The sequence below is a fragment of the Brevibacillus thermoruber 423 genome (assembly GCF_000454065.1).
Classification (GTDB): domain Bacteria; phylum Bacillota; class Bacilli; order Brevibacillales; family Brevibacillaceae; genus Brevibacillus; species Brevibacillus thermoruber.
Genome location: NZ_ATNE01000001.1, coordinates 175,515 through 290,857, shown reverse-complemented (window position 1 = coordinate 290,857; position 115,343 = coordinate 175,515). Strand labels below are relative to the sequence as shown.

The following is a 115,343-nucleotide window of genomic DNA, read 5'->3' as shown; positions in this document are numbered from 1 at the left end:
AAAGCCAGCTTCGCGAACAGCTTCGCCCTGACGCGACCACCCGCGTGCGCACCGCGCTGACCCTGGAGGCAATCGCCAAGGCGGAGAACATCACCGCGACCGAAGAAGATGTGAACGAAGAGCTGAACAAGCTGGCGGGCGTATACGGTCGTCCTGCCGACGAACTGCGCAAAATCTTCACCGCTCAAGACGGTATGGCTGCCCTGTACCGCGACGTGCAGACGCGGAAGACGGTCGATTTCCTGGTTGCAGAAAACAAAGTCAGTGCATAAGCTTAGGAAGAACGCATGAACGACCGGCAGGCAGGTTCCCGCTTGACCCGACTGCCAAACGATATACAAGGCACGATAATGTTCGTGCCTTGTTTTTCACCATCTTGCGTTTTTTCGGCCGCAGCCCTCGTATCGGCGGCTGCACACTACCTCTTTGACAGCAGAGGAGGAGATACATATGCTAATCCCCATGGTCATTGAACAGACGAACCGCGGCGAGCGCGCGTACGACATTTACTCGCGCCTGCTGAAGGACCGGATTGTCTTTCTCGGCAGCGAGATCGACGATGAAGTGGCCAACCTGGTGGTCGCCCAACTGCTGTTCCTGCAGGCGGAAGACCCGGATAAGGACATTCAACTCTACATAAACTCTCCGGGCGGTTCCGTGACGGCGGGCATGGCCATCTACGACACGATGCAGCACATCAAGCCGGACGTGTCCACCATCTGCATCGGCATGGCGGCCAGCATGGCAGCCGTCCTGCTGGCGGCGGGGGCAAAAGGGAAGCGGTTTGCCCTGCCGAACAGCGAAGTGATGATTCACCAGCCGCTCGGCGGCGTACGCGGCCAGGCGGAGGACATCCGCATCCACGCGGACTGGATTTTGAAAACGAAGCGCCAGCTCAACCAAATCCTGGCGGAACGGACGGGTCAGCCATACGAACGTGTGGAAAAGGACACCGATCGTGACCACTTCATGAGCGCAGAGGAAGCCAAAGCGTACGGATTGATTGACGCCATTATTGAACGGAAAAACTGACCCGTTGTGAGGTGAAGCGCATGTTTAAGTTTAACGACGACAAAGGCCAGCTGAAATGCTCCTTCTGCGGCAAATCGCAGGAGCAGGTGCGCAAGCTGGTGGCCGGGCCCGGCGTGTACATCTGCGACGAGTGCATCGAACTGTGCAACGAAATCGTCCAGGAAGAGCTGGGCACGGAAGAAGAAATCGACATGAAGGAAATCCCCAAGCCGATGGAGATCCGCAAAATCCTGGACGACTACGTGATCGGCCAGGATCTGGCGAAAAAATCCCTCTCGGTGGCGGTGTACAACCACTATAAACGGATTAACTCCGGCGCCAAGATCGAGGATGTGGAGCTGCAAAAGTCGAACATCCTGCTGATCGGCCCGACCGGAAGCGGGAAGACGCTCTTGGCCCAGACGCTGGCGCGGATTCTCAACGTGCCGTTTGCCATCGCCGACGCCACTTCCCTCACGGAAGCGGGGTACGTGGGCGAAGACGTGGAAAACATCCTGCTCAAGCTGATCCAGGCAGCCGATTACGACGTGGAGAAGGCGGAAAAGGGCATCATCTACATCGACGAGATCGACAAGGTGGCCCGCAAGTCGGAAAATCCGTCGATCACCCGCGACGTATCCGGCGAAGGCGTGCAGCAGGCGCTGCTGAAAATTCTCGAGGGGACGGTTGCCAGCGTGCCGCCGCAGGGCGGTCGGAAGCATCCGCACCAGGAGTTCATCCAGATCGACACGTCCAACATCCTGTTCATCTGCGGCGGGGCGTTTGACGGCATCGAGCAGATTATCAAGCGCCGTCTGGGCAAAAAGGTGATCGGGTTCGGCACCGACTTCAGCGACGGCGTCAAAGGCGACCTGAAGCCGGGCGAGTACCTGAAGTACGTGCTGCCGGAAGACCTGCTCAAGTTCGGGCTGATTCCGGAATTTGTCGGCCGTCTCCCCGTGCTGGCCACGCTGGAACCGCTGGACGAGGAAACACTGGTCCGCATCCTGACCGAACCGAAAAACTCGCTGGTGAAGCAGTACCAAAAACTGCTGAGCCTGGACGGCGTAGAGCTGGAGTTCGAACCGGGAGCGCTGACGCAGATCGCCAAGGAGGCGATCAAGCGGAACACCGGCGCCCGCGGACTGCGCGCCATCATCGAGCAGATCATGCTCGACATGATGTACGAACTGCCGTCCCGCGAAGACATCAGCAAGTGCGTGATCACCGAAGAAACCGTGCGCGACAAGGTGAAGCCGCAGTTGATGACCAAGGAAGGCCGCGAACTGAAAAACGAAAGCGCGTAACCGGCACTGCTGGAAACGCCAGCCATACCACCCCGATCGTCGGGGTGGTTTTTCGTTTGCGCTCCCGTTCGCCCGGCCGGCTGTGCCCGCCCAAGCGGCGGGGAATGCCGGATCGGCTTGTTTACGCCCGCGATTGCGAGGCAATACTACTCAATATAGTTCACGAGACGCTTTTTGATTGGATCACTGTATCAGGAAGGAACTTCTCGCGATCGCGGCCTGATACGGCAAACACAAGCATCCTCGAGGGAAGAACCGGCTTTTGCCGTGTTGACTGCAACAGAAGCGTTTCTTCCGGAAGCGGTGCGAACAGTGAGCGTGGGAGGGTTAACGGATGGACTATACCACATTGGTGATTGCCTGCATCGAAGTAGTCGTCGGGATCATCATAGGAACCTATTTCTGGAATTTGCTCCGCGCCCAGCGGACGACCAAAACATCGAGTGACCGGGAGTCGCGCAAGGACCTGGACCAACTGCGGCGGATGCGGATGATCGCCTTGACGGAACCGCTCTCGGAGAAGACCAGGCCGTCCAAGCTGGAAGAGATCGTCGGACAGGAGGATGGGCTGCGCGCCCTGCGTGCCGCCTTGTGCGGGCCTAATCCGCAGCATGTCATCATCTACGGTCCGCCGGGCGTCGGCAAGACGGCAGCCGCCCGCGTCGTGCTGGAAGAAGCGAAGCGGAATCCGCTGTCGCCGTTTTCCAGCGACGCCAAGTTTGTGGAAATTGACGCGACCATTGCCCGCTTTGACGAACGGGGCATCGCCGATCCGCTGATCGGCTCCGTGCACGATCCGATTTACCAGGGGGCAGGTGCCTTGGGGCAGGCAGGGGTTCCCCAGCCGAAGCCGGGGGCGGTGACCAAGGCGCACGGCGGCATGCTGTTTCTGGATGAAATCGGCGAGCTGCATCCGGTGCAGATGAACAAGCTGCTGAAAGTGCTGGAAGACCGCAAAGTGATGCTGGAGAGCGCCTACTACAGCGAAGAGAACACGCAGATACCGTCCCACATCCACGAGATTTTCAAGTACGGACTGCCGGCCGATTTCCGCCTCGTGGGAGCGACCACGAGGATGCCGGAAGAGCTGCCGGCGGCGCTCCGCTCCCGGTGTCTGGAGATCTTTTTCCGACCGCTCAAGCCGGCGGAGATCGGGAGCATCGTCCGCACCGCCGTCTCCAAGATGGACATGACGATGGAGGACGAGGCCGTCGGCGTCATCGAACGGTACGCCACCAACGGCCGGGAAGCGATCAATACCCTGCAGATCGCCGCGGGGATCGCGCTGACCGAGGGGCGTTCGACGATCCGCGCCGTCGACGTGGAATGGGTCGTGCACAGCAGCCAAAAGTCGCCGCGCCAGGAAAAGCGGGTGCATGACTCGCCGCAGGTGGGACTGGTCAACGGCCTGGCCGTGTACGGCCCCAACATGGGCAGCGTGATGGAGCTGGAGGTGACCGCCAGCCGGGCGGCGGCACCCGGGGCCGGCCGCGTCACCATGACCGGCCTGGTCGAAGAAGAGGAAATGGGCAGCCGCAGCCGGACGATCCGGCGCAAGTCGATGGCCAAAGGCTCGATCGAAAACGTGCTGACCGTGCTGAACCGGCTGGGCGTCCAGCCGTACGATTACGACCTGCACATCAACTTTCCCGGCGGCGTGCCGGTGGACGGTCCCTCGGCGGGCATCACGATTGCCGCCGCCATTTATTCGGCGATCAAGGAGAGGCCGGTGGACAACCTGGTTGCCATGACGGGGGAAGTGAGCATCCACGGCAAGGTCAAACCGGTCGGCGGCGTGGTTGCCAAGGTGGAAGCGGCCCGACAGGCGGGGGCGAAACGCGTGCTGATTCCCGAGGAGAACTGGCAGTCGCTGTTTGCCGATATGAAGGGCATCGAGGTGATTCCCGTCTCCACCGTCCAGCAGGCGATCGAGCTGGCTCTCCTGGCGGAACCGGAGACGGAGAGCGCCGGTTTCACCCTGCAGCTTCCGGCGGAAGATCTCGCCTCTTCGCCCCTGTCGTTGTAACGGCGGTGCGCCCGGAGATTAGACATCGGATTCCGTTTGCGCTACAATGATAAAAAGCTTCACTGCGAAGCTTCCGCGATGTTCAAAAACGGCTGTCGGAGCCGTTTTTGCATGTTAAGCAGGCAATTCGTACAGATCAAGGAGAGGTGCATAAGCTTGGGCGAACGTTCCGGTAAACGAGAGATACCGCTTCTCCCGTTGCGCGGGCTGCTTGTGTATCCATCCATGGTTCTCCATCTGGATGTGGGACGGGAAAAATCAGTCCGCGCCCTGGAGCAGGCCATGGTGGATGACAATCAGATCCTGTTGGCGACGCAGGAAGAAGTCCACATAGAAGAACCCAGCGCCGAGCAGATCTACAGCGTCGGCACCGTTGCGCGGGTCAAACAGATGCTGAAGCTGCCGAACGGCACGATCCGCGTCCTCGTGGAAGGCCTGCAGCGGGCCCGAATCGAGGAATACCTGCGGCAGGATGACTTCTTCCAGGTCTCGATCACGTACCTGGAAGAGGAAAAGGCCGACGAAAACGAAGTGGAAGCGCTGATGCGCGCCGTGCTGAGCCATTTTGAACAGTACATCAAGCTGTCCAAAAAGATTTCGCCGGAGGCGCTTACCTCGGTAAGCGACATCGAGGAACCGGGACGGCTGGCCGACGTGATCGCCTCCCATCTGCCGCTGAAAATGAAGGACAAACAGGAGATTTTGGAGACGACCAACATCAAGGAGCGGCTCAACATTCTCCTCGACATCCTCAACAACGAGCGCGAGGTGCTGGAACTGGAGCGCAAGATCAGCAACCGCGTCAAGAAGCAGATGGAGCGGACGCAGAAGGAATACTACCTGCGCGAGCAGATGAAAGCGATCCAAAAGGAGCTAGGTGAAAAGGACGGGCGGCAGGGTGAAGTGGATGAACTGCGCGCCCAACTGGAGAAATCCGACGCCCCCGAACGGATCAAGAACAAGATCGAGAAAGAACTGGAGCGCCTGGAGAAGATGCCGACCACGTCCGCCGAAGGAGCGGTGATCCGGACCTACATCGACACGCTGCTGTCCCTGCCGTGGACGCGCAGGACCGTCGACAATCTGGACATCCGTCACGCGGAACAGGTGCTGAACGAAGACCACTACGGGCTGGAAAAGCCGAAGGAGCGGGTGCTGGAGTACCTGGCGGTGCAAAAGCTGGTCAATTCCATGCGCGGTCCCATCCTCTGTCTGGTCGGTCCTCCCGGCGTGGGGAAAACCTCGCTCGCCCGCTCCATCGCGCGTGCCCTGGAGCGGGAGTTTGTCCGCATCTCGCTCGGCGGAGTGCGTGACGAAGCGGAAATCCGCGGCCACCGCCGCACCTATGTGGGAGCGCTGCCGGGCCGCATCATCCAGGGGATGAAACAGGCCGGCACGATCAACCCCGTCTTTCTCCTGGACGAAATCGACAAGCTGGCCTCCGATTTCCGCGGCGATCCGGCTTCCGCGCTGCTGGAAGTACTGGACCCCAACCAGAACGACAAGTTCAGCGACCATTACATCGAAGAGACGTATGATTTGACCAACGTGATGTTTATCACGACGGCCAACAGCACGCATACGATTCCCCGTCCGCTGCTGGACCGGATGGAGGTCATCTCCATCGCCGGCTACACCGAGCTGGAAAAGCTGCACATCATGCGCGACTACCTGCTGCCCAAACAGATGGAGGAGCACGGGCTGGGCAGGGATAAACTGCAGATGAACGAGGACGCGATGCTGAAGGTGATCCGTCAGTACACCCGGGAAGCGGGCGTGCGCAATCTGAACCGGGAGGCGGCCAGCATCTGCCGGAAAGCGGCCAAGCTGATCGTCAGCGGCGAGAAAAAGCGGGTCGTGGTGACGCCCAAAACGGTGGAGAGCCTGCTTGGCAAACCGCGCTATCGCTACGGCTTGGCCGAGCGGGAGGATCAGGTGGGGTCTGTAACCGGCCTGGCCTGGACACAGGCGGGCGGCGACACGCTGAACGTAGAGGTGAGCATTCTGCCCGGCAAGGGGAAACTGACGCTGACCGGTCAGCTCGGCGACGTCATGAAGGAGTCGGCCCAGGCGGCGTTCAGCTACATCCGTTCCCGCGCCGCCGAGTGGAACATCGACCCCGAGTTCCACGAGAAAAACGACATCCACATTCACGTGCCGGAAGGAGCGATCCCCAAAGACGGTCCATCCGCCGGCATCACCATCGCCACGGCGCTCGTCTCCGCCCTGACCGGCATCCCGGTGCGCAAAGAGGTGGGCATGACCGGTGAGATCACCCTGCGCGGCCGCGTGCTGCCGATCGGCGGACTGAAAGAGAAGGCGCTGTCCGCTCACCGGGCCGGACTGACGACGGTGATCCTGCCCAAGGAAAACGAGAAGGACATCGAAGACATCCCGGAAAGCGTGCGAAAGGACTTGAAGCTGATCACGGTGGAACACATGGACGAGGTCCTGCGCCACGCGCTTACCCGGCAAGCGGTTGGTGAAACGCGATGAAGATCACATCGGCCGAATTTGTCGTCAGCGCCGTCGGACCCAAACAGTACCCGACAGATGGCCTGCCAGAGATCGCTCTGGTGGGTCGCTCCAACGTGGGCAAGTCCTCGCTGCTGAACAAAATGATGAATCGCAAGGGGCTGGCCCGCACCAGCTCCAAGCCGGGGAAAACGCAGACGCTGAACTACTTTCGCGTCAACAACATGCTCTACTTCGTCGACTTCCCCGGCTACGGCTACGCCAAAGTGGCCAAGTCGCTGAAACAGCAGTGGGGCAAAATGATTGAAAATTATCTGAAACAGCGCCAGGAGCTGCGGTTTGTGATTCAGTTGGTGGACATCCGCCACGCGCCCAGCAAGGATGATGTGGCGATGTACGACTGGTGCAAGGAAATCGGCATTCCCACCGTGGTCGTGGCCACCAAGGGGGACAAAATCGCCCGCGGCCGCTGGCTGCAGCATACGAAAGTGATCCGCGAACAGCTCCAGCTGCGCGGCGACGATGCACTCATCATCTTCTCCTCGGAAACGGGACAGGGACGGGACGAACTATGGGGCGAAATCATCCGCCGCTTGCGGCAGGAAGACGAAACGGCCCCCGAAGCTGAGCAGGATCTCTCCGGCGCGGCGCCGGAAACGGCGGAAACGGGCAGCTCCCCGTCGTAACATCAGCGGGAAGAGAGGGGTGTCCGTGCACAACCGTGAGTTTTTTCCCGTTCGCGGGGTAATTGAAGGCTATTACGGCACTCCGTGGACAAACGCGGAGAGGCTGGACATGATCCGCTTTTTGGGGCGTCACGGGTTTAACGCGTACTACTACTCGCCCAAGGACGATCCCTATCTGCGGGAACGCTGGCAGGAGCCGCATCCGCCCGAGGCCCTGGAGCAGATGGAGGGCTGGATGGCGTGCGCCCGGGAGGCAGGGGTGCGATTTGTCTACTGCCTGAGTCCCGGCCTGAGCATGGAGTACGCCAACGACGGCCATTTTTCCCGCCTGTTGGCAAAGTACCGGTCCATGTACGAACGGGGCGTGCGCCACTTCGCCCTGCTGTTTGACGACATCCCGCTGGCCTTGATGCATCCGGCGGACGTGAGCCGCTACCGCACGCTGGCGGAAGCGCATGCGGATGTGGCGCTGAGGCTGCGCGAGGCGATGGACGGCTGGGAGGAGCGGGTGGAGCTGACCGTTTGTCCCGCCCAGTATCACGGCATGGGCGACGAACCGTACATCACGGAGCTGGGACGTCGCCTGCCGGCGGCGATCGACCTGTTCTGGACCGGCCGCTTTGTCTGTTCGCCGTATCTGCCCGAGGCGGACGCCCGCTTTTTTGCGGAACGGACGGGGCACAAGCCGCTGATTTGGGACAACTATCCGGTAAACGACCTGGCGATGGCCGATGAACTGCACATCGGCCCGCTGCGCAACCGCGATCCCGGCTTGTGGCGGCACGCTGCCGGGTATGTGGCCAACCCGATGGCACGGGCGGAGAGTTCGAAAATTCCGCTGCTTACGACAGCGGCGTACCTGCGCGATCCGGAAGGGTACGATCCAGCCTCGGCGTGGTCCCAGGCCGTGGAAGAGGTGGCCGGACCGGAAGACGCCGCCGCCGTTCTCCGCTTCGCCGACAACGTGCAGGGCTCGTTTCTCAACGAGACGGAATCGCCGGCACTGCTGGAGGCGTTTCTGCAGTTTCGCTTTCAGTTTTTGTACGGGGACCGGCAGGCGGGACTGCGCATGCTTGGGCGTGTGTTTGCCGATATGGAGGAGACCGCCCTGCACCTGCTGGAGCGGATGCGCAACCGCAAACTGGCCGCCGAGATCGGCGGCTGGGTGGAGAAGTACCGGCATTGGGCCAAGGTCGGGCAGGCGGTTACCGCCATGATCGAGGCGGGCACAAGCGGCCGGACGCTCCGGGCGGCGTATCACCTGCTCCGGCTGAAGCACTGGATGAAGCGGACCGAACGGCTGCCGCAAAAGGTGTGCGGCAGCGTGATGAAGCTGTTTGTGGAAGCGGTGCTTCTGGAATTGAAACAGACGAGGTAGCAAACCGGGCTCCACGGTCAGCGTGGGGCCTGGATTGTGTTTTATGGGGGACGGTCGTCGGGAATGACGAGTGGGGGCAAACCAAACCGGACCGGGCGCCGTGAAAAAACGGGACTGGCACGCAAGCCAGCCCCGTTTTTTCATCCGTCACTGCCCATCACGCCGACTCCCGGCGGCCGGCTTCCTGATTTCTCCTGATGCGCCGGCTTTTCCACCACTCCAGGATCGGCAGCTCCGCCAGGATCATCCCGGAAAAGATCAGGAAGCAGCCCGCCAACTGCCGCGCCGTCAGCACTTCGTGAATCCACAGGTACGAAGTGAGGGCGGCAAACACCGGCTCCAGGGAGAAGATCAGCGCCACGCGGGTGGAGCTGGTCTCCTTCTGCAGCGCCGTCTGGGCCAAAAAGGCGAGCGCGGTGGCGAAGATGGAGGTCACGATCAGGCCGCGGACCACTTCCGGCGCAAACAGGACCGCCGGGTCGAAGGCGAGGCGCCAGTCTTCGAACAACAACGCGTACCCCCAGCTCAGCGCGGCCACCGTCCCCAACTGGACGATCGCCAGCGGGAGGGCAGGAAAACGCGGAGCGTATTTGCCGGTGGCGACGATCTGCAGCGCAAAGCAGATGGCGCAGCCGAAGACCAGCACGTCGCCGAGGTTGAACGCAAGCGTCGAGGTTTGCGTCAGCAGGTAGAGCCCGCAGGCGGCGATCAGGGTCCCGGCGACGGCAGCCGGTTTGACCCGGTCGCGCAGGATCAGAAAGGAAAACAGCGGGACCAGCACCACCGACAGTCCGGTAATAAAGCCCGCTTTGGACGGTGTGGTGTACATCAATCCAACCGTCTGCAGGGCGTAGCCCAGACAGAGCCAAAATCCGATCAGACATCCGGCCTTGATCAGCGGGAAGCTCCAGCTCCGCAGCTGCTCGCGATCGATCAGACAGTGGATGGCGAGCAGAAAGAGGGTGGCGATGGAAAAGCGCACCGCGTTGAAGGCGTTGGGCGGCAGAGCGGCGATGGCCTGCTGGACGACGAGGAACGTGGCTCCCCAGACAAACGCGATCAGAAACAGGGTCACGTCAGCCATCCATTGTTTTTTCAACAGTCGTTTCTCTCCTTCCAAATGATTCAGACGATTGCAAACGTTCCGGTTCCATGCCTGCATGATAAGGCAAACCGGCGGGGAAAGCAAGCACAAGCGGAAAACCGCTTGGCAACCGGGAGCAAATATCGGAAAATAAAGAAAAATAAAATAGAGGGGGATTCACATGAACCAGTCCGTACTTCGGTCGCGGCGGGCCCGCCGGGCGGAAGCCAAAGTCACCCGCACCGCTCAGCGGTTGGCCGAGCTGCTGGCGGGCAGCAGCGGGTTGGAGGAGAAACGGGAAGCCGTCCGGCAGATCCTGGACGAGCAGTTGGGGAATCGGGAATACTTCGTCATCGTCGATGAGACGGGGTACGGTCACATCCATACCAACCGGCTGCGGGAGGGCATCGTGTTTGATGACGAGGTGGGGCGGCGGGCGGCCGCCACGCGCGAGGTCTTGTCCCAGCTTTACCTGCGCAACACGGGGGAGCGGCTGATCGACACCGCCGCTCCGATCGGCACGTTTGGCGGCAGGCGGTACGTCCTCCGGATGGGGACGATTCTGCACCGCCCGTTTTTGGGACCGGCGCTGATCGGTCTCGGCTGTATCCCGCCGCTGTGCGGATGGGCGGCCATGCTTGGGAAGGGCCTGCCGCTTGCGGATGCGTCGGTGTGGGCAGCCGTTTCGCTCGGCGTGGGGCTGATCGGAGGCTTTTGGTTGTACCGGACCATGCGCGCCAGCCTGCAGGAATGGCGCGAGCTGACCCGGGCCGTCTCGTCCGGCGATCTGACCCGGAAAATCGTCACCCGCTCGCGCAATGAATTTCACCAGACGGGGCTGGAATTAAATAAGATGGCGATCGGCATCCAGAACATCGTAAGCGAGATCGCGGGCGCGGCGGACATCACGGGGGAGATCAGCCGGAACCAGGCGCAGCAGGCACGGGAACTGCGGGACACCTTCGACGAGCTGAGCGGCATGATGCAGCAGTTTCAGTCGGGGACCGAGGAGCAGGCCCACGCGGCCGCCGAAGCGGTCGAGCGCCTGCAGGAAATGACGGCCATGCTGACGGAGATGCAGGCGGCGCTGAACAAGACGAGAGAGATGAGCGGGAGCGCCGCGATGACCACGGAGCGGGGCAACCATGCGGTGGAGACGGCTTCCCGCCAGGTGGGACAAGCGGAGTCCGGCATGGCCGAAACGGCGGAAGCGATCCGCCATCTGGCACAGGCTGCGGAACAGATCCGGCAGCAGGTGGCGGCGATCACCAAGATTGCCCGGCAGACCAACATGCTGGCGCTCAACGCATCCATCGAGGCGGCCCGCGCCGGGGAACACGGCCGGGGCTTTGCCGTGGTGGCGGCGGAGATTCGCGAGCTGGCGGAGGAGACCGCGCAGTTTGCGGACAACATCCTGTCCACCGCAGCCGCCATTCATGCGGACGTGACCGAGACTGCGGAAGGAGTGGAGCGCCAGTTGGGCGACCTGCGACTCTCCAGCCGTCACGTGCGGGAAGCGGGCGAGGCAATCCGCAGCCTGCAGGTGGTGGTGGACGCCAACCAGGCGCTGTCGGCCCAGAACGCCGAGAGGGCCGAGCGGCTCGTCCAGCACTGCGGGGCGATCGGCCAGACGCTGACCCAGGTGAAGACGATCGCCGGCCAGATTGCGGAGAGCGTCTCGGCGGCGGCCAGCGCAGTCGAGCAGCAGGCAGGCGGCGTGCATCTGCTGGCTGAGGAAGCGGGGACGCTGGCCGAGAAGACGATGGCGCTGCAGCGAATCACGAAGCGGTTTCGCGTGTAGCATAGAGACCCAGGTGCACCCGTTAATAAACTTTTCACAATTACAACTGGTCGTTTGGGGACATAATGTTATAATAATAGTGCATTTTACACAGAGCCGGCTGGCATGTAATACTGGGAGGACGTTATGGATATCCTTTTGCTGGGTCTCAATTACAAAACAGCACCAGTCGAAATTCGGGAAAAATTCACGTTCAGCGATGACGGGACGGCACGCGCTCTTCATCTCCTCTCCCAGACGAAGAGCATCGCGGAATGCGTCATTCTCGGAACGTGCAACCGCACGGAAATCTACGTGGTCTGCGACCAGTTGAACGTGGGGCGGGACTACGTGCTGAGATTTCTGGCGGAGTGGTTTGGGGTCGACAAAGAGTCGTTCAAGCAGCATCTTTATATAAAAGGAAACGAAGAAGCGATTGAACACCTGTTCCGCGTCGTCTGCGGCCTTGACTCCATGGTGGTGGGCGAGACGCAAATCCTCGGACAGGTGCGGGACGCCTTCCTGCTTGCTCAGCAGCTCGAGACGACCGGCACGGTGTTCAACATGCTGTTCAAGCAGGCGGTCACGTTTGCCAAGCGGGCCCACACGGAAACGGGGATCGGCCAAAACGCCGTCTCCGTCAGCTACGCCGCGGTGGAACTGGGGAAAAAGATTTTCGGCTCCTTCGCGGGCAAGGAAGTACTGATCGTCGGCGCGGGCAAAATGAGCGAGCTGACCGCCAAACACCTGCACGCCAACGGTTCGCAGCACGTGCGGGTCGCCAACCGGACCTTGGAGCGTGCCCGGCTTTTGGCGGAGAAATTCAAAGGGGACGCCTGTACGATGGAGCAGCTCCCTGAGGCGCTGCTCACCGCCGACATCGTCATCAGCTCCACGGGAGCTGCAGGCTATGTGATCACCAAGGACCAGCTCATGCCGATCATGCAGCGGCGCAAACACCGTCCGCTGTTCATGATCGACATCGCCGTGCCGCGGGATCTGGACCCCAGCCTGCACGACCTGGACAACGTGTACCTCTACGATATTGACGATCTGGAGGGCATTGTCGCCAGCAACCTGGCGGAACGTTCCCGCGAGGCGGAGCGGCTGGAAGGGATGATTGCCGATGAAATCGTCGCCTTCACCACCTGGTACCAGACGCTGGGCGTATCACCGCTGATCGCCGCGCTGCGTGAAAAGGCGGAGGCCATCCACAGCGAGGGGATGCGCAAAATGGAGAACAAGCTGTCCAACCTGACCGAGCGCGAGCTGCACATCATCCGCAAGACGACCAAGGGCATGATCAATCAATTATTGCACGATCCGGTCGTCCGTTTGAAGGAGTTGGCAGCCAAGTCGAACGGGGAAGACGTGTTGGACATGTTCTCCGCCATCTTTGCGCTGGAAGAGATCCTGGAGCGGTTCGAGCGGGAAGCCAACTGGGAAAAAGAGAAAAAAAAACACTTGTCCACTCGTGAGCAGGTCTTTGCGTCCCGCGTCCGCGAGTAGATACCGAAATGGAAAGAGAGGAGAGCGTACATGGCCGACGCGAGATGGATCTACGACTTGACGATCTTTCTCTACGCTGCAAGTGTTCTCTTCTATTTCAACGACTTCTTGCAAAGCAACCGGAAAGTCAACCGTCTGGCTTTCGGGTTGCTTGCTGTCGTTTGGGCCTTGCAATCCGCTTTTTTCGTCTCACAGATGGCGGAGAAATCCTACTTTCCCGTCATCACGCTGTTTGAGACGCTCTTTTTTTATTCCTGGGTGCTGGTCACCCTGTCGCTCGTGATCAACTATTTTTTTCGCATCGATTTGCTGGTTTTTTTTACCAACGTGATCGGCTTTGTCGTGCTGGTGCTCTCTATGTTTTTGCCGGAGACGCCGCTGACGGCCGTATCGGAGACGCTCACGTCGGAACTGCTCTTGATCCACATCACGCTGGCGATGTTCAGCTACGGGGCGTTTTCCCTGTCGATGATCTTTTCGGCCATGTATCTCCTGCAGCATAAAATGCTGAAAGAAAAGCGCTGGACGCCGCTTTTACGGCGGCTGCCCAGCCTTGACATGCTGGAAGTATACGCGTACCGGATGAACGTGGTCGGGGTGCCGATGCTGCTCTTGGCGATCATCCTCGGGATCATCTGGGGCAAGCTGGTCCTGCCGGAAAAGTTCTGGCTCGATGCCAAGGTGCTGCTGTCGATCCTGGTGCTGGGGGCGTATTCGTACTGGCTGTACAAGCGCTTCAGCGACACGTGGCAGATGCGGCGGCTGGCCCAGTTTAACCTGACGGCGTTTCTGCTGCTGCTGGTCAACTTTCTGGCCACCGACATCTCCAAATTCCACAGTTGGCTGTAACCGCCATGCAAGGAGGCTACCATGAGAAACTGGAAGGTGGGAACGCGCCGCAGCATGCTGGCGCTCACCCAGACCAATTGGGTCGTGGACCAATTGAAACGGCTCGCGCCCGAAGCGGCATTTGAACTGCATGAAATCGTCACCAAAGGAGACCGCATCCTGGACGTCACGCTGTCCAAAGTGGGCGGCAAGGGGCTGTTCGTCAAGGAAATTGAGCAGTCGCTGCTGGACAAGGAGACGGACCTGGCCGTGCACAGCCTGAAGGACATGCCGGCGGAACTGCCGGAAGGGCTGGTGATCGGCGCGATTCCGAAACGGGTGGACCCCCGCGACGTGCTCTTGTCCAAGGACGGCAAGACGCTGGATGAGCTGCCGCACGGGGCGCTGGTGGGCACGAGCAGCCTGCGCCGCTCCGCACAGCTTTTGGCCTACCGGCCGGACATCCAGATCGAATCGCTGCGCGGCAATATCGACACCCGCATCCGCAAACTGAACGAAGGCAATTTCGACGCCATCATCCTGGCAGCGGCCGGACTGGAGCGGGTCAAGTGGGACGGGACGATCAGCCAGTACCTGCCGGTGGAGATCAGCGTGCCGGCTGTCGGGCAGGGGGCATTGGCCATCGAGTGCCGGGCCGACGACGAGGAGACGCTCGCGCTTCTGCGCCGCCTGGACGACCCGCCGACCCGCCTGGCGGTGACGGCGGAGCGCAGCTTCCTGCACCGCCTGCAGGGCGGCTGCCAGGTGCCGATCGGGGCTTATGCCACCGTGGCGGAAGCGTCGGGCGATGCCGTGCCGACGGTGACGCTGACCGGACTGGTCGCGTCGCCCGACGGCAAACGGGTGTTCAAGCGGACGGCCACCGGCACCGATCCGGCCGCACTCGGCCGTGAGCTGGCTGAAACCCTGCTGGCGGAAGGAGCCGGCGAGGTGCTGGCAGAGGTGCAGAAGGAGAATCAGGGATGAACCGGCCGGCGCCGCTTGGAGAGGATCGCCTGCCGCTTTCCGGCGTCCGGGTGATGGTGACGCGGGCCCGCAGCCAGGCCCGCGAGCTGGTGGAAAAGATTGAGGCGCTGGGCGGCGAGGCATACGTGTTTCCGCTGCTGAAAATGGTGCCGCCGGCCGACACCGGACCGCTCGACGACGCGATCGCCCGCCTGGATGCGTTTGACTGGGTGATGTTCACCAGTGTCAACGGCGTCCGCTTCTTTCTGGATAGAATGCGGCAGTTGGGCGTGAGCCCGGACCGGATGACCGCCCGCGTGGCGGCGGTGGGGCCCAAGACGGCGGCCGAACTGGACAAACACGGCTGGACGGCGGACGTCATTCCGTCCGACTACGTGGCCGAGGGCATGCTCGCCGCGCTCCGGGGGCGTCTGGCACCGGGCCAGCGGGTGCTGCTGCCGCGGGCCGACATCGCCCGCAAGACGCTGCCGGACGAACTGCGCCGCATGGGGCTGCAGGTGACCGAGGTGGACGCCTACGAGACGGTCATCGACGGCGAGGGCGCCCCGGAAGCGGCGGAGCGGCTGCGGCGGGGGGAAATCGACGCGATCGCGTTTACCAGTTCATCCACGGTGCAGCACTTCATGCAGGTGATGGCCCCGTACGGGTTGGACGGCTTGCTGGTCTCCGTGCGGATCGTCTGCATCGGGCCGGTTACGGCCGAGACAGCCAAACGCCTCGGCCTGCCGGTTCACGCCGTGGCCAGGGAGTACACGGTGGACGGCTTGTTGCAAGCGTTGACAGCAAATCTGGGAGGGGATGTACATGGCACTCACATTTGACCGTCATCGCCGGCTGCGTTCCAGCGCGGCGATGCGCAGTTTGGTACGCGAAAACCACGTTCGTGTGGAGGATCTGATCTACCCGATCTTCGTGGTGGAAGGATCGAACGTCAAGGAGGAAATTCCCTCCATGCCGGGCGTCTATCACTTCTCGCTGGACCGCCTGAACGAGGAGATCGATGAGGTGGCGGCGTTGGGCATCCAGTCCGTGCTGGTCTTCGGCGTGCCGGAGCACAAGGATGCCTGCGGATCGGAAGCCTACAACGACGACGCCGTGACGCAGCGGGCCATCCGTCAGATCAAGGAGAGACATCCGGAGCTGGTCGTCATCGCCGACACGTGTCTCTGCCAGTACACCGACCACGGTCACTGCGGCGTGCTGCACGACGGCGACGTGGTCAATGACGAATCACTGAAGCTGCTGGCGGCGACGGCTGTCTCGCAGGCGAAAGCGGGAGCGGACATCATCGCGCCGTCCAACATGATGGACGGCTTCGTGGCGGCGATCCGCGCGGCGCTGGACGAAGCCGGCTTTACCCACGTGCCGATCATGTCCTACGCGGTCAAATACGCCTCGTCGTTCTACGGTCCGTTCCGAGACGCGGCTCACTCCGCGCCCAAGTCCGGCGACCGCAAGACGTACCAGATGGATCCGGCCAACGCCCGCGAAGGGCTGCGCGAAGCGGCTTCGGACGTGGCGGAGGGGGCTGACTTCCTGATGGTCAAACCGGGGCTGGCGTTCATGGACATGGTGCTGCGCCTGCGGGAGTCCTTCCATCTGCCGATCGTCGTCTACAACGTGAGCGCCGAGTATTCGATGGTCAAAGCGGCGGCGGCCAACGGCTGGATCGACGAAGAGCGGATCGTGATGGAAACGATGGTCGGCTTCAAGCGCGCCGGTGCCGACCTGATCATTACCTATCATGCCAAAGACGTGGCAAAATGGCTGGCGAGGTGAGCGGACGATGAACATGGAGAAATCGGTCCGGCTGTTTGCGGAAGCGCAGCAGTACATACCGGGTGGAGTAAACAGCCCGGTGCGGGCGTTTAAAAGCGTGGGCGGCAATCCCGTCTACATCGCCAAAGGGGAGGGGGCCCGCGTCGTCGACGTGGACGGCAACACCTACATCGACTACATCGGCTCCTGGGGGCCGCTGATCCTGGGACACGCCCACCCGAAAGTGCTGGCGGCGATCCAGGAAGCGGCCGCGCTCGGCACCAGCTTTGGCGCTCCGACCGAACGGGAGACGGAGATGGCCAAACTGGTCTGCGAGATCGTCCCGTCGGTCGAAGTGGTGCGGATGGTCAACTCCGGCACGGAGGCGACGATGAGCGCGCTCAGGCTGGCGCGCGGCTACACCAAGCGGAACAAGATCATGAAGTTCGAGGGCTGTTACCACGGGCATGCCGACAGCCTGCTGATCAAGGCGGGGTCCGGCGTGGCCACGCTCGGACTGCCCGACAGCCCCGGCGTGCCGGAAGCGACGGCCATCAATACGATCACCGTACCGTACAACGATCTGGAGAGCGTCAAGATGGCGTTCGAAGCGTTCGGCGACGATCTGGCCGCGGTGATCGTGGAACCGGTTGCCGGCAACATGGGCGTCGTGCCGCCGCAGCCGGGCTTTCTGCAGGGCTTGCGGGAGATTACGCAGCGCTACGGAACGCTGCTGATCTTTGACGAGGTGATGACCGGCTTCCGCGTCGCCCGCGGCGGCGCCCAGGAGCTGTACGGCATCACGCCGGACCTGACGACGATGGGCAAGGTGATCGGCGGCGGCCTGCCGGTCGGCGCATACGGCGGCAGGCGGGACATCATGCTGCAGATAGCCCCTGCGGGACCGATCTACCAGGCGGGTACCCTGTCCGGCAATCCGCTGGCGATGGCCGCCGGATTGACCACGCTGCGGGAGCTGGGGCAGGAAGGGGTCTACGAGCGGTTGGAAGCACTCTCCGCCCGGTTGGCCGAAGGACTGGCGGACAACGCCCGCAAGCTGGGCATCCCGCACACGGTGAACCGCGTCGGCTCCATGGTCTGCCTGTTCTTTACGGAGACGCCGGTCGTCAACTACGAGACGGCCAAGACGTCCGATCTGGAGCGCTTCTCCAAGTATTTCCGCCACCTGCTGGAAGAAGGCGTAATGATTCCGCCGTCCCAGTTCGAGGGCATGTTCGTCTCGCTGGCCCACACGGAAGCGGACATCGAGCGCACCATCGAAGCCAGCTACAACGCGATGAAAAAGCTGTAAGCCGGCACACGGCGAAGAAAAGCTGCAGGCGCCCGCACTGCCGGGAGCGTTGAGATAACAAAAGTCCCTGTCCGGTTGCGGCAGGGACTTTTGTTTTGGAGGATTATCTCCCCAGTTCTTTCCAGTATTCAAAGGAGTGGATCGCCACTCCCGCAAAGGAAGGGTGCTCCGCCATGAGTGCGGGCAGCTTGTCCAGTTCGCTGTCCATGTACGCGCTGCCTTCCTCGAAAAAGGTGATGAAATTGCCCTCGCTGCTCTGCTTCGTTTCGACGGCGACAAGCACCTTCTTGTCGTACCGGTCGGCCATCTCCAGTTCCTGCGTCACGATCGAGGAGATGCTGTTCGGTCCGGCCGCCCGGTCGCGGTAAGCCATCACGGTCACGTGATCGTGCTTGGCGATCATCCATTCGGCCAGCGAGGTGTCAGGGCTGCCGGGGATAGGGGTATTGTCCAGCCAAAACGGCAGGTCACAGCCAATCTGCAGCGAGGGATTCTGCCTGATTTTGCCGACGTACGCCTCCACGTTGCCCATCCACTGCCGGATGACCGCTTCCCGGTCCGTTTTCCACGCGGGCAGGACGTACGGTTCGATGTCCAGGTGAATGCCGGTGATTTTTTCATGGTCGCCGGCCGCAAGATTGTACTGGTTGACCCAATCGACCAGGGCGAGGATGTCCTGCCGGTTTTGTTCCAGCCCCCAATCGGCTTTCCCGCCCAAGGCGTGCACGTCGATCCCGGCGGCGCGGGCTTTGCCGATGAACGGCCGGTAATACGCGGGGGTGAGCGAGGTGTCGATTTTCAGATACAGCAGGGTCACGCCTTGCTCCGCGGCAAACGAGAGGATCTGATCCGGCTCCGAGGCGGTCAGGTACGTTTGCCAGAGCCATGTGGCTTTCAGCGCCTTCTCTTCGGCAGGATTTACTTGGGCAGTTTTCACTTCGGCAGTGTTCTCTTCGGTGGAGAGTCCTGTCATAAATACGCTCAGCACGATAAGCAGGATAAGTGCCGGACGAGATGCATGTGTCATGACGCTTCCTCCAGGTGTGATCAGAGTCGTGAACGCGAGGTCCCTTACTCATATCGGCACGAGGGGCTTTCGTCGTGAGCGTTTTTGCAGCGCAAAACGAGAAATGGGTCGAAAGTCTGGGGAGTGGGAACGCAATTCGGATTGTTTTCGGTGCCAAAGATCTGGGGGAGCGAAAAACGTGGGACAGGGAAAAGCAAGCGGCACGCCGTCGGAAGAGGGAAGGGGGACGGGCTGCGGCGAACCGCCGGCGGTGCCGGGAACAGACAGGGCGGCCTCCGCAGCCCGTATCCTATCGCGCCGGTATCGGGAGGCGGTCGGAGAGGAACAGGGCCATGTCCCGCATGAGGCTGCGCAGCACGTCGAGCGACGCCTCCGCGTCCAGACCGATTTCCAGCGCGTGGTTGGCCTGAGAGACGATGTGCAGTGTCACGTTTGGCCGGGTCTTGGCGAGCAGCCGGATCACCGGTTCGCTGTAATAGGGATCGCCGGTGCCGGTGGCCAGAAAGACCGCCTGCGGGCAGGAGAGCAGATGGTCGGCAACCGTTTGAAGCGTCAGCAGGGGCGTAAGCAGGATGACGGCCGCCTGCGCATGCCGGGGAGAGCGGCAGACGCCGTTCACGATGGGCAGCGTGCCGATCGACTTGCCCAAAAACAATACCTGCCCGTAGTCAGAATGGTGCAGCACCCGCTCCGTGACGGCGCGGACATCCTCCTGCATCACCCGACTGCGCTCGTCTTCCGGCAGGTTCCAAAAGACGGTGTTGTCCTTGCTGTACGCGTAGCGGACGTGCACCACGTCTGCCCCGAACCGGAGCAGCGTCATGGTGGAGAAGTGCAGGAGCGGCTTGTCAAACAGGTAGCTCGCTCCCGGGCAGACAAAGCAAACGGCGCGGCCCTGACCGCCATCCGGCCGAATCAGGGTATAGGGCACCTCCCGCTCGCCGCTGACCGGTGCACTTCCTGTGATCGCTTGTACCATGGGAACCACCTCAGTTCATTACCGTGTTTTTCCAATCATACAGGGGCAGGACAAGCCCTGGCAAGGGGACTTGTTCCGCTCCGGATCATCGGGGTTTCGACGTGATCCGGTTTTCTCCCGGCAGGTTTATCGATCCGCCTGGCCGGGCAACACTTTGAAAAAAAGACAGAAAGTAGGGGATTCACGATGATGAAACAGGCTTCCTTGCCAAACGGCGTTCGCCTCGCCTACACCGATGCGGGCAGCGGCGAACCGATTCTGTTGGTACATGGTTTTTGCGGCAGTTCCGCCTATTGGCAAAAAGTGATACCCGCTCTGGCCGAGCGGTTCCGCGTGATTGCGCCTGACCTGCGAGGACACGGCGGCAGTTCCGCGCCGGACGAGCCGTACACGATGGAACGGATGGCAGAGGACCTGGTCCACCTGCTGGATGCGCTGGAGGTGGAACGGGCGGCGCTGCTGGGCCACTCGCTGGGCGGTTACGTGACGCTGGCGTTTGCCGAGCGCCACGCGGACAGGCTGACCGGCTTCGGGCTCATCCACTCCACCGCGTATCCCGACGACGAACAGGGCAGGGCGAACCGCGACAAGGGCATGGAGAGCATCAGGCAGAACGGGATGGAGCCGTTCGTCAAGGCGCTCGTGCCCAAGCTGTTTGCCCCGGACAGCGCCGCGGCCCGTCCTGACGACGTGCGGCTGGCCAGGGAGATCGGCCTTGGGACCGATCCAAAGGGCGCGATCCACACGCTGCAGGGGATGAGAGACCGGCCGGACCGTCGGCACGTCCTGCAGGAAACGCGCCTGCCCGTCCTGCTCGTCGCCGGCGAACAGGACCAGATCGTGTCCCCGGCCAAGACCTTTACGGCAGACGGTCCGCACGTCCGCCAGGTGCTGCTCTCGAAAGCGGGCCACATGGGCATGCTGGAAGTCCCGGATGACCTGACGGAGGCGATTGGCCAATTTATGAGAAGTTTCTGACAGAACATGGACAAATCGCAAGAAAATTTTGCTATAATCAGTAGTGCTGTCCTATCCTATCATTTTTGTTTTGGGGGGAGAAACAATCATGAAGAAAGCACGTCGCATCAGTCTGGCCGTTTTGGCCGCAGCGATCTGTACGTCGCTGATGGCCGGGTCGGCGTTTGCCGCGCCGCTCCATCCGGTGCAGCACGTGGACTGGATGGTGAAAAAGTCCATCCTCTCGCCGGGCCAAAACGGTGATCTGGCGCTGAACCGCAGCGTGACGCTGGCCGAAGCCGCCGTGGTCTTTGCCAAGCTGAAGGGAGCCAACACGGCCGCCCCGACCGGCAAAGGCACCCACTGGTCCGCCCCGTACCTGACTTGGCTGAAAAACCAGGGGGCGATTACCGAGAACGACGTCAAAAACCCGACACAGCTTCTGTCCGCCGCCAAGCTGACGGATTTGGCGAAAAAGCTGGGCTACACGCTCAAGCTGGAAAACAAGGCGCAGGTGACCCGCGGCGAATTCTTCCAGGCGCTGGGGGACGCGGCCACCACGCACATCACCATCGCCCACACCAATGACACGCACGGACACATCCAGGAGGACAAAAACCTCAAGGAATTCGGCTTTGCCAAGATTGCCACGCTGCTGAAAGAGTGGCGCCAGGAAAACGAGAACTTCCTGCTGCTCGACGCCGGCGACACCTTCCAGGGCACCGTCTTCGTCAACCAGTTCAAGGGAGAGTCCGTCGTGCCGATTCTCAACCACCTCGGCTACAACGTGATGGCGGCGGGCAACCACGAGTTTGACTTCGGCTACGAACAGCTCCTGAAGCTGCGCGACATGCTGAAACACCCGATCATTTCCGCCAACGTGTTCAAGGCGGACGGCACGGAGCTCCTCGTGCCCACGTACAAGGCGGAGATCGGCGGCAGGAAGTTCGCGTTCGTCGGCTTTGTGGCGGAGGACACGCCGATTCTCACCCATCCGGACAACGTGAAAGGGCTGACCTTCAAGAATCCGGTGGAAGTGGCGAAGGTGGTCGTGCCGCAGTTGAAAAAGGAAGTGGATCACGTGATCGTGGTCTCCCACGTGGGGATCGACGTGGACCGCGAAATCGCGAAGAACGTGCCGGGCATCGACCTGATTGTCGGCGGCCACTCCCACACGCCGCTGAAGACGCCGGAAGTGGTGAACGGCACCTACATCGTGCAGGACTGGGAATACGGCAAGTCCCTGGGCCGTGCCGACCTGTACTACCTGGGCAAGGAACTGGTCGCGTTCAGCGGCGGGCTGAAAGAGTACGACGAGAGCGTACAGGCTGACCCGGACGTGGAGAAACTGGTGCAGGAGATCGTCAGCAAGATCGACGAAGTCATGGGCGTCGTGATCGCCAAGGCGGAAGTGGATCTGGACGGCGACCGCAGCCTCGTGCGCAAAAAGGAAACCAACGTCGGCAACCTGATCGCCGACATCATGCTGGAGCGCACGAAGTCGATCAAAGGACACGAAGCGGACGTAGCCCTGATCAACGGGGGCGGCATCCGCACCCAACTGAAAGCGGGCGACATCACGAAGAAGGACCTGTACACGCTGCTGCCGTTCCCGAACACCCTGACCGTGATCGAAGTGACCGGCGAAGAGCTGAAAAAGGCGCTGGAAAACGGCGTCAGCCAAGTGGAGGAAGGCGCGGGACGCTTCCCGCAAATCAGCGGCATGTCCTTCACCTACAACCCGAGCAAGCCGGCCGGCGAGCGGGTCGTGGAAGTGAAAGTGGGCGGCCAGCCGCTTGACCTGAAGAAAACCTACAAGGTAGCCACCAACGACTTCCTCGCGGCGGGCGGAGACGGCTACGAGTCGTTCAACAAACCGGGGTTCAACACCGGCCTCACGCTCTATACCATTGTCGAAGAAGCGCTGACGAACAAAAAGACGGTAAACCCGAAGGTAGAAGGACGCATCGTGGAAGTCAACGAGTAATACGAGAAATTCGCAGCCAAAAACGCTGAAACCAAGCAGCGAGCAACAGCGAAAGCCCTCCGTCCGGACAAGCTGCCGGGCGGAGGGCTTTCCGTCGTCTTATTCGGGACGGGGGATCTCGCCGTCTTCATCCGTGACGGCAAAATTGTAGTTGACCGATCGCGTAAACGCTTCTCCCGATTCGTCCACGCCCGACACCTCAAACGACAGGTTGTAAACCCCCGGTTCGGACGGCACCTGGAACCGGACGTTCATCTCGCTGTCGCTGGCCGCATGGACACGGAGCTGTTGCAGCGCCGTTCCCTTGCCGGCGCCGGCTCGACGCAGCGCGGCCTGCTGGAGCGAGGTCTGTTTCGCTTTTCCGCTGCGGGTCGCAAGCTGCAGCGAAGCGGTGTCGTTTTTCTTGAACACCTGCTTGTCCGCCCGCCATTTGAGGTCCACGCCTCCTTGGACGGCCGCCAGCAGGAAGTACGCGTCCCGCTCGCCGCTGATTTTCGCGGTCCACTCTCCTTTTTCCGGCTTGTCGAGCGAAAAGACGCGATGCACGGCTTTGCCGAAAATGCCGAGTTCGTCCGGCACCGCTTCCCCTTCCTCCGGCTTGTACACCTCACCCGACGGACTGATGAGTTCCACCGCCGTCGCTTTGTCGGCCACCATGATGTCGATCAGCACGTTTTCGATGCCGCCTTCCAGGGGAATGCGCTCCGTCTGCACGCCGTCCACTTCGCCGCCGCGGTAAATTGCGCCGGCAGCCTCGTCCCCGCTGCGCGCGGGTACCCGGACGGCCTGATCCGCTTCTTCGGCCAATCCAGCGTCGGCCCATTCAGCTTCGGCCGCTCCGGCTTTGCTTAATCCGGCGAAAGCCAGTTTCAGCTTGGGCCGGACCTGCTCCCAGGTCTTGGAGGCATGCCGCAGCATGGAGTGGGAGAGCTTCTCCGAGCCGTTGTCCGTAAACGCCCGGATGCCGTACGGCAGACCGAACGCCGAATCGAGGGAGACGGCCCCGTCATCCGAGCCGGGGAGGACGGCATGGGCGAACCAGGTGGCGGAAAACCAGCCGTCGTCGCCGGTTGCCGCTCCCATGTACGTGGCGGCCTTGCGGGCTTCCGGCCGGCTGTCCGTCTGCTCGCGGAACTGGGCCATGTAGGAGGTTTGCAGCGAGTAGACGGCATCGTCGCGCATGCCCAGAATCTCCGCCAGCCACCACGTCCAATCGCTGTAGGCCAGGTCGGCCAGCTCCGACCCCTTGTTGGGCGTGCCCAATTGATGCACGACGTTGACGTAGGGATGCGCTCCGTAATGCACCAGCGCCGCCTGCGTGTCAATGCCGCCTTTCGAATGGGCGATCACGTTGATCTGCGGGACATGGTAGTAGTTGGCCGCTTTCTTGATGACGTCCGCCAGCACGCTGCCGTTGGTCCACATGCTGCCGCCGGCGCCGTCCGCATCCGGCAGCTGGACAAAGGCGGTCCGGTATCCGGCGTTGTAGGCGGCGGTGTAATAGTCGTCATCGGCCGTCCACGTGGTGTAGTCGGAGTGAAGCCCCTGCACGAACAACAAGACCGGTTTGTCATCCGAAGCGTTGGGCGGAATCGCTCCGGTGTACCAGTCCCCCGATTTTCCGTTCGGATTGTCGTCGTGCAGCGTGAGACTGGGGGCTGCTGCGGCAGCGGTCGGCCAGGCAAGCGCAAGGGTGAGGGAAGGGGCGAGCAGGGCGGGCAGAAAACGGCGGCTCATCACGGGTTCCTCCTTTAAAAGAAAGAATTTTTGGAATAATTACCTGAATTTTACAACAATACCGACAGCTTGTCTACTGAATCCATCGAACCGGCCCAATGAAAAATGATGCAAATGGCTTGACGGAATGACGACTGCGCTTCTGAAGCTGCAGAGAGACGCAGTGATGCTGAAGCACATTGTCACGATGCGCGAAACCCATTTCGCATCATGATTCAAATTTCGGGTAAACGGGGGTCCAGGCCGTTTTCTGAACAAACGTCCAAACGCGAGGCTGCGTTGACGCACTTTCCCTCCATGCTGTCTTCTTTTTTCGCATCAGCGTGAGAAAATGGACAAGGAAACTGATTCCCGCCAACATGTTCGCTGTAAAAGTGAGGAACATTAGCAAGCCAATGGTTCTTGTGGGAACAATCTTGAGAAGAAAATCATCAGACAGGAGCAAATGAGCCCAAGTGCATATCGTTTTTTCATCGAAGCCCTCCCGATGTCTTCACGTTTGAAGAGGATAAGCGCCTGTTGTTTTACTGGTATACGTATGGTAAAATACAACAGTTTCATCTACTATGTTTGTTTGGAAATGTACGGATACGCCTGTTTTCCTGTGATTGGGAATCCCGCATGTCAAAAGACCGTCAGATCAGCGTTTTCAACCACGTGAAATCTGGCGTCTTTCATTTTTGGAGCGGCGCTTGTTGGCCTACGGGGTCAACCGGATTATCCAGGAGGGATCGGATATGACGAGACGTGAGTTTATGAATGAGCTGGACAGCTTGCTGCGCGAGCTTCCGGACAAGGAGCGGCTGGACATCCTGGCCGACTACACGCAGCACTTTTTGAACGGCGTGAAGAACGGAAAAAGCGAGCAGGAAATCGCCGAAGCGCTGGGCAGTCCCAGGCTGCTCGCACGGGAGATTCTGGCCGGCTACCGGATTCACCAGGCGCAGTCCGACGCGTCCATCGGCAACATGACGCGGGCGGTGATCGCGACCGTCAGCCTCGGCTTCTTCAACCTCGTCTTTGTCCTCGGGCCGTTTCTCGCGATCATCGGCGTGTTGATCGGCCTCTACGCCGCTTCCCTGGCACTCTTGATCGCACCGGTCGGCCTGCTGTTTCCATTCCTCATCCCCGAAACGTCCGATCAGCGCTCCATCATGGTGTTTGCCGGCATCGCGTCGTTTGGGCTGGGCGGCATGATGGCGATCGGGCTGTTCCGGCTGACCGGCTGGCTGTACCGGCAATTTTTGCGCTACCTGCATTTCAATCTGCGCATGATTAGGGGGAAGTGAGATGAATCGCGTCACCAACCGACTGTTCGGCTTTTTCTTTCTCGCCTTTCTTGTGGGAGTGGGAGGGCTGGTCTGGCAGTTTCAGCAGGGGGAGCACTTCCATTTTGACATGCAGACGATCGACGAGCAGCGTACGATCGCGCAGCAGGTGAAAGGCATCGACCTGAAGACGGAGACGGCGGATGTCGTCCTCGCCGCCGCCCGGGAGACATCGATCAGTGTCCGGCTGGTCGGGGAGGCGCCCGCAGAGCGCAAGCCGACGCTGCAGACGGAGGTAACCCCTGACGGCATCCTGCGGGTCACTGTGGGGGAGCCGGATCGGATCAGCTTTTTCTTCACGCCCCGTACCCGAATGGAACTGCAGGTGACCATTCCCGCCGCCGCCTATCAGGACATGCAGGTCACCACCGCGACGGGAGACATCCGCGCCGGCGGTCTAAAGGCCAAGCGCGTGACGATCCAATCCAGCACCGGTGACGTGGAGCTGAACGGATTGGAGGGAGACCGGCTGGCGGTCAGCACCGACACGGGTGACATGGACCTGGCCGGCATCCGCGGCGAAGTCAGCATCGAAAGCGACACCGGCAACGTGGAAGATCTGGTGCTGACGGAACTGGGCGGCAATGTCGACATCACGACCGATACGGGCGACGTGGAGATCAACGTGGAGAAGAAGGCGGCAGTCCGGCTCGACCTGAAATCCGACACGGGTGACGTGGAAGCCGACTGGCCCGGGCTTTCCTACAGTGAGCAGACGGATCACAGGCTGGACGGATCGAGCGGCGCCGGCGGTCCGCGCATCCTCGTTCGCACCGCGACCGGGGACATTCGCATCCGATAGGAACTTTTTGGAAACACTATGAAACGATAACGATTTTGACACAAAAGAGGCGGGATTTGTCGAATGGTGGATGGTATCATGAGAGAGGATCATTCTTTGTACAAAGAGAGGTTTGTTCATGAGCGCAAAACCGTTTAACGATACGTTTTTGAAAGCCTGTCGCAAAGAGCCGACGGAGCACGTTCCGGTCTGGTACATGCGGCAGGCGGGGCGCTATCAGCCGGAGTACCGGGCGATTCGCGCCAAGTACAGCTTCTTCGAGATGAATTACATACCGGAAGTGTGTGCGGAAGTCACGCGTCTGCCCGTTGAGCAGTTGGGCGTCGATGCCGCCATTTTGTTCGCCGATATCATGACGCCGCTGAAGCCGATCGGGGTGGACGTCAACATCGAGTCGGGCGTCGGACCGGTCATCGCCAATCCGGTCGAAACGCTTGCCGACGTGCAGCGCCTGGGCGAACTGGACCCGGAATCGCACGTGCCGTATATTATGGAAGCGATCAAAATCCTGCGCCAGCAGCTCTCCGTACCGCTGATCGGCTTCGGCGGCGCGCCCTTCACCCTGGCCAGCTACATCATCGAGGGCGGCCCGTCGAAGCACTACCACAAGACGAAAGCGTTCATGTACACGCAGCCGGAGGCATGGCAGGCGCTGATGGACAAACTGGGAGAGATGACCATCCGCTACCTGAAGGCGCAGATTGGCGCCGGTGCGCAGGCCGTGCAGGTGTTTGACTCCTGGGTGGGCGCGCTCAATGACGAGGACTACCGCGCCTATATTGCGCCGGTGATGCACCGCATCTTCAGCGCGCTGAAAGAAACGGGCGTACCGACGATCTACTTCGGCGTAGGCGCCGGCCACCTGCTGAAGGAGTGGGACCGCCTGCCGGTGGACGTGGTCGGTCTCGACTGGCGCACCTCCATCCGTACGGCGCGGGAGCTGGGGGTCACCAAGGCGCTGCAGGGCAACCTCGACCCGACGCTCCTGCTGGCGCCGTGGGAGATGCTGGAGGCCAAGGCGAAGGAGATTCTGGACGAAGGGACCAGGCAGCCCGGCTACATCTTCAATCTGGGACACGGCGTCTTCCCGGACGCGAAGGTGGAAACGCTGCAGAAACTGACCCGATTCATCCACAGTTACCGCCGGGACACGTAACGGGAGGTGCTCACAGATGGCGAAACGTAAACTGGGTCTCCTGCTGATGGCGTACGGAACGCCGCGCAGCCAGGACGAAATCGAACCGTACTACACCCATATCCGCCGCGGCCGCAAACCGCCGGAAGACCTGCTGAACGACCTGAAGGCGCGTTACGAAGCGGTCGGCGGGATCAACCGTTTTGCCGAAATTACGGACGAGCAGGTGCGGGCGCTGGAAGCGGAAATGAACCGCCGTCACCCCGATGTGGAATTTGTCGGCTACCTCGGCTTGAAGCACATCGCGCCGTTTATCGAGGACGCGGTGGACGCGATGCACCGCGACGGCATCGCCGAGGCGATCAGCCTGGTGCTTGCCCCCCACTACTCCAGCTACAGCGTCAAAGAGTACAACGGCCGGGCGAAAGCCCATGCACAGAGCATCGGCGGCCCGGTGATCCACAGCATCGACAGCTGGTATGAGGAGCCGGGCTTTATCGATTACTGGGCAAATGCGATTCGCGACACGTTTGCCGCCATGCCGGAAGCGGAGCGGGAGAAGGCGGTAGTCATCTTCTCGGCCCACAGCCTGCCGGAGAAGATCCTGCAGATGGGCGACCCGTACCCGCAGCAGTTGGAGGATACGGCCAAACGGATTGCCGAGGCGGCCGGCGTCACCCACTACGCGGTGGGGTGGCAAAGCGCCGGCAGCACGCCGGAACCGTGGCTGGGGCCGGACGTGCAGGACTTGACCAGAGAGCTGCACGCGGCACATGGCTACACGTCGTTTGTTTACTGTCCGGTCGGTTTCGTCGCCGAACATTTGGAAGTCCTCTACGACAACGACATCGAGTGCAAAGCGGTGACGGAAGAACTGGGCGCCAACTACTACCGCCCGCCGATGCCCAACGCCAGACCGGCGTTTATCGCCTGTTTGGCGGATGTCGTCGGGAAGAAGCTGGCGGACTTGGGGAAATAGCGTATGAGCGACAAACACCTGCATGTGACGATCGTGGGCGGCGGCATTACGGGACTGAGCGCCGCCTACTACCTGCAAAAATGGAGCTGCGAAGAGGGCGTTCCGGTCCGCTTTGCCCTGCTGGAAGAAAGCGGCCGGTTGGGCGGCAAAATCCAGACGTGGCGGCACCAGGGATTTACCATCGAGCTGGGGGCGGACTCCTTTTTGGAGCGCAAAACCAGCGCCTCCCAACTGATTACAGACGTCGGGCTGGGCGATCAGCTTGTGCACAACCACGCCGGCCAGGCGTACATCGTCCATAAGGACCGCCTCGTTTCCATACCGGAAGGGGCGGTAATGGGCATTCCCACCAAACTGCTGCCGTTTGTCTGGACGCCGCTGGTATCGCCGCTGGGCAAACTGCGGGCCGCCGCCGATCTGGTGCTGCCGGGCGGAAAGCCGGGCGAGGACCAGTCGGTGGGTCACTTTTTCCGCCGCCGCCTCGGCGACGAGGTGATCGAAAACGTCATCGAGCCGCTCATCTCCGGCGTGTACGGCGGCGACATCGACAAGCTGAGCCTGCTCTCCACGTTTCCGCAGTATGCGCAAATGGAACAGAAGTACCGCAGCCTGATCCTGGCGATGAAAAACGCGCGGCCGCCGGCAAAGCCGGAACAGTCGAAAAAGCCGACGGGCATGTTCATGACGCTGAAGGGCGGGCTGCAGTCGCTGGCGGAGCGGATCGAGCAGCTGCTGCCGGAAGGGGCGGTGCAAAAGAATACCGGAGTGCGGCACCTGGAAAAGCGGCCGGAGGGGTATGTGCTGCAGTTGAGCGACGGTCGGACGCTGCGGACGGATGCGGTGCTGCTGGCCGTGCCTCATCCGGTGGCACAAGAACTGCTGCGTCCGTACGTCGACATCCCGCCGCTCAGCGGCGCAAAGCCGACGATCATGGCCACGGTGGCGCTGGCTTACCCGGCGGAGGCGGTACCCCTGGATGTGGAGGGGACGGGCTTCGTCGTGCCGCGCAAGGCCAACTACACCATCACCGCCTGCACCTGGACGCATCGCAAGTGGCCCCATACGACGCCCGAGGGAAAAGCGCTCGTCCGCTGCTACGTCGGCAAGCCGGGCCACGAGGAGATCGTCGACCGCTCCGACGAAGAGATCGTCGACGTGGTCATTCGCGATTTGCGGCGGGTCATGAAGGTCGGCGACACGCCGGAATTTTACCGGGTCACCCGCTGGAACAGGGGACTTCCGTACATCGTCGGCCATCAGCAGTGGCTGCGCGACGTGACCGCCAAAGTGGGCGCGGCGCTTCCCGCGGTTCGGCTGGCCGGCGCCTCGTACGGCGGAGTCGGAGTGCCCGACTGCATTGACCAGGGGAAACGGGCGATTCGCGAACTGCTGGACCACTTGACTCAAAAACCGGGGAACTGACACCCCGGTTTTTTTCTGTACCCGAGACGTCATATATATGTCAAAAAACCTGACATAATGCTTGTGTTTTTGTCGCGCCCATTCGATAATGGATGTATTGGAAATCACAGACATCGAGGAGGAAGGGGTTTCATGGAAAGCGACGTGCGGTTGACAGCGCTGCTGGAAGAACTGGCGGCCAATGCCTGAACTGCCCATGAGCAGCAGACGCTGGGAAAGTGGCGGCTTCGCGCAACCTTCGGGACGACGAAACGGGCCAACAGCGTGTTTGCGGTGGGGCCGTTTCCGCCATGCGACGATTGGATGACGGTCGTTGAAGACTTTTATCAGCGCCGTTCGCTTCCCGCCTGCTTTTGTGTAAGCGACGCCTCCCCGGCGGAACTGGACGGCATGCTGGCGGCGAGGGGATACGAAAAAGTGGATGAATGCTATGTGATGACCGCGAAGATGTCCGACTGCATCGAGCGCGTGGATTTTGACAGTCGCTTTACCTGCCGGTTTGCCGGTGAAGCGGATGACGAATGGATCCGGGACTTCATCCGTTTCGAGCATTTTGCGCCCGAACGTCATCGTGCGTACACGCACATCTTTTCGGCAATCAGGCCGGAAAAGGCGTTCGCCAGGATCTGTGAAAACGGGGAAACCGTAGGGCTCGGCACCGTCGTGGTGGAGCGGGGGTGGGCGTGTCTCTGCAACATTGTGGTTGTGCCCGCTCACCGGCGAAGGGGCATCGGCGTCCAGCTCGTCGGATCGCTTGCCGGGTGGGCTCGCGACCATGGCGCCAGCGGCTTGTACCTCCACGTCGTCAAAGAGAACGCGGCGGCCGTCAGCATCTACAAGAAACTCGGCTTCGTGCCTGTTTCCGGCCATCATTACCGCATCAGGCCGACGACCTGCTAGGCGGCGCACGGCCTGTCCCTCCGCCGCACGGCTATCGCTTCTTTTGTGTTCCTCCCATTTTGCAGTGCTAAACGGCTCGTCCTGTCCATATAGTATAGGGAAATGTCCTGCACTTGAAAGGAGGAGCACGAATGGCGATACAGGATGGGCTGCTTTCGTTCGCCATCAAGGAAACCATTTTCCTCTCCGCGGATCGCGCCGGGATTGGCGAATTGAAAGAGCTGGAATTGGTCCCTGATATTGAGGTGCTGGAAAACCAGTCCTTCATCTCCATAACAGGCTGTCTGCAGTTGTACGGAACATACGAGCCGGCCAGGGGCGCCTCGGAGCCCACCGAAGGCGGAGCGGAAACCCTGGTGGAAGCGGTGACGTTCGCTCCGTTTCCGCAGGCGGGAAACAGCGGAGGGCTGTTCGGTTGGGAAGCGGAAGTGAATCACCGGATTCCCCTCAACATTACGATCCCCGTCAGCCGCATTGCCGAACTGGGGGACATTTACGCTGTCGTAGACGGCTTTGATTACCAGGTGGAAACACCGCATCAACTGCTGATCGAAGCGGAACTGAAAATCGCCGGCATCCAGTTGGTCGAGCAGGCTCAACGATCCGCCCTGCAGCCCGACTCGGCAGCGGAATCGGCAAATGACGCCGCCCTGGAGACAGATCCGGACTGGGCATCCGCCCCGCAGGTCGAACCGGCGATGCGGCCGGAGCGCGACACGGCGGAAGCGGACTTGTCCGTGCGTGCGGACGTGCAGATGGAGACGGATTCGGACATGCATCCGGACGTGGTTCCGGAGAGCCGCGCGGCGGAAGAGTGGCGGTCCGACTCGATCAGCTCGGACCAGTGGGATCGCGTGGCGCATCCAGCTTCGCTGGAAGAGCTCGAACAGAGGCTGTCCGAACTGGAGAGGGAGATGGAGCGGGAGCCTCATGCGGAGGCAGGGGAGCCGCCTGAGTTCGCGGCGATGTTTGACCGACCCGCGTCGCCCCTGCCCTCTTCCCGGACGGATTTTGGCGATGTGACCGACCACACGGTGTACGGTGATGTGACCGCCCCATCGGTGTACGGTGACGTGACCGACGCGTGGGATCAGCCGGCTTTGGAGGCTGACGAATACCGCTCGACGTCGTTTGAGCAGATTCCCCCCTGGGACGAGATGACCCGCGCGTCCGCACGGGAGGAGTCAAGCAGGCGGGAGAGCGCCCCCGATTCCGCTGCCTCCGGATTCGCATCCTCGAAAGAGGCGGAGGTGAAAGAAACGGGCGGCGTTGAGGCCCGAGCAGAGGTGAAAGAAACGGGAATCGCCAAGGCCGAAGTGGACGAATCGGGAATCGTCGAGGCCGGAGCGAAGGCGGAAGAAATGGGAGTGGTCGAGGCCGGAGCGAAGGCGGAAGAGACGGGAGTGGTCGAGGCCAAGGCGGAGGCGGAAGAGACAGACATCGTCGAAGCGCAGGCGGAGCCGGACGTTCTGGAAGCGCAGGCCGCTCCCCAGGAGGAAGAGGAGCGAGAGGTGCGTGTGGCCATCTCCGGCAAGCCGACCAAGGAAGAAGGGGAGAAACTGAACCTGACGTCCATCTTTTCCCAGGCGAGCCGCGCCCAGCAGGAAGCGCAGGCGGCCGAAAGCGCCGAGTTGTCCTCCAGTTTTTCCCGCAGGGCGGCCGCGTTCGAGCCGGACAGTACGACGCTGGAAGCGATGCACAACCTCACCTCGTTCATCCGCAGCAAACAGGAGCGGTACAGCCAGATGAAACTGTGCATCATTCAGCGCAACGATACGCTGGAGTCCATTTCCCAGCGGTACTCCCTGCCCATCTCCCGGATCCTGGAAGTGAACAAGTTGAACGCGGACCAGGTTGTGGAGGGGCAAATTTTGTACATTCCAGTGTGAGGAGCGGGGAACCGTGGAGAAAATCGACCTTTCCGAGATTTGTCGGCGCTATCGGGCGAGGGTAATCCACATGACGCCGCTGGAGGACTGCTATCTGCTGGAGACGAACCGGGGCACCAAGGAACTGCGCATTTGGCCGCGTGTGGACGTGATGCGCTGGTCGTTTGCCTGGCGGGAGAGGATGGCCCGGCAGGGGTTTCGCGAACTGGAACGGTTCATCCGCACGCGGGATGCCAAACCGTATCTGGTGACGGCCAGCCGCGGCATTACCCTGACGGACCATCTGCGCCACATCGAACCGGTGCCGACGGATCACGAGACAGTCCGCCAATGCGGCCGGATCGTCGGCATGATGCACGCGGCCCAGCGGGAGAGCGGCCTGTTTCCCGCCGTCGACTTCTGGCGCCAGGAACAGCTTCAGGCAGTGGCCGAGTCGAGGCGGGCACGGGAATTGTGGGAAGCGGTGCGTGCCAAGTACAAGCGGGCGGAGGGGGAACGGCGGCGGGTGGCCGAATTGTTTCCCCTTGTGCTCCAGCGTTTGCAGCGCAGCGCCGACCTTTTGGCCAGCACGCGGATCGAGCCGGCCGCGCTGTCCGTCTCGCACGGCGAGCTGCACCGGGACAACTGGGGCATGATCAACGGCAAGCTTTACCTGCGCGGCTTTTTCCAGCCGACGCTGTCCGTTCAGCAGCGGGATGTGGCCGTCTTTTTGCGGGATCTGTACCTGACGCACGAAGACGAAGAGCAGGTAGATGCCTTTCTCGACGGATACGAGGAGGCAAAACCGCTCAGTTACGGCGACTACACGCTGATGCTGGCGTTTCTGGCGTCGCCTCTGGAATTGTGGAAACAAATGGAAATCTACGTGGGGGATGATGGTCAGCCGGAAGGGGCCTCGGCTGCGGAGATCGAGCAGGCCCTTGTCCGACAACAAGCCGTCGACGGTTTGCTGCGGCGCGTGGCTGAGCGGGCCGAGGGAGCAAGGGGTGAGTCGGCGCATGAGCCGCTTTGACGATATTTTTCCGCTGTTTCGTGAATACGACATGTACGCCCAGACCGTCGATGTGCTGAAACCCCCCAACGTGTACAAGGCGTTGACCCCTTACGGATCGTTTGTCTGCAAGCGGACGCGGATCTCTTCGCAGAAGCTGCTGCTCGTCAGCGGCGTATTGCGCCATCTGCAGCAGCGGGGATGGGACGGAGCCGTGCCGTATTTTTACACGAAATACGACGAGCCTTACGTCCGGCAGGGAGAGACCACGTATTACCTGACCGCCTGGCTGCCCGGAGGCGAACAGTGGGCGGATCAGCCGCTGGCCTGGGCCATGCCGACCGTGGAGCGATTGGCCGAGCTGCACCATTTGACGCAAAACTTCCGGTTTGACGATCCCCGGAAGGTGGAGCCGCTGATCGACTCTCTCCTGAACCGCTGGCAGCATCTGCTGGCACATGCGGAGAAGGCGGCCGATCTGGCCCGTGAGCGCCTGTATCCGTCGCCGTTTGACGTGGTCTTTCTGGCCAATCAGGCGTACCTGTCCGAGCTGGCAAAGACGGCGATCGCCCGTCTCCGGGAGTGGCGGGAACGGCACCAGACGCACGCCCATTTCCGCTTGTCCCTCATCCACGGCTTCCCCCATCCGGCCCACATCATGCCCGACCGTTCGGGAAAGGGGAAGCTGCTGAACTTTGACCGCGCCCTCTTTGACACGCCCACCCGTGACCTGACCCTGTTCTACCGTGCCTATTTTCACCAGGCGGGCGACGAGGCGGGAGCGAGCCAACTGTTTCATCACTACGCCAACATCTTTCCGCTCCGGCCGGAAGAGATCGACTTGCTCGCCGTCTTCCTCACCTACCCGGAGAGGGTGATGCGGGATGTCGAGATTTACTACGGCGGCACGCGGGATTGGAGCGAGCTGTACGCCGTCAAGCGGCTGGAAAAAGACATGGACCGGCTGATGCGGCTCAACCGCTGGATCCAACAGGCCTTTTAACAAGCAGCGTCTCACCGTGTGGGGCGTTGTTTTTTTGCCCGGCTGTCTTCCAGCCGCCTACAGCCAGCCGAGGGAAATGGCCACGTACAAGAGCGCCAGGATGGCCAGCAGGACGACGTCAAACGATGTGGGAACGATCACCGTGCGGATGAACTGAAAGACGATCAGCGGCAGCAGAATCTGCTTGCAGCCGTACTTGATCCGCAGATAGGCGGGGTGGTATTTCCAGCGGCTGTTCATCGGAATCACCTCGTTTCAGCATATGCGGAAAGCATACGGCCAGTGCCTTTCGCCATACGCCGCCGCCTGCCGGGCGAAAAACAGGTTTGGACGCGGGAGAGAGCGGGAAGGTAAAATGAAAAAAGTCTGATAGGTTTGCGAAAAAAGGGGATCCGCGATGATCTGGGAAGCTCTGCTTTACACGCTGGGCACGGGCGCGGGCGCATATATGGTGTGCTTGTCCCGCCGGCCGGCTGGCGTAAAGCGTTGGGATGACGCTGCGTTTTTGCAGGGATGGGGACTGATCGCCTGGGGAGCCGGCCACCTGCTGGCTTTCATCCCGGCCGCGTGGGTCCGGATGATCAGCCTGTCCTTGTGCTTGTGCTTTTCGCTCCTTTTTCTGCTGGCGCTGCACGCCTTGTTTTCCCCGTTCCTCTGCCACGAGCGGTGGAAGACGGTGCTGGACGCGATGACGCTGTGCGCCATGTTGGGCACTTCTGCCGTCTGCCTGCTGCTCATGCCGGACATGGCCCGCCACTTGGCCGCCCAGATGGCGCTGCAAAGCGGGTTCCTGCTGCTGCTCCCGACCGTCTCCCTGGCTCTCGCCAATCGGCGGATGGCGGATGCGGCCCGAGAGGAACGGCAGCGCCTGCTTGCGGCCACCCTGCTGTTCACGGCTTTGGCGGCGGCGGTGCCCTTTTTGCCTCCGGCTCTGCTGTTCGGAGCGGGGGCGGCTTCGCTCGGATTTCTCTGCCGGTCGCACCAGCGGCGTGAGCGCGGCCGTGAACGGTCGCTGGCGAGCGACGACTGCACCCATTCGTACGAAAGGCTGACATTTTCTCTCCATGATACCGCCATGGTGGCGGTGCTGCTGGCGGGAACCGTGGTCGCAGCCGTAACCGTCGCCGGCATTCCGCGCCTCAGTCTGATCGGCATGGGCCTGGGGGCTCTGGCCGCGTTGGCGAGGCTGGCGCTGACGATCCGGGCCAACCGGATCTTGATGGGACGTGCCTTTTGGCATGTGGGCAGCCTGGAGCGGAAGTTTGCGGAGCAGCTGGAGCAGATTCGGCGGAAAAACGCCCAGATGGCGCAGCTTCTGCAGTTGAAGCAGCGCTACGAACAGCTCCTGATTGTCAGCAACGAGCAAAGCATGAGGGAAGTGAGCTACGAAAACCTGCAGCAGGTGATCGAGGAACTGGTTGACGCCTGGTTCACCAAAATGGGCACGCTTTTATACCTGCGGCTGTCGCTGGAGTCGGCGGATGGCGTCGTCTATTACGAGAGCGTCCGGGGCAATCCGGACCATCCGCACATTCGGCATACGGTGGCGGAGCAGATCGTCGTCGACGAACAGCGGGATTCGCCGCTTGCGCCCCGCTACGTGGTGGTGCTGGCCAAGACCGCGGCCGAAGAGGCGGACGAGAGGGAGATGGAGCACCCCTTTTACCAACTGCTCGCGGTCAACGTGCGGGGGCTGGTCCTGCGCTGTCTGCACGAAAACCAGTCGCTTGAACTGCGCCTGATGGAGCAGGAGATGGAGCTGGCGCGGAGAATTCAACTGCTGCTGATCCCCGAGGAACGGATGGTGCTGCCGCGCCTGCAGGCAAAAGCGGTCTATCTGCCGGTTGCCTACGTGGGCGGGGATTACGTGGATTACGTCCGGATTGACCAGCGCTACACCTGCTTTGTCGTGGCGGACGCATCGGGACACGGCCTGCCGGCCAGCCTGATGGCCAACGGCATTCGCAGCGCGCTGCGGGCCGTGATCCAGACGTGCTGGGAGCCCGATCTGATTCTCGACAGGCTGAACAACCTGCTGTATGCGGATTTGAGCAAAACGCGCTCGTTCATCACGATGCTGATCGCGGTGTACGACGCGGTTGCCCACAAGCTCTTTCTCAGCCGGGCGGGCCATCCCCAGCCGGTTTACCTGTCGGCGAGCAGGGTCGGCCTGCTCCCCTGCGCCGGGGGCTTGGGCCTGGGGCTGTCGCCCGACAGCCGCTACGTCCGGGAGGAAATGCCGATTGCCGAAGACGGCATGCTGCTCGTCTACACCGACGGCCTGCCGGACCTGAAGCAGCGCGATTCGAGCCGCTATCCCGACAAGTGGCGCCGGGAATTGTCCGCGCTGTGGGACGAATGCCGGACATCGCCCGAAGACCGCATCGCCCTGGTGGAAAAGCGCGTCTGGGAACTGACCCGGGCCGGGCAGCAGACGGATGACATATCCTTGTTGATCCTTCAGTTTCAATCGGCTGCGAAGAAAGAGGGGGAAGGAGCATGATACTGTGTGAGCGGTGTCCCGACGATCCCGCCTGCCGCAACTGCCTGAACGAACTGCGGGCGGGTCGCTCGGCGCAAAAGGTGCTGCCGCCCCGGCAGGTTCGTCTGACGCTTTTGGCGGACGGCGTGGAGGCCGTCGCGGAGCTGCGCGCGGTCAGCCGGACGGCAGTGGGGCTGTACTGTCCCGGGCAGCCGCTGCAGGGCCGGATCGAGGTGGAACTGGCCGCTGACTTCCGGATTATCGGCAGCGTGGTCCAGGGGATCCGCAACGTGCCGTATTACGTGCTGGATATTGAAAAGGTGCTGCGCCGGGACGAGGTGCTGGAGCGGCTGCTCCTGGAGGAGTTTCACAGTTGGCATCTGAGCGGGGAGCTGGACCCGGCCGCGCTGTTGAAAAGCATGCGGGAGCGGGACGACGAGCGGAGCCGGATGATCAAGCAGGAACTGCAGAAGCTCTCCATCCTGCGCCAATTGGAGGCGATCTACCTCTACCTGGTGGAAGACGGCCACCTGCGGCCGCTCGGGACGGCTCGGGTGGACGAGCCGCTGGAGCGGGAGATGCGCCGCCTGGCGGCTCGGGCGGCGGACGGCGGAGCCGCGCTCAGGGAACAGGTGGTGGCGCCGGACGGGAGCCGTGTCTACGAGCTGTACGTGTCTCCCCTGCCGGACCGGACGTGCGGCCTCGCCCTGATCGACATCACGGCGGCCATCGCCGAGGAGCGGCGGCGGCAGAAAAAAGAGTGGGACTTGTACAAGCAGGTGCTGGCGGCGGTGACCGGCGACAAGCTGGTCCTGTTGACCGACGAGGAACTGTTTGCGCTGATCAGGGAGGGGCAGATGCTGGCCGCCATTGACGTGCGGGCTCCGGAGGATTTGGGCAGGCTGCGGCGCGAGTGCAGACGGGTGCTGGAGCCGCTCGGAATGGCGGACAAGCGGCTTATGCAGTACATCGTGGCGCTGAACGAAGCGGCCAGCAATACGCTGAAGCACGGCAGCGGCGGAACGGTCACCCTCTACCGGGCGAATGGGGATGTGTGCCGCGCCGTCGTCCATGACCAGGGGGGCGGCATCGACCTCGAAGAACTGCCGCGGGCGACGCTGATCCAGGGCTATTCCACCCGCGAATCGCTGGGAGTCGGGTTTCACGTCATGCTGCGGTGCTGCGACCGGCTCTTGATCGGCAGCTCGCCGGCGGGGACGAAACTGGTCTTGGAGTGCCGCGTCCACCCTGTGTGAATGTTTGGGAAATGGACAGAAGGGTAACAATGTAAGCAGAGGAGCCGTCAGTACCGTTGACGTGATGAGAAAATCAAGGAGAGGAGTTTGCGCATGGAATACCGGGCAATGGAAGCGGACGGACAGGCCGCGCTGTTTTTCGCCGGAGAACTGGACATGGCCGTAGGGGACAAAGTGGGGCGGCTGCTGCGCGAATACGGGGAGCGGAATCAACAGGTGACGGTTGATTTTCGTGACGTGACGTTTGTCGATTCATCGGGGATCTGCAGCCTGTTTTTCACCACCAAGGACCTGCTTGCGGCGGGCAAACAAGTGGAAATTGTCAACGTGCGGGAAGAGATTTTGGACATCCTGGAACTGCTGGGGTTTGCGGAGGCGCTCGGCATTGGCGTCAAAAAAGCGTAGGAGGCCGGGTTTGACGGGCCGTGCGCAGTTTGTATATAATAACGTAGGATCAACAACGCCACAGTGAACAAGCGATGAACGGGAAGAGTAGGCCAGGACGCCTTGGCAGAGAGGGAGAATCATCTGCTGCGAGATTCTCTAAGGCAGGGAATGGTCGAAGGTCGCCCGGGAGTTGTTTCGGTGAAGCGGTGCCGCTTAGCCGAAACCGGTCAACAGCCGTTATGTGTCAGAGGGAACGCACGTCCCCGCCTGTTTTCCGGGAGGTCGTGCGTTAACAAAGGTGGTACCGCGAAACAATCCTTTCGTCCTTTGGATGAAAGGCTTTTTTTATTTTCCGAAGGAGGCTGTGCTATGTCGACACAACCGACGCAAGACATCGACCATCTGCTGCCGAAGAACTACGATCCGAAGGCGGCGGAAAGCAAATGGTATCCGTACTGGATCGAAAAGCAGTTTTTCAAGGCGGAGCGTGATCCGGACAAACGTCCGTTCACGATCGTCATCCCGCCGCCGAACGTGACGGGCAAGCTGCACCTGGGGCACGCCCTGGACACGACCCTGCAGGACATCATCACCCGCGCCAAACGGATGCAGGGCTACAGCACGCTGTTCCTGCCGGGGATGGACCACGCCGGGATCGCCACCCAGGCCCGCGTGGAGGCCAACCTGCGCGAACAGGGCATATCCCGCCACGATCTGGGACGGGAGAAGTTTCTGGAAAAAGTCTGGGAGTGGAAGCACATCTACGCCCAACACATCCGCGACCAGTGGGAAAAGCTGGGGCTGGCGCTGGACTATTCGCGCGAGCGCTTCACCATGGACGAAGGGCTCTCCCGGGCGGTTCGCGAGGTGTTCGTCCGCCTCTACGAAAAAGGCCTGATCTACCGCGGCAACCGCATCATCAACTGGGACCCGGTCGCCCGCACGGCCCTCTCCGACATCGAGGTGATCTACAAAGAGGTGAAGGGCGCGCTGCACCACATGCGCTACCCGCTGGCTGACGGCCGCGGCTACATCGAAGTGGCGACCACCCGTCCGGAGACGATGCTGGGCGATACCGCCGTCGCCGTTCACCCGGATGACGAAAGATACAAGCACCTGATCGGCAAAACGGTGATCCTGCCGATCGTCGGCCGGGAAATTCCGATCGTGGCCGACGACTACGTCGACCCAGCATTTGGTTCCGGCGCCGTGAAAATCACGCCGGCCCACGATCCGAACGACTTTGAGATCGGCCTGCGGCACAACCTGCCGCAGATCGTGGTCATGGACGAAACCGGCACGATGAACGAAAACGCCGGCCGCTATCAGGGCCTCGACCGCTTCGAGTGCCGCAAGCAGATCATCAAGGACCTGACCGAGCAGGGCGTCATGTTCAAGATCGAGGAGCACATCCACCAGGTGGGCCACAGCGAGCGGAGCGACGCCGTCGTCGAGCCGTACCTGTCGACGCAGTGGTTCGTCAAGATGCAGCCCCTGGCCGACGCCGCCATCGCCAATGCGTACAGCGAGAACAGCGTCAAATTCGTGCCGGAACGCTTCAAGAACAACTACCTGCGCTGGATCGAAAACATCCGCGACTGGTGCATTTCCCGCCAGCTCTGGTGGGGACACCGGATTCCGGCCTGGTACTGCCAGGACTGCGGCGAGACGATTGTGTCCCGCGACGACGTGACCGAGTGTCCGCACTGCCACAGCCACAAGCTGGAGCAGGATCCGGACGTGCTCGACACCTGGTTCTCGTCCGCGCTCTGGCCGTTCTCCACGCTGGGCTGGCCGGAAGAGACCGAGGACATGAAGTACTTCTATCCGACCAACGTGCTGGTCACCGGCTATGACATCATCTTCTTCTGGGTCGCCCGGATGATTTTCAGCGGCCTGGAGTTTACCGGGCAAAATCCGTTTGAGACCGTGCTGATCCACGGCATCATCCGCGACTCCGAAGGGCGCAAGATGTCCAAGTCGCTGGGCAACGGCGTCGACCCGATGGAAGTCATCGAAAAATACGGGGCCGACGCGCTCCGCTTCACGCTGGCGACGGGCAACTCGCCGGGCAACGACCAGCGCTTCTACTGGGAAAAGGTGGAGGCGAACCGCAACTTCGCCAACAAGATCTGGAACGCCTCCCGCTTTGCCCTGATGAACATGGCCGGCTTCCGCTACGAGGACATTGACCTGTCGGGCGAGCTGTCCACGCCGGACAAGTGGATCCTCTCCCGTCTGCAGGCCACCATCGCCGACGTGACCCGTCTGATGGACGCGTTTGAGTTTGGCGAAGCGGGCCGGGTGCTGTACAACTTCATCTGGGACGATCTCTGCGACTGGTACATCGAGATGGCCAAACTGCCGCTCTACGGCAGCGACGAGGCGGCGAAGAAGACGACCCAGTCCGTGCTCGTCACCGTGCTGGATCAGACGCTGCGCCTCCTGCATCCGTACATGCCGTTCATCACCGAGGAAATCTGGCAGGCGCTGCCGCACCAGGGCGAGAGCATCACGGTGGCGGCGTGGCCGACCGTCAACGAACAGTGGATCTTCCCGGACGCCGAGGCGGAGATGAACCTGCTCATGGAAGTGATCCGCAGCGTGCGCAACATCCGCGCCGAGGTCAACGTGCCGATGTCCAAAAAGATCGAGCTCTTGATCAAACCGGGCGACGCCGTTGCGCTGGAACGCCTGAAGCGGGGCGAAGAGTACATCGTACGCTTCTGCAATCCCGAACGCCTGGAGATCAGCGAGCAGTTGGCGACGCCGGACAAGGCGATGTCCGCCGTGGTGACGGGCGCCGAGCTGTTCCTGCCGCTGGCCGGCCTGATCGATCTCGACCAGGAGATCAAGCGTCTGGAAAAAGAGCTGGCGACGCTGCACAAGGAAGTGGAGCGGATCGAGAACAAGCTGAACAACCCGGGCTTCATGGCCAAAGCCCCGGCAAAAGTGATCGACGAAGAAAAGGCCAAACTGGCCGATTACATGGAGAAGCGGGACAAAGTGATTGCCCGCCTGGCGGAACTGAAAGGCGAATGAACCGCCGTCCTTTCGCATATTTTTGAGAATGGAGCAATGCGGTATGAACGAAAACCGTTTGGAAGGATACAGAGAAACGCTTGACTGGCTGCACGGGCTGCTGAGATTCGGGCAGAAGCCGGGCCTGGAGAGGATGCGGTGGATGCTGGAGGAACTGGATCATCCCGAGCGCAGGCTGGCGTTTGTCCACGTCGCCGGCACGAACGGGAAAGGCTCCACCTGCGCCTATTTGACGCAGATGCTGCTGGAAGCCGGTTACAGCGTGGGCACGTTCACCTCTCCGTATCTGCTCGATTTTCGCGAGCGGATTCGGTTCAACGGCGTCATGATTCCGGAGGATGACCTGGTGGCGGTGGCCAACGAAGTGAAGCCGCTCGTGGAGCGCTGCGCGGCGGAAACGGAGTACGGTTCGCCCACGGAGTTTGAGGTGATCACCCTGATCGCCATCCTCTACTTCGCCAAGATTGCCAGACCCGCCGTTGTCGTGTGGGAAGCGGGATTGGGGGGACGGCTCGACTCCACCAACGTCGTCTATCCGCTCGTTTCCGTCATTACCAACATCGGCATGGATCACACGGATGTCCTCGGAGACACCCTGGAGGAGATTGCCCGGGAAAAAGCGGGGATCATCAAACCGGGTGTGCCCGTGGTTACCGGCGAACGGCGGCCGGAGGTGCTCGCCGTTTTCCGGGAACACGCCGAGAAAACACGCAGCACGCTGTACACAATCGGTCATCACTTTGACGTTGAGCAGCAGGAGGAGCGGATGGGCGAGCAGCTCATCCGCTACCGCAGCCTGCACCGCCGGCACGAGGCCGATTACCGGCTGGCCATGAACGGCCCCCATCAGGCGGAAAACGCCGCCGTTGCCCTGATGACGATCGACGTGCTGCGCAACTTCTTTTCCTTTTTGCTGGAAGACGAAGAAATTGCCCGCGGTCTGCAACAAACGCGCTGGCCAGGACGTCTAGAAGTCGTCTCGTCAAGACCGATGGTCGTGTTGGACGGGGCACACAACCGGGAGGGAATAGAAGCGCTCGTGAGCAGTCTGGAGCGGTTGGTGACGGCCGACACCCGGCTGCACCTGCTGTTTGCCGGACTGGCGGATAAGCCGCTCGCTCGGATGGCGGAGGCGCTCAAACCGCTGCAAGGGCGTGTGAAGACCATTCACCTTGCGACGTTTGACTTTCCTCGCGCCGCCGGGAGCCGGCAGTTGTACGATGCGTTTTGCTCGGGAGGATGGCAGGCGGAAAGCCTCGAGTCCGTTTCCGACTGGCAAGCGTTTCTTTCTTCTTGGGTGAAGGACAGCCGGAGGGCAAACGGCGACGATTGGTTGGTTGTCTGCGGTTCGCTCTACTTCATCGCCCAAGTTCGCGCTTTCTTTCCCACTACAGTAGAAGAGGCAGGTGAATAGGGTGGATCAGGCCCAACGCGTCCACTTTGTGGGCATTGGCGGATATGGCATGAGTGCCATCGCCCGCGTCTTGATCGACCTTGGCTACAAGGTAACCGGCTCAGATGTCGCAATGAACGACCTGGCCAAAAAACTGGTGGAACGGGGAGCCGTTGTGCATATCGGCCACGACGCCAAACATGTCGAAGGCAGCGATCTGGTCGTATATTCCACCAGTATTCCAAAGGATAACCCGGAAGTCGTCGCGGCGCAGGCGAGCGGCATTCCCGTGCTGCACCGCTCTCAGATGCTGGCCCGCATACTCAACGAGCGGACGGGCGTGGCCGTTGCGGGCGCGCACGGCAAGACGACGACGACTTCGATGATCGCCCACGTTCTGGAAGAGTGCGGGGTGGACCCGACGTTTATCATCGGCGGAGAACTGCTGAACGCGGGAACCAACGCGAAAGCGGGCAAAAGCGATTTCGTCGTCGCGGAAGCCGACGAGAGCGACGGTTCCTTTCTGGAGTACCGGCCCGTGTACGAAATCGTCACCAACATCGAGCCGGATCACCTGGAACATTTTGGCGGCGATTTCAATAATCTGAAGCGGGCGTACGCGCAGTTCCTCAGTCACTTGAAAACGGGCGGAAAAGCGATCCTGTGCCTGGACGATCCGCATGTCCGGGAGATGATGACAGCCGTATCCGAGACCGTCATCACGTACGCCATCCACCCGTCGTTTGCGGATCAGGCGGAGTTCAGCGCACGGTCGATCGTCTGCGGCGACCGCCGCACCCACTGCGAGGTGTACCGCCGCGGGACGCTGCTCGGCGAGCTGACGCTTCACGTACCGGGCAAGCACAACGTCGCCAACGCGCTGGCGGCCATCATCGTCTGCCTGGAAGCCGGACTGAACTTCGCCGAGATTGCGGAGGCACTGGCCTCGTTCAGAGGGGCGAAACGGCGGTTCCAGATTATCGGAGAGGCGCGTGACATTCTCGTGGTGGACGACTACGCCCACCATCCGACGGAGATCATCGCCACGCTGAACGGCGCCCGGGCGTCGGGCAGGCGCGTGATCGCCGTCTTTCAGCCGCAGCGATACACCCGCACGTATTTTCTCATGGATGAGTTCAGCCGGGCGTTCAAAGAAGCGGACGAGGTGATCGTCACCGACATCTACTCCCCGGCAGGCGAGGCCAAAATCGAAGGAGTGACCGCCGAAGCGCTGGTGGAAAAGATCCGCACCAACAGCCACCCGCGCGCGCAGTACATCCCGACGAAAGAGCAGGTGCAGGAGCATCTGGTCAACGCGCTGCGGCCCGGCGACATGGTCCTGACCATGGGTGCTGGCGACATTTGGAAATCCGCCTACTGGCTGGTGGAAAAGCTGGTCAAGTAGCGGCATGCACATGCGGAAAACGGCGAAAAACGCCCGGACGACGACGGTCCGGGCGTTTTTTTGCGGGGGCCCCTGCAGGAGAAGTGCATAACTTAGTACCAGGTACTAATACTTAGTGTTATAATAGGGAGTACAATACGAGCGAGGTGAGGAAACATGAGTATGGAAACGGCATCGAAAGCACGCATCACGGCCATTGGCACCTACGTGCCGGCGCGTGTGCTGACCAACTTTGACCTGGAAAAGATGGTGGACACGTCGGATGAGTGGATCGTGCAGCGCACCGGCATACGGGAGCGGCGGATTGCTGACGAAGACCAGTTCACCAGCGATTTGGCGATCGCCGCTGTTGAGGACATGATCAGGACGTATGGGAAAACGGTGGCGGATGTCGACCTCATTCTCGTCTCCACGACCACGCCGGACTACCCCTTTCCCAGCGTCGCCAGCCGGATTCAAGCCCGCTTTGGAATCGGTCAGGCGGGAGCGCTGGATGTGAATGCCACCTGCGCCGGGTTTGCCTATGCCCTGCACATGGCCAACGGCATGATCAGCGCGGGTCTGCATCGAAAAGTGCTGGTCGTGGCGGCGGAAACCTTGTCCAAGGTAACCGACTACACGGACCGGACCACCTGCATCCTGTTCGGCGACGGTGCCGGGGCGGTGCTGGTGGAGCGGGATGAGCAAAACCCGGGATTCCTCGCCGCCCATCTGGGGACAAAAGGCGAAGGAGGCATTCATCTCTACCGCACGGGGTTGTCGCGGCGAATGGGCGAGGCGGAACTGGCAGGAAACGGCTGTATCGTGCAAAACGGCCGGGAAGTGTACAAATGGGCGGTCACCACGGTTCCCAAAGGCATGGCGGAGGTGGTGGAGCGGGCAGGACTCACGCTGCGGGACGTGGATTGGTTCATTCCCCACAGCGCCAATTTGCGGATGATCGAGTCCATCTGCGAAAAAAGCGGATTTCCGCTGGAGAAGACGCTGTACAGCATGGAGTACTACGGGAATACTTCGGCGGCCACCATTCCGCTGGCGCTTTCGATGGGCATCCGCGACGGAAAGGTGAAGCCCGGGGATACCCTGCTCCTCTACGGCTTTGGAGGCGGGCTGGTGCACGCCGGTCTGCTGGTTAAATGGATGCCGTAATCGGTCGCAAGAGGCCGCCCGGAACACATCCGGGCAGCCTCCTTCTATTCGCCTTCACCTGCTGTCAATGCTGGCCGGAACTTTCCGCGGGCTTCTTCTGCCGCGTCCGCTCCAGAGGGAGCACCCGGTTCAGCAGGTTGTAAATCCGCTTCGATTCCTTCGTCAGCAATGGTCCCAGAATCGCCAGAATTAACACGTAAAGGGCGGCAAACGGCTGGAGGATGTCGAGAAGGCCGCCGGCTTTGCCCAGATTCGCCATGATGATGGAGAATTCACCGCGTGACACAATGGTGAGTCCGATGTTGGAGGAAGCTTTGGGAGACAGGCCGGCGCTCCGTCCGGCGAGCAGACCGGCCGTAAAGTTGCCGATCAGCGTGATCACGACGGCCGCGATTGACAGCCACACGGCCCCGCTCAGCGCCAAGGGATCGATCGTCAAGCCGAAACTGAAGAAGAACATGGCGCCAAAAAAGTCGCGGAAGGGCAGAATCATGTGCTCGATTCTTTTCATATGCTCCGTTTCCGCCAGCACCAGGCCGACGAGCAGCGCTCCGATCGCCTCTGCGACGTGGATCGTCTCGGAGAAGCCGGCGACCAGAAAGAGGCCGGAAAACACGACGAGCATGAACACTTCATTGGATTTGATCTGCAGCGCGCGATTCAGGAAGGGGACAGCTTTTCGTCCCACGATGATGAACAGCAGCATGTAGCCGAGCGCGATCAATGCGGAAGAAATCACGCCCGCAATCGATGAGGCCCCGCTCAGCACCAGTCCGGACAGGATGGAGATGTAGAGGGCCAGGAAGATATCCTCAAACATGATGATGCCGAGGATCATCTCCGTTTCCGGATTGGCCGTCCGTTTCAAGTCGACCAGCACTTTTGCCACGATGGCGCTGGACGAGATGGTGGTAATGCCGGCAATCACCAGCACTTCCTTGGCGGGAAAACCGGCGGCCCACCCGAACAGAAGCCCAAGCGTGAAGTTGATGGCAATGTAGATGGTGCCGCCTACGGCGATCGAGCGCCCTGCTTTGATCAGGCGGCCGACGGAGAATTCAAGCCCCAGGTAGAACAGCAGGAACAGCACGCCTACCCGGCCCATAAATTCGATGAGCGGAGCACTCTCAATGAAGCGAAGGTCAAACAGGCCGATATCAGGGGCGTGGGGCCCCACCGCCATGCCGACCAGAATGTAGAAGGGAACAATGGAAAAGCGGAGTCTGATGGAAATGAAGCCGGCGATTGCAATCAACGCGATGGCCAGGCCAACCTCAAACACGATGTGCTCCAATATCATTCACCTCCCGTGCTAAGCGTGGTTTTTAACGCCTTCACCTGCTTTCTTTCCCCGGCAACCACCAGGGTTGAGCCGGCGGAGAGAACCTGCTCCGGCCCGGGACTGATGATCTGTTTGTGATCCTTTTCAATGACGGCAATGACGATCGCCCCTGTATTTTGGCGGAGGTCCAGTTCGCCGATCGTTTTTCCGACGCAGAACGAACCGGGTTCGATCTTGTACCATTCGATGACCAGTTCATCCAGGGCAATTTCAATAGAATCGAGGGCTTTCGGCTTATAGGTCATCCCGCCGATAATGCCGGCTACCTGGCGCGCCTCGTCGTCATCCAGCGTGACCATGGAGATGTTTTCATCCTGGTCGTCCTTGTCAAAGTGGTACAGCTCTCTTCGACCGTCGTCGTGAATGACGACCACCAGCTTGTCTCCTCCCCTGGTATCGATTTGATACTTTCGCCCGATACCAGGCAAGTCACACTCCCGAATATTGAACACAACAATCGCCTCCTGTCAGATGAGCTAACGTCAACCATGTCTTCAACGAGGGGGAGGGAAATCTTTCATGGTAGTATGGCGTGCATTCCTCTCTTTTATTGAATACGGCGTTGACATAAGTATATTCGAATACGATTATATAAAGTACGACGTCAAATCGTATACATTTTGAAACAAGATGATTCAAAATTGACACATTTGGCAAAGGTGATACGTCCGTGGCAAACAAACAATATCAGTTGACGGAGGCGGAATGGCAGTTTATTCAGAGAATCCGGCAGATGAACATGGACACCTTTCTGGATATCATCATCGCCCTGCGAAACGAAATCAAGGCGCTGGAAAAGAAGGCGGAAATCGTGAAGGAAACGCAGAAGCAGGGATGGCAAGAGGATTTCCGATACGTCAACGAGCGCATAGACCACCTGCACCAGTTTGAGCATGGCCTGCGAAAAACGAGATCGCTGGATTGACGCGTGCGGCCGCGCTCTGTTTTTGTCCCATTGCAAGGAAATAGAATCGTTGCAGGGAAGAAAAACGGGGAGGGAGCATCGCTGTGGACATGTGGGGAGCGCTCTTCGCGGGCGGCCTCGGTACTGCCGCCGGCTGGTACGTCTGGAGACAGGCCTGTCGTTTTGGCCCGTCCGCTCCCTGCCGCTCTCCGCTTTTCCACCGAGCGGCTGTGTCGCTTCTCTGCGGCATCCTGTTTGCCATCGTCCGGATGCAGGACGGGAGAGGCATCACAGAGCAGCTTCCCACCCTCCTACTCATTGTATTCTGTCTGCTGGTTTCCCTGACGGATGTTATGTTCAGGCGCATCCCCAACGCCGTCCTGCTGGCGGCGCTGCCCGTCCTGCCGGGCCTGCGTTGGCTGGAGCATTCGGACGTCTGGCTTTCCTCGCTGTTGGCAGGGGGCTTCGGACTGCTGCTGTTCGGGACCATCTCCGCGCTTCGGCCTGACGCGGTGGGGATGGGGGACGCCAAACTGGCGGGCGTGCTGGCGGCGGCGGTCGGCTGGCGGACGTTTGTCGGTGGACTTACCGTCGGCTGCGCGCTGGCGCTGGCGGCAGGCGTCCTGATGCTGTTCGGCGGACGGGCGGGACGGGGGGCGTCGCTGCCGTTTGCCCCGTTTCTATGTGCGGGCGTCCTCGCCGTCTACGTGCTGTCATAACCTGTCCCTGTCCGACGTACACTGGTACAAACAGAGCCGGTTTGGAGGAGGGCGTTGTCGTGAGCGGGCAGAGAAAAACGCAGGTGACGGTAAAATTGAACGGCGAGCGGTGGGAAGGAAGCCGGACGGAGAAGAAAACGGGGCAGGCGGACGGAGGACAGCCCCCGATCGAGTGGCGGAAGGCGGCGGGGATTCCTCCCGTTCCGACCGTCAAAACGTCGCGGGAAGAGGATGCGTGGTCGCTCTTGAGAGAGCTTCGCGGAAAGAACCCGCAGGTGCCGGGAGAGCGGGAAAGCGGCGGCGAGCCGCAGCGGGAGGTGGAGTTCTCCCCGGATGAGGAGGGGAGCGGCCGTCTCGGACGCGGCCGGTTTGTCCTGCCGGGATGGATGCGTGAAGGCACGGTAGCAAAAAACCTGTTTGCCACCGGCGGCGCCGTGGCGATCGGGCTGGTGTTCGGACTGCTGGTGCTCAGCGTGTTTGGCGAAGAGCAGCTTTCCCGGTCGTATCAAAGCGTGTTGAGCGATACCGTGACGACGTTTTCGGCCGGGGGGACGGGAGGAAAGACGGACGGGATGAAAGCAGCCGGACCGACCCCTCCCGAAGCTGCGGGGACAAACGCGGCCGGCACGGAGCAGGCGGTGGAGCTGCGGCTGCCGGAGGAGCGTTTGCACGTGGCCCAGACCGGAGTGTTTCAACCGGAGGCGTCCGCCGCAGAGGCGATCAAGCCGTTGGACAAAGCGGGCATCCCGCACTTTCTGTACAAGGGGGAGGACAAACAGTATCTGTTTGCCGCCGCGGCACCCACCCGTGACGCGGTGCTCGGATTTGCCAGCAGCCTGAAGGCAAGGGGAATGGACGTCTACGTCAAGGAATTGGTCCTGCCGGGCTTCTCCGGGAGCGTCTCTGTAAAAGGAGCGGCGGGGACAGCCCAACCGGCGGATTTGAACGCGTTTTTCCAAACCGGTCTGGAGATGGCCCGCACCCTGGCCGGCCAATCCGGTCACGTGATCAGCTCGGCCCAGCCGGCGCTGTCCGCAGAGGAGGCGTCCGCGCTCAAGGAACAGCACCGCCGCTTTCTGGAGCAGAGCCGGGCCGTTTCCGCGCCGGAGTCGTGGCAGTCCCTGTTCGCCGGAATGGTCAACGGCATGAACCAGGCGGTGCAGGCCCGCGACAAAATGGCGGAGGCGATTGCCGGCAGCAAGACGGCCAGCGCGGAATCGTACGCCTGGCAGGTGCAGGCAGGCGTGCTGACGTTCTGGGAGAACTACGCCAACTGGGTCCGGCAGGTGAAGGCGGAGGAATAACGGCACAAAACCAAGACTTCCATGCAGGTTTTCTTGCAGGAAGTTTTTTCTTTTCATACAGTAGTCATCAGGGATTGTTTCGCCCTGTCCCATTTGCTACACTTATGGTTGGCAAAAAAGAAATCCCTTGAGAGAAAAAGATGTTCGAACAGCTTCGTTCCGGTGCTGCCGGGCTGCCGCACGGCACCGGTCGGGCAGCCGTCGTCGGCTGCGCCGCACCCATGCGGGACGGATGCGGGGAAGGTGGTTCGGACGCAGAGACAAGAGGGAGATGAGGGATTTGAAGGGGAAAGAAACACTTACGCTTCTGCTTCTTTTGATTTCCGGGATGTTATGCGGCAGTATCCTGGGAGAGATTTTGGGACCATGGATCCCGTTTCTCGCAAAGAGCAAAGAGATATCATGGACCCCAGCGGCAGATTTGGAAATCCTGAAGTACGACCTTACCGTTCAGGTAAAACTAAATCTGGCCAGTATGGGAGGGCTTGCTCTCGCCTTTTGGATATATCGCAGAATGAAGTAGGTTGAACATGACATGAAAACAGAAACATCACTCATTTTGGCTTCCTCGTCGCCGAGGAGGCGGGAACTGCTGCAGACGTTGGGTCTGCCGTTTACTGTCATGACCAGTGACGTGGACGAGACGACGCAGCCGGGAATGTCCCCGGAAGCGGTGGTGGAAGAATTGGCCCTTCGCAAGGCACGGGCCGTTGCTTCCCGCCTCGACGCCGGCGTCGTGCTTGGCTCCGATACCGTCGTGGTCCTGGACGGACGTATTTTGGGCAAGCCGGCTGACGAGCCGGACGCTTTTCGCATGCTCTCCGCGCTCCAGGGGCGGGAGCATACCGTGTACAGCGGCGTCGCCCTGATCGATGCCGCGACCGGCCGCTTCGAGGTGGCTCACAGCAAGACCGCGGTGCGGATTCGCCCGCTGACCGAGCGGGAAATTCGCTCCTACATCGCGACCAAGGAACCGATGGACAAGGCCGGATCCTACGCCATTCAAGGCATTGGCTCCACTCTTGTGGAAAGCATCGAAGGCGACTACTTTACGGTGGTCGGACTGCCGCTGTGCTTGACGGCCGGCATGCTTTCCCGCTTTGGGATCACCCTGCTGTAACGCTGCAGTGCTGCTCACACCGCGGCAACGGCCTCTCCCCGCTCAGGACGCTTCTCTGCCAGCCGTTTCCGCAAACCGATCACGTTTTGCTGGAGGCGGTAAAAAATGTCGGCAACCACCTGTAACGAAACGCGCAAGAAAAACGTCCCTTACTATGACCGTCCAAGGGAAAGACTGCTTCGCGAAGGAGCGGGCCATCTGTCCGATGCCGAGCTTCTCGCGATCCTATTGCGCACGGGCAGTGAGCAGCAGACGGCGTTTGAACTTGCCCAGCGCTTGCTGGCTACGTTTGGCGACTTGCGCGGCCTGGCCCAAGCCTCTCACACCGAACTCACCCGCTTGAAGGGAATCGGACAGGTGAAAGCGATCGAGCTGCATGCTGCGTTCGAGTTGGGGCGCAGACTGCTGGGGGGTTCGGGGCAGCGCCGTGCGTCCATCCGTCTGCCGCGCGACGTGGCGGAACTGATGCTTCCGGAGCTTGGCCATCTGACGCAGGAGCATTTTGTCTGTCTGTTCCTCAACACCAAAAATCACGTCATCGGCAAGAAGACGATTTTTGTCGGGAGCCTGGACACCTCCATCGTGCATCCGCGGGAAGTATTCAAAGAAGCGATTCGCTGCAGCAGCGCGTCGGTCATTTGTTTACATAACCATCCCAGCGGCGACCCAACGCCCAGCAGGGAAGACCTCGCCATTACCCACACCCTGCGGGAAGCCGGCGAACTGCTCGGCATTACCCTGCTGGACCACATCATCATCGGTGACGCCAGGTACGTCAGCTTGAAAGAGCAGGGCTACCTGTAACGGGCGGGCACCGGCTCCGCAAGAAGGACCGGCTTCACCGAGCATGCTTTACCAGAGCTTTTTTTCTCATCATAGGTTTGTAACCGGACAAAAGCGGAAGGAGTTTTTTTATGTTTGGTGGATTTTCTCGTGACATGGGGATTGACCTCGGCACTGCCAATACACTGGTCTATGTAAAAGGAAAGGGAATTGTCGTTCGCGAACCGTCCGTCGTGGCGATCCGCACCGACACCAACACCATCGAAGCGGTCGGGAACGCGGCCAAGAGCATGATTGGCCGTACACCCGGCAACATCGTCGCCGTTCGCCCGATGAAGGACGGCGTCATTGCCGATTTTGACACGACGGCAACGATGATGCGCTACTTCATCAACCAGGCGCAGAAGAACCAGGGGCTGTTCAGCCGCCGCCCCAACGTGATGGTTTGCGTTCCGTCCGGCATTACCGCGGTGGAAAAACGGGCCGTGGAAGACGCCACCAAACAGGCCGGCGCGAAGGAAGCGTACACCATCGAAGAACCGTTTGCTGCAGCGATCGGCGCGGACCTGCCGGTGTGGGAACCGACCGGCAGCATGGTCGTGGACATCGGCGGGGGTACGACGGAAGTGGCGATCATCTCCCTCGGCGGCATCGTGACGTCCCGGTCCATCCGCGTCGCGGGTGACGAAATGGACGAGGCCATCATTCAATACATCAAACGCAAGTACAACCTGATGATCGGCGAGCGCACCGCGGAAACGCTGAAGCTGGAAATCGGTTCCGCCGTCGCTCCCGACGAGCTGGAGACCGTCGAGATTCGCGGGCGCGATCTGGTGACCGGGCTGCCGAAAACACTTTCCGTCAGCAGCGCGGAGATTGCCGAAGCGCTGGCGGAAACGGTGGCGGCCATCGTCGAAGCCGTGAAAGTAACGCTGGAGAAAAGTCCGCCGGAGCTGGCCGCCGACATCATGGACCGCGGCATCGTGCTCACCGGCGGCGGAGCGCTGCTGCGCAATCTGGATCGCCTGCTGAGCAAGGAAACCGGCATGCCGGTGCACGTGGCGGAAAACGCCCTGGACTGTGTCGCGATCGGAACCGGCCGCGCGCTGGAAAACCTCCATCTGTTCAAATCGAAACACGGAATTACCTCTTCCCGCCAAAAGCGCGGTAAATAATCGGAGGTTGCGGCATGTCGTTTTTCGGGAACAAGCGGCTGATTATTGTGCTTGTGGGCCTGGTCCTGTTGATCTCCATCGTGGGCTTTACGTCCCGGGAACGGGCTCGCCTGACCTGGCCGGAGATGTTTTTCAAGGATGTGTTCAGCGTGGTGCAGGGGATCTTTTACCGCCCTGCCCATGCTGTTTCCACCTTTTTTCAAGAAGTTGGCGACGCGTACAACGTGTACGAAGAAAACCGGGCGCTGAAGGCAAGCCTGGACCAGTACGCCCGGATGACGGCGGAGCTGCACGCGCTCCAAGCGGAAAACGAACGCCTGCGCAAGCTTTTGCAAGCGGAGGAGTCGTTGAAAAACTCCTATCAGCTTCGCTACGCCGAAGTGGTGGCGAGAAATCCGGACACCTGGAACAACGTCATCACGATCGACAAGGGTCTGAAACACGGCATCAAGAAAGACATGGCGGTCATGACCGCCAAGGGATTGATCGGTCGGGTGCAGAGCGTGGCCAACTTTTCCGCCACCGTGGAGCTTTTGACCAGCTACGAGCGGCGTGATAACATCTCGGCCACGATTCAAACCGTGCAGACGGTCAACGGCACCGTTACCCACCATCCCGTCAGCGGTGTCATTGAAGAATACGATTCGCAGGAACGCCTGCTTGTCATGCGCAAAATTCCCTGGGGAGAGAAAATCGAGCCAAAGCAGCAGGTGATTACCTCCGGATTTGGCGGAGTGATTCCGCCCAATCTGCCGGTTGGATACGTCGTGCGGGTCCAGCCTGACGATTACGGACTGACGCAGACCGCCTATATCCAGCCGAGCGCCGACTTTTCCCAACTGAACGAAGTGATGGTGGTAGAGCGCAACTTCTCCTTCTCGCCCACCGGCGAGCTGATCCCCAATCAGCCGCAGGGACAGCAGACAGCTCTGACCCAGCAGCAGGCGTCTCAACAGGCAGGTTCAGCCGCGCGGCAGCAGGCAGCCCAGCAGTCGCAGCCGTCCGCAGCATCGGGTCGCGGCGCTGCTCCGTCCAGCTGGCAGGGAAGCGCGGCTGCGGCTGACAGCGGAGGTGGACAGTAATGCCGCGGTTTCTCCTCGCTGTGACGCTGCTTTTGCTGTTTGTTCTGGAAGGAACGCTGGTTCAGGTCTTTTTGCCTGACAAATGGGGTCTGTCTTTGATGACAGTACCCCGCTTTGCGCTTGTCGGCACCATTCTCGTTTCGATGTTTTTGGGACGGCGGGAAGGACTCTACTACGGACTGGCGCTCGGTTTTTTGCAGGATGTGCTGTACGGGCAGGTGATCGGCCTGTACATGATGACGATGATGGTGGCCAGCTACTTTGCGGGATTGATCGTCTTGTTGTTTCAGCGGGGCTTCGGGATGGTGTTTGTTACGTGCAGCCTGATCCTGTTCGCCCACGAGTGGCTGCTGTACAGCCTCCATCTGCTGTTCACCACGGCACCGGTTGACGTGCAGTGGATGCTCAACCGGCAGATCCTGCCGACCGTCGCGCTGAATGTGCTGTTTGCCCTGGTGATCTACACACCGATCAAGAGTCTGTGCGAATCCGTGCAGTCCAAGCGCGACCTCCCGTTGGAGTAGCGGCGCAAGCGGCCGGGTCATCCCGGCGGGGAACTGGAAAGGAGGAGAGGGGTCGTGGACGAAAAGAAAGAACAGCAGTCGGACATTCCCGTTCGATTAAATGTTCTGTTTTTGCTTGTGTTCCTGTTTTTTGCCGCCATCATCCTGCGTCTCGCCTACGTCCAACTGGTGGAAGGGGAGCAGTACCGACACGAACTGGAGAAATTCAGCATCCGCGAGCTGCCGATTTCCGCCCCCCGCGGCCGCATCCTGGACCGAAACGGCGAGGTGCTGGTCTCCAACAAGCCGGTGTACACGGTCACCTACGTGGAGGAGCAGGGGCAGGAAATCGACGAGGAAAAGGTGGCTGATCGGCTGGCCCGCATCCTGACGATGGACGGCCTGAAAATGGGGACGGACAAGGAACTGCTGAAAAAGACGGTCGAACTGGGCTCCACGCTGCCGGTTGCGTTTGGCCCCGAGGACACGAACAAGCTGATCGCGCAGATCGTGCCCAAGCTGCAGCAGGTGCCGAAGGTAAGCCAGATCGACGGCATGTCCGACTTTCAACTGGTCAAGACGGCGCTGTACGTCGGGTTGCATGTGCGCTCTCCGTTTGACGACACGTCGCGGAAAAATGCGCTGAGTCTGCTCAAAGCGAAGCTGAACGACCCGGGACAGCGCTCGGCGCTGGACGAAATGTCCGATACGGAGCTCTTGAAATACGCCATCGCCAGCAATGTGGAACTGAAGCTGACGCTGGACAAAGAGTACCGGGACGACCTGAGCAAGCAGGTCAAATACCAGATCAACATTCTGCCCAACCCCGAGGATTTGAAGCAGAAATCGGATACGGAACTGCTGCGCTACGCGGCCATTTTTGACCTGGACGTAAAGCTGCCGCTCAACGACCAGCAGCGCCAGTTCCAGTGGCACAAGCTTTCCCTGCTGCAGGAAATGCGCTCTCCGCATATGCCGAGCTACATCCCGCGCCGGGTAAAGGTGAACATCTCGGATCAGGAGCGGTATCAAATCGAGGAGCGTCTGTCCGAGCTGCCCGGCATTTCCGTTGTGCTGGAACCGGTGCGGAAAATTATCGAGGACGTGGACGGAACGCCGTTTGGCACCAACTTCCTCGGCTATATCAACGCCATCAAGCCGGAGCAGTTGAAGGAGTACCAGGCGCAGGGATACAATCCGTTCGACCGCGTCGGCGTGACCGGTTTGGAGGCGTATTACGAGCGCTATCTGCGCGGCAAGGACGGCGTGATGCAAGTGCACGTCAACAAGAACTCGGAGACGGTCGAGAAGCAGATGAGCCGGGAGCCGGAACCGGGCAACGATCTGGTGCTGGCGATGGACTGGCGCTTCCAGAGCAAGGTGGAAGCCATTTTGAGAGAGGAGTTCCTCAAGTTCAAAAGCAAACCGTCCACGCCGAAGGAATTCAAGGAGGCCCACGTCCTGGTGATGAACCCGAACACGGGGGAAATCCTGGCGATGGCCAGCTATCCGGATTACGATGTGAACTGGTACTACGACCGCAAGAAGTTTAACGAGGTGTATTCGTCGGTCATCCTGCCCAACGAGGCAAACCGCTTCATTTACACGCCGTTTCCTCCGGCGTCCACCTACAAGCCCATGTCGGTGATGATCGCCTTGAACGAGGGACTTACCACCCCGAACGAGACCATTATCGACCGCGGGGGTCTCAAGGTGGGAAACACGTTCAAACGGAACTGGAAACCGGGCGGACATGGGGCGGTCAACGCCCGCCGCGCGCTGGCGGTGTCCAACAACACCTACATGTACGAGATGGCGATCCGCCTGGCGGGACGGGCGAAAAACCACTGGTCCGAACAGTTCTCCGTGCTGGACTACTACAACGCGCAGTTCGGACTGGGCGTCAAGACGGGCATCGATCTTCCCGGCGAGAAAACGGGATGGGAAAACCCCTACACGCACTACGGCAACCTGGCCGACGCCTTCATCGGCCAATACGACCTGTTCACGCCGATTCAGATCGCCCAGTACGTCTCCACGATCGCCAACGGTGGATACCGGGTGCGGCCGCATCTGGTCAATGAAATTCGCCGCGGCACGACGGACCCGAAACAGCCCGGGCAGACATTGACCGTGGTCGAACCGCAAGTGCTGAACCGGGTCAACGTCAATCCGAAGTACATCCAGGTGGTCAAGGAAGGGATGCTGGCAGTGACGAAGCCCGGCGGTACGGCGGCGCGCACGTTCCAGGGCCTTCCGTTCAACGTCGGGGCCAAGACGGGGACGGCGCAGACCGGGCGCAAGGCGGAAAACGCCCTGCTGGTCGGATTCGCTCCGTACGAGAACCCGCAATTGGTGTTTGTCGTGCTCGCTCCCGACAGCTTGCGCAACGGCACGTCCAGTTCGGACGCCACCGGTCCGATTGCCCGCAGGCTGCTGGAGGCGTACAACGAAATGTATCCGGGCGTGCTCGCTCCCGCCTCTCACGCCGCTTCGCAGCAGCAGCCGGCTGCGGCCGATCAGCGCTGATGCCGCAGCCGACTGCGTTCGGCAATTTTTTTAACCGGAGCAGGAATCTTTTGTAATAGTGGCGAATGGTATCGGTCGAGGTGAAACAGGTGACGACTGTGAAAAACAAGGTCACGATCAAGGGAACAAAAGATGGTCTCGTCTTTTTCATGGATGACGCCTGTTCCTTCGACGAACTTCTGGCCGATTTGCGTGAAAAGATAGAGCACAGCCATCAACAGATCTTGTCGGGTCCGTTGATTCGCGTTTCGATTAAATTGGGAAAAAGGTACTGCTCCCCTGAACAGCAGGAGCAGTTGACGCAAATTATCCGGCAAAAAGGCAATCTGGTGATCCACACGATCGAAGCCGACGTGATCACCAAGGAAGAAGCGTTTGCCGAACGTCTCAAATCGACTTTTTCCGTCCAGGTACACACGGTTCGTGCCGGGCAGGTGCTGGAGTTCGACGGCGATCTGCTGCTTCTGGGAGACGTCAACCCGGGAGGCATCGTGCGGACGACGGGCAGCATTTACGTGCTGGGCCATTTGCGCGGGTACGCCCACGCCGGGATCAACGGGGATACGCAGGTGATCATCGCCGCCGCGGTCATGAATCCCACCCAACTGCGCATCGCGGAAGTGATCAGCAGACCGGGAGAAGAGTGGGCGAAAAACGGCGGCACGGAGTTCGCCTATCTGGAGGACGGTACCATGCTGGTAGCCAAAATGAACTATCTGCCCCGGATTCGCCCCGAATTGGGCGCGAAAAAAGTGTGAGGCGTTGAGGGTAAGAGGAGGAACGGACGTGGGTATTGGAATTGTCGTAACATCAGGAAAAGGCGGCGTGGGCAAGACGACCACTTCCGCCAATTTGGGAACGGCGCTCGCTCTCTTGGGCCAGAAAGTCTGCATGGTCGATACCGATATCGGACTGCGCAATCTGGATGTGGTCATGGGACTGGAGAACCGCATCATCTACGACCTGGTGGATGTGGCGGAAGGGACCTGCCGCCTGCCGCAGGCGCTGATCAAGGACAAGCGGTTCGAAAACCTGTCCCTGCTGCCGGCCGCCCAGACCAAGGACAAGTCGGCGGTTTCCCCCGAACAGATGGAGGAAATCATCACGCAGTTGAAACGGGAGTTTGACTACGTCCTGATCGACTGCCCGGCCGGGATCGAGCAGGGATTCCGCAACGCGGTGGCGGGCGCGGACCAGGCGATTGTGGTCACGACGCCGGAGAAAGCCGCCGTCCGTGACGCGGACCGGATCATCGGGCTTTTGGAACGGGAACAGGTCGGCATGCCCAAGCTGGTGATCAACCGCGTGCGGCCGCACCTGGTGAAAAACGGCGACATGCTCGATGTGGAAGATATCCTGGATTTGTTGGCCATTGACTTGATCGGCGTCGTGCCGGATGATGATTATGTCATCAAATCGGCCAACCAGGGAGAGCCGGCGGTGATGAACCACGAGTCCCGTGCGTCCATCGCCTACCGCAACATCGCCCGCCGCCTGTTGGGCGAAGCCGTGCCGCTTCAGCCGCTGCAGGAAAAGACGGGCGTGCTCCAAAAGGTGCGCAGGTTTTTCGGATTGAAATAAAGCGTTTTTGTCATACCAAAAGAACAGGAGTTTTCCTGTTCTTTCATTCTTATCGGCGCGGATGCGCAGCGGATTCCAGGAAGCCGTGTCCCTCATGAGAAGGGGAGCCAGGGAGGACGAAGGAAGGACTATGTTTGACCTTGAAAAACGACATCTCAAATCGATCGACTGGCCGATTGTCATGATCCTGTTTGGCTTGGCCGTCTACAGCTACATCGGCATCGCCGGCTCAGCCGCGGGTGTTGACAAAGCCAACCAGCAGATGCTCTGGTACGCAATCGGTTTCATGCTGCTTATCGCTACGCTGCTGTTCGACTATCGGCTTTATTACTCCATGTCGTACGTCTTGTACGCCATCGGCATCATCCTCTTGATCGGCGTATACCAGACGGAGCCCATCAACAACGCGACGAGCTGGTACCGCCTGCCGGGGGGCGTTTTGTTTCAGCCGTCCGAGCCGATGAAGCTGTTTACCATCTTGACGGTGGCCCGCTACCTGTCCAACAAGGCTGACGATCCCGACCGATTCCGGTATTTCTATCAGCTCATTCCCGTCGGGCTCATCGTGGCCGTGCCCATGTTGATGATTTTGGTGCAGCCCGATTTGGGAAGCGCACTGGTGTACTGCAGCATTCTGGCCACCATGCTGATCGTGGGGGGCATCCGGCTCAAACACGTGCTCTACCTGGGCACGCTCGTCGGCAGCTTTTTCGGCGTCATGACGCTTCTGTACTTTTACAAGCAGTCGATTTTCTTCAAGATCATCAAGCCGTATCAGTGGGATCGGATCAAGTTCTGGTTGAACCCCGACCTGGAAGCGATGGGGCGCGGTTTTCAATTGAAGCAATCGCTGATCGCGATCGGCTCCGGCCAACTGTTCGGCAAAGGCATTGACACGCCGACCCAGGCCAGTTTCGGCTGGGTCCCCGTCGGCGAAAGCGACTTCATCTTCACCGTCATCGCGGAAAAGCTCGGCTTCGTCGGGGCGGGGGTGCTGATGATCCTGTTCTTCTTCCTGATTTACCGGATGATTCGCATCGCGATGGAGGCAAAAGATCCGTTTGGCTCCTACGTGGTGGCGGGGGTGGTCGGCATGCTGACGTTCCAGGTTTTCGAAAACATCGGCATGACCATCCAGTTGATGCCCATCACCGGGCTCCCGCTGCCCTTTATCAGCTACGGCGGCAGCTCGCTTTTGACCAACTTTCTGATCATCGGCGTCGTCCTGAACATCGGGATGCGCAAGGACACACTGCGTTTTGACTAAATGCGTGACAAACCGATCCGGATGTGATACACTCAATCTAAGTTAACCAGTTTTACTAGCTGTAGTGATTTGATATGGGTTGTGGAGTCGTACCTTGTTGAGAGACGCCACCATGTGGTCAAATCTCGGCTCGGTACGACTTTTTCCATACCGGCAAAAACTCCTCTGTAAAAACAGGTTAACGGAACACTTTTTCGCCCCGATTCGGGCGCATGTTTAGGAGGTTTTGTTTCATGCAACAAGGTATTGTAAAATGGTTCAACGCGGAGAAAGGATACGGCTTCATCCAGGTAGAAGGCGGAGATGACGTATTCGTACACTACAGCGCAATCCAGGCAGAGGGTTTCAAAACTCTGGAAGAAGGTCAAAAGGTTGAGTTCGAAATCGTCCAAGGCAGCCGCGGTCCGCAAGCTGCCAACGTTGTGAAACTGTAAACGCCGGCAAATCAGAAAGCAGTCTCTCGATGGAGAGACTGCTTTTTTGCGTGTCGGGTCTGGCTGCAGCGGCCCCCGCGATCCGCCGGCATCCGTCCCTCTCGCAGCCTGCCGCGCCGGTTATAATGCGGGCAGACAAGTCATAAGATGGTACAAATGCTTGGCCATCGGAGGGATGGGACATGTTCGACGAAGTGGATCGTGTCAAAGAGAGGAGGCGGGAGCGGATGGAGCGGATTCGCACGCAGTCGCGCGACAGTCTGGCTCCGTTTGTCGACGAATGGAAAGATCCGATCGACCCCGACGCCGACCCGTTCCCGTACGCTTCCCGCCGGAACAGCGGCACCATGCCCCAACTGCCTCCCCGGGAAAAATGGGGCATCCAGATCTTCGCGTCCGCGCTGCTGGTGGGCATGGCCTATCTGGTTTTCCAATCGTCCGTCGTTCCGTTGGACTGGAAAAAATCGGCGCGCGAAGTGATGACGCGCGATTTTAATTTTGCCGGCGTGGCCGACTGGTACGAAGCGCGCTTCGGGGCACTGCCGGCGCTGCTGCCGTCCCTGTCGGTCAAGAAGGCGGTTCCGGTGAGCGGGTCCAGCACGCAGAAAGCCTGGAAATGGCCGGCTTCGTGGAAAGTGGTGAAGCCCTTTGACTCCGCCAGCGCCAAGGTTGTGCTGAGCACGGGGACAGGCGGCGCGGTCACGATGGGAGAGGCCGGGTGGGTGACGTTCGTGGGGGAAAAGCCCGGTTTTGGCACGACGGTCGTGGTCCGTCTGGCCCAGGGACGTGAGATGTGGTTCGGCAATTTGGAGAAGATTCAGGTCGCGGTGAACGACTTTCTCCAGCCGGGACAGGTGGTGGGCGTCCCGCGTGCGGTCAATGAGACGGCCCGGTATCTCTACCTGGGGGCACGGGCGCAGGAGCAGGCGATCGACCCGCTGGAAGTGATCTCCTTTGAATGAGTGGCGCCCGTTCGGCATCCGCCTGCGCATTCACCTGCTGTTTTGGATCGTGATCGGCATGTCGCTCCTGTTGGGAAAGTTTTGGGAGGTCATCACCCTGTTCGTGATCGTGCTGATTCACGAGATCGGTCATGTCGCTGTCGCCAGGGAGCTGGGCTGGACCGTCACCGAAGTGGAGTTGCTGCCGTTTGGCGGCGTTGCCACGATGGAGGAAGCCTACGCGGCCGACCCGCTTGACGAGATTGTGGTGGCCTTGGCCGGCCCGTTTCTCAACGTGGTCATGATCGCGGTCTCCCTGGCATGCTGGCATGTTGGCATCTGGACGGACGAGTGGGCCCGGTTTTTCCTGGCCGGCAACGTGGCGGTCGCCGGCTTCAACCTGCTGCCGATCTGGCCGCTGGACGGGGGGCGGATCGTTCAGGCGATCCTCTGCTGGTACATGCCGTACCGCCGGGCAGCCATCGCGTCGCTGGCACTGAGCGCCATGCTGGCCGCGCTGATGCTGGGTCTGTCCGTCCTTGCCCTGCAGACGAATGTCGCCGTGGTGGCCGTGTACCTGCTGGCCGTAAACATCCAGGCCTTTTTGCGTTTTCCCTACCAATTCATCCGCTTTCTGATGGAAAAGTACGCGCGCCAGCCGGAAGAGTACGGCGTGCGGGCCTTGACCGTCCCGCCCGAGTCGACGGCGATGGAAGTGTCTCATCTGCTGCGGCGCGGCTGTTCCCACCTGGTCTACGTGCAGGGGAGCGGCCTCTTGGCCGAGGAGCGGCTGCTGCATGCGCTGCTGTTTGAAAAAAAGCACGACACCGCTGTCGGGCAGTTGGTGTGAGCGGGCGGTCCCGCCGCTTTTCTTTCCGCCTCCGCTGTGGTAGAGTACGTGTTGCAAGCGCCGTTTCCCTCTGGGAGCGGCGCGTTTGATGCAAGCGATGATGTGAACCCCGCCAAAGCCATGGCGGGCATGGCGTGGACGTACGCGGACAGGAGGCCGCCGTCCAGCCGGCCCGTCCGTCTTTACGCGAGGGAAAAAGGAGAGGAACGGCGTGAAACAGGTGGCTATCAGCGGGGCCGGCGGCTGGCTGCGGGCGGCGCTGCTTGAACAGGGGCGGCTGGTCGAATGGCGCAGCGAACAGGCGGAGACGGAACCGCTGGCGGGCTGTGTCTACCGGGGCAGGGTGACGGATGTGCTGCCGGGGATACAGGCCGCCTTTGTCGACATCGGCCAGGGGAAAAACGCCTTCCTGTACGTGGACGATGCCCTGCCGCCGTTTCACGGAACGGAAAAGCGCCCGATCAACGAGCTGGTGAGAGTGGGTGAAACGCTGCTGGTGCAGGTGAGCAAGGAAGCCGCGGAAGGGAAGGCGCCAAAAGTGACGACGCGCGTCAGCATCCCTGGCCGTCTGCTGGTCTACCTGCCTCCGGAGGGACGAGCCGCCGGGATGTCTGCGAGCGGCCTTCCGGGCGCAGGCGTACCGGTCGAGCCGGGTGCCCGCGTCTCGGTCTCGCGAAAGATTGCGGACGAGGCGAAGCGGCGGAAGCTGCGTGAGCTGGCCGCCGGACTGCTGGCGGACGGCGAAGGGGTGATCGTGCGGACGGAAGCCGAGAATGCTGGCGATGAAGAGGTGGCCCGCGAGCTTGCCTATCTGCGAAAGCGCTGGCGGGAAGCACTCGCGTCGGCCGCCGGGCGGAAAACCCCGTGCCTGATTTGCCGCGATGCCGACCTGATCGAGGCCGCGCTGCGCGACTTTGGGGCGGAGGACGTGGAGGAAATCATCGTCGAAGAGGCGGCCGCCTTTCAGCGCGTCAGGGAACTGGCGGAGGCGCTGTTCCCCGGCGCGGCGGACAAGCTTCGCCGCTATCAGGGGAGGGAACCGCTGTTTGAGCGGCTTGGCGTGGCGGCCCAACTGGACCGGGCGCTGCAGCGGCGCATCCCCCTGCCGAGCGGCGGCCATCTCGTGTTTGACCGCACGGAAGCGATGACCGTGATCGACGTCAACACGGGGGCCTTTAGCGGAAAAGGGGGACAGCAGCGCGAACAGGCCGTGACCGCCGCAAACCTGGAGGCGGCGCGGGAGATTGCCCGTCAACTGCGGCTGCGCGACATCGGGGGAATCGTCCTGATCGATTTTGTGAACATGCAGGAAGCGGCCAATCGGGAGCGGGTGCTGACTGCTCTGCGCGCCGAAGCGGCCAAGGATACGGCGCCAGTGGCGGTGTTGGGAATGACCGCGCTCGGCCTGGTCGAGCTGACCCGCAAACGAGTGCGGGCCAGCCTGGCCGAACGCATGACGGAGCCGTGCCCCTGCTGTGGCGGAACGGGACGGGTCCTCTCCGTCGACGAGCTGGAGCGCCGTCTGTTCGACGAGCTGAGCGGGCTTGTCCGCAGCCAGGAGGCGGAAGCGGCGCTGGTCGAGGTGCCGGCCCGGCTGTACGAACGCTTGGCGGCCGGCGGGCACGAGGAGCGGGAGCGGCTGCTGCATCTGTACGTGCTGCGCTCCGACCGGCTGCCGCCCGAGCGATACCGCATCCTGTACGCCGGCCGCAGCGAAGAAGCGGAACGGCTGTATCGGGAAAAATCGGAAATGCCTTGACTGTGCGGCGGCAAGTATGGTAACCTAATGTCTGTCATGCAGCTATGCCTCGCGCATACTGTAACCGCTCGAATCAGGTTGGACAAGACGCCGTTCACGGCGCACCTGCACAGGCGAGTCTGAGTATAGGAGGTGCACAACATGTACGCAATTATCGAAACCGGCGGCAAGCAATACAAAGTGGAAGAGGGCTCGGTTCTCTTCATCGAGAAACTGGCTGCAGGCGAAGGTGACGTTGTTACTTTCGACAAAGTTCTCTTTGTAAGCAAAGACGGCAAAGTTACGGCAGGTACGCCTACCGTAGCAGGCGCAACGGTAACCGGCAAAGTAGAAAAACACGGTAAAGGCAAAAAAATTATCGTGTACAAATACAAAGCCAAGAAAAACTACCGTCGCAAACAAGGTCACCGTCAACCGTTCACCAAAGTTGTGATCGAAAAGATCAACGCGTAATTTTGGTGACGCACCGAGATGATTACCGTAACCGTTCAGCGCAATGCGCACAGCGAGATTGAAGAGATTGCGATTTCGGGACATGCCAACGCCGGCAGGCACGGATCGGACATCGTCTGTGCAGCCGTGTCCGCGGTCAGTCTCGGGATCGTCAATTCGATTCAGCCACTGCTCGGATTTGTTCCGGACGTTCAGCACGCAGCAGAGGAGGGCGGGTTTCTCCGCTGGAGAGTGGGCCGTCTCGACGACGCCCGCCTTCATGAGAAACAGCAGCTCTTGGCTGAGAGCATGGTTGTTGCCCTGTTTGTTGTAGCCGAAACGAACGGAAAATACGTGGCGATTCACGATTCAAAATGGCAAGGAGGTGCCTGATATGAAATTCCTGTTCCCTGTTGACCTGCAGTTCTTCGCCTCCAAAAAAGGGGTAGGTTCCACCAAGAACGGCCGCGACTCCATCTCCAAACGTCTGGGCGTGAAGCGCGGCGACGGTCAATTCGTGAAAGCTGGCAACATCCTCGTACGCCAACGCGGTACGAAGATCTACCCGGGTGCTAACGTCATGAGAGGCGGCGACGACACGCTGTTTGCAACGGCCGACGGCATCGTTCGCTTCAAGCGTCTGGGCCGCGATCGCAAACAAGTGGTGATCGAGCCGGTCGCTTCTCAAGCGTAAATAGTTCGGAGACGAAAACCCAGCCTTGTCGCTGGGTTTTCTTTTTGTCCGGCACTGAGGATTTCTTTCAGTCGCTACGCCCGTGTGGTACAATGGTACAAGAAAGAAATTCTTATCGGTTTGGGTGGGGAAGATGAGGGACGAGCGTACGCTGTTCACGCAGCAAACAGATCAACTGCTGGCCGTATTGAACCGGCAGCGTCACGACTGGCTGAACCATGTCCAGGTTTTGCTCGGCTACCTGCGTCTGGGCCGCCTGGAGGAAGGAGAAAAGTACCTGAAACGCGTGGCGGAGCTGGCCATGCAGGAAAGCATGGTGGCCAGGCTGAACAGCTCGCTGCTGTCCGTCTTCTTTTTGACGTTTAACGCGCTGAACAATGACCTGCTGCTGGAGGTGGACGTCTGCAGCGAAGTCGATCTGCGGAAGGCAGCGGCAGACGAGCACGACCTGTTTCAGTTGGTGGCGGGCATTGTGTTCACGGTCCGCGAGCACCTGGACCGGAATGAATTTGAACCGGCCAGCATGCAAATCACCTTGTACCGAGGTGAGCAGGGCATCCATTTTCGCTTTGACCTGGCCGGGAAGCTGCGTGCATCCGGGCAGGGCGAACTGGAAAAACTGGTACGTGACAAGAGTCGGATTCCGGTGAAGGTCACCGCGTGCATACATACGGACGAGGAATGGGTACTGGAAACGGTAGTTCCAGTGGCGGAATGAGAGAGGTGACAGCATGTTTGTCGATCAGGTAAGGATTTACGTGAAGGGCGGAGACGGCGGAAACGGGGCCGTCTCTTTCCGGCGGGAAAAATACGTGCCGCTGGGCGGGCCGGCCGGCGGTGACGGCGGGCGCGGCGGAGATGTGGTCTTCGTCGTGGATGAAGGGCTGCGCACGCTGGTGGATTTTCGCTACCAGAAGCATTTCAAGGCCCCGCGCGGCGAAAACGGACGCAATAAAGGGCAGCACGGAGCCGGGGCGGAAGACCTCGTCGTGCGGGTTCCTCCGGGGACGACCGTGATTGATGACGATACCGGGGAAATCATCGCCGACCTGGTGGAGCACGGACAGCGGGCCGTCATCGCCAAAGGCGGCCGCGGCGGACGGGGCAACATCCGCTTTGCCACACCGGCCAACCCGGCGCCGCACATCTCGGAGAACGGCGAACCGGGACAAGAGCGCTATGTGAGACTGGAGCTGAAGCTGATTGCCGATGTCGGACTGGTCGGGTATCCCAGCGTCGGCAAATCGACGCTCTTGGCCAGCGTGACGGCGGCCAAGCCGAAGATCGCCGCCTACCACTTTACCACGCTGACACCCAACCTGGGCGTGGTCGATCTGGGCGAACGCAGTTTTGTCATGGCCGACCTGCCGGGGCTGATCGAAGGGGCGCACGAGGGTGTGGGACTGGGTCACCAGTTTTTGCGCCACGTGGAGCGGACCCGTCTGATCGTCCACGTGATCGACATGGCGGCCGTGGACGGGCGCGACCCTGTGGAGGATTTCCATCAGATCAACCGCGAGCTGAAGCTCTACAACCTGAAGCTGGAAGAGCGGCCGCAGATCGTCGCCGCCAACAAGATGGACCTGCCCGAGGCGAAGGAGAATCTGCGCCGCTTTCAGGAACAGGTGCCCGGTGTGACCGTGTACGAAATATCGGCGGCTACCCGTCAGGGGGTACAGGAGCTGATGCACGCCGTGGCCGATCTGTTGGAGACGCTGCCGGACAAGCCGACCGTCGAAGAAGTGGCGGAGGTGGAAGAGCGCGTCGTCTTCCGCGCGGAGAAAGAGCCGGAGCCGTTTGAGATTTCCCGCGACAACGAGGTCTACGTCGTCAGCGGGGAAAAAATTGAAAAGCTGGTCCGCATGACCAACCTGAACAGCTACGATTCCGTTCAGCGCTTCGCCCGCATGATGCGCAGCATGGGCGTGGACGAAGCCCTGCGCAGGCGCGGGGCCAAGGATGGCGACACCGTCCGCATCGGTGATTTCGAGTTTGAATTTGTGGAGTGATGACAGTATGGCAGACGTACCCTCCCTGACCCCGTTTATTGCGGACAAGCGGCTGCAGCGGGGCGGAGCGGTTGAACTGGTGGCGCCCGCAGCGGCGAAACAGCCGCTCGATGCCATCGTCGAACATGTCCATTCGGGTTATCTGATCCTCTCGTACGTGCAGGGCGACGCGGCCGTCTCCCTGTTGGGAACGGTCGTCCGTCTGCGCTTGGAAACGGATGAAGCGATTACCTGGCTGAGTCTGCAGGTGGTGCAGGAACAGGCGGTGTGGCCCGTGAAGCTGGCGCGCCTGGTGCCGGTGGGCATCGAGCAGGAAGCCAAGGGCGAGCGGCCGCTCCTGCAGCCGGATTTTGTCATCAACGTCCCGTACAAGATCATGGGAGCCCGACCCATGGAAGAAAACGGGGAAGGCGTCCTGCTTCGTTTTTCCCCGACGCATCTGATTGTGGGCACGGACGGTTTCGTCTCCGTCGGCGATTTTTTGCACTTGTCCTTTCTGCTTCCGCATTACAAGCAGGAGCCGGTGGCGATGACCAAAGTGGTGGAGAAGACGTTTCAGGACGGCTCGACGGTGCTGAAGCTGGTCATCACCGATATGGAGGAAAAACATCGCCACGTGCTGCAGAGCTATTACGAAAAACTGGCGCAATCCGCTTCCCGATAGGGGGCGGATTTTTTTGTGCGCTGCGCGTTTCCGCAGCCGGCCGGAACGCTGCTTGATCGAAACGGTTTGCTCCGCCGACAGCATGGCCGATGGGACGGGGCTGTGCAGCGCGCATTCCGGACGCAGCGAATGACTCGCGCGGTTCCCACCGCGGCGAGGACGAATGCGTGAACGTCTCAGGGAAAAGCGATCATCGCGCACCTGACAGGAAATAAATGGGGGAATACAGGGCCAAAAAAGTATGCCTGGGGTCAGGCATACTTTTTCGCTGTGCCTGTTTACTTGTTGCCGCTCGGATCCTCCACAACGTGGGGAGACTGGGCGATTTTTTTGCCCCGCGTGTTGTCGCCGAACTGGTCCAAATCGCTCGGCCTGGCGGCGGGGTGATTGTTCCGGCGCTCCGATTTGTCCGTTTTGCCGCGTCCTGCCATCGGTCACTCACCTCGCTTTGCTCAGGATCCGTTATAGTCTGTACCAAGGGAAATCCGCTCATGTAAGGGAAGGCGAGCAGCGAAAGAAAAAACGCCGATAAGGATTGTCAGGGGGAAAAGGATCGGCTATAATGTCCTCTAGGTGAAAACAACTGTTTTTCTCAGGAGGACACAACACGTGAAGCGGGAAGAAAAGTTTTACTTGATCCGCTCCGACATCCTGCCGGAGTCGATCGCCAAGACCATCGAGGCGAAAAAGCTGCTGGAGGCCGGAGAAGTGGATACGGTAAACGAGGCGGTGGAACGGGTAGGCTTGAGCCGCAGCGCCTTTTACAAGTACAAGGACGGCATTTTCCCGTTCAACGCGATGATGAGTGAGAAGATCATGACCATCACCTTTTCGCTGGAACACCGCTCCGGCTACCTGTCCAAGGTGCTGCAGTACGTGGCGGAGCAGGGGGGCAACGTGCTGACGATCAACCAGACGATTCCGCTCCAGGGCATTGCCAACATTTCCATGTCGGTGGACATGGCCCATCTGAAGGTGTCCAGCACGGAGTTTCTGGAAGGACTGCAGGAGATAAACGGCGTGCGCAAAGCGATGATTGTCGGTCGCGGGTAGCGGCTGCCGGATAGGAGGAGAGAGACATGGACAAGCAAACGGTAAAACTGGGGTTGATGGGGTTCGGCACGGTGGGTACCGGCGTCGTTCGCATCATCCAGGCCCATCAGGAGGATCTGCAAAAACAGACGGGGCTGGGCATCGAGATCAAGCGGATTCTGGTGCAGGACGCGGAAAAGTCCCGCAGTATCCCGTCGATGAACAGCGTGATTACCACCGATGCGTCCGAACTGCTGGACGACCCGGAGATCGACGTGATCGTGGAAGTGATCGGCGGCATCTCGCCGGCCAGGGAGTACATCCTGGGGGCGCTTGAGCGGGGCAAGCACGTCGTCACCGCCAACAAGGACCTGATGGCCCTGCACGGCGGCGAAATCCTGCAGAAGGCGCAGGAAAAAGGTTGTGACGTCTTTTACGAGGCCAGCGTCGCCGGCGGCATTCCGATTCTGAGAGCCTTGGTGGAAGGCTTCTCGTCCGACCGCATCACCAAGATGATGGGGATTGTCAACGGCACGACCAACTACATCCTCACCAAAATGAGCCAGGACGGCGCCGATTACGGCGACGTGCTGAAGGAAGCGCAGGCGCTCGGTTACGCCGAAGCGGATCCCACCTCCGACGTCGAAGGCTATGACGCCGCCCGCAAGATGGCGATTCTGGCGACGCTGGGCTTCCGCGTGCCGATGAAGCTGGAGGACGTGGACGTCAAAGGAATCAGCGGGGTGTCCAAGGAAGACATCGCCTACGGCAAAAAGCTGGGCTACGAGGTGAAGCTCCTGGGTCTGGCCCGCCGGGACGGCGAAGCGATCGAAGTGAGCGTGCAGCCGACGATGGTCCCCAAATCCCACCCGCTGGCATCGGTCAACGGCGTGTTCAACGCGGTCTACGTGCACGGGGAAGCGGTGGGCGAGACGATGTTTTACGGCCCGGGCGCCGGCGAACTGCCGACGGCGACGGCCGTCGTGTCCGACCTGGTGACGGTCGTGAAAAACATGAAGCTGGGCGTAAACGGACGCGGCATGGTCGCTCCGTACAAAGAAAAGATTCTCAAGGATGACAAGCAGAAATTGTCGAAATATTTCCTCCGCATCGTCGTGGCCGACAAGCGCGGCGTACTGGCGCAGATTACGCAGCTGTTGGCCGACAAGAACATCTCGCTGGAGCAGGTGCTGCAGCAGCCGTACAACAACGGAGAGCAGGCGGAAATCATCATGGTGACGCACCTGGCGTCCAAAGGGGACATGGACGAGGTGCTGCAGTGCATGGAGGAGATGGAGATCGTGAGCGAAGTGAAAAGCTGCTACCGCGTGGAAGGAGGCGAGCAGTCATGAGCCAACGGCAGCCGTCTGTTCAGGCCGACCGCCAGTCCGGCATCATCGCCCGTTACCGACAGTTTCTGCCGGTGACGGAAAAGACGCCGCTCGTCAGCCTTCACGAGGGAAACACGCCGCTGATTCACGCCCCGTCTCTCTCCCGGCAGTTGGGTGTGGAGCTGTACTTCAAGTATGAAGGGCTGAATCCGACCGGTTCGTTTAAAGACCGCGGCATGGTGATGGCGGTCGCCAAAGCGCTGGAAGAAGGCAGCACCACCATCATGTGCGCGTCCACCGGCAACACCTCCGCCGCCGCGGCTGCCTACGCCGCCCGCGCCGGGCTGCGCTGCATCGTGCTGATTCCGAGCGGCAACATCGCGCTGGGCAAGCTGGCGCAGGCGATCGCCTACGGGGCGGAGGTCATCGCCATCGACGGAAACTTTGACGAGGCGCTGCGCATCGTCCGCGACATCACTGCCAACGAGCCGATCACGCTGGTCAACTCGGTCAACCCGTACCGGATCGAGGGGCAAAAAACCGCCTCTTTTGAAATCTGCGACGCGCTCGGCAAGGCCCCGGACATTCTCGCCATCCCGGTGGGCAACGCCGGCAACATCACGGCCTACTGGAAAGGCTTCAAGGAGTATCACGCCACCGGCAAAACAGCCCAACTGCCGCGCATGTTCGGGTTTCAGGCGGCGGGGGCGGCGCCGCTGGTCCTCGGTCATCCCGTGCCCAATCCGGAGACGATCGCCACGGCGATCCGCATCGGCAACCCGGCCAGCAAGGAAGGAGCTCTGGCGGCTATCGCCGAATCGGACGGCCTGGTGGACAGCGTGACCGACGAGGAAATCCTGCGCGCCTACCAACTGCTCGCGAGAAGCGAAGGCATCTTCTGCGAACCGGCATCGGCCGCTTCCCTGGCCGGCGTGATCAAGCTGCGCGAGGCGGGCAGACTGGAGCAGGGCTTGACGATCGCCTGCGTGCTGACGGGCAACGGACTGAAAGATCCCAATGTTGCCCTCAAGCTGGTGGGCGAGGAACCGCGCTCTGTGCCGGCGACGCGTGACGCGGTGATGGCGTTGATCCGCGAAAAGGCGGGGGACGTTTCGTGATGAACCGTCCTCTCGTGCGGGTCACCGTCCCCGCCAGCACCGCCAATCTGGGACCGGGCTTCGATGCCGTGGGGATGGCCTTCCGGCTGTACTCCACGGTGGAGATGGCGCTCAGCGAAACGACGGAAATCGTGCTGATCGGCGAGGAACTGGAGGGGCTGCCCACGGACAAGGGCAACCTGCTCTACCAGGTGGCCGCCGGACTGTTTGAAGAAGCGGGGCTGCCCGTCCCGGAACTGTATATCCGCGCGGAGACGGAAGCGCCGCTGACGCGGGGCCTGGGCAGCAGCGCGGCGGCGATCGTCGGCGCGCTCGTCGCCGCCAACAGCCTGGCCGGGGAGCCGTTTGACCGGGAACGGCTGTTTGCCATCGCCACCCGGCTGGAAGGCCACCCGGACAACGTGGGGGCTTCACTGTTCGGCGGCATTGTGGTGGCGACGATGCCGGAGCGGGACGGAGAGCCGATCCCCTACGTCCGCCTTGCGCCCCCGGAGGGGCTGCACACGCTCGTGATCATCCCCGACTATCCGCTGTCGACGGAAAAGGCGCGCAATGTCCTGCCCGATGTGTACAGCAAACAGGATGTCATATATAATGTTGGTCATAGCAGTTTGCTGGTGGCCGCTTTGGCCCAAGGCAGATTGGACCTGTTGGGTCAGGCGATGGGGGATCGGCTGCATCAGCCGTACCGGGCCGCGCTTGTCCCCGGCCTGCGTGAGATCCTGGACGGGGCGACCCGCAACGGCGCGCTCGGCGCGGCGCTGAGCGGCGCGGGGCCGACGATTCTCTGCTACTACTCGACGGACGCGGAGCGGGAGAAGCTGCAGGCGTTTGTGGACAGCGTGATGCGAAAGCACGGCGTTTCCTACCGGACGATGCGGTTGAGACCCGATGAGCGTGGCGCACAGGTGACAATCTCGACCAGATAGAGAATGCGGATAGGAGTATTGTCATGGAGAAACAATTGGCTTTTCTCGGACCGCGCGGAACGTTTTCGGAAGAAGCGGCCCGCGCCTTGACCGCGCGTCGGCCGTTTCGTTACCTGGCGTGTCCGAGCATCATCGACGTTCTGAACGCCGCTGCCACAGGAGAGGCCGACTACGGCGTGGTGCCGGTGGAAAACACGATTGAAGGCACCGTCAACGCGGCAATGGACTGGTTGATTCACGAGGTGGACCTGCCCATTTTGGCCGAACTGGCGCTGCCGATTTCGCAGCACTTGCTGGTGGCCAAGCGGGACGACGCCCTGCCGCTTGCGGCCATTACCCGGATTTTGTCGCACCCGCACGCCATTGCCCAGTGTCACAACTTTATCCGCGAGCACCTTCCCCACGCTGAGATTGAGTACACCAACAGCACGGCGCAGGCGGCACAGATCGTGAGCGAGCATCCGGAGGAACCGTGGGCGGCGATCGGGACCCGGCTCAATCCGGAAATCTACCCGCTGTCGTTTGCGCAGCAGGATATTCAAGACTATTCCAACAACTACACCCGCTTTGTCCTCGTCGGCCGGGAACCGCTGGATATGCCGCCGTCCGACAGGGAAAAGACGACCATCCTGGTCACGCTTCCGGAAGATTTTCCGGGCGCCCTCTACCAGGTGCTGGCCGCGTTCGCCTGGCGCAAGATCAACCTGTCCCGCATCGAATCCCGCCCGACCAAGAAAGGGCTGGGCAGCTACCTGTTCGTGATCGACATCGAACAAAAAATGGACGACGTGCTGCTCCCCGGCGCGTTTGCCGAGATCGAGGCGCTCGGCTGCCAGGTCCGCCAGCTCGGCACGTATCCGTTTTATCTGAAGGCCATCTCCTAGGAGATGGCTTAGTGTGTAGACAAAGTGGCTGCTGGGGGGAGAAGCACGTTTCCGTCATCCGCTCCGTGCTTTACCCACCGAACACAAGCTAACGCTCGCGTTCGGCGGGGCCCAATCAACGTCCAGCAGGGAAGAACAGACTGCACGCTCCGCATCGATTTGCGGGGGATCGCCAAAGCCGCATTGCTACGCAGCCCATTCACAGGTGGCGCTCCTTTTTCCCGCAAATCGCTGCTCCGCTCGGTAGGGCTCACAAGTCGCTCTGCCTGGAAACATGCTTCTCCTTCGATGCAATCGGTTTGTCTTCAGTCTTGGCCATCTCCTAGGAGATGGCTTTTTTCTGTGGTAGGATAAGGAAGAAACGAACTGCGCAAGATGGGGGAGCAAAGAACCTGCAGGGGCGGGGCATTGTCATCGTGCAGGAAAACGGGATGATCATCGAATCGGCGGGAGCGGAAGACGAATTGATCTATCACAATCGCTCCGACGATCCGGACCTGCTGAACAAGCTGAAACGGGCAGGGGTCAGCGTGAAGACGTACAAAAAGCTGGAAGCCTTGATCTGCCGCATGAATTGGGACGCGTTTACCACGACCGATCTGTCCGCCCAACCTCGCCATGACGAACCGCAACGTGAGACGGATAATTGCCAGCCTGTGCGACTACGGCCTGGCGGAGTGTATCGGGGAAACGTCCCACGCCACGAGAGGACGGCCGAGCAAAATGTAGGGCTGATCGCCGACCTTCTGAACCATTCGAACAGGCAAGGGCGTCGCGTTGGAGGAAAAAGGGCGGGTGAAGCGTTGCAAGTGCGTGATGGAGGGCGGCAGTTTCACTGCTCTGCCGCGGAACGCTCCCATCGGAACGGTTGTTTGACGACACGTCAGGCAGCCGTTTTTTCTTGCGCTCCGCAAGATGGGCGTAAGCCCTTTTTCGCCGGGGTGAGCAAAACGCCCATGGGTGCATACCATGGAAGGGAGTTTCCGAGAGGGAGGAGAAACAGTGAGAATCCACGTAGTCCAACGAGGCGACACCATGTGGAAAATCGCCAAAAAATACGGCGTCGATTTTAAGGAACTGCTGCGCCTGAACAGCCAGATAAAAAACCCCGACCTGATTTATCCCGGCATGCGGGTAAAAGTCCCGGCCAGGCGCGTGCCGGTTCGGCCGCAGCAAAACAGGACGTCCCCGTCCCATGAATCCCCCCGGGTAAAAGAAAAGCCGATCAAGGAAGAACAAGTGGAGCCGGAAGTGCCGCAGCAGATCGAGAAGCGGCCGATGGAGGCACCGGAAGAAGACAGGGAATTGGAGCTGGAACCGGAAACGGAACCGGAGACGGACACAGACATCGGGCAAGACCGCGAGCTGGAAATCGAGGCGGAACAGGAAACGCCGCAGGCCCTGCCTCCCAAGCCGCCCGCGAACGTGAGCCCGTACATGCCGCCCGTGCCGCCTGCACCGCCCGGCCAAGTGGGACCGTTTGGGCCGAATGTGCCGCCTACACCGCCCGGCTACGTGCGTCCGTTTGGGCCGAATGTGTCGCCTGCACCGCCCGGCCAAGTGGGACCGTTTGGGCCGAATGTGCCGCCTGCGCCGCCCGGCTATGTGCGTCCGTTTGGGCCAAATGTGCCGCCTGCACCGCCCGGCTACGTGCGTCCGTTTGGGCCAAATGTGCCGCCCGCACCGCCCGGCTACGTGCGTCCGTTTGGGCCGTACGTTGCGCCTGCGCCGCCCGGCAGGGTATCGCCGCAGGTTGTGCCTCCCCCCCAGCGTCCGGTCGCCCCGCAGCCGCCGATTCAGCCGATCCGGCCGCCCGTGCCGCCTCTACTGAGGCCAGTTCCGCCGACGGCTCCTCCAGCCAAGGTGAGTCCGCCGCAGCCGCCGTCCTACGTCAGTCCGGCCCAGCCGCAGCCGCCGTACCGTCCGTACCCCGTCCGTCCGTATCCGACGCAGCCGATATGCCCGCCTTGCGGAAGGCCGCCGATGAGGCCGCAAGTGCTGCCGGAAACGCAGCCGCCGAACGCAAGGCCGCCGTGGGTAAGTCCGGAAACGCAGCCCCCGAACGCAAGACCGCCGTGGGTAAGTCCGGAAACGCAGCCCCCGAACGCAAGGCCGCCGTGGATAAGCCCGGAAACGCAGCCGCCGAACGCAAGGCCGCCGTGGGTAAGTCCGGAAACGCAGCCCCCGAACGCAAGACCGCCGTGGGTAAGTCCGGAGACGCAGCCGCCGAACGCAAGGCCGCCGTGGGTAAGTCCGGAGACGCAGCCGCCGAACGCAAGGCCGCCGCGTGTAAGTCCGGAGACGCTGCCGCCAAACGTGATGCCGCCGTGGGTAGGCCCGGAGCTGCTGCCGCCGAACGTGCCGTGGGTAAGTCCGGAGATGCTGCCGCCAAACGTGCCGTGGGCGGGTCCGGAGCTGCTGCCGCCGAACATGCCGTGGGCAGGTCCGGAGATGATTTCGCCGAACATGATGCCGCCGTGGGCGGGTCCGGAGCTGCTGCCACCAAATATGCCGTGGGTAGGTCCGGAGATGATTTCGCCGAACATGATGCCGCCGTGGGTAGGCCCGGAGCTGCTGCCGCCAGACATGATGCCGCCGGAATACCTGTTTGAAGAAAGTCCGTACAGCCCGCCGAGGTGGCGGCGTCCGCCCGCCCGTACCCGCCGCAAGAAGAAGCGGCATCATCGGGAGTGGTGCGATTCGACGTCCAGCTCTTTCTCGTCCCGGGATAGCCGTCACGATGGTCCATATGACTTGCCCTATCAAGATTGTCGGTTTGACAGCGGCACACAGGAGAACGCTACACCGTTGACGTACCCTGCTTCCCATTCCATGCCGGCCCTGCCCGCTCAGGAAGTGTGGCCCAATTGGGAACAAGGGCACGATGAATCTTCCTCTTCCTGATCGTCAGGATATGAGCAGATCCTTTGTTCTTTCTCTTGAAAAAGCGTTCCGCTGCCGCATCTATGGGGTAAAGCCCCGGCGCAATGTTCATCTTCTCAAGACGGATCGGGGCCATTGGATCATCAAGGGCTACAAAGAACGGGAGAAGGCAGAGTGGGTGACCCGACTCTCCGATACCCTGCAAGAGAAAGGATTTTACCAAACGGTTCAGTACATCTCCGATGAGCGCGGAGAGAAAATCTTTCCGTTTCAGAACCGTTACTACACCGTGATGAAAATGATCGATGGCCGGGAAGCCGACAACACCTCGATATCCGACGTAAAAAAATCGGCCGCGACGCTGGCCAGATTTCACCTGGCGGCCCGCGGCTTCCCCGTCCCTCATCCCTATGCCTTTGAAGGAAAGCCGGCCATGCTGGACAAATGGGAAAGCCGATTGGAACATTTCGAGCGGATCATCTGGCACGTGGAACAGAACGGCCCGCAAAACCGGCTGGAACAGATCATCCTGGAGATGGCGGATGAAGTCATCCGTGACGGCCGCGAGATTTTGCAGGCGGCGTACAAACTGCCGCTGGCGTCGGAGCTGTTTGCCATGGTCGAACAGGGCACGCTCGCTCACCGGGACGTGGCCAGCCACAATTTTCTGATCACGTCGCGGGGCAGCTGCTACTTGATCGACCTGGACACCGTGGGCCACGACATGCAGCTCAGCGATCTGGTCCAGCTCATGGGGCGCATGCTGCTGATGCAGGGGTACCGCGTCGACTCGTTTGTGGAAGCGATTGAGGCGTACAGCAGCGTGAATGTGCTCAGCGATGCCCAAGTCTGGATGATCCACCAGCTTCTGCGCTACCCGGACAACTTTCTGCGCGAAGTGACGGGCGTGTACGCCAACAGACCGGGCTACACCATGCGCGGCGTTCTGCAGCTTGTGCAGATGGAAGCCCGCCTGCGCCGGTCGCGCCGGACGTTTCTGGAAGCGGGCCACGCCATTTTCCAGCGCTCTCCCTGGGGCTCCTATCATTTTGTCGGGTGAACGAAAAAAGCTGACGGCACGGATGCCATCAGCTTTTTTTCGCGTTACTTGGAGGCCGCCTTGGACAGGTCGATGGAGTATTTGGCAAAGCCGTTTTCCAGCGTGGTCAGGTACTTGAGATGCGGCATTTTATCGGCAAACGGTTTGGCGTCCGGGGACGTGGTGAAGGTCACGTTTACCTTCCCGTTTACCGGAGCGAACGACCAGTTGTTGTCGGCGGCCGGGTTGATCGTCTTTTGGCTGAGGATGTAATCGATCACGATCTGGCGGTTTTCGTCCGGCGAGTCGATGACGATGTTGCTGCCGTCCAGACCCGGGAAGTTGCCGCCACCGCTGGCCCGGTAGTTGTTGGTCACGACGATGAACTTGTCCTCCGCCTTGACCGGTTTGCCGTTGTACGACAGGTTCTTGATCCGGCTCGCGTTCGGATTGACCATCTTGCCGTCTTTGTCGTACCTGGACGGCTGGGTGACGTCGATCTGATAGGTGACGCCGTCGATCACGTCAAAGTTGTAGGTCGGGAAGGCATCGTTGATCAGCGGCTGCTCCTCCGTCTTGTTCACGTCGATCTGGTTGAATTGGCCGGCGGAGCGTTCCAGCCACTCTTTCAACTGCGCGCCGTTCACCAGCACCGCTTTCAACGTGTTGGGGTAGATGTACAGATCGGACACGTTCTTGATCGCGATGGTGCCGGCCGGGATGTTGGTGTAGTAGCTTGCCCCGTTGCGGCCGCCCGCCTTGAACGGAGCGCCTGCGGACAGCACCGGAATGCCGTCATACTCCGTGCCCTTGATGTTTTTCTCCACGTACCACTTTTGGGCGTTGGTGACGATCTGGATGGACGGATCGTCTTGGACCAGCGCAAAGTAGCTGAAGATCGGAGAAGTCGTCGTTCCCACCGCGGAGCGCACCCACTCGACGGTGTGGTCGTGGTCGTCCTTCACGGCGTTGACGATGGACGTATCCACGTCGGCCAGCGCTTTTTTGTTTGTTTTGTCGTAGATCGGGATCGCCCGGGACGCCGATTCGACCACTTTCCATTTGCCGTTTTCCTGTTTCAGCGTCAGGTCGATCACGCCCAGATGGTTGCCCCAGTAGCCCGGCATGACGGCCGGCTTGCCGTTGATCAGCCCTTTTTCTCCGTCGACGCCCGGAATGTTTTCAAAGCCCGGGCCCGGGAAGACGGAGTGGGAGTGGCCGAACAGGATGGCGTCGATGCCGTCCACTTTGCTCAGTTGATAGCTGGCGTTCTCCAGATTGGCGCCCGCTTCGACGGGGCCGAGGCCGGAATGGGGAATGGCGACGATGATGTCGGCTCCCTTTTTCTTCATTTCCGGCACGTATTTTTTCGCCGTCTCCACGATGTCCTTGGCGATCACCTTGCCTTCCAGGTTGGACTTGTCCCACAGCATGATCTGCGGCGGAACGAAGCCGATCACGCCCACTTTCAGCTTGACGTCCTTGCCGCTCTCGTCCTTGAACGTGCGCTCCAGGATCAGGTAAGGCGTGAACTTGTGCTGGTCGTTGTCCGGATTGTTGTCCTTGTCGTCCACGTACACGTTGGCGTTGACGTAGGGGAATTTGGCCCCCTTCAGGCTGCGCTCCAGATGCTCCAGGCCGAAGTTGAACTCGTGGTTGCCGATGTTGCCGGCATCGTAGTTCAACAGGTTCATCGCTTTGTAAACGGGATGGGTCTCGCCGTCCTTCAGCGGTTTTACCTTTGCCACGTAATCGCCCAGCGGATTGCCCTGAATCAGGTCGCCGTTGTCGAACAGCATCGAGTTTTTCGCTTCTTCGCGGGCTTTTTTGATCAGCGAAGCAGTCTTGGCCAGGCCGAACTCGTCCGTCTCCTTGTCCTGATAGTAATCGTAGTTGACGATGTGCGTATGGATGTCAGTCGTCTCCAAGAGGCGCAGCTTCAGCGTGGAGTCCCCGTTGGCGCTTGCCGGAACAAGCGGGAACGAAAGCGCTGCCACAACCAGGGAAGCGGGCAGGAGAAAGCCCGCCAGCTTGTGTGTGCGTGCCTTTTTCATAGGATTGCATTCCCCCCATGGAAAAAATAATAGATCGAAAGCAACCATAGTGTATCACGTCTGCTGCGAGTTGGGTAGATTTTCCACGAAAAGTTGTCGCAAAGATAAGAATTTTGGCGATTCCCTGGTATTTTCTTTCATTAAATTGGCAATACTGGTTGGAAACGGGTGTAAAAGGAGTACTGGGAATCATGAGGCGGCATTGGTTGTTTTACATGTCGTGGACGGCCGTGTTTGCCGTCGGTTTGGCCGGCGGCATTGCGGTAGGAGAAATGATCCGGGGCCAAAACGGGAGCGGATTCTCTTGGCTGGCCGCGGAGGCAGGCGGATCACTGGACGCCCTGGAGAAGCCGTACCAACTGGTGCTGGCACGCACCTACCTGTGTGGCGTCAAGGACGAGGAAATCAAACAGGTTCCGCACGATCAACTGGCGCAAGCCCTGGTGACGTACAGCGGGTGGGAGATTATCGCGTCCGATCCGGCCAAGCTGATCCTGTTTAAGCGGGAGAACGATCTCGCTCCGTCGTGCAAGGCAAACGGATACTTCGGCTTGTCGCCCGACGGCGTGCTGACCCTGTTCAACGGCCTGCCGACGGATCAGCAGGTGGTGCAGACGTTTTACCGGATCGACACGGCCAAAATGGAAACGAGACTGTCCAAGGATGAGCTGGAATCGCTGAAACGGGGCATCCGTGTCCGCGATCTGGCGGAGTACAACAGCGTGCTGTCCACGTACAGCGAGTTTCAGGCAGACGAAGCAGACAGTTGAACAGGGGGGCTGCCCGGGTGTGGGCAGCCTTTACTCGTCAGCAAAAACACCGGTGATTTTCCACCGGGCCCAGGGGGCGGTTCGGTACAAGTGAAAGACCCAGCGATCCTGCTTTGTCGCGCCATCGCTGTTTACGTAGTCGACCCGCACCGGGATCTCCACGGCGAGGGCGTCGGCGGTATCGCCTGGCTGTATCTCCTCTATCCGTTTGACGGAGTCAATCCCTTGAAGGAACGAGGGCAGTGCAAAACCGTCCGTGGTCATGCGCAGCGCCTGCAGATCGTGTTCGTTCAGGGAAGTGAGGAAGTAATCCACGAGCTGTTCCGGCGAGGCGGCCATCACCGTTTCCGGCAGTTTTCCCGACGCCTTCAAAATCATCAGGCTGTGGCTGGGGTCCGGCTCCTTCCGCCGGTGGGTGGAACTGCCCATAAAGTGGATGCAGAAATGGCCGGGGAACTGGTTGCCGCGGATCGTGCCCGCCCCGTGCGGCATGCCGTGCATCGAGGCGGCGAAGTACGTGCCGTTCACCTCCACCAGGATTGCCCGGCGCTTCCAGCTCCACCTGCCCTGGTAGATCTGTTTCATAATCCGGGTGTCCTCCTTGGTGAGCGGCTGCACGTCGGCGTGACGGCTGCCGGCCCGCCGCTGCACGCGGAACCGTTCCCCTGTCTCCAGGTCGATGACGGTGGCGTAGCCCATCCGTTTGAACACGCGGCGCACTTCGCTCCAATCAAGCGGTTTGCCGAAGTGGACCTGTTCCAGACGATGCACGTACCCGTCCAGCTCTTTGGCGGCATCGGCGGTCAGGTGCACGGCAGACTGCCGGTTTTGGTCGTACAGGCGGCCGTCATACCCGTACAAAAAGGAGCGGGAGCCGATGGTGACCGTCGCCCTGACGGGTTCGGGCGGGGAGCCGGCGGGGCCGGTGGGGCTGCGCAGGATGACCTGTGCCAGCCCGTCCGGTTGGCGAATCGACAGCGTGGACAAAAAGTCGGCATTCGGCCCGACGCTGACGGCGATCAGCAGATCGGGCGGGGGTGCGGCCGCTGTGGTCTGCAGGGGCTGCCCCAACAGCGCGGAGCAGAGGAAGAATGTGACGATCAGGACATAACGCAAGTCAGGACACCTCCCGCGTGATAGTGTGCCCTGCCGGGTGCATCCCGCTTGCGGAACAAATCTTGCCATCATAACTAGGAGACGCTCACGCCATACTGTTTTCATACGGCGCTCCAAGGAGGAGTCTTTCCAGCATGTCTTCGATGCCTCGAGGAAGCTACAAAGACCAGTATCACCAGCGTTTGTACGTTCAATTGAACCAGGGGCACAACAAGCTCGACTATCGCCGGATCAACCAGATCCGCGAACAGATGCGGGATGGCGTGGACGAATACGCGCACATGCAGCACGACGAAGCGGATGCACTTGGATTGAACAAACACTAGGTGACGCCGTATGCAGCCCGACCCTGTGAAAGGGTTGGGCTTTTTATTTTTGGGAATGGAAATGCACGTTCGCTTTTTCTCCGCTTTGTGGTACAGTAGGAACAGAAACTTGTACGCGGAGAGTGGGCCCATGCGCATCATCGGTATCGACCCCGGCATTGCCATCGTCGGGTTTGGCATCTTGGACAAACAGGGGAGTCAACTGCGCCCTGTGCAGTACGGCAGCATTCAGACGGAGGCGGGCCTGCCGGTTCCGCTGCGGCTGAAACAGGTCTTTGAAGCGATGCAGAGCCTGCTTGATACATACCGGCCGGAAGAGATGGCCGTCGAGAAGCTGTTTTTCAACAAAAACGTCACGACCGCGTTTACGGTCGGGCAAGCGAGGGGGGTCATCCTGCTGGCCGCCGAAATGGCCGGCATTCCCGTCTACGAATACACGCCCATGCAGGTGAAGCAGGCGGTTACCGGCTATGGCGGAGCGGAAAAAAGGCAGATTCAGGAGATGACGCGAATGCTGCTCCGGTTGAAGGAGACGCCCAAACCGGACGACGTCGCCGACGCCTTGGGCATCGCCATCACCCACGCGCAGTTCCGCGCGTTTATCTCCCTTTCGGAAGGAGCGCAACGATGATCGATTTTGTGGAAGGCACGCTGGCATACCTGGATGCCGAGTACATCGTCATTGAGGCCGGCGGCATCGGCTATCGCCTCTTTTGTCCCAACCCGTACCAGTTCGTCCGGTACGAAGGGACGAAAACCAGGCTGTACACCCATCACCACGTCAGGGAAGACGCCATCCTGCTCTACGGGTTCGCCACGCGGGACGAACGCGACTTGTACCGCAAGCTGCTGGACGTCAACGGCATCGGCCCCAAAGGAGCGCTGGCCATCCTGGCCGCCGCGACGCCGGAACAGATCGTCATGGCCGTTCAACAGGAGAACGTCTCCTATCTGACGAAGTTCCCCGGAATCGGGAAAAAGACCGCGCAGCGGATGATCCTTGACTTGAAAGACAAGCTGACCGGCTACACGCCGTCGGCGGTCATGGCCGTCGCCGCGACGGAACTGGCGGCAGGCGAAAAGGCGGCTTCCGCGCTTCAGGAGGCGCTGGAGGCGCTGACGGCGCTGGGCTATTCCGACGCCGAACTGCAAACGATCCGCGGCGCCCTGTCCGAAGCGGCCAAGGGTGGCGCGGCGGTGGAACAGTTGATCAAGCAGGGGCTTGCGCTGTTAATGAGGGGGTGAGGAGTTGGATCATCGCATCATTACGACGCAGATGCATGCGGAAGAGGATGCGGCGGAGCTGAGCCTGCGTCCCCGCTATCTGAACGAATACATCGGACAGCAGCAGGTAAAGGATAATCTGAAGGTGTTCATCGAGGCGGCCAAAATGCGCAAGGAGGCGCTGGACCACGTCCTGCTGTACGGTCCGCCCGGCCTCGGCAAAACCACCTTGTCGCAAATCATCGCCAACGAACTGGGGGTAAACATCCGCACCACCTCCGGCCCGGCGATCGAACGTCCCGGCGATCTGGCCGCGCTGCTCACCAATCTGCAGGAGGGCGACGTGCTCTTCATCGACGAGATCCATCGGCTCAACCGCAGCGTGGAAGAAGTGCTGTACCCGGCGATGGAGGACTTTGCCTTGGACATTGTCATCGGCAAAGGGCCAAGCGCCCGCAGCGTCCGGCTGGACCTGCCGCCGTTCACGCTGGTCGGGGCCACCACCCGGGCGGGGATGCTCTCGTCGCCGCTGCGGGACCGCTTCGGCGTGGTCAACCGGCTGGAGTTCTACACCGTTCCCGAACTGACGTTCATCGTCACCCGGGCCGCCGACATTCTGCAGATCGGCATCACCGAGGGCGGTGCCGAAGAGATTGCCAAACGCTCGCGGGGAACGCCCCGGGTGGCCAATCGGCTGTTGAAACGGGTGCGCGATTTCGCCCAGGTGCAGGGAGAGGGCGTGATTACCGCGGAGATTGCCCGCGAAGCGCTGGAACGACTGCAGGTGGATGCCTGCGGACTGGACCACATCGACCACAAACTGCTGCTGGCGATCATCGACCGGTTTGACGGGGGGCCGGTCGGGTTGGACACGATTGCCGCCACCATCGGAGAGGAAGGGCAGACGATTGAGGACGTCTGCGAGCCGTACCTGCTGCAAATCGGCTTCATGCAGCGGACCCCCCGCGGCCGCGTGGTGACGCCGCTGGCTTATCAACACTTTGGTCGGGAGATGAAAGCGTGAATCCGGTAGCCAAACTGCTGATCATTGGAGGAGCCGTGCTGATCGCAATCGGTCTGTTGTGGCAGCTGGGCGGCCGCTTTCTGCCGCTCGGGCGCCTGCCCGGAGACATCGTGGTGGAAAAGGAAAACGTAAAGTTCTACTTTCCCATCGTCACCTGCATTGTGATCAGCATTCTGCTGTCATTGGCCGGCTATTTGTTCCGCCTGTTCAAATAGCCATGAAAGACGGGAGCCTGCCCTTCGTTTGAAGAGCGGGCTCCTTTTGTTGTACGGCCGGAAAAACAAGCAAGCGATCAGAGTATCCCGTTTTACCGGCAACCCGCCGGCCGTCCCTTCCCGAACATCGGTCTTTTTCCCCTCTCCCGGTCCCAAATTCGCAAACGGGGCAGGAAAAATCGCGATTTTGTCGAAAAAACATGGGAGTTGATGCCATTTTTCGACGCGCAACAAATCATCGGAGAGGAAGGACGAGACGGCATGTGCAAGCGTTGGATGGGGAAAGTCCTAACGGCCGGCCTGCTGTCGGCGGCGCTTCTGGCGGGACAGGTTCCCGTGGAGGCGGCCGACCCCAGCATAAGGGTCGCGCTGTTCATCGATATCGGACAAGGGTACCGCGGCGTGGTGCCGACAGTGACGCTGACCAGCGGCACGGGATTGGAGGTGACGCTGCGCGGCAGCGAGGGGACGGCAAAACTGCCTGCCCTGGGGCAGGATGCGGCGCGTTTTCGCGTGGACGAATATCACCTGCTGGTGACGGAAACGGGCGACCTCAACCGGGCCCAGCAGGTGGCGCAGCAGCTCAGCCAGCGCAAGTGGGACGCCTCCATCCAGGTGGTGCAGCGGGGCGGACAGACGCTGTACCAGGTGGTCAGCGGCACGTACGACACGTATCAGGCGGCGGCAGCCCAGGCCCAGACAATCGCCCAGGCGATCGGGCAGCAGCCGGCGGTCAAAGGGCCGATGAGGCTGGAAGCGGGCCGCTTCGGCAGTTGGCAGCAGGCGTTGGATGCGCAGACGGCGCTGGCTGCCGCAGGACTCCCGGCGTACCCGGTGCTGCTGGCGGACGGCGGCAAGCTGGAGTACGCTGTGTGGATCGGAGACGAGGTAAGCCAGGACGCTCTCCAGCGCCTGGCGCAAAAAGCGGCGGCGGCCAAGCCCGGCTATTCCTACCGGGCAGCGGCGGGGCGTTCGTACGCGGTGCTGAAAAAGGACGTGTACGGCTCCGAGACCATTTGGAAATACGCGTTTTCGCCGCAAGCCAAGCTGATCGTGGAGCCGAAGAAGGGAGGCGCCCTGCCGCTGATCGGCGTGGAGGAGCGGGACCAGCGCAAGTACCGGGGGAAAATCGAGCTGTCCGAGTACAACGGGCATCTGACGGTCGTCAATGAACTGCCGCTGGAGCAGTATCTGTACGGCGTGGTCGGCTCGGAAATGGCTCCGGGCTGGCCGCTGGAAGCGCTCAAGTCGCAGGCCGTGCTGGCCCGCACGCGGGCGCTCGGCCAAGGGAACAAGTACGGCGTCGCCAACGTATCCGACACCGTGTACGAGCAGGCGTACTACGGGTACGGGCGGGAGTCGGCCGATATCCGCCAGGCCGTCGACCAGACGGAAGGCGAAGTGATCAAGTACAGGGGGAAACTGGCTGAAGCCTTGTTCTATTCCAACGCCGGCGGCATGTCCGCCGACGGTACGGAAGTGTGGGGCAATCCCGTTCCTTACCTCCGTCCCGTGCCGAGCGAGGACCGCGGACCGCTGGAAACGGCCAACCGCTGGTACTACGTGTCGCTGCCGGACGGCACCCTGGGGTATGTGCGCAGCGACCTCGTCCGGTTGAACGGGGGCGTCAATCCCGTGGGATTGAAGCAGGCCGTGATCGCGACGGAGGGGACCAACTTGCGTTCCGGCCCCAGCACCACCTACCACCGCGTACTCTCCACGCTTCCGGCAGGGACGCAGGTGACGATCATCCGGGAGGAACCGGAAGAGAACGCCTACGCCTGGACCCGGGGACCGTATACGCCGGAAGAAGTGGCGGCGATGGTCAACGCCAGCCAGGATCGCAACAAGGCACCGCGGGTCGGCGGATCGGTGGAGTCGCTTGTCGTCACCAAACGGGGGCCGTCGGGACGTGTGCTGGAAATGGAGGCGAACGGCGTGACGCTCAAGGTGTCGTCGCCGGACGCGCACCGCTCGATCTTCACCCAGGGCGGAAGCGGTTTGCGCAGCACCAAGTTTGACGTGGAAGAAATGGGGACGTTTACGGTGCTGGGCGCGGACGGCAAACGGCGCGAGTACACGCGGGGCGGCAGCGTGGCGGCGATCGGGGCCGACGGATGGGAGCCGGCTTCGGCCAACGGCTACAGCGACCAGTTCCTGATTTACAGCGGCACCGGCGACTGGCGCACGCTCAGCAAGCGGCAGATGTTCCTGTTCCGCGGCAACGGCTTTGGCCACGGCCTCGGCGTCTCTCAATACGGCGCGAAGGCGATGGCGGAGAACGGGTATGACTACAAGCAAATCTTGCAACACTACTACCAGGATGTGACAATCGAGCCGTGATTGCGGTCGCGGCTCGTTGAACTGCAGATGAGGAGTCGGAATTGTGGACGTACAACTCTTTGATTTTGAACTGCCGGAACGGCTGATAGCGCAGCATCCCCTGAAGGATCGGACGGCGTCCCGACTGCTTGTCCTCGACAAGCGGACAGGGGAGATGGCGCACCGCCGCTTTACGGATTTGGTGGAATACCTGCGGCCGGGCGATGTGCTGGTGCTCAACGACAGCCGCGTGCTGCCCGCCCGCCTGATCGGGGAAAAGGCGGGGACGGGAGCCAAAATCGAAGTGCTCCTGCTCAAGTCGCTCGGCGGCGACCGCTGGGAGACGCTGGTCAAGCCGGGCAAGCGGGTGAAACCGGGGACGGAAGTGGTTTTTGGCGGCGGACTGCTGCGCTGCGTCTGCGAAGAAGTGACGGAGACGGGCGGGCGCATTGTCCGTTTTCAATACGAAGGGATATTTTACGAGATTCTGGACCAGCTCGGCACCATGCCGCTGCCGCCGTATATCCACGAACAGTTGGAAGACCAGGAGCGCTATCAGACGGTGTACGCTCGTGAACGGGGATCGGCGGCCGCTCCGACGGCAGGCCTTCACTTTACCGAGGAGTACCTGCGGCGGATTGCGGAAAAGGGCGTCGAGATCGCCTATGTCACGCTGCACGTCGGATTGGGCACGTTCCGCCCGGTCACCGCTGATGTCGTCGAAGAGCACGTGATGCACGCCGAGTATTACGACATTCCGCCGGAGACCGCCGAGACGGTCAACCGGGCCAAGGCGGAAGGCAGGCGCGTCATCGCGGTCGGCACCACCTCCTGCCGGACGCTGGAGACGGTGGGCGGGCTGCACGACGGCAGGCTGGCGGCCGGATCGGGCTGGACGGACATTTTCATCTATCCGGGCTACCAGTTCCGGATTATCGACGGCCTGTTGACCAACTTCCACCTGCCCAAGTCGACGCTGGTCATGCTGGTCAGCGCGCTGGCCGGCCGGGAAAACGTGCTGCGGGCTTACCGGACCGCGGTTGCCGAGGAATACCGCTTTTTCAGTTTCGGAGATGCCATGCTGATTTTGTAAAACCGGGGGCTCACCCCCGGTTTTTCCTTGTGAAAAGCTGCCAGTTTCTATATAATAGGTGAGAATTACATCCAGAGGTTGAGGAGTGCACACAGATTGGCTGTACGCTACGAATTGATCAAAACCTGCAAGCAGACGGGGGCGCGGCTTGGCAAGCTGCATACGCCGCACGGGACCATTGACACCCCCGTGTTCATGCCGGTGGGAACGCAGGCGACCGTCAAGGCGATGAGTCCGGAGGAACTGAAGGAGATCGGTGCCGGCATCATCCTGAGCAACACCTATCACCTGTTTCTTCGGCCCGGTCACGAAATTGTCCGGGAGGCGGGCGGGTTGCACGGCTTCATGAACTGGGACCGGGCGATTTTGACCGACTCCGGCGGATTTCAGGTGTTCAGCCTGAGCAATTTGCGCAAGATCACGGAAGAAGGCGTCTTCTTTCGCTCCCACCTGAACGGGGAGAAGCTGTTTATCGGACCGGAAGAAGCGACTCAGATACAAAATGCGCTCGGCGCCGACATCTTCATGGCGTTTGACGAGTGCGCGCCGTACCCGGCCGAATACGATTACGTGAAGCAGTCGATGGAGCGGACCACGCGCTGGGCGGAGCGCTGCCTGAAAGCCCACACCCGGCCAGAGGACCAGGCGCTGTTCGGCATCGTGCAGGGAGGCATGTACAAGGATTTGCGCGAGCAGAGCGCCCGCGACCTCGTCTCGCTCGATTTTCCCGGGTACGCGATCGGAGGATTGAGCGTCGGCGAACCGTTTTCGTTGATGTACGAGGTGCTGGAGCATACGGTGCCGCTGCTGCCGTCCGGCAAGCCGCGCTACCTGATGGGCGTGGGTTCCCCGGACGCGCTGATCGAGGGAGCAATCCGCGGCATCGACATGTTTGACTGCGTGCTGCCCACCCGCATTGCCCGCAACGGGACATGCATGACAAGCCAGGGCCGGCTGGTGATCCGCAACGCGAAGTACGCCCGCGACTTCACCCCGCTGGACCCGAACTGCGACTGCTACACCTGCAAAAACTACACCCGCGCCTACATCCGCCATCTGATCAAGGCGGACGAAATCTTTGGCGTCCGGCTCACCACATATCACAACCTGTATTTTCTGGTAAAGCTGATGGAACAGGTGCGTCAGGCGATTGCCGAAGACCGGCTGCGCGATTTCCGCGACCAGTTTTTCGCTCAATACGGATTGAGTGAAGATAGATCTTTCTAAGCAAAAAGGAGGACAATCATGCAACAACTGCAAAGCTTTCTGCCCATCATCATCATGTTTGCGATCTTCTATTTCCTCTTGATCCGCCCGCAGCAGAAGCGGCAGAAACAGCGCAACGCCATGCTGGCGGCGCTGAAAAAAGGAGATAAAGTCGTAACCATCGGCGGCATGCACGGCACGATTCAGGATCTGTCGGACGATACCGTCACGCTGCGGATCGCCCACAACGTCCACGTCACGTTTGACCGCGGCGCCGTCAACAACGTGGTGTCCGCAAGCGAACCGGCTGCGGAATCGAAGGAAGAGTCGAAGTAAGCCGCCGTCCACGCGAAAACATCCGGCCTCACGCAAAGGTGCCGGATGTTTTTCTTGTTTGCCCTCGGGCCCGGACGCGGGGCGAGACCGGATGCCGCCTGCGGACGTGGTCCCGCGAACCCCTTCCGTGAACCGGTTCAATACCGCTTGGAAGCGGAGTTGACGCCGAATATGCCGCCGACGGCCGCCGTCACAAACGCTCCCAGCAGGTACACCAGGGTGTTCCACTGCATGGTCGCGTCGAAGCCCAAAAACCCGATCAAAAGCACGAGCAGGAAGTAGGACAGACCGGTCAGACCGCCGTAATACCAGCCTTTTCCTCCGCAGCGGCGCCCTGTGACGTAGCCGCCCAACAGCAGGCCCAGCGCGTTGATCGCGTAGGTGAAGTACGGCAGGGAGCTTTCGCGCAGGTTGGTAAAGGACAGCAGCAGGGCGGCCAGGAGAGCGCCCGTCAGCACCAGACCGAGCGTGTACAACAGACCCGTAAACACCGAGGTGGAAGCACTCCGCACGGATAACCCTCCTCACTGGTCAGTTTGTACCATCTATATGACAGGCTTGGGCGGCGTATTCATCTTCGCGTTGAACATCGGAAGGAATTTTCGTATGATGGATGAGGAACCAGACGGGGGGTGAGGAATACGTGATCAAGACTTACTTTTACAACCACTCGGAACAGAAGATGTACCACGATGTCGACCTGAGCAAAAAGGACGAATGGCTGAAGTCACCGGAAGATTTGCTTTGGATTGATCTGTACGATGTGGGGAACAATGAACTGCAGTACATTGCCAAAATCTTTGACTTCCACCCGCTGGCGATTGAAGACTGCCTGCACGTCAGCCCGCGTGCCAAGGTAGACAAGTACGACGACTACTACTTTTTCGTGTTTCATGCCCTGCGCTACAACGAAGAGAGCGACGACGAAATCACCACGGTGGAACTGAACGTTTTTCTCGGTCCCAATTACATCGTCACGATTCACAAGTCGCCGATGAACACGATCGGCCGAATCGCGGCCATGTGCCACCGGAACATCTCCTATCTGAACCGCGGTCCCGACTACCTGCTGTACGCGATTGTGGACGGCATCACCGACGAGTACTTCCCGATCATGGACAGGATCAGCGTGCGGATCGACGAGCTGGAAGACGAGATCTTCGAGCACAAGATGGAGGAGATCACGGAAGAATTCCTGGCGCTGAAGCGAACGATTATTTTGATTCGTCGCGTGATTTTACCGCAGAAGCGCATTTTCGCCAATGTCAACGGACGCTATTCGTTTGACATATCCGAGGAAAACGTTCCGTTCTACAGCGACCTGACGGATCACCTGGAGCGGATTGCCGACTCCACGGAGACGTTCCGCGACCTGGTCAACGGCGCGCTGGACACCTACTACACGATCATCAGCGCCAAGACCACCGAGACGATGCGCGTGCTGACGATCATCTCCACGATCATTCTGCCGCTGACGTTCATCACCGGATTGTTCGGAATGAACACGTTCAGCTGGCTGGGCCCGGAGGCGGAACCGTACATGCTGATCACCGCCCTCGTCGTCATGATCGGCATGACCTTTGCCATGCTGCACATCTTCCGCAAGCGAAAGTGGCTGTAGCGCAGCCGGGTGGGGATTAGGCAAAATTGGCGCTTATACTCGCACGGCCTCCCGCGGAGACTAACGTCAAACTCTGCGTGGGGAGGCCGACGGAAATGGAAGATCTGACAACCGCGCTGATGCGCACCCTGTTTTCCTATTTCTTTCTCCTGGTCCTGCTGCGCCTGATGGGCAAGCGGGAATTGGGAAAACTGTCCGTCTTTGACGTCGTCATCTCCATTATGCTGGCGGAGATGGCGGTGCTGGCGATTGAAGAAATCGACAAACGGGCGTTCCTGTTCTATATCCCGATGCTGCTGATCGGACTGCTGGAAGTCGGCATGGCGTATCTGTCGCTGAAAAACAAGAAGTTTCGCGACGTGGTTGACGGTTCGGCCGACTTGATCATTGAAAACGGCCAGATTCGCGAAGACGCGATGCGGCGCAACCGGCTCACCTTTGACGACCTGATGGTTCACCTGCGGCAGAAGAACATCAAGAACCTGGCGGACGTGGAATTTGCCGTTCTGGAGCCGACCGGGCAGATGAGCGTCTTTCCCAAACGGTTGAAGCACCCGCTGACCCGGGAAGACCTGAAGCTGCCGGATCCGAAACCGCAGGGCGGGGTGACGTTTACGGGGCTGCCGATCCCGCTGATCCTGGACGGCCAGGTGCGGGAAGAGGCGCTGGGAAAAATCGGCCAGAACAAGCTGTGGCTGAAACGGGAAATCCGCAAGTACGGGATCAAGGACATCCGCGATGTCTCGTTCTGCAGCATCGACGAGCGGGGGATCATCTACCTCGACACCAAGGACAAACCGCTGCATTGACGAAAAAGGCGTCAGCGCCGGGGGAAAAAGATGGCCAACTGTTCGCCGATCCAGGGGATGCGGCGGACGTCCTGTTTGCCCAGAATCCGCATCGCCACGAGCAGCACCAGGTACAAAAGCGTGCTGGCGGCGGAGCAGAGGAGGAGCAGCCGGATGACCGGCGCGTCGGCAAACCAGTGGGCGGCCATGTACGAACCGGCGTATCCCATGGCCACCATCGCCGCGCCGATCTTGCACAGCTCCAGCACGTTCACGGTGAAGCCGATCACCTTGACCAGGCTGGCGAGGTGCAGGAGCGTGACCAGCGTGATGTTGATGTTGAGCGCGATCACCGCTCCGTGAATGCCGAACTGGGGCTGGACGGTGAAGACAAACATCGCGGCTGTCTTGACAACGGCGCCGATCAGCGTGTTGCGGAAGACCACCTGCGCGTAATCAAGACCCTGCAGCGCAGCCGCCAGCGGCGCCTGGAAAAAGAGGAAGACGGAAAACGGCGCCATCTCCTTCACAAGCAGCCCCACGTCCGGGTTGTTGTAAAGCAGCCCGCTGAGCGGCTCGGCAAAAATGTACAGCAGGACGGTACACGGTGCTCCGATGACGAGTGTGATCCGCATCGCCTGGTAGATGCGCCGATGCACGAGAGGAGCATTTTTTTGATAGGACGCTTCCGCCACGGCAGGAACGAGCGAAACGGACAAGGAATAGGTTAAAAACGTAGGAAACAAGAGCAGAGGGACGGCCATCCCGGCGAATTGACCGTACAGGCTGGTCGAGACCGTCGTCGACACTCCGGACATCACCAGGGCGAACGGCACGATCATCGGCTCCAGCACATAGGCGATCGAGCCGACGATCCTGCTCAGGGTGACGGGAAGCGATACGCTGAACAACTGGCGCAGGCTCTTCCGGCTCTGTGAAAATACAGCCAGCAGCGGCTGTTCCCAGACGCGCGCCGCCGTGTTCCGGCTGGACCGCCGGTACTGCCAGAGAATGTACAGAAGGCCGGCCGCTTCGCCGAAAATGATGCTGCCGACGGCGCCTGCGGTGGCGTATTGGATGCCGAGCGGCAGAAAGGCGAGCGTCATCACGACCACCAGCACCATGCGGACCACCTGCTCCACCAACTGCGAGACGGCGGTCGGCGTCATGTTGTGTTTGCCTTGAAAATAGCCGCGCAGCACCATCGAAATGCTGGCGATCGGGATCACCGGCACCGCGGCCAAGAGGACGATGTCCGCCCGCGCATCGGCAAACAGCAGCTGCGAGATGCGCCCGGACAGCGCGAGCAAAAGCGAGCACAGGATCAGGCTGATTCCCCCGGTGACCGCCAGCGCGAGCAGCAGGAACCGGCGGCTCTGCCGGCTGTCCTGCGCCGCCTCCGTTTCCGCCACCTGCTTGGCGATGGCGACGGGCAGACCAAACGTGGTGACCGTGATGAAAAAATACAGCAGGGGAACCACCATCTGGTACAAGCCCATCCCTTCCGCGCCGATCAAGCGCGACAGGACGATGCGGTTGGCAAAGCCGAGCACCTTGGTCACGCCGCCCGCGATGATGAGGATGACCGTTCCGTAAAAGAAAGACTGTCTCATGGCAGGCTCCTTTACCGCCCAAATTTCGTGAACAGTTCGTACTATAAGAATATGGACGTGCCGCTCACGGCATGACTACTTTGAGGGGGAGAGCAGATGGACGAGCAGCGCAAACGGGAATGGTACGCACAGGTGGCCGGCCTGTGCGAAAGCAAGGCAGAGGAATTCGCCCTGCTCGGCTACGAAAACGTCACGGCGGAGGACGTCTGGGAGTGCGTCACCGCCGCATACAAGGAAATTCCGCCCCTGCACCGCCTGGTCAACGACATCCTGTCGCTGAAACCGACCAAGTACATGAACTGGCTGATGCTGCAAATGTACAAGCAATCCCAGTGAAACTTTTCGCCTCAACATTCGTAAAAGTAGGCTGATGCGTACGACAAGGGGTTGGTTGCCATGGTTTTGCTTTCCAGCAAAAATTGACACGTTTTTTTCCACTTCGCTATAATGGGCATATTGGTTTGCGTCTTCTGACGGAACCCTGGAAGGAAAGAGGGGTATTACTACATGATCAAATGGGGAAGATTCCTCCTGTTCCTGGTCGTCGTGGGCATGCTGGCCACGCTCATCACCACAACGACCCAGCAGGTGGCAGGCAAGATCCGGCTTGGTTTGGACCTGCAGGGCGGCTTTGAAATTCTCTACGTCGTAGAGCCGCTGGAGCCAAACCAAAAAGTGGATATCGAATTGTTGAAAGCGACCGCGAGCATGGTCGAAAAGCGGGTCAACATCGGGGGCGTGGCGGAACCCGTGATTGAGACGGAGCTGCCCAACCGCATCCGCGTCAAGATCGCGTCCGAGAAGGCCAATCAGGACGAGCTGCGCGAGTTGATCGGCAAACCGGCGGTGCTGGAGTTCCGCGACGAAAAGGGCAACGTGCTCCTGCGCGGAAGCGACCTTGCCCCGGGCGGTGCGGGCGTCGGATACGACGACCTGAAACGTCCGGTCGTGACATTGAAAATTTCCGACCCGAAAAAGCTGGAAGACATCACCCGGGCCAATCTGGGCAAACATATGGCCATTTACCTGGACGACAACCTGCTGACCAATCCGGTCATCCAAAACGTGATTACCGGCGGAAGCGCCCAAATCACCGGCAACTACACGCAGGAGTCGGCGCAGGAACTGGCTGACATCCTCAATTCGGGCGCCCTGCCGGCGAAACTGATCGAGAAGCAGGTGACCTCGGTCGGCGCGTCGCTCGGTACGCTGGCGCTGCAAAAAACGATCTACGCCGGCTACGTGGGCGCCGCGCTGATCATCGTGTTCATGCTGCTGGTGTACCGTCTGCCCGGTCTGATCGCCAACATCACGCTTGTCGCGTTTACCTACTTCTGTCTCGTCGTGCTTGACTGGATGGACGCGACGCTCACCCTGCCGGGGATCGCCGGTTTCATTCTCTCCGTCGGGATGGCGGTGGACGCCAACATTATTACCTACGAACGCATTCAGGAAGAGATTCGCGCCGGAAAGACGATTCTGTCTGCGTTCCGTGCGGGGGAACGCCGTTCGTTGATCACGATCATCGACGCGCACGTGACCACGCTGATCGCGACAGCGGTGCTGTTCTACTTCGGGACAAGCTCCATCCAAGGGTTCGCGATCGTGCTGGCCATGACGCTGATCGTCAGCGTCATCACCAACGTGTTTGGTTCCCGCTTCCTGTTGTGGCTGCTCGTCCGCTCCAACATGATCAAGAAGCCGTTCTGGTTCGGGGTAAAGGAGAGTGAGATCGGTGAGCTCTAAACGACACGAAGATATTGTCAAATTTGACATCGTCAAAAACCGGCGGAAGTTCTTTCTCTTTTCCGGTGCCATTCTCGTCCTGGGCCTGCTTGTCACGCTGTTTATGGGATTGAACCTGGGGGTCGACTTCAAGGCGGGGACCCGCCTCGACATCTACATCGGCAAAGAGTTTAATCCGGCCGACGTGGAACAGTTGATCAAGCAGCACGTGCCGAATACCGTCTTCACCCATGTAACGCCCTATGGCGACCATCAGGCACAGACCCGTTTTGACCAGACGGTGGACGCTGAAAAGCTGAAAGCGCTGGAAAAGGCACTGAAGGACAAGTACGGGCCGCAGGTAACCAAGCAGGAAGCGATGGTTGATCCGAGCATCGCCCGCGAACTGGTGCAAAAAGCGGCAATTGCCGTAGCGATTGCCGGCGTCGGAATCATCGTGTACATCGCGATTCGCTTCCAACTGCTGTTTGGCATCGCCTGCATCGTCGGTCTGATCCACGACGTTCTGGTTCCGATCGCGCTGTTCTCCGTGTTCCGGCTGGAAGTGGATTTGACGTTCATCGCGGCGATTTTGACGATTGTCGGTTATTCGATCAACGACACGATCGTAATTTTTGACCGGATTCGGGAAAACCTAAGAACGATGAAGTCCAAAACCGTGGAAGATCTGGAACACCTGGTCAACGTCTCGCTGTGGCAAACGATGCGCCGCTCCATCTTCACGGTGGCGACGGTGTTCTTCACCGCCCTGGCGATTGCCGTACTGGGCAGTGAAAGCATCCGCAACTTCTCCCTGGCCCTGATTTTCGGTCTGGTGAGCGGGACGTACTCGTCCATCTTCATTGCCGCTCAGGTATGGGTGGCCCTGAAAGAACGGGAAATGAAAAAGAAACGTTTTTCTCCGGCTCCAAATGAGGGCTGAGTGACGAAACCGCGGGGGAGCTTCCCCGCGGTTTTTCTTCTCTCCACCATACTTCCCGCGAAAGGGGCGATGGCTGTGGATAACCGTTTGGCCAAGGCGCAGTTTGGCGCCTGGGTGGGAATCGTCGGCAACCTGGCGCTGGCCGCAGCCAAGCTGCTGATCGGCTGGCTGGCCAAATCGCAGGCGCTGATTGCCGATGCGGTCCATTCCGCCTCCGATGTGGTCGGGTCGGTGGCCGTCCTGATCGGACTGCGGGCGGCGGATCGTCCGCCCGACGAGGATCACCCGTACGGACACGGAAAGGCGGAATCCGTGGCGGCGATTATCGTCTCCGTTTTGTTGGCGCTGGTCGGCGTGGAAATCGGGTCGGCGTCGGTCAAATCGCTGTTCGCCCCGTTGGAGCCGCCGGGCATGGCGGCCGTCTGGGCGGCTGTCGGCTCGATGATTGTCAAGGAGTGGATGTTCCGCTACAAGTACAACCTGGGCAAAAAGCTGAACAGCCCGTCGCTGATTGCCAACGCCTGGGAGCACCGCTCCGACGTCTTTTCCTCGTTTGCGGCGTTGATCGGGATTGGCGGGGCGATCCTCGGCGGCCGCTTGGACATCCCCTGGCTTTTGTACCTGGACCCGATCGCGGGCATTTTCGTCTCCGCCCTGGTGTTGAAGATGGCCTACCACATCATGATGGAATCGATTCACAACACGCTCGATCACGTGCTTCACGAAGAGGAGACGGTTGAGCTGCGCCGCTCCATCGAGGCGGTGCCCGGCGTGAAGCGGATCGATTCGTTCCGTGCACGCGAACACGGCCACTACCAGATCGTCGACGTGAAGATCGGCGTCGATCCCCACATCACCGTGGAAGCGGGCCACCGGATCGCGAAACAGGTCAAGCGGGAACTGATGGCCCAATTCTCCGCCGTCCGCGACGTGTTTGTCCACGTCAACCCGTACGATCCCCGCCCGGAGGAAAAACCGGCGGACGTCCAGGCTCCTCCGGACGGACAGGCGTAAATGTTCGCCAGTTGTCAGTCTCCCGTCCTTTCCTCTATAATGAATGAGGATTGGAGGAAAGGCCTATGCTCAAAGCGAAAACACGCTGGCAACTGGCCGCGTATGACGAGAAGCTGGCGGACGAGATTGCCCGGGAATGTGGATTGTCTCCGCTGATCGCCAAGCTCCTGGTCATCCGCGGCATCGATTCGCCGCAGCGGGCGCGTGCCTTTCTGGAGGCAGGACCGGAGTTGTTTCACGACCCGTATCTACTGGACGGGATGGAAGAGAGCGTGCACCGGATTCGCCGGGCGATTGAGCGGAACGAACCGATTTGCATTTACGGCGACTACGATGCGGACGGTGTCAGTTCCACGTCGTTGATGGTTCATGTCATGCGCCAATTGGGCGCTGTGTTTGACTGCTACATCCCCAACCGCTTTACGGAAGGATACGGTTTACATAAAGATGCACTGGCCCACCTGCAGGAAAGCGGTTACAAGCTGATCGTCACCGTCGACACCGGCATCAGCGCGGTGGAGCAGGTGGCCTTTGCCAATCAACTGGGGCTGGACGTCATCGTGACGGACCACCACGAACCTCCGGCAGTTTTACCGGAGGCCTTTGCCGTGATCAACCCGAAAAAGCCGGGCTGTTCGTATCCGTTTGACATGCTGGCTGGCGTCGGGGTGGCGTTCAAGCTGGCCCATGCGCTGCTGGGAGAGCCGCCGCTCTATCTGGCCGATCTCGCCGCGCTGGGCACGATCGCCGACCTCGTCCCGCTGGTGGATGAGAATCGGGTTCTCGCCCGTCTCGGGCTGCAGCGGCTCAATCAGACCCGCAACATCGGACTGCAGGCGTTGATCCGCGTCTGCGGTCTGGCGGACAGCGAATTGACTGCGGGCCACGTCGGCTTTGCCCTCGGGCCTCGTCTCAACGCAGGCGGCCGGCTGGAGACGGCGGAAGCAGCCGTGAAACTGCTGACGACGCAGGATCCTGAGGAAGCGGACCAATGCGCCCGCATCCTGGATAACCTCAACCGGGAGCGGCAGGAGCTGGTGCAGGCCATCACCGACGAGGCCGTGCAGATGGTGCGCGAGCAGTTTCCCCTGGACGAAAACCGCGTGCTCGTCCTCGCCAAGGAAGGCTGGAACGTCGGGGTGGTCGGCATCGTCGCTTCCCGGCTGGTGGAGATGTTTTACCGGCCGACGATCGTGCTCGGCATTGATCGGGAAAAAGGAACGGCCAAAGGATCCGCCCGCAGCATTGCCGGTTTTGACATGTATGAAGCGCTGACGGCGTGCAGGGAATGGCTGCCCCACTACGGCGGGCACACGATGGCGGCGGGGATGACGCTGCCGATCGAGAATCTCGAGCCGCTCCGCGACCGGCTCAACCGGCTGGCCGCCGAGTGGTTGACGGAAGAAGACTTCGTGCCGCTGACCAAGGTGGATGTCGCCCTGGACCTCGCGGAGATCAGCCTCGACACGGCAGAGCAGTTGGAACAACTGGCGCCGTTCGGGATGGGCAACCCCACGCCGCTGGTGCTGGTGCGGGATGTGGAGGCAGCCGGCATGCGCACGATCGGCCGGGACGACAGCCATCTGAAATGCTCGCTCTGCAAGGAGGGCGGCAGCGTGGACGCGATCGGTTTCAACTGGGCCCATGTCGTGAGCGAAGTGACGCCGAAAGCGCGGTTTGAGGTGCTGGCGGAGCTGTCCGTCAACGAGTGGAACGGCCATCGCAAACCGCAGCTTACGATTCGCGATCTCGCCGTGCCGCACAGACAGGTCTTTGACTGGCGGGGGTGCCGGGACAAACAGGAAAGGTGGCGGCAGTTGGCCGCCCGGCACGAGATGCTGACCGTCCTGTTCCGGCGGGAAAGCTACGAGGCGCTGGCCGCCGGCTTGGCCGCGGCGGAGCAGCCGGGAAGGCTCCTGGTCGTTGCGGATGACGCGTGGGACGGTCATGTGCCGGCCCTGCCGACCGTCGTCCTCTACGATCTGCCCAAGCGGCGGAGCGACCTGAACAGGGTGCTGGCCCGCCTCGAACAGGCGGAGCGGATCTACTGCCTGTTCGGCGATCCCGATCTGGGGGCGGAGCGGCTGTCGTGTCCGGGGCGGGAGCAGTTCAAGGCGCTGTACCAGTTTTTGCTGCAGGTCCCCTGCGTCCAGCGGATTCATTTGGACGCGTTGGCCCGTCGGTTGAAGCTGAAGCGGGATGTGTTGGACGGCATGCTGGCCGTGTTTGCGGAACTGGAGTTTGTCCGCTCGGACACGGAGAGCTTCCGCCTGCAGCCGGAAGCGCCGAAACGGCCGCTGGAAAGCTCCCGCTACTATGCGGAGTGGAAGGAAGAGGCGGAACTGGCGACGGAACTCCTGCTTTCCTCGTACGACGCCCTGATTCACCATTTTCAACAACAGGTGGAGACTGTCACCTGGTAGGAGGAATTGTTTCATGGACTTTAAATCATACATTCGCGTGATTCCTGATTTCCCTCAGCCGGGCATTCGCTTCAAGGATATTACCACCCTGCTGAAAGACGGGGCTGCCTACAAAGCGGCGATTGACGAACTGGCCCAGTTTGCCCGCGAGATGCAGGCTGACGTGATTGCCGGACCGGAAGCGCGCGGTTTTGTTGTAGGCGCTCCGCTCGCCTATACGTTGGGCCTGGGCTTCGTGCCGATCCGCAAATCCGGCAAGCTGCCGTACGAGTCGATCAAGGCGGACTACAGCCTGGAGTACGGCAAGGACGCGCTGGCTGTACACGTTGATGCCATTCAGCCCGGGCAGCGCGTGCTGATCGCGGACGATCTGCTGGCGACCGGCGGCACGATCACCACCACGATCAACCTGGTCGAGCAGTTGGGCGGCAAGGTGGTCGGCGCTGCCTTCTTCATCGAGCTCACCTATCTGGACGGACGCCAAAAACTGGGCGACATTCCGGTCAAGTCGCTGGTTCAATACTAGCAGCGTTGCTCTCTGTCCCTCGCAGCGGACGGAGAGCTTTTTTTCCTTGGCCGTAAGGGCGTCAGGCAGCCGCCGCTGCCCGATTGTGGTCCTATTCACGGTTCCTTCATACTTTGCGGGGAGAATCACCTTTACAAGGCAAACGACTTACAAGATAATAGTATGAAATAGACGTGTTGTATCGATTCCACCCTTACGACGAGATGGAACGGTTGAACCGGCTTCGTAGGAAGTTTTCTGTATGAGAGGATAAGGGAAGGGAACTATGAGCACCGGCGTTGAAGAAGTACTGAATAAAGCAAGTAGCTATTTGTCCCAAACCGATCTGGACCTGATTACGCGCGCCTACCGCCTGGCGGAGCAAGCGCATGAAGGTCAGGTGCGCAAATCGGGTGTTCCGTACATCATGCATCCGATTGCCGTCGCGGGGATCCTCGCCAACCTGCACATGGACGCGGTGACGATCGCCGCCGGCTTTTTGCATGACGTCGTGGAAGATACCGACATTACGCTGGATCGCATTCGCGAAGAGTTCGGTTCGGAAGTGGCTCTCCTGGTCGACGGCGTGACCAAGCTGGAGAAAATCAAATACAAGTCCAAGGAGGAGCAGTTGGCGGAAAATCACCGCAAGATGCTGGTGGCGATGGCCCAGGACATCCGCGTCATCATGATCAAGCTGGCCGACCGCCTGCACAACATGCGGACGCTGCGCCACATGTCCGAGGAAAAACAGCGGGAGATTTCCGACGAAACGCTGGAAATCTTCGCGCCGCTGGCTCACCGGCTGGGGATCGCTTCCGTCAAGTGGGAGCTGGAGGACACGGCTCTGCGCTACCTGAATCCGCAGCAGTACTACCGCATCGTCAACCTGATGCAGAAAAAGCGGGCCGAGCGGGAGGCGTACATCAACGAGGCGGCCGACACGATCAAGGAGAAGCTGAAAGAGCTGAACATCGAGGCGGAGATTTCCGGCCGGCCGAAGCACATTTACAGCATCTACAAGAAGATGACCAAGCAAAACAAGCAGTTCAACGAGATTTACGACCTGCTGGCGCTGCGCGTCATCGTCAACGACATCCGCGACTGTTACGCGGTGCTGGGCATCGTCCACACGCTGTGGAAGCCGATGCCGGGCCGCTTTAAGGACTATATCGCGATGCCCAAGGCCAACATGTACCAGTCCCTGCACACTACCGTGATTGGGCCGAAAGGGGAGCCGCTGGAAGTGCAGATCCGCACCTGGGAGATGCACCGAACGGCGGAGATCGGGATCGCCGCCCACTGGGCCTACAAGGAAGGCAAGAGCGTCGTGCAGGGCTCGTTTGCCGAAAAGCTGGGCAACCTGCGCGAGATCATCCAGGGCGGTTCCGAGGAGGCGCCCAACGCCCAGGAATTCATGGAGTCGCTGAAGCAGGACTTGTTCTCCGACACGGTGTTCGTCTTTACCCCAAAAGGAGACGTGGTGGAACTGCCCAAAGGCTCCGTGCCGCTGGACTTTGCCTACCGGATTCACTCGGCGGTCGGCAATCGCACCATTGGCGCCAAGGTCAACGGCAAGATCGTCCCCCTGGACTACGCGCTGAAAACGGGCGACATCGTCGAGATTCTCACCTCCAAGCATTCGTACGGCCCCAGCCAGGATTGGCTGAAGATCGCCAAGTCGGCCCACGCCCGCAACAAGATCAAGCAGTGGTTTAAAAAGGAGAAGCGGGAAGAGAACGTCGCCAAGGGGCAGCAGATGGTGGAGGCGGAGATCAAGGCCCGCGGCTACGACGTCAAGGAGGCGATGACCGAAGCCAACCTGAAAGAGGCGGCGGCCCGCTTCAACTTCCAGGGGCACGAGGACATGTTCGCCGCGGTCGGCTACGGCGGCATCACCGCCGCGCAGATCGTGACCCGGCTGATCGACAAGCTGCGGCGGGAGCGGGAGGAGCAGAACCCGCCCGCACCGGAGTACAAACCGAGCTCGTCCCCGCAGGTCGTACGCAGCGAATCGGGTGTAAAAGTGCGCGGCGTGGACAACCTGCTGGTGCGGATATCGCGATGTTGCACGCCGATCCCGGGCGATCAGATCATCGGCTTTGTCACCCGCGGCCGGGGCGTATCGGTTCACCGGCGCGACTGTCCCAACGTGCTGACGGAAGAGTGCGTGGAGCGGCTGATCGACGTGGAGTGGGATGCCGATGCCAAGCACAACTACAACGTGGACATCGAAATCACCGGCCAGGACCGCAGCGGCCTGCTCAACGACGTGCTGCAGGTCGTGGCGGAGACCAAGACCAACATTGCCGCAGTCAGCGGCAAGGCGGACAAAAACCGCCTCGCCACGATCCACATGACCATTACGATCAGCAATGTGGCTCACCTGCAAAAAGTGGTGGAACGCATCAAAAGCATCAAAGACATTTATTCCGTTCGGCGGATTTTAAGCACCTGATCACGAGAGATTGGGTGCTCTTCATTTGGGAGAGAAGGGAGAATCATGCATGCGCGTAGTGGTACAGCGCTCCAGGGAAGCAAGCGTTACCGTAGGGGGAGAGATCGTCGGACAGATTGAGCACGGGCTGGTGCTCCTGGTCGGCATTACCCATGAGGACACCGAAAAGGACGTGGAGTTTGTCGCCGACAAAATCGCTCACCTGCGCATTTTTGAAGACAGCGAGGGAAAAATGAACCACTCCGTGCTGGAGCGGGAGGGACAGATTTTGTCCGTCTCCCAGTTTACCCTGTACGGGGACTGCCGCAAGGGAAGGCGGCCCAACTTCATGGCGGCGGCCCGCCCCGAACAGGCGGAACCGCTGTACGAGCTGTTCAACGCCAAGCTGCGGGAAAAAGGGCTGCGTGTGGAGACGGGCCGGTTCGGCGCGATGATGGAAGTGCGTTTGGTCAACGACGGCCCCGTCACGCTGATCGTGGAGTCGTGACACTTCCACGGCGGGAGGTCCGGGTTAATCGCGAAGCGTACGGGAATCGGAGAGGGGGATGGCGGTGGGACGGGAAGCGTTGGTGATCGGCGGGAGCGGCATGCTGGCCGGGGTCTCGCTGTGGCTGGAGGAAGCGGGATACCATGTGGCCGTGATCGGGCGAGACCGGAAGAAGCTGCAGGCCCTGGCGGAGCGATCCGGCAGGCCGGAGGGGTTCTCCCTGCTGCCGGTCGATTATCACCAGACGGACCGGTTTCGGGAAGCGGTCGCGTCACTGGTTCGCGAGCGGGGCGGAATCGATCTGGTGGTCGCCTGGATTCACTCGACCGCTCCCCACGCGCTCCCGGCGGTTCAGCAGGAACTGTCGGCGCAACGCAGGACATGGCGGCTGTTTCACGTCTGCGGCAGCCGCGCCTACAAGGAACCGCCCCGCGTCGCCGACGTGCCCAACTGTTTGTACCGGCGGATTCTGCTCGGGTTTCGGCTGCAGGGAGACGACTCCCGCTGGCTGACCAACGAGGAGATCGCCGCCGGCGTCCGTGCGGCGATCCAGGGCGACCGGCCGTTCTCGGTCGTCGGCCAGGTGGAGCCGTGGGACAGGCGGCCCGTGTAAAGAGGAAACGAAGCCGAGCCTAGCTCGGCTGTTTGTGTTTCAACACCATGTGCACAGCCTCCACCACCGCTTCCGGCCGCACATCCGGGATCATGTGGGCGGTGCCGGGCAGCACCACCAACCGGGAGTGGCCGATCTCCCGATGCAGGCGGCCGGCTTGCAGCGCGGGGTGGAACGGATCGGCATCGCCGACGACGATCACGACCGGAGTGCGGATGTCGGCGTATCGCGGCTCCCACTGCGGGACCGTCCGGACGTAGGCCAAAATGTCTTCGCGATTGGCCCTCAACTGACCTGCCTCGACCACAAGGCTCTGGCTCGTTCCAGGTAGCCCGGCGGCACCGGGTCAGGGGAAAATGCGGCCGTGACCATCGGTTTGGCGAGCAGCCGCGCCAACGGCGAAAGCACGGTGTTGGCCAGCAGGCCGCCCAGCCAGGGAACGCGCAGCAGGCGGCCGATCAAGAGGTCCGCCGTTCCGGCCGGGTAGGCGTCACCCGCGTAGGCCCCCGGTGCCAAAAGCACAAGGCCGGCGATCTCGTCGGGGTAGGCCAAGGCGTAGGCGAGCGCGAGCGATCCGCTCCACGAATGGGCCACCAGGACGGGCCGTTCGGCCTTGAGGACGGACAGCGCCTCCCGCAGCAGGCGGGCCTGAACCGCAGGCGTCGCCATGTCCCGCCGGGGCCGCTCGCTGTAGCCGTAGCCCGGCCGGTCAAACGCGATGGCCCGGAAGCCCACTTCTGCGGCCAGCTCCAATACCCCGGCGTAATCGCAGGAGGAGAGAATCCCGCCGTGCAGCAGCACGACCGGCTGTCCCGCCCCCTGACAGACGTAGTGCAGGCGCAGTCCTTCCGCCGTGACGAATGATCCACGCGGCGGAAAAGCGTTTTCGGCGCGGCGAACCTCCCGTTGATTGTGCGCATAAAGCGCCAGCATGACCGCCGCCACCCCCGTGATCGCACACATCCCCATCATCCCCACCATCCCTTTCTATTCGTTTTACATACGTAAACGTATGAGAATAACGTACCAATCGGTATGTGGTTGCTGAAAAAAACCCGTTTGCCTTTCAAACGGGTGCAGTGGCGTCGTCCGCCGAGGGCTGCAGGCCTTCCCAGAGGACTCTGGACAGCTCGGGCACCACCTGCTCAAAGCGGATGCGGTCCGGATCAATCAGCCAGCCCAACAGCAGGCCGTTGATCAGCGCCTGGAACAGAACGGCCAAGGCGCCCGGGTCGCAATCGCGTTTGACGGCGCCGCTTTCCTGCAGCAGCGCGATGACGCCGCTAACGCCGTCGATGATCTTTCCGTACGCGGCCCGCAGCGCTTCGCCGACCGCCGGATCACGGCTGGCGGTGACAAATTCGAAAAACAGCATCGGATTGCCCTGTCCCTCCTCCACGCAGGCAAACTGCGACTGCAGCATGCGGGCGAGCCCCTGCGCCGGAACAGCCGAATCGAGGGCGGACCCCGCCTGCCGCGAAAGCACCTGGAGCTGCTGCGTGAGGTTCTTCTCGCACAGGGCGGCGAACAGATCGCTCTTGCTTGAAAAGTGCCAGTAGACGGCTCCCTTTGTCATTCCGGCGTCGGCGGCCACCTGCTCCAGCGACGCTCCGGCATACCCTAGCCGGGCGAATACGCGGGCGGCCGCATCCAAAATGCTCGTCCGCGTATCGGCCAGCGACGGCGCGCTGTCCGCCTGCTGTTGGTCCAGCCAGGCTCTCATCTCCTGCTTGCTGCCGAAGTGGCGTCTCACCGCTGTCCAGTGGACGCCGGCCGCTTTCGCCACATCGGCGAAACTGATTTTGTCAAAAGGGTGGCGGGCGGCCAACCGACGGGCCGCTTCCATGATTCGTTCGCGTGTCGTCATCGTATCTCTCCGACCATGTATTCATTCCATACTGATGAGTATGTCTTCAGCATAACGGTTGCATGAAATGGATGTAAAGGAAATGGTTTCCTTGCATCGCGGACGAACAAAAAACCCCCTTGCCGCTTTCCGGATTGAAAACGGCCAAGGGGGTTCTCAGGTTATCCTCCCTGAACGTTCTGGGAGGCGAAGTACTGAAGGATGCCTTTGTACAGCCCTTCGGCAGCCAAATCCTGCTGTTTTTCGGAACGAAGCCGGATTTCTTCGTTGTAGTTGGAGAGGAAGCCGATCTCCGCCAGGATGGACGGAACCGGATTCTCCCGCAGGACGTAGTAGTTGCCGAACCTGGACTGCAGGTCCTTGTAGCTGGTCGCCTTGACGATTTCGCTTTGCACCAGCGAGGCGAGCTTGCTCGAATTGCCCTTGTTGTAATAAAAGACAATCGTGCCGTTGGTCAGCGTGTTGGGATGGGTGTTGTGGTGGATGCTGACGAAAATGTCCGCGTTGTTTTGCACGGCAATGTCCACGCGCTGCTGCAGCGTCAGCTTGCGGTCGTCGCTGCGGGTCATGATCACCTTGGCGCCGGCCGCTTCCAGCTTGTTTTTCAGCAGCAACCCCACCTGCAGGTTGACCGTCTTTTCCAGCGTGGAAAAGCTGGAGCCGGTCGCTCCGGTGTCGTTGCCGCCGTGGCCGGGGTCGACCACGATCACCTTGCCGACCAGTTCGTTGCCTTTGATGACGGGGGGCATGCCCACCGGAGCCACCAGCCATCCGGCGACGTAGCCCGTCGAACCGTCGCGCAAGGTGATCTGGAACCAGTCGCCTTCTTTTTTGACAATCGCGTATTTTTCTCCGGTCTGTACCCGTCTGACGATGCCGTACTGGGTGCCGGGACCGGAGCGGATGTTGGTGTCCGGGTTCAAAATGGTGACGTGCGGACCGGACATCGCCGGCTCCTGCACGCTGATGAGCCAGCCGGCTACCCAGCCGGTTTTGCCGTCCGGTGTCTGGACGCGGTACCAATCTCCCTGCTGCTCCAGAATGGTCAGCGTGGTCCCCAGCTTCAACGTCCCCAGGACGGGGCTGGTTGTGCTGGCCTGGCCGCGCAGGTTGAGACCGTCCGTCTGGACCGTGGCCGTCTGCTTGGCGGGAGCTTGCGGCTGTCCGGAGCCGCTGTCAGGCGCGGGCGCACCGGTGTCCGGAACATTCTGCGGCGGATTCGGATTCGGCTGGCCGCTGCCGGCGGCGGGAAGCGGTGTCTGGACCGTTCCCTGCTTGGGAATCCAGGCGTTGACGCCGCCGTAGGGAAACTGGATCCACCCGTTCTGTTCCGCCAAAACGGTGATGATTTCGCCGTCGTGAAGCTGTCCGATGGCTGGCTGCGCGGCGTCGGGAGCGGGGTAGACGTACGGCGCGTAGTCCAGGATCAGCTCGCGTCCCTGCTGATTCGGCTGTCCGCCAGGGGGCGTCACCGGTGCACTGCCGGTTGCCTGTCCGCCGGGGGGCGTCTCCGGCGCGCTGCCGTTAGCTTGTCCGCCGCTTACGCCGCCGGGCGCCGCCGTTCCTTGACTGGCGGCGGGGTGCTCGGTGACCAGCCAGCCGGCCACCCACCCTTTTTTCTGGGAGGGAAGCTGAATCTGCAGCCACTGCCCGCTGCGCTGCACGATCGGATACCGGGTACCCGGATTGATGGTCTGAATGACGGGAAACGTCTGGCCGGGGCCGGAACGCACGTTGAGGTTGGTCGTTTGGCTTTCCGCCTGCGGTCCCGCGCTCTGCTGGGCCACCGGTTTGACCAGCCAGTTGGCCACCCAGCCGGTGCGGCCGTCGGGAAGCCGGACGTTCAGCCACTCCCCCTGCTCGGCGAGGACGGGCAGGACGCTTTTGGCGGGCAGCGTGGTAAGCACCTGATCCTGCAGGCTGGGCCCGGACCGAACGTTCAGATTGTCCACGGTGACCTGGACGGAGCCGTCCGCCCACGCGGCGGATACGGGAAACAATACGGCGCAGACCGCAGCCAGGATGGTCCGCAGAAGCTTTTGTCGCTGAAACACAGTAGACATCCTTTCCATTGTTTTGAAAGTCGATCAATGCATGATTTGCCAGCTAATACCTTCTGCCTTTCCCCTTCTTTTTCCTGCATCATCCGACAAACTTCTTTGGCAATTGCAAATCGTTGCGCGCAAAGCGGCACACCTCGCTCCGCCTCGCTTATGCTTTTTCCCGGACGCGGCCATACTAGGGATTGGAGCATGCAACGAGAAAGCGAGGAGGACACAGTGAGACAATCCAACAAGGAAGCATTTGCCCAGGAAGCCAATCGGCGCCTGTTTTCTGTCGATTTCCACGATTTTCTGGAGAAAGAATCCGCGCTCACCGACGTGGAATTGTCGAGGGAATTCGACATCAGTGTGCGGGACGTACGGACATTGAGGCGAAAGCTGCACCCATGACTTGGCGTTTTTGCACCGGCCGATTCGGTTGACCCGGCTTTTCAGGTCGGATAAGATGAAGGGTGGCATACTGAAAAGCAGGTGGAACCGATGATACAAGTCAAATGTGAAGGACACGCATTCGAGCGGGAAATCGCCTTGATTCTCGCTTTGTTTTACGAAGACCCCGATATCGCCTACGTGGATGAATGGAGCGGCGGCGAGGGGATCCGCATCCGGTTGGCTCTGTCAGACAGGGACGGCAGTGTATCGGCGGAGGGCGAGCTGTTGGCCGGAGAGCGCCGGTTTGTCCACAGCGCTGAGAGACAGACTGCCGGCCTGGATGAGATAGGGAAGCGGAAAGTCGCCAAGCAGGCGGTCAGCTACGTCCTGCTGGTCATGCTGGAGGAGTTTACCGGCATGGAGCAGGGCTGGGGCATCCTGACCGGCATCCGTCCCACCAAGCTGCTGCATCATCTGCTCTCCTCCGGCGCCAGTCAGGAAGAAGCGCACCGCCGGCTGCGGCAGGACTTCATGGTCCGGCCGTACAAGCTGCGCCTGCTGCAGGAGATCGTCGACCGGCAGTTGCAGGTGGTGCCCGATTTGTACCGGATCGACCGGGAGCTGTCCGTCTACATCGGCATCCCGTTTTGTCCCACCAAGTGCGCCTACTGCACCTTTCCCGCCTACGCCATCCGCAGCCACACCGCCTCCGTCAATCCGTTTCTGGAGGGGCTGCACTACGAGATGGAGCGGCTGGGCGAGTGGCTGAGACGGCATGACATGCGGATTACCTCCGTGTACTTCGGAGGCGGCACGCCGACCAGCATTACAGCCGAGGATCTGGATCAACTGTTCGACAAGATGCACCGCTCGTTTCCGCACATGGCGGATGTGCGCGAGCTGACCGTGGAAGCGGGACGTCCCGATACGATCACGCGGGAAAAGCTGGCGGTGATGAAGCGCTGGAACGTGGACCGGATCAGCATCAACCCACAGTCCTTTACCCAGGAGACGCTGCACGCCATCGGCCGCCACCACACGGTCGAGGAGACGATCGAAAAGTACCATCTCGCCATGGAGATGGGGCTGACCAACATCAACATGGACCTGATCATCGGCCTGCCCAACGAAGGACTGGCCGAGCTGGAACACAGCCTGCGGGAAGTGGAAAAACTGATGCCCGCCTCGCTGACGGTGCACACCCTCTCGTTCAAGCGGGCGTCCGAGATGACGCAGAACAAAGAGCGCTACAAGGTAGCCAGCCGGGAAGAGATCAGCCGGATGATGGCGCTGGCGTCGGAGTGGACGAAAGCCCACGGCTATCATCCGTACTACCTCTACCGTCAGAAAAACATCCTCGGCAACCTGGAAAATGTCGGCTACGCCCTTGACGGCCGGGAGAGCATCTACAACATTATGATCATGGAAGAAGTGCAGACCATCCTGGGGCTGGGATGCGGCGCCGTGTCCAAGCTGATGGCGCCTGGCAGCGGCAAGTTGACGCGCTGGCCCAACCCGAAAGATCCGAAGACGTACAACGAAACCTACCGGACGCTGACGGAAGAAAAGCTCCGCGATCTGGACCAGGTCTACTTCGGGACGGCAGCCGCATCGGCAGGACAGGCGGAGTAACCGGTGGAAAAAGTTTTACCGAGCGCCTGTTGACGACCGATTGGCGGTTTGCTATGATTTTCAATAAGCTTTCATGCTAGATCGATTGTCTGATCTGATGACGGGAACAAGTACCCAGGAGACGGATAGCCAGAGAGGAAGCGCCGCGGCTGAGAGCGCTTCTCTATAACGGCCTGGCGAATGACATCCCCGAGGACCGTCGGTGAACGGAAAACGGCCGCGCGCGTTTCGGCCGCCATCCCAGTAACCGGCAGGCGTACGCCGGCGTTAACGGCCAACAAGCGGGACTCCCTGTTGGAGTCCAATCAGGGTGGCACCACGGGAATACCATCTCTCGTCCCTGACATGTCCGGACGGCATGTCGGGCGGCGGGAGATTTTTTATTTTGCTTACCAACGTTCCTGCGGGAACAGACAATGGAGGTTCAGGCAAGATGACAAGGATTCAAATTCCCCGCGGTACGCAGGACATCATGCCCGGTACCGTGGAGCTGTGGCACTACGTCGAGGCCAGGGCCCGCGATCTCTGCCGCCGCTACAATTATCAGGAAATCCGCACGCCGCTGTTTGAGAGCACGGAGCTGTTTCAACGGGGCGTGGGTGAAACCACGGACATCGTGGAAAAGGAGATGTACAGCGTCTCCAATCCGCGCAGCGACGACGCGCTGACGCTCAGGCCGGAAGGGACCGCCGGCGTGGTGCGCGCCTACGTCGAGCACAAGCTGTACGGGCAGCCCAACCAGCCGGTGAAGGTGTACTACCTGGGCCCGATGTTTCGCCATGAACGTCCCCAGGCAGGACGCTACCGCCAGTTCGTCCAGTTTGGGGTGGAGGCGATCGGCTCCAGCGATCCGGCAATTGACGCCGAAGTGATGGCGCTGGCGATGCGCTTCTACCAGGAGCTGGGACTGACGGGCTTGAGCGTGGAGCTGAACAGCGTCGGCACCCTTGAGGACCGCGCCCGCCACCGCGAGCACCTGCTCGCCCACCTGAACGGCGTCCGCAGCGAGCTGTGCGCGGACTGTCAATCCCGGATCGATCGCAACCCGCTGCGCGTGCTGGACTGCAAAAACGAGAAGTGCCGGACGCTGACCAAGGACGCGCCGTCCATTCTCGACTACCTGAGCGACGAGTCCGCCGCCCACTTCGAGGCGGTCAAGCGCTATCTGACCGCGCTCAACATCCCGTACACGGTCAATCCGCGGCTAGTGCGGGGGCTGGATTACTACACGCTGACGGCTTTCGAGATCAAGATGGCGGAAATCGGCGCCGTCGAAACGCTCTGCGGCGGCGGCCGCTACAACGGGCTGGTGGCCGAGCTGGGGGGCGAGGACATGCCGGGCATCGGCTTTGCGCTCAGCATTGAGCGGCTGCTGCTCGCGCTGGAAAAGCAGGGCGTCGAGCTGCCCGTGAGCGGGGGGATTGACTGCTTTGTGGCGATCCAGACCCCTGAAGCGAAACAGGAAGCGTTCGTCCTCGTCGACGAGCTGCGCCGCGCCGGGGTGTCCGCCGATCTGGACTACCTGGACCGCAAAATGAAGGCGCAGGTCAAACAGGCGGACCGGCTGGGCGCCGCGTTTACGGCGATTATCGGCGAAGCGGAGCTGGCAAACGGCACGGTCGTCCTCAAGGAGATGGCGACCGGCGAACAGCAGGAAGTGAAGCGCGACCAGGTCGCCGCCGTTCTGGCCGAACGCCTGGCGGTACGCGCGTAAAGAAATGTTTCGCGTTATTTCATAGACAAGAAGAGTGGAGGATTACCGAAGATGACGTGGCAATACCGTACCGTGCATTGTGGAGAAGTAAGCAAGGAACACATCGGACAGGAGGTCGTCCTGAACGGCTGGGTGCAGAAGCGGCGCGACCTGGGCGGGGTGATTTTCATCGACTTCCGCGACCGGACGGGCATCGTGCAGATCGTGTTCAACCCGGAGTTTAACAAAACGGCGTGGGAAATCGCCGACAAGGTCCGCAGCGAATACGTGCTGGCCGTAAAGGGAACCGTCGTCAAGCGCGATCCGGAAGCGGTCAACCCGAAGCTGAAAACCGGCGAAGTGGAAGTGCACGTCGCCGAAATCGAGATTCTCAACGACGCGAAAACGCCGCCGTTCCCGGTCGAAGACGAGATCGACGTGGATGAGCAGGTCCGCCTCAAGTACCGCTATCTGGACCTGCGCCGTCCGGAGATGCAGCGCTCCCTGATGCTGCGCAGCAAGGCGTCCAAGGCGTTCCGCGACTTCCTGGACAGCCGCGGCTTCGTCGAAGTGGAGACGCCAATCCTGACCAAGAGCACGCCGGAAGGGGCGCGCGACTACCTGGTGCCGTCCCGCGTGCATCCGGGCGAATTTTACGCGCTGCCGCAATCGCCGCAGTTGTTCAAGCAGCTGCTGATGGTCTCCGGTCTGGAGCGCTACTACCAGATCGCCCGCTGCTTCCGCGACGAGGACCTGCGCGCCGACCGTCAGCCCGAGTTTACCCAGGTGGACATCGAGACGTCGTTCTTGTCCATGGAAGAGCTGCTGCCGATGATGGAGCAGATGGTCGCCCACGTCTTCAAGGAAACGATCGGCGTGGACGTCCCGACACCGTTCCCGCGCCTCACCTACGCGGAAGCGATGGCCCGCTACGGTTCCGACAAGCCGGACATCCGCTTCGGCATGGAGCTGACCGACGTGTCCGACCTGGTGGCCAACAGCGATTTCAAAGTGTTCGCCAGTGCCGTCGCCGGCGGCGGTCAGGTGAAAGCGATCAACGCCAAGGGATGCGGCCACTACTCCCGCAAGGAAGCGGACGATCTGGGCAAATTCGCGGCCCGCTACGGGGCGAAAGGGCTGGCCTGGATGGGCTTCAAGGACGGCGAGGTGAAAGGGCCGATCGCCAAGTTCTTCTCCGCGGAGGAGATCGACGCGCTGAAACAGCGTCTGGCGGCGGAAGAAGGCGACCTGCTCCTGTTCGTGGCCGACAAGCCGAAAGTGGTGGCGGACGCGCTGGGCGCTCTGCGTTCCAAACTGGGTGCGGAGCTCGGCCTGATCGACCACAGCAAATTTGCCTTCCTGTGGGTGGTGGACTTCCCGCTGCTGGAATGGGACGAAGAGGCGCAGCGCTACGTCGCCCTGCACCATCCGTTCACGCGTCCGAAAGACGAAGACCTGCACTTGTTTGAAACCGACCCGGGACAAATCAGGGCACAGGCGTACGACATGGTGCTCAACGGCTACGAGCTGGGCGGCGGTTCGATGCGGATTTACAAGCGCGACGTGCAGGAGAAAATGTTCAAGGCGCTCGGCTTTTCGCAGGAGGAAGCGCGCGAGAAGTTCGGCTTTCTGCTGGATGCCTTCGAATACGGCACGCCTCCACACGGCGGCATCGCGCTCGGTCTGGACCGTCTGGTCATGCTGCTGGCCGGCCGCAGCAACCTGCGTGAAGTGATCGCCTTCCCGAAAACGGCAAGCGCCAGCGACCTGATGATGGACGCGCCGGGACAGGTGGAGCCGGTGCAGCTCGCCGAACTGAACATCACCACCACGGTCAAAGGAGAAGACGAGAAGGCGTAAGCGTACTTGCACAGGCGCATCCGCCTCTGATACATTGGTAATACTGAAGAATAGCCCTGCGATGTACGTGACTTCCGAATAGTTTTGAGCCACAAACTCTTTTCAGGGAGTTTGCCGTCCCAAACCGCGAGGACATGCCTCCGTCGAGTGGACGTCCGGGACGGTTGGGCGAGACACCCACCTGCGCAGCGCAGGTTCAAAACTTCAGGAGCAGCACGGCATAATGGGGCTCCTTTTTTGCCCGGGATTCCTACTTTTCCGATGGATCATTTCAGCGGGCAGCAGGGAGGAGCCGGGTCGTTCAGATCGTTTGAGAGGAAGAGGTTGACGGAAACATGCTTCATCAATTTTCCCGTTGTGAGTTGGCCTTCGGTCCCGAGGGCTTGGAAAAAATGAAAAACAGCGCCGTCGCCGTGCTGGGAATCGGCGGCGTCGGTTCGTTTACGGTGGAGGCATTGGCCCGCACCGGCGTCGGCAAGCTGGTGCTGGTGGACAAGGACGTGGTGGACATCACCAACATCAACCGGCAGATTCACGCCACCCTGCACACCATCGGCCGGCCAAAGGCGGAGCTGATGAAGGAGCGCATCGCCGCGATCAATCCGGAGTGTGAAGTGGTCACGCTGAACATGTTCTACAGCGAAGAGACGGCCGATCAGTTGTTCGCCCACAAGCTGGATTACATCGTCGACGCGATGGACATCATGACGGCCAAGCTTCACGTGATCCAAGAGGCGAAGCGGCGCGGCATTCCGATCATCTCAAGCATGGGGGCGGCCAACAAGATGGACCCGACCCGCTTCGAAGTGGCCGACATTTCCCAGACCAGCTACGACCCGATCGCCAAGGTGATCCGGCGCGAACTGCGGAAAAAAGGCATCCACAAAGGCGTCAAAGTGGTGTATTCGAAAGAAATTCCGGTAACGATCCGCGAAGACGTGCGAAACCAAATTGCCGATCCCCATTCTCCGATCAGCAAGGCGCGCCGTCCCCCGGCGAGCAACGCGTTTGTGCCTTCCGTCGCGGGGCTGATTCTGGCCAGCGTCGTCGTCCGCGACATACTGGGCTGGCAGCCGGCAAAAGGATAACCCAAGGAAAAGCTGCTGCGTACAGTGCGCAGCAGCTTCCAGTGTATAGACAAAGTAGCTGCTGGGTGGAGAAGCACGTTTCCGGCACCCGCTCCGTGCTCGCCCAGCAAGGAAGCATAGACTGCACGCTCCGCACCGATTTGCGGGGGATCGCCAAAGCCGTATCGCTACGCAGCCCATTCAAAGGTGGCGCTCCTTTTTCCCGCAAATCGCTGCTCCGCTCGGTAGGGCTTCACAAGTCGCTCTGCCTGGAAACATGCTTCTCCTTCGATACAATTGGTTTGTCCTCAGTCTGAAAGCTGCTGCGAAAAGGACGCAGCAGCTTCTTTGACTGCAGACAATGTAATGACACAAAACCCACTACCAGCTTTCGGTAGTGGGTTTTGTTCATTCATCGATCGGGCTGCTTCCACTTGATATTGCAGCCGAGGCTCGGTTTTTGCGGGACCGTCACGGGTTCGCCGTTCAGCAGTTGATCCAGGGCGGCGCGGATGGACGCGCCGGTGACGGGAATGTCGTTGCCGGGACGGGAGTCGTCCAATTGACCGCGATAGGCGCACGCCAGATTCCCGTCGAACACGTAAAAGTCGGGTGTGCACGCTGCCTGATAGGCGCGGGCGACCTCCTGCGTTTCGTCGTACAGGTACGGGAAGGGATACTTCCATTCTTCCGCTACCTGCTTCATCCGCTCGGGCGAATCGTCCGGATAAGCGTCAGCGTCATTGGAACTGATCGCGATGAAGGACACGCCCTTGGGAAGGTAATCGTTCGCCAGGCGTACCAGTTCCGCTTGAACGTGTTTGACAAACGGGCAGTGGTTGCAGATGAACATGATCACCGTCGCCTGTTTGGAGGCAAGCTCGGAAAGCGACATGACCTTGCCGGTTACCGTGTCCGGCAGTGCGAAGTCAGGTGCCTTTTGACCGAGCGGAAACATCGTAGATTCTGTCCGGGCCATGTTGATTCGCTCCTCTCTTGGATATCGTTTCCGTCTACTATAGCGCATCTCCGTTCCCCGATCAACGGATTTGCGCGTTTTGCTTACATACCACTCGCATTCCACGAATATTTTTGACGACCGTAAGCAAAATGCTTATGATAAAGATAACTTTTCCGTAAACGAGGGAGTTACCATGCAGCAAGAAGAACGTCTAGCCGCTGTCCTGCGCCATTTGCAGCGACACCAGCGGATC

At 60.7% G+C, this 115,343-nt stretch carries 105 protein-coding genes, 1 other RNA gene, 1 pseudogene and 3 other annotated features (2 of these 110 cut by a window edge); of the genes and pseudogenes, 90 read left to right on the top strand and 17 right to left on the bottom strand.

Features of this window, described 5'->3' with window-relative positions:
• The 7 genes from tig to M516_RS0101360 form a co-directional block, all read left to right on the top strand.
• A protein-coding gene (tig, locus tag M516_RS0101390; protein WP_029097523.1) for a trigger factor crosses the window boundary here: on the top strand, window positions 1–272 show its end. The gene continues 1,021 nt to the left of window position 1, outside the view; only the last 272 of its 1,293 coding nucleotides appear in the window; the start codon falls outside the window, past its left edge; the stop codon is at window positions 270–272.
• A gap of 172 nt (window positions 273–444) precedes the next feature.
• The gene (gene clpP, locus M516_RS0101385; protein ID WP_255309773.1) at window positions 445–1,032 is read left to right on the top strand and encodes an ATP-dependent Clp endopeptidase proteolytic subunit ClpP; all 588 of its coding nucleotides are present in this window, start codon (window positions 445–447) and stop codon (window positions 1,030–1,032) included.
• Window positions 1,033–1,052: 20 nt separating this feature from the next.
• A complete protein-coding gene (gene clpX / locus M516_RS0101380) occupies window positions 1,053–2,318 on the top strand; it encodes an ATP-dependent protease ATP-binding subunit ClpX (protein ID WP_029097521.1) in 1,266 nt (421 codons plus the stop codon).
• 334 nt (window positions 2,319–2,652) lie between these two features.
• On the top strand, window positions 2,653–4,344 hold the full coding sequence (lonB, locus tag M516_RS0101375) for an ATP-dependent protease LonB (RefSeq protein WP_029097520.1): 1,692 nt from the start codon (window positions 2,653–2,655) through the stop codon (window positions 4,342–4,344).
• A gap of 156 nt (window positions 4,345–4,500) precedes the next feature.
• Complete coding sequence (gene lon, locus M516_RS0101370) at window positions 4,501–6,840, top strand: endopeptidase La (RefSeq protein ID WP_029097519.1); 2,340 nt, start codon at window positions 4,501–4,503, stop codon at window positions 6,838–6,840.
• Entirely contained in the window at window positions 6,837–7,505 is a 669-nt protein-coding gene (gene yihA / locus M516_RS0101365; protein ID WP_029097518.1) for a ribosome biogenesis GTP-binding protein YihA/YsxC, read from the top strand. The genes lon and yihA overlap by 4 nt, the downstream gene beginning before the upstream one ends.
• 25 nt (window positions 7,506–7,530) lie before the next feature.
• Window positions 7,531–8,883 (top strand): protein O-GlcNAcase, encoded by a 1,353-nt coding sequence (locus tag M516_RS0101360; protein ID WP_035288696.1) that lies wholly within the window; start codon window positions 7,531–7,533, stop codon window positions 8,881–8,883.
• Window positions 8,884–9,040: 157 nt separating this feature from the next.
• On the opposite strand, the gene M516_RS0101355 is transcribed toward M516_RS0101360, so the two are convergent.
• A complete protein-coding gene (locus M516_RS0101355) occupies window positions 9,041–9,982 on the bottom strand; it encodes an EamA family transporter (RefSeq protein WP_029097516.1) in 942 nt (313 codons plus the stop codon).
• Between the two features lie 166 nt (window positions 9,983–10,148).
• Here M516_RS0101355 and M516_RS0101350 point away from each other — a divergent pair, with 166 nt between their 5' ends.
• The 7 genes from M516_RS0101350 (at window position 10,149) to hemL (ending at window position 18,141) form a co-directional block, all read left to right on the top strand.
• Window positions 10,149–11,768 carry a methyl-accepting chemotaxis protein gene (locus M516_RS0101350; protein WP_029097515.1) on the top strand — a complete coding sequence of 540 codons (1,620 nt, stop codon included), beginning with the start codon at window positions 10,149–10,151 and terminating at the stop codon, window positions 11,766–11,768.
• Between the two features lie 126 nt (window positions 11,769–11,894).
• The gene (gene hemA / locus M516_RS0101345; protein WP_029097514.1) at window positions 11,895–13,256 is read left to right on the top strand and encodes a glutamyl-tRNA reductase; all 1,362 of its coding nucleotides are present in this window, start codon (window positions 11,895–11,897) and stop codon (window positions 13,254–13,256) included.
• Window positions 13,257–13,286: 30 nt separating this feature from the next.
• Entirely contained in the window at window positions 13,287–14,105 is an 819-nt protein-coding gene (locus M516_RS0101340; protein WP_029097513.1) for a cytochrome C assembly family protein, read from the top strand.
• A gap of 21 nt (window positions 14,106–14,126) precedes the next feature.
• Window positions 14,127–15,071, top strand: coding sequence for a hydroxymethylbilane synthase (gene hemC / locus M516_RS0101335; protein ID WP_029097512.1), 945 nt, complete (start codon window positions 14,127–14,129; stop codon window positions 15,069–15,071).
• Complete coding sequence (locus tag M516_RS0101330; RefSeq protein WP_051188060.1) at window positions 15,068–15,892, top strand: uroporphyrinogen-III synthase; 825 nt, start codon at window positions 15,068–15,070, stop codon at window positions 15,890–15,892. Before hemC ends, M516_RS0101330 begins: the two co-directional genes overlap by 4 nt.
• Window positions 15,876–16,850 (top strand): porphobilinogen synthase, encoded by a 975-nt coding sequence (hemB, locus tag M516_RS0101325; protein WP_029097510.1) that lies wholly within the window; start codon window positions 15,876–15,878, stop codon window positions 16,848–16,850. The genes M516_RS0101330 and hemB overlap by 17 nt, the downstream gene beginning before the upstream one ends.
• A 7-nt stretch (window positions 16,851–16,857) precedes the next feature.
• Window positions 16,858–18,141 carry a glutamate-1-semialdehyde 2,1-aminomutase gene (hemL, locus tag M516_RS0101320; RefSeq protein ID WP_029097509.1) on the top strand — a complete coding sequence of 428 codons (1,284 nt, stop codon included), beginning with the start codon at window positions 16,858–16,860 and terminating at the stop codon, window positions 18,139–18,141.
• A 103-nt stretch (window positions 18,142–18,244) separates the two neighbouring features.
• On the opposite strand, the gene M516_RS22510 is transcribed toward hemL, so the two are convergent.
• Complete coding sequence (locus M516_RS22510) at window positions 18,245–19,168, bottom strand: hypothetical protein (RefSeq protein WP_051188059.1); 924 nt, start codon at window positions 19,166–19,168, stop codon at window positions 18,245–18,247.
• 289 nt (window positions 19,169–19,457) lie between these two features.
• Window positions 19,458–20,147 carry a hypothetical protein gene (locus M516_RS0101310; protein ID WP_029097508.1) on the bottom strand — a complete coding sequence of 230 codons (690 nt, stop codon included), beginning with the start codon at window positions 20,145–20,147 and terminating at the stop codon, window positions 19,458–19,460.
• Between the two features lie 186 nt (window positions 20,148–20,333).
• On the opposite strand from M516_RS0101310, the gene M516_RS0101305 reads away from it, so the two are divergent.
• Window positions 20,334–21,125 carry an alpha/beta fold hydrolase gene (locus M516_RS0101305; RefSeq protein ID WP_029097507.1) on the top strand — a complete coding sequence of 264 codons (792 nt, stop codon included), beginning with the start codon at window positions 20,334–20,336 and terminating at the stop codon, window positions 21,123–21,125.
• An 88-nt stretch (window positions 21,126–21,213) separates the two neighbouring features.
• Window positions 21,214–23,091 (top strand): bifunctional metallophosphatase/5'-nucleotidase, encoded by a 1,878-nt coding sequence (locus M516_RS0101300; RefSeq protein ID WP_029097506.1) that lies wholly within the window; start codon window positions 21,214–21,216, stop codon window positions 23,089–23,091.
• Window positions 23,092–23,190: 99 nt separating this feature from the next.
• On the opposite strand, the gene M516_RS0101295 is transcribed toward M516_RS0101300, so the two are convergent.
• Window positions 23,191–24,828 (bottom strand): esterase/lipase family protein, encoded by a 1,638-nt coding sequence (locus M516_RS0101295; protein ID WP_029097505.1) that lies wholly within the window; start codon window positions 24,826–24,828, stop codon window positions 23,191–23,193.
• A gap of 737 nt (window positions 24,829–25,565) precedes the next feature.
• On the opposite strand from M516_RS0101295, the gene M516_RS0101290 reads away from it, so the two are divergent.
• The 9 genes and pseudogenes from M516_RS0101290 to M516_RS0101250 all read left to right on the top strand — a co-directional run bounded on the left by M516_RS0101290 (window position 25,566) and on the right by M516_RS0101250 (window position 35,277).
• On the top strand, window positions 25,566–26,117 hold the full coding sequence (locus M516_RS0101290; protein WP_029097504.1) for an HAAS signaling domain-containing protein: 552 nt from the start codon (window positions 25,566–25,568) through the stop codon (window positions 26,115–26,117).
• A 1-nt stretch (window position 26,118) separates the two neighbouring features.
• Window positions 26,119–26,958 (top strand): DUF4097 family beta strand repeat-containing protein, encoded by an 840-nt coding sequence (locus M516_RS0101285; RefSeq protein ID WP_029097503.1) that lies wholly within the window; start codon window positions 26,119–26,121, stop codon window positions 26,956–26,958.
• 118 nt (window positions 26,959–27,076) lie between these two features.
• A complete protein-coding gene (hemE, locus tag M516_RS0101280) occupies window positions 27,077–28,114 on the top strand; it encodes a uroporphyrinogen decarboxylase (RefSeq protein ID WP_029097502.1) in 1,038 nt (345 codons plus the stop codon).
• 16 nt (window positions 28,115–28,130) lie between these two features.
• On the top strand, window positions 28,131–29,072 hold the full coding sequence (gene hemH, locus M516_RS0101275) for a ferrochelatase (RefSeq protein ID WP_029097501.1): 942 nt from the start codon (window positions 28,131–28,133) through the stop codon (window positions 29,070–29,072).
• A gap of 3 nt (window positions 29,073–29,075) precedes the next feature.
• Entirely contained in the window at window positions 29,076–30,494 is a 1,419-nt protein-coding gene (gene hemY, locus M516_RS0101270) for a protoporphyrinogen oxidase (RefSeq protein ID WP_029097500.1), read from the top strand.
• Window positions 30,495–30,701: 207 nt separating this feature from the next.
• A pseudogene (locus M516_RS22505) lies at window positions 30,702–31,394 on the top strand (GNAT family N-acetyltransferase); the annotation flags it as partial.
• Between the two features lie 131 nt (window positions 31,395–31,525).
• A complete protein-coding gene (locus tag M516_RS0101260; RefSeq protein ID WP_029097499.1) occupies window positions 31,526–33,283 on the top strand; it encodes a LysM peptidoglycan-binding domain-containing protein in 1,758 nt (585 codons plus the stop codon).
• Between the two features lie 13 nt (window positions 33,284–33,296).
• Window positions 33,297–34,295, top strand: coding sequence for an aminoglycoside phosphotransferase family protein (locus M516_RS0101255; RefSeq protein ID WP_029097498.1), 999 nt, complete (start codon window positions 33,297–33,299; stop codon window positions 34,293–34,295).
• Entirely contained in the window at window positions 34,282–35,277 is a 996-nt protein-coding gene (locus M516_RS0101250) for a hypothetical protein (RefSeq protein ID WP_029097497.1), read from the top strand. Before M516_RS0101255 ends, M516_RS0101250 begins: the two co-directional genes overlap by 14 nt.
• 57 nt (window positions 35,278–35,334) lie before the next feature.
• On the opposite strand, the gene M516_RS0101245 is transcribed toward M516_RS0101250, so the two are convergent.
• Complete coding sequence (locus tag M516_RS0101245) at window positions 35,335–35,517, bottom strand: hypothetical protein (RefSeq protein ID WP_029097496.1); 183 nt, start codon at window positions 35,515–35,517, stop codon at window positions 35,335–35,337.
• 157 nt (window positions 35,518–35,674) lie between these two features.
• On the opposite strand from M516_RS0101245, the gene M516_RS25830 reads away from it, so the two are divergent.
• From M516_RS25830 to M516_RS0101210, 7 genes are all read left to right on the top strand, one after another.
• Window positions 35,675–37,780 carry a PP2C family protein-serine/threonine phosphatase gene (locus M516_RS25830; protein ID WP_238550890.1) on the top strand — a complete coding sequence of 702 codons (2,106 nt, stop codon included), beginning with the start codon at window positions 35,675–35,677 and terminating at the stop codon, window positions 37,778–37,780.
• A complete protein-coding gene (locus tag M516_RS0101235; RefSeq protein ID WP_029097494.1) occupies window positions 37,777–39,015 on the top strand; it encodes an ATP-binding protein in 1,239 nt (412 codons plus the stop codon). Before M516_RS25830 ends, M516_RS0101235 begins: the two co-directional genes overlap by 4 nt.
• Before the next feature lie 93 nt (window positions 39,016–39,108).
• A complete protein-coding gene (locus tag M516_RS0101230) occupies window positions 39,109–39,420 on the top strand; it encodes an STAS domain-containing protein (RefSeq protein WP_029097493.1) in 312 nt (103 codons plus the stop codon).
• 65 nt (window positions 39,421–39,485) lie between these two features.
• Window positions 39,486–39,733 (top strand) — a binding site (T-box leader).
• 38 nt (window positions 39,734–39,771) lie between these two features.
• The gene (locus M516_RS0101225; protein ID WP_029097492.1) at window positions 39,772–42,444 is read left to right on the top strand and encodes a valine--tRNA ligase; all 2,673 of its coding nucleotides are present in this window, start codon (window positions 39,772–39,774) and stop codon (window positions 42,442–42,444) included.
• 43 nt (window positions 42,445–42,487) lie between these two features.
• Window positions 42,488–43,858 carry a bifunctional folylpolyglutamate synthase/dihydrofolate synthase gene (locus M516_RS0101220; protein ID WP_029097491.1) on the top strand — a complete coding sequence of 457 codons (1,371 nt, stop codon included), beginning with the start codon at window positions 42,488–42,490 and terminating at the stop codon, window positions 43,856–43,858.
• 1 nt (window position 43,859) lies between these two features.
• Window positions 43,860–45,242, top strand: coding sequence for a UDP-N-acetylmuramate--L-alanine ligase (gene murC, locus M516_RS0101215; protein ID WP_029097490.1), 1,383 nt, complete (start codon window positions 43,860–43,862; stop codon window positions 45,240–45,242).
• A 156-nt stretch (window positions 45,243–45,398) separates the two neighbouring features.
• Entirely contained in the window at window positions 45,399–46,391 is a 993-nt protein-coding gene (locus M516_RS0101210; protein WP_029097489.1) for a ketoacyl-ACP synthase III, read from the top strand.
• Between the two features lie 64 nt (window positions 46,392–46,455).
• Here M516_RS0101210 and M516_RS0101205 read toward each other — a convergent pair whose 3' ends face one another.
• Both M516_RS0101205 and M516_RS0101200 read right to left on the bottom strand, forming a co-directional pair.
• Complete coding sequence (locus M516_RS0101205; protein ID WP_029097488.1) at window positions 46,456–47,685, bottom strand: cation:proton antiporter; 1,230 nt, start codon at window positions 47,683–47,685, stop codon at window positions 46,456–46,458.
• A gap of 2 nt (window positions 47,686–47,687) precedes the next feature.
• Window positions 47,688–48,185, bottom strand: a complete 498-nt coding sequence (locus M516_RS0101200) for a cation:proton antiporter regulatory subunit (protein WP_029097487.1) — start codon at window positions 48,183–48,185, stop codon at window positions 47,688–47,690.
• 218 nt (window positions 48,186–48,403) lie between these two features.
• Here M516_RS0101200 and M516_RS0101190 point away from each other — a divergent pair, with 218 nt between their 5' ends.
• The 23 genes from M516_RS0101190 to M516_RS0101080 all read left to right on the top strand — a co-directional run bounded on the left by M516_RS0101190 (window position 48,404) and on the right by M516_RS0101080 (window position 68,483).
• Window positions 48,404–48,658 carry a hypothetical protein gene (locus tag M516_RS0101190; RefSeq protein ID WP_029097486.1) on the top strand — a complete coding sequence of 85 codons (255 nt, stop codon included), beginning with the start codon at window positions 48,404–48,406 and terminating at the stop codon, window positions 48,656–48,658.
• Window positions 48,659–48,747: 89 nt separating this feature from the next.
• The gene (locus M516_RS0101185; RefSeq protein WP_238550905.1) at window positions 48,748–49,356 is read left to right on the top strand and encodes a prepilin peptidase; all 609 of its coding nucleotides are present in this window, start codon (window positions 48,748–48,750) and stop codon (window positions 49,354–49,356) included.
• 59 nt (window positions 49,357–49,415) lie between these two features.
• On the top strand, window positions 49,416–50,660 hold the full coding sequence (locus tag M516_RS0101180; protein ID WP_029097484.1) for a hypothetical protein: 1,245 nt from the start codon (window positions 49,416–49,418) through the stop codon (window positions 50,658–50,660).
• Window positions 50,661–50,892: 232 nt separating this feature from the next.
• Window positions 50,893–51,183 (top strand): DUF4321 domain-containing protein, encoded by a 291-nt coding sequence (locus M516_RS0101175; RefSeq protein ID WP_338010424.1) that lies wholly within the window; start codon window positions 50,893–50,895, stop codon window positions 51,181–51,183.
• 12 nt (window positions 51,184–51,195) lie between these two features.
• Window positions 51,196–51,780 carry a Maf family protein gene (locus tag M516_RS0101170; RefSeq protein WP_029097482.1) on the top strand — a complete coding sequence of 195 codons (585 nt, stop codon included), beginning with the start codon at window positions 51,196–51,198 and terminating at the stop codon, window positions 51,778–51,780.
• Between the two features lie 105 nt (window positions 51,781–51,885).
• The gene (gene radC / locus M516_RS0101165) at window positions 51,886–52,584 is read left to right on the top strand and encodes a RadC family protein (RefSeq protein ID WP_029097481.1); all 699 of its coding nucleotides are present in this window, start codon (window positions 51,886–51,888) and stop codon (window positions 52,582–52,584) included.
• Between the two features lie 110 nt (window positions 52,585–52,694).
• A complete protein-coding gene (locus M516_RS0101160; RefSeq protein WP_029097480.1) occupies window positions 52,695–53,738 on the top strand; it encodes a rod shape-determining protein in 1,044 nt (347 codons plus the stop codon).
• Window positions 53,739–53,752: 14 nt separating this feature from the next.
• Window positions 53,753–54,820, top strand: coding sequence for a rod shape-determining protein MreC (gene mreC / locus M516_RS0101155; RefSeq protein ID WP_029097479.1), 1,068 nt, complete (start codon window positions 53,753–53,755; stop codon window positions 54,818–54,820).
• A complete protein-coding gene (gene mreD / locus M516_RS0101150; protein ID WP_029097478.1) occupies window positions 54,820–55,344 on the top strand; it encodes a rod shape-determining protein MreD in 525 nt (174 codons plus the stop codon). Before mreC ends, mreD begins: the two co-directional genes overlap by 1 nt.
• Window positions 55,345–55,398: 54 nt before the next feature.
• A complete protein-coding gene (locus M516_RS22500) occupies window positions 55,399–57,852 on the top strand; it encodes a peptidoglycan D,D-transpeptidase FtsI family protein (RefSeq protein WP_044899562.1) in 2,454 nt (817 codons plus the stop codon).
• A gap of 89 nt (window positions 57,853–57,941) precedes the next feature.
• The gene (minC, locus tag M516_RS0101140) at window positions 57,942–58,610 is read left to right on the top strand and encodes a septum site-determining protein MinC (protein WP_029097477.1); all 669 of its coding nucleotides are present in this window, start codon (window positions 57,942–57,944) and stop codon (window positions 58,608–58,610) included.
• Between the two features lie 28 nt (window positions 58,611–58,638).
• Window positions 58,639–59,433 carry a septum site-determining protein MinD gene (gene minD, locus M516_RS0101135; protein WP_029097476.1) on the top strand — a complete coding sequence of 265 codons (795 nt, stop codon included), beginning with the start codon at window positions 58,639–58,641 and terminating at the stop codon, window positions 59,431–59,433.
• A gap of 130 nt (window positions 59,434–59,563) precedes the next feature.
• Entirely contained in the window at window positions 59,564–60,700 is a 1,137-nt protein-coding gene (gene rodA / locus M516_RS0101130; RefSeq protein ID WP_029097475.1) for a rod shape-determining protein RodA, read from the top strand.
• A gap of 233 nt (window positions 60,701–60,933) precedes the next feature.
• Window positions 60,934–61,134, top strand: coding sequence for a cold-shock protein (locus M516_RS0101125; RefSeq protein WP_029097474.1), 201 nt, complete (start codon window positions 60,934–60,936; stop codon window positions 61,132–61,134).
• A 182-nt stretch (window positions 61,135–61,316) separates the two neighbouring features.
• Window positions 61,317–62,096, top strand: a complete 780-nt coding sequence (locus M516_RS0101120) for a M23 family metallopeptidase (protein ID WP_029097473.1) — start codon at window positions 61,317–61,319, stop codon at window positions 62,094–62,096.
• The gene (locus M516_RS0101115) at window positions 62,089–62,925 is read left to right on the top strand and encodes a M50 family metallopeptidase (RefSeq protein ID WP_029097472.1); all 837 of its coding nucleotides are present in this window, start codon (window positions 62,089–62,091) and stop codon (window positions 62,923–62,925) included. Before M516_RS0101120 ends, M516_RS0101115 begins: the two co-directional genes overlap by 8 nt.
• 211 nt (window positions 62,926–63,136) lie before the next feature.
• Complete coding sequence (locus M516_RS0101110) at window positions 63,137–64,684, top strand: ribonuclease E/G (protein WP_029097471.1); 1,548 nt, start codon at window positions 63,137–63,139, stop codon at window positions 64,682–64,684.
• A 52-nt stretch (window positions 64,685–64,736) separates the two neighbouring features.
• Window positions 64,737–64,815: a sequence feature (ribosomal protein L21 leader region), on the top strand.
• A 10-nt stretch (window positions 64,816–64,825) separates the two neighbouring features.
• A complete protein-coding gene (gene rplU / locus M516_RS0101105; RefSeq protein ID WP_029097470.1) occupies window positions 64,826–65,137 on the top strand; it encodes a 50S ribosomal protein L21 in 312 nt (103 codons plus the stop codon).
• 18 nt (window positions 65,138–65,155) lie between these two features.
• Window positions 65,156–65,509 (top strand): ribosomal-processing cysteine protease Prp, encoded by a 354-nt coding sequence (locus tag M516_RS0101100; RefSeq protein WP_029097469.1) that lies wholly within the window; start codon window positions 65,156–65,158, stop codon window positions 65,507–65,509.
• A 1-nt stretch (window position 65,510) separates the two neighbouring features.
• Window positions 65,511–65,810, top strand: a complete 300-nt coding sequence (rpmA, locus tag M516_RS0101095) for a 50S ribosomal protein L27 (protein ID WP_029097468.1) — start codon at window positions 65,511–65,513, stop codon at window positions 65,808–65,810.
• Between the two features lie 133 nt (window positions 65,811–65,943).
• The gene (locus tag M516_RS0101090) at window positions 65,944–66,528 is read left to right on the top strand and encodes a Spo0B domain-containing protein (protein ID WP_029097467.1); all 585 of its coding nucleotides are present in this window, start codon (window positions 65,944–65,946) and stop codon (window positions 66,526–66,528) included.
• A gap of 13 nt (window positions 66,529–66,541) precedes the next feature.
• A complete protein-coding gene (gene obgE, locus M516_RS0101085; RefSeq protein ID WP_029097466.1) occupies window positions 66,542–67,819 on the top strand; it encodes a GTPase ObgE in 1,278 nt (425 codons plus the stop codon).
• A gap of 7 nt (window positions 67,820–67,826) precedes the next feature.
• On the top strand, window positions 67,827–68,483 hold the full coding sequence (locus M516_RS0101080) for a hypothetical protein (protein ID WP_029097465.1): 657 nt from the start codon (window positions 67,827–67,829) through the stop codon (window positions 68,481–68,483).
• Window positions 68,484–68,761: 278 nt separating this feature from the next.
• On the opposite strand, the gene M516_RS25380 is transcribed toward M516_RS0101080, so the two are convergent.
• Window positions 68,762–68,914 carry a hypothetical protein gene (locus tag M516_RS25380; RefSeq protein ID WP_162836745.1) on the bottom strand — a complete coding sequence of 51 codons (153 nt, stop codon included), beginning with the start codon at window positions 68,912–68,914 and terminating at the stop codon, window positions 68,762–68,764.
• A 178-nt stretch (window positions 68,915–69,092) separates the two neighbouring features.
• Here M516_RS25380 and M516_RS0101065 point away from each other — a divergent pair, with 178 nt between their 5' ends.
• The 7 genes from M516_RS0101065 (at window position 69,093) to M516_RS0101035 (ending at window position 77,720) form a co-directional block, all read left to right on the top strand.
• The gene (locus M516_RS0101065) at window positions 69,093–69,536 is read left to right on the top strand and encodes an ACT domain-containing protein (RefSeq protein ID WP_029097464.1); all 444 of its coding nucleotides are present in this window, start codon (window positions 69,093–69,095) and stop codon (window positions 69,534–69,536) included.
• A 26-nt stretch (window positions 69,537–69,562) separates the two neighbouring features.
• Window positions 69,563–70,867 (top strand): homoserine dehydrogenase, encoded by a 1,305-nt coding sequence (locus M516_RS0101060; RefSeq protein ID WP_029097463.1) that lies wholly within the window; start codon window positions 69,563–69,565, stop codon window positions 70,865–70,867.
• The gene (thrC, locus tag M516_RS0101055) at window positions 70,864–71,964 is read left to right on the top strand and encodes a threonine synthase (protein WP_035288559.1); all 1,101 of its coding nucleotides are present in this window, start codon (window positions 70,864–70,866) and stop codon (window positions 71,962–71,964) included. The genes M516_RS0101060 and thrC overlap by 4 nt, the downstream gene beginning before the upstream one ends.
• Window positions 71,964–72,893: a homoserine kinase gene (gene thrB / locus M516_RS0101050; RefSeq protein WP_029097461.1), complete on the top strand. Its 930-nt coding sequence runs from the start codon at window positions 71,964–71,966 to the stop codon at window positions 72,891–72,893. The genes thrC and thrB overlap by 1 nt, the downstream gene beginning before the upstream one ends.
• Window positions 72,894–72,916: 23 nt before the next feature.
• Window positions 72,917–73,777, top strand: a complete 861-nt coding sequence (gene pheA, locus M516_RS0101045; protein ID WP_029097460.1) for a prephenate dehydratase — start codon at window positions 72,917–72,919, stop codon at window positions 73,775–73,777.
• Between the two features lie 1,002 nt (window positions 73,778–74,779).
• Window positions 74,780–76,681, top strand: a complete 1,902-nt coding sequence (gene safA, locus M516_RS24220) for a SafA/ExsA family spore coat assembly protein (RefSeq protein WP_193746930.1) — start codon at window positions 74,780–74,782, stop codon at window positions 76,679–76,681.
• 10 nt (window positions 76,682–76,691) lie between these two features.
• Window positions 76,692–77,720 (top strand): phosphotransferase, encoded by a 1,029-nt coding sequence (locus M516_RS0101035; protein ID WP_029097458.1) that lies wholly within the window; start codon window positions 76,692–76,694, stop codon window positions 77,718–77,720.
• Window positions 77,721–77,764: 44 nt separating this feature from the next.
• Here M516_RS0101035 and M516_RS0101030 read toward each other — a convergent pair whose 3' ends face one another.
• Window positions 77,765–79,753: a bifunctional 2',3'-cyclic-nucleotide 2'-phosphodiesterase/3'-nucleotidase gene (locus M516_RS0101030; protein WP_029097457.1), complete on the bottom strand. Its 1,989-nt coding sequence runs from the start codon at window positions 79,751–79,753 to the stop codon at window positions 77,765–77,767.
• A 191-nt stretch (window positions 79,754–79,944) separates the two neighbouring features.
• On the opposite strand from M516_RS0101030, the gene M516_RS0101025 reads away from it, so the two are divergent.
• Entirely contained in the window at window positions 79,945–80,523 is a 579-nt protein-coding gene (locus tag M516_RS0101025; protein ID WP_029097456.1) for a BofC C-terminal domain-containing protein, read from the top strand.
• A gap of 30 nt (window positions 80,524–80,553) precedes the next feature.
• On the opposite strand, the gene M516_RS0101020 is transcribed toward M516_RS0101025, so the two are convergent.
• Window positions 80,554–81,639, bottom strand: a complete 1,086-nt coding sequence (locus M516_RS0101020) for a hypothetical protein (protein ID WP_029097455.1) — start codon at window positions 81,637–81,639, stop codon at window positions 80,554–80,556.
• A 134-nt stretch (window positions 81,640–81,773) separates the two neighbouring features.
• Between M516_RS0101020 and M516_RS0101015 the strand changes: the two genes are divergently transcribed.
• The 9 genes from M516_RS0101015 (at window position 81,774) to yajC (ending at window position 89,385) form a co-directional block, all read left to right on the top strand.
• Complete coding sequence (locus M516_RS0101015; RefSeq protein ID WP_029097454.1) at window positions 81,774–81,965, top strand: hypothetical protein; 192 nt, start codon at window positions 81,774–81,776, stop codon at window positions 81,963–81,965.
• A 130-nt stretch (window positions 81,966–82,095) separates the two neighbouring features.
• On the top strand, window positions 82,096–82,596 hold the full coding sequence (gene ruvC / locus M516_RS0101010) for a crossover junction endodeoxyribonuclease RuvC (RefSeq protein ID WP_029097453.1): 501 nt from the start codon (window positions 82,096–82,098) through the stop codon (window positions 82,594–82,596).
• On the top strand, window positions 82,593–83,210 hold the full coding sequence (gene ruvA, locus M516_RS0101005; protein WP_029097452.1) for a Holliday junction branch migration protein RuvA: 618 nt from the start codon (window positions 82,593–82,595) through the stop codon (window positions 83,208–83,210). Before ruvC ends, ruvA begins: the two co-directional genes overlap by 4 nt.
• 4 nt (window positions 83,211–83,214) lie before the next feature.
• Window positions 83,215–84,213, top strand: a complete 999-nt coding sequence (gene ruvB / locus M516_RS0101000; protein ID WP_029097451.1) for a Holliday junction branch migration DNA helicase RuvB — start codon at window positions 83,215–83,217, stop codon at window positions 84,211–84,213.
• Window positions 84,210–84,428 (top strand): DUF2905 domain-containing protein, encoded by a 219-nt coding sequence (locus M516_RS0100995; RefSeq protein WP_029097450.1) that lies wholly within the window; start codon window positions 84,210–84,212, stop codon window positions 84,426–84,428. Before ruvB ends, M516_RS0100995 begins: the two co-directional genes overlap by 4 nt.
• A gap of 261 nt (window positions 84,429–84,689) precedes the next feature.
• Entirely contained in the window at window positions 84,690–86,771 is a 2,082-nt protein-coding gene (locus M516_RS0100990) for a SpoIID/LytB domain-containing protein (protein WP_029097449.1), read from the top strand.
• 43 nt (window positions 86,772–86,814) lie between these two features.
• Complete coding sequence (gene queA / locus M516_RS0100985; protein ID WP_029097448.1) at window positions 86,815–87,843, top strand: tRNA preQ1(34) S-adenosylmethionine ribosyltransferase-isomerase QueA; 1,029 nt, start codon at window positions 86,815–86,817, stop codon at window positions 87,841–87,843.
• Window positions 87,844–87,939: 96 nt separating this feature from the next.
• On the top strand, window positions 87,940–89,070 hold the full coding sequence (gene tgt / locus M516_RS0100980; protein ID WP_029097447.1) for a tRNA guanosine(34) transglycosylase Tgt: 1,131 nt from the start codon (window positions 87,940–87,942) through the stop codon (window positions 89,068–89,070).
• A gap of 18 nt (window positions 89,071–89,088) precedes the next feature.
• Window positions 89,089–89,385, top strand: coding sequence for a preprotein translocase subunit YajC (gene yajC / locus M516_RS0100975; protein WP_029097446.1), 297 nt, complete (start codon window positions 89,089–89,091; stop codon window positions 89,383–89,385).
• A 137-nt stretch (window positions 89,386–89,522) separates the two neighbouring features.
• On the opposite strand, the gene M516_RS0100970 is transcribed toward yajC, so the two are convergent.
• Window positions 89,523–89,897, bottom strand: a complete 375-nt coding sequence (locus M516_RS0100970; protein ID WP_029097445.1) for a TIGR04086 family membrane protein — start codon at window positions 89,895–89,897, stop codon at window positions 89,523–89,525.
• A 131-nt stretch (window positions 89,898–90,028) separates the two neighbouring features.
• Between M516_RS0100970 and corA the strand changes: the two genes are divergently transcribed.
• Window positions 90,029–91,006 carry a magnesium/cobalt transporter CorA gene (gene corA / locus M516_RS0100965; protein WP_029097444.1) on the top strand — a complete coding sequence of 326 codons (978 nt, stop codon included), beginning with the start codon at window positions 90,029–90,031 and terminating at the stop codon, window positions 91,004–91,006.
• 95 nt (window positions 91,007–91,101) lie between these two features.
• On the top strand, window positions 91,102–91,815 hold the full coding sequence (locus M516_RS0100960) for a DUF421 domain-containing protein (RefSeq protein WP_029097443.1): 714 nt from the start codon (window positions 91,102–91,104) through the stop codon (window positions 91,813–91,815).
• Between the two features lie 11 nt (window positions 91,816–91,826).
• Here the strand turns inward: M516_RS0100960 and spoVB are convergent, their stop codons facing one another.
• Complete coding sequence (gene spoVB, locus M516_RS0100955; protein ID WP_029097442.1) at window positions 91,827–93,407, bottom strand: stage V sporulation protein B; 1,581 nt, start codon at window positions 93,405–93,407, stop codon at window positions 91,827–91,829.
• 96 nt (window positions 93,408–93,503) lie between these two features.
• Between spoVB and M516_RS0100950 the strand changes: the two genes are divergently transcribed.
• The 9 genes from M516_RS0100950 to M516_RS0100915 all read left to right on the top strand — a co-directional run bounded on the left by M516_RS0100950 (window position 93,504) and on the right by M516_RS0100915 (window position 103,575).
• Window positions 93,504–93,743, top strand: a complete 240-nt coding sequence (locus tag M516_RS0100950) for a post-transcriptional regulator (protein WP_029097441.1) — start codon at window positions 93,504–93,506, stop codon at window positions 93,741–93,743.
• A gap of 171 nt (window positions 93,744–93,914) precedes the next feature.
• Window positions 93,915–95,153: a protein translocase subunit SecD gene (gene secD, locus M516_RS22490; protein WP_035288555.1), complete on the top strand. Its 1,239-nt coding sequence runs from the start codon at window positions 93,915–93,917 to the stop codon at window positions 95,151–95,153.
• Window positions 95,143–96,075, top strand: coding sequence for a protein translocase subunit SecF (secF, locus tag M516_RS22485; RefSeq protein WP_051188056.1), 933 nt, complete (start codon window positions 95,143–95,145; stop codon window positions 96,073–96,075). Before secD ends, secF begins: the two co-directional genes overlap by 11 nt.
• 69 nt (window positions 96,076–96,144) lie before the next feature.
• Window positions 96,145–97,089 (top strand): cation diffusion facilitator family transporter, encoded by a 945-nt coding sequence (locus tag M516_RS0100940; protein WP_051188091.1) that lies wholly within the window; start codon window positions 96,145–96,147, stop codon window positions 97,087–97,089.
• Between the two features lie 65 nt (window positions 97,090–97,154).
• Window positions 97,155–99,512, top strand: a complete 2,358-nt coding sequence (recJ, locus tag M516_RS0100935; protein WP_029097439.1) for a single-stranded-DNA-specific exonuclease RecJ — start codon at window positions 97,155–97,157, stop codon at window positions 99,510–99,512.
• A gap of 13 nt (window positions 99,513–99,525) precedes the next feature.
• Window positions 99,526–100,038 carry an adenine phosphoribosyltransferase gene (locus M516_RS0100930; protein WP_029097438.1) on the top strand — a complete coding sequence of 171 codons (513 nt, stop codon included), beginning with the start codon at window positions 99,526–99,528 and terminating at the stop codon, window positions 100,036–100,038.
• 265 nt (window positions 100,039–100,303) lie between these two features.
• Window positions 100,304–102,475 (top strand): RelA/SpoT family protein, encoded by a 2,172-nt coding sequence (locus M516_RS0100925; RefSeq protein ID WP_029097437.1) that lies wholly within the window; start codon window positions 100,304–100,306, stop codon window positions 102,473–102,475.
• A 49-nt stretch (window positions 102,476–102,524) separates the two neighbouring features.
• On the top strand, window positions 102,525–102,962 hold the full coding sequence (gene dtd, locus M516_RS0100920) for a D-aminoacyl-tRNA deacylase (RefSeq protein WP_029097436.1): 438 nt from the start codon (window positions 102,525–102,527) through the stop codon (window positions 102,960–102,962).
• 58 nt (window positions 102,963–103,020) lie between these two features.
• Window positions 103,021–103,575, top strand: coding sequence for a short-chain dehydrogenase (locus tag M516_RS0100915; RefSeq protein WP_238550889.1), 555 nt, complete (start codon window positions 103,021–103,023; stop codon window positions 103,573–103,575).
• 19 nt (window positions 103,576–103,594) lie between these two features.
• Here the strand turns inward: M516_RS0100915 and M516_RS24215 are convergent, their stop codons facing one another.
• The 4 genes from M516_RS24215 to M516_RS0100900 form a co-directional block, all read right to left on the bottom strand.
• Window positions 103,595–103,864 (bottom strand): alpha/beta fold hydrolase, encoded by a 270-nt coding sequence (locus tag M516_RS24215; RefSeq protein ID WP_051188055.1) that lies wholly within the window; start codon window positions 103,862–103,864, stop codon window positions 103,595–103,597.
• On the bottom strand, window positions 103,861–104,547 hold the full coding sequence (locus M516_RS22480; protein ID WP_051188054.1) for an alpha/beta fold hydrolase: 687 nt from the start codon (window positions 104,545–104,547) through the stop codon (window positions 103,861–103,863). Before M516_RS22480 ends, M516_RS24215 begins: the two co-directional genes overlap by 4 nt.
• A 94-nt stretch (window positions 104,548–104,641) precedes the next feature.
• Window positions 104,642–105,442 carry a TetR/AcrR family transcriptional regulator gene (locus M516_RS24210; RefSeq protein WP_029097434.1) on the bottom strand — a complete coding sequence of 267 codons (801 nt, stop codon included), beginning with the start codon at window positions 105,440–105,442 and terminating at the stop codon, window positions 104,642–104,644.
• Between the two features lie 161 nt (window positions 105,443–105,603).
• Window positions 105,604–107,505: an N-acetylmuramoyl-L-alanine amidase family protein gene (locus M516_RS0100900; protein WP_238550888.1), complete on the bottom strand. Its 1,902-nt coding sequence runs from the start codon at window positions 107,503–107,505 to the stop codon at window positions 105,604–105,606.
• A gap of 216 nt (window positions 107,506–107,721) precedes the next feature.
• Here M516_RS0100900 and M516_RS25375 point away from each other — a divergent pair, with 216 nt between their 5' ends.
• The 6 genes from M516_RS25375 (at window position 107,722) to M516_RS0100875 (ending at window position 114,150) form a co-directional block, all read left to right on the top strand.
• Window positions 107,722–107,895 carry a hypothetical protein gene (locus M516_RS25375; RefSeq protein WP_171565430.1) on the top strand — a complete coding sequence of 58 codons (174 nt, stop codon included), beginning with the start codon at window positions 107,722–107,724 and terminating at the stop codon, window positions 107,893–107,895.
• Window positions 107,896–107,985: 90 nt separating this feature from the next.
• Window positions 107,986–109,509 carry a coproporphyrinogen III oxidase gene (locus tag M516_RS0100890; RefSeq protein WP_029097432.1) on the top strand — a complete coding sequence of 508 codons (1,524 nt, stop codon included), beginning with the start codon at window positions 107,986–107,988 and terminating at the stop codon, window positions 109,507–109,509.
• Between the two features lie 88 nt (window positions 109,510–109,597).
• Window positions 109,598–109,854 (top strand) — a binding site (T-box leader).
• 88 nt (window positions 109,855–109,942) lie between these two features.
• Window positions 109,943–111,223: a histidine--tRNA ligase gene (gene hisS / locus M516_RS0100885; RefSeq protein WP_029097431.1), complete on the top strand. Its 1,281-nt coding sequence runs from the start codon at window positions 109,943–109,945 to the stop codon at window positions 111,221–111,223.
• A gap of 51 nt (window positions 111,224–111,274) precedes the next feature.
• Complete coding sequence (gene aspS, locus M516_RS0100880) at window positions 111,275–113,062, top strand: aspartate--tRNA ligase (protein ID WP_029097430.1); 1,788 nt, start codon at window positions 111,275–111,277, stop codon at window positions 113,060–113,062.
• Between the two features lie 50 nt (window positions 113,063–113,112).
• A non-coding RNA gene (ssrS, locus tag M516_RS24525) (6S RNA) lies at window positions 113,113–113,296 on the top strand.
• Window positions 113,297–113,397: 101 nt separating this feature from the next.
• A complete protein-coding gene (locus tag M516_RS0100875) occupies window positions 113,398–114,150 on the top strand; it encodes a tRNA threonylcarbamoyladenosine dehydratase (protein WP_029097429.1) in 753 nt (250 codons plus the stop codon).
• Between the two features lie 391 nt (window positions 114,151–114,541).
• Here the strand turns inward: M516_RS0100875 and M516_RS0100870 are convergent, their stop codons facing one another.
• Window positions 114,542–115,108, bottom strand: coding sequence for a thioredoxin family protein (locus M516_RS0100870; RefSeq protein ID WP_029097428.1), 567 nt, complete (start codon window positions 115,106–115,108; stop codon window positions 114,542–114,544).
• 175 nt (window positions 115,109–115,283) lie between these two features.
• Here M516_RS0100870 and M516_RS0100865 point away from each other — a divergent pair, with 175 nt between their 5' ends.
• Window positions 115,284–115,343: the start of a DeoR/GlpR family DNA-binding transcription regulator gene (locus M516_RS0100865; RefSeq protein WP_029097427.1), read on the top strand. The gene runs 726 nt beyond the window's last position; the window shows 60 of its 786 coding nt (coding positions 1–60); its start codon is at window positions 115,284–115,286; its stop codon lies off the right edge, out of view.

Coding starts and splice junctions, on each gene's coding strand:
- clpX (WP_029097521.1), top strand. CDS start 1,053: ATGTTTAAGTTTAACGACGACAAAGGCCAGCTGAAATGCTCCTTCTGC.
- lonB (WP_029097520.1), top strand. CDS start 2,653: ATGGACTATACCACATTGGTGATTGCCTGCATCGAAGTAGTCGTCGGG.
- yihA (WP_029097518.1), top strand. CDS start 6,837: ATGAAGATCACATCGGCCGAATTTGTCGTCAGCGCCGTCGGACCCAAA.
- M516_RS0101350 (WP_029097515.1), top strand. CDS start 10,149: ATGAACCAGTCCGTACTTCGGTCGCGGCGGGCCCGCCGGGCGGAAGCC.
- hemA (WP_029097514.1), top strand. CDS start 11,895: ATGGATATCCTTTTGCTGGGTCTCAATTACAAAACAGCACCAGTCGAA.
- M516_RS0101340 (WP_029097513.1), top strand. CDS start 13,287: ATGGCCGACGCGAGATGGATCTACGACTTGACGATCTTTCTCTACGCT.
- hemC (WP_029097512.1), top strand. CDS start 14,127: ATGAGAAACTGGAAGGTGGGAACGCGCCGCAGCATGCTGGCGCTCACC.
- M516_RS0101330 (WP_051188060.1), top strand. CDS start 15,068: ATGAACCGGCCGGCGCCGCTTGGAGAGGATCGCCTGCCGCTTTCCGGC.
- hemB (WP_029097510.1), top strand. CDS start 15,876: ATGGCACTCACATTTGACCGTCATCGCCGGCTGCGTTCCAGCGCGGCG.
- hemL (WP_029097509.1), top strand. CDS start 16,858: ATGAACATGGAGAAATCGGTCCGGCTGTTTGCGGAAGCGCAGCAGTAC.
- M516_RS22510 (WP_051188059.1), bottom strand. CDS start 19,168: ATGACACATGCATCTCGTCCGGCACTTATCCTGCTTATCGTGCTGAGC.
- M516_RS0101310 (WP_029097508.1), bottom strand. CDS start 20,147: ATGGTACAAGCGATCACAGGAAGTGCACCGGTCAGCGGCGAGCGGGAG.
- M516_RS0101305 (WP_029097507.1), top strand. CDS start 20,334: ATGATGAAACAGGCTTCCTTGCCAAACGGCGTTCGCCTCGCCTACACC.
- M516_RS0101300 (WP_029097506.1), top strand. CDS start 21,214: ATGAAGAAAGCACGTCGCATCAGTCTGGCCGTTTTGGCCGCAGCGATC.
- M516_RS0101295 (WP_029097505.1), bottom strand. CDS start 24,828: ATGAGCCGCCGTTTTCTGCCCGCCCTGCTCGCCCCTTCCCTCACCCTT.
- M516_RS0101290 (WP_029097504.1), top strand. CDS start 25,566: ATGACGAGACGTGAGTTTATGAATGAGCTGGACAGCTTGCTGCGCGAG.
- M516_RS0101285 (WP_029097503.1), top strand. CDS start 26,119: ATGAATCGCGTCACCAACCGACTGTTCGGCTTTTTCTTTCTCGCCTTT.
- hemE (WP_029097502.1), top strand. CDS start 27,077: ATGAGCGCAAAACCGTTTAACGATACGTTTTTGAAAGCCTGTCGCAAA.
- hemH (WP_029097501.1), top strand. CDS start 28,131: ATGGCGAAACGTAAACTGGGTCTCCTGCTGATGGCGTACGGAACGCCG.
- hemY (WP_029097500.1), top strand. CDS start 29,076: ATGAGCGACAAACACCTGCATGTGACGATCGTGGGCGGCGGCATTACG.
- M516_RS0101260 (WP_029097499.1), top strand. CDS start 31,526: ATGGCGATACAGGATGGGCTGCTTTCGTTCGCCATCAAGGAAACCATT.
- M516_RS0101250 (WP_029097497.1), top strand. CDS start 34,282: ATGAGCCGCTTTGACGATATTTTTCCGCTGTTTCGTGAATACGACATG.
- M516_RS0101245 (WP_029097496.1), bottom strand. CDS start 35,517: ATGAACAGCCGCTGGAAATACCACCCCGCCTATCTGCGGATCAAGTAC.
- M516_RS25830 (WP_238550890.1), top strand. CDS start 35,675: ATGATCTGGGAAGCTCTGCTTTACACGCTGGGCACGGGCGCGGGCGCA.
- M516_RS0101235 (WP_029097494.1), top strand. CDS start 37,777: ATGATACTGTGTGAGCGGTGTCCCGACGATCCCGCCTGCCGCAACTGC.
- M516_RS0101230 (WP_029097493.1), top strand. CDS start 39,109: ATGGAATACCGGGCAATGGAAGCGGACGGACAGGCCGCGCTGTTTTTC.
- M516_RS0101225 (WP_029097492.1), top strand. CDS start 39,772: ATGTCGACACAACCGACGCAAGACATCGACCATCTGCTGCCGAAGAAC.
- M516_RS0101220 (WP_029097491.1), top strand. CDS start 42,488: ATGAACGAAAACCGTTTGGAAGGATACAGAGAAACGCTTGACTGGCTG.
- M516_RS0101210 (WP_029097489.1), top strand. CDS start 45,399: ATGAGTATGGAAACGGCATCGAAAGCACGCATCACGGCCATTGGCACC.
- M516_RS0101185 (WP_238550905.1), top strand. CDS start 48,748: ATGTGGGGAGCGCTCTTCGCGGGCGGCCTCGGTACTGCCGCCGGCTGG.
- M516_RS0101175 (WP_338010424.1), top strand. CDS start 50,893: ATGCGGGGAAGGTGGTTCGGACGCAGAGACAAGAGGGAGATGAGGGAT.
- M516_RS0101170 (WP_029097482.1), top strand. CDS start 51,196: ATGAAAACAGAAACATCACTCATTTTGGCTTCCTCGTCGCCGAGGAGG.
- radC (WP_029097481.1), top strand. CDS start 51,886: ATGTCGGCAACCACCTGTAACGAAACGCGCAAGAAAAACGTCCCTTAC.
- M516_RS0101160 (WP_029097480.1), top strand. CDS start 52,695: ATGTTTGGTGGATTTTCTCGTGACATGGGGATTGACCTCGGCACTGCC.
- mreC (WP_029097479.1), top strand. CDS start 53,753: ATGTCGTTTTTCGGGAACAAGCGGCTGATTATTGTGCTTGTGGGCCTG.
- mreD (WP_029097478.1), top strand. CDS start 54,820: ATGCCGCGGTTTCTCCTCGCTGTGACGCTGCTTTTGCTGTTTGTTCTG.
- rodA (WP_029097475.1), top strand. CDS start 59,564: ATGTTTGACCTTGAAAAACGACATCTCAAATCGATCGACTGGCCGATT.
- M516_RS0101125 (WP_029097474.1), top strand. CDS start 60,934: ATGCAACAAGGTATTGTAAAATGGTTCAACGCGGAGAAAGGATACGGC.
- M516_RS0101120 (WP_029097473.1), top strand. CDS start 61,317: ATGTTCGACGAAGTGGATCGTGTCAAAGAGAGGAGGCGGGAGCGGATG.
- rplU (WP_029097470.1), top strand. CDS start 64,826: ATGTACGCAATTATCGAAACCGGCGGCAAGCAATACAAAGTGGAAGAG.
- M516_RS0101100 (WP_029097469.1), top strand. CDS start 65,156: ATGATTACCGTAACCGTTCAGCGCAATGCGCACAGCGAGATTGAAGAG.
- rpmA (WP_029097468.1), top strand. CDS start 65,511: ATGAAATTCCTGTTCCCTGTTGACCTGCAGTTCTTCGCCTCCAAAAAA.
- M516_RS0101090 (WP_029097467.1), top strand. CDS start 65,944: ATGAGGGACGAGCGTACGCTGTTCACGCAGCAAACAGATCAACTGCTG.
- obgE (WP_029097466.1), top strand. CDS start 66,542: ATGTTTGTCGATCAGGTAAGGATTTACGTGAAGGGCGGAGACGGCGGA.
- M516_RS0101080 (WP_029097465.1), top strand. CDS start 67,827: ATGGCAGACGTACCCTCCCTGACCCCGTTTATTGCGGACAAGCGGCTG.
- M516_RS25380 (WP_162836745.1), bottom strand. CDS start 68,914: ATGGCAGGACGCGGCAAAACGGACAAATCGGAGCGCCGGAACAATCAC.
- M516_RS0101060 (WP_029097463.1), top strand. CDS start 69,563: ATGGACAAGCAAACGGTAAAACTGGGGTTGATGGGGTTCGGCACGGTG.
- thrC (WP_035288559.1), top strand. CDS start 70,864: ATGAGCCAACGGCAGCCGTCTGTTCAGGCCGACCGCCAGTCCGGCATC.
- thrB (WP_029097461.1), top strand. CDS start 71,964: ATGAACCGTCCTCTCGTGCGGGTCACCGTCCCCGCCAGCACCGCCAAT.
- pheA (WP_029097460.1), top strand. CDS start 72,917: ATGGAGAAACAATTGGCTTTTCTCGGACCGCGCGGAACGTTTTCGGAA.
- M516_RS0101035 (WP_029097458.1), top strand. CDS start 76,692: ATGAGCAGATCCTTTGTTCTTTCTCTTGAAAAAGCGTTCCGCTGCCGC.
- M516_RS0101030 (WP_029097457.1), bottom strand. CDS start 79,753: ATGAAAAAGGCACGCACACACAAGCTGGCGGGCTTTCTCCTGCCCGCT.
- M516_RS0101025 (WP_029097456.1), top strand. CDS start 79,945: ATGAGGCGGCATTGGTTGTTTTACATGTCGTGGACGGCCGTGTTTGCC.
- M516_RS0101015 (WP_029097454.1), top strand. CDS start 81,774: ATGTCTTCGATGCCTCGAGGAAGCTACAAAGACCAGTATCACCAGCGT.
- ruvC (WP_029097453.1), top strand. CDS start 82,096: ATGCGCATCATCGGTATCGACCCCGGCATTGCCATCGTCGGGTTTGGC.
- ruvA (WP_029097452.1), top strand. CDS start 82,593: ATGATCGATTTTGTGGAAGGCACGCTGGCATACCTGGATGCCGAGTAC.
- M516_RS0100990 (WP_029097449.1), top strand. CDS start 84,690: ATGTGCAAGCGTTGGATGGGGAAAGTCCTAACGGCCGGCCTGCTGTCG.
- yajC (WP_029097446.1), top strand. CDS start 89,089: ATGCAACAACTGCAAAGCTTTCTGCCCATCATCATCATGTTTGCGATC.
- M516_RS0100960 (WP_029097443.1), top strand. CDS start 91,102: ATGGAAGATCTGACAACCGCGCTGATGCGCACCCTGTTTTCCTATTTC.
- spoVB (WP_029097442.1), bottom strand. CDS start 93,407: ATGAGACAGTCTTTCTTTTACGGAACGGTCATCCTCATCATCGCGGGC.
- M516_RS0100950 (WP_029097441.1), top strand. CDS start 93,504: ATGGACGAGCAGCGCAAACGGGAATGGTACGCACAGGTGGCCGGCCTG.
- secD (WP_035288555.1), top strand. CDS start 93,915: ATGATCAAATGGGGAAGATTCCTCCTGTTCCTGGTCGTCGTGGGCATG.
- M516_RS0100940 (WP_051188091.1), top strand. CDS start 96,145: ATGGCTGTGGATAACCGTTTGGCCAAGGCGCAGTTTGGCGCCTGGGTG.
- recJ (WP_029097439.1), top strand. CDS start 97,155: ATGCTCAAAGCGAAAACACGCTGGCAACTGGCCGCGTATGACGAGAAG.
- M516_RS0100930 (WP_029097438.1), top strand. CDS start 99,526: ATGGACTTTAAATCATACATTCGCGTGATTCCTGATTTCCCTCAGCCG.
- M516_RS0100925 (WP_029097437.1), top strand. CDS start 100,304: ATGAGCACCGGCGTTGAAGAAGTACTGAATAAAGCAAGTAGCTATTTG.
- dtd (WP_029097436.1), top strand. CDS start 102,525: ATGCGCGTAGTGGTACAGCGCTCCAGGGAAGCAAGCGTTACCGTAGGG.
- M516_RS0100915 (WP_238550889.1), top strand. CDS start 103,021: ATGGCGGTGGGACGGGAAGCGTTGGTGATCGGCGGGAGCGGCATGCTG.
- M516_RS22480 (WP_051188054.1), bottom strand. CDS start 104,547: ATGATGGGGATGTGTGCGATCACGGGGGTGGCGGCGGTCATGCTGGCG.
- M516_RS24210 (WP_029097434.1), bottom strand. CDS start 105,442: ATGACGACACGCGAACGAATCATGGAAGCGGCCCGTCGGTTGGCCGCC.
- M516_RS0100900 (WP_238550888.1), bottom strand. CDS start 107,505: ATGTCTACTGTGTTTCAGCGACAAAAGCTTCTGCGGACCATCCTGGCT.
- M516_RS0100890 (WP_029097432.1), top strand. CDS start 107,986: ATGATACAAGTCAAATGTGAAGGACACGCATTCGAGCGGGAAATCGCC.
- hisS (WP_029097431.1), top strand. CDS start 109,943: ATGACAAGGATTCAAATTCCCCGCGGTACGCAGGACATCATGCCCGGT.
- aspS (WP_029097430.1), top strand. CDS start 111,275: ATGACGTGGCAATACCGTACCGTGCATTGTGGAGAAGTAAGCAAGGAA.
- M516_RS0100875 (WP_029097429.1), top strand. CDS start 113,398: ATGCTTCATCAATTTTCCCGTTGTGAGTTGGCCTTCGGTCCCGAGGGC.
- M516_RS0100870 (WP_029097428.1), bottom strand. CDS start 115,108: ATGGCCCGGACAGAATCTACGATGTTTCCGCTCGGTCAAAAGGCACCT.